This window comes from Rhizobium sp. Rhizsp42, assembly GCF_047304155.1.
Lineage (GTDB): Bacteria > Pseudomonadota > Alphaproteobacteria > Rhizobiales > Rhizobiaceae > Rhizobium.
On sequence record NZ_JBGLYS010000011.1, the window covers coordinates 1 to 115,343 of the forward strand.

90 protein-coding genes and 1 tRNA gene (1 of these 91 running past the window's edge) are annotated in these 115,343 nt (G+C 60.9%); 26 read left to right on the forward strand and 65 right to left on the reverse strand.

The annotated features are described in order from the left end of the window. Nucleotides 1-155: 155 nt before the first annotated feature. From ACCD05_RS12740 to ACCD05_RS12760, 5 genes are all read right to left on the reverse strand, one after another. Nucleotides 156-905 carry a DUF429 domain-containing protein gene (locus tag ACCD05_RS12740; RefSeq protein WP_413393090.1) on the reverse strand — a complete coding sequence of 250 codons (750 nt, stop codon included), beginning with the start codon at nt 903-905 and terminating at the stop codon, nt 156-158. A gap of 203 nt (nt 906-1,108) precedes the next feature. Then, entirely contained in the window at nt 1,109-1,894 is a 786-nt protein-coding gene (locus tag ACCD05_RS12745; RefSeq protein ID WP_413393091.1) for an ATP-dependent Zn protease, read from the reverse strand. A 26-nt stretch (nt 1,895-1,920) separates the two neighbouring features. Next, complete coding sequence (locus ACCD05_RS12750; RefSeq protein WP_413393093.1) at nt 1,921-3,789, reverse strand: AAA family ATPase; 1,869 nt, start codon at nt 3,787-3,789, stop codon at nt 1,921-1,923. A gap of 484 nt (nt 3,790-4,273) precedes the next feature. Beyond that, nucleotides 4,274-5,428: a hypothetical protein gene (locus tag ACCD05_RS12755; RefSeq protein WP_413393095.1), complete on the reverse strand. Its 1,155-nt coding sequence runs from the start codon at nt 5,426-5,428 to the stop codon at nt 4,274-4,276. A gap of 299 nt (nt 5,429-5,727) precedes the next feature. After that, nucleotides 5,728-6,906 (reverse strand): hypothetical protein, encoded by a 1,179-nt coding sequence (locus tag ACCD05_RS12760; protein WP_413393098.1) that lies wholly within the window; start codon nt 6,904-6,906, stop codon nt 5,728-5,730. 308 nt (nt 6,907-7,214) lie between these two features. Between ACCD05_RS12760 and ACCD05_RS12765 the strand changes: the two genes are divergently transcribed. Beyond that, entirely contained in the window at nt 7,215-8,150 is a 936-nt protein-coding gene (locus tag ACCD05_RS12765) for an HNH endonuclease (protein WP_413393100.1), read from the forward strand. A 36-nt stretch (nt 8,151-8,186) separates the two neighbouring features. Here ACCD05_RS12765 and ACCD05_RS12770 read toward each other — a convergent pair whose 3' ends face one another. From ACCD05_RS12770 to ACCD05_RS12810, 9 genes are all read right to left on the reverse strand, one after another. Beyond that, on the reverse strand, nt 8,187-9,110 hold the full coding sequence (locus ACCD05_RS12770) for a restriction endonuclease (RefSeq protein WP_413393102.1): 924 nt from the start codon (nt 9,108-9,110) through the stop codon (nt 8,187-8,189). 34 nt (nt 9,111-9,144) lie between these two features. Continuing rightward, nucleotides 9,145-12,246 carry a type III restriction-modification system endonuclease gene (locus ACCD05_RS12775; RefSeq protein ID WP_413393104.1) on the reverse strand — a complete coding sequence of 1,034 codons (3,102 nt, stop codon included), beginning with the start codon at nt 12,244-12,246 and terminating at the stop codon, nt 9,145-9,147. Between the two features lie 137 nt (nt 12,247-12,383). Then, on the reverse strand, nt 12,384-14,249 hold the full coding sequence (locus ACCD05_RS12780; RefSeq protein WP_413393106.1) for a site-specific DNA-methyltransferase: 1,866 nt from the start codon (nt 14,247-14,249) through the stop codon (nt 12,384-12,386). Nucleotides 14,250-14,259: 10 nt separating this feature from the next. Then, entirely contained in the window at nt 14,260-15,018 is a 759-nt protein-coding gene (locus ACCD05_RS12785) for a DUF4391 domain-containing protein (protein ID WP_413393108.1), read from the reverse strand. After that, a complete protein-coding gene (locus tag ACCD05_RS12790; protein ID WP_413393110.1) occupies nt 15,018-18,290 on the reverse strand; it encodes a helicase-related protein in 3,273 nt (1,090 codons plus the stop codon). Before ACCD05_RS12790 ends, ACCD05_RS12785 begins: the two co-directional genes overlap by 1 nt. Nucleotides 18,291-18,356: 66 nt before the next feature. Then, nucleotides 18,357-19,022 (reverse strand): hypothetical protein, encoded by a 666-nt coding sequence (locus ACCD05_RS12795; RefSeq protein ID WP_413393112.1) that lies wholly within the window; start codon nt 19,020-19,022, stop codon nt 18,357-18,359. 1 nt (nt 19,023) lies between these two features. Further along, nucleotides 19,024-20,013, reverse strand: coding sequence for a hypothetical protein (locus ACCD05_RS12800; protein WP_413393114.1), 990 nt, complete (start codon nt 20,011-20,013; stop codon nt 19,024-19,026). A gap of 253 nt (nt 20,014-20,266) precedes the next feature. After that, nucleotides 20,267-24,694: a sacsin N-terminal ATP-binding-like domain-containing protein gene (locus tag ACCD05_RS12805; protein ID WP_413393116.1), complete on the reverse strand. Its 4,428-nt coding sequence runs from the start codon at nt 24,692-24,694 to the stop codon at nt 20,267-20,269. A 109-nt stretch (nt 24,695-24,803) separates the two neighbouring features. After that, a complete protein-coding gene (locus ACCD05_RS12810) occupies nt 24,804-28,199 on the reverse strand; it encodes a TM0106 family RecB-like putative nuclease (RefSeq protein ID WP_413393119.1) in 3,396 nt (1,131 codons plus the stop codon). Nucleotides 28,200-28,952: 753 nt separating this feature from the next. On the opposite strand from ACCD05_RS12810, the gene ACCD05_RS12815 reads away from it, so the two are divergent. After that, nucleotides 28,953-29,822, forward strand: coding sequence for an SDH family Clp fold serine proteinase (locus tag ACCD05_RS12815; RefSeq protein ID WP_413393121.1), 870 nt, complete (start codon nt 28,953-28,955; stop codon nt 29,820-29,822). A 406-nt stretch (nt 29,823-30,228) separates the two neighbouring features. Here ACCD05_RS12815 and ACCD05_RS12820 read toward each other — a convergent pair whose 3' ends face one another. From ACCD05_RS12820 to ACCD05_RS12835, 4 genes are all read right to left on the reverse strand, one after another. Next, nucleotides 30,229-30,963 carry a methyltransferase gene (locus ACCD05_RS12820; RefSeq protein WP_413393123.1) on the reverse strand — a complete coding sequence of 245 codons (735 nt, stop codon included), beginning with the start codon at nt 30,961-30,963 and terminating at the stop codon, nt 30,229-30,231. A gap of 78 nt (nt 30,964-31,041) precedes the next feature. Next, the gene (locus ACCD05_RS12825) at nt 31,042-31,707 is read right to left on the reverse strand and encodes an NTP transferase domain-containing protein (RefSeq protein ID WP_081619898.1); all 666 of its coding nucleotides are present in this window, start codon (nt 31,705-31,707) and stop codon (nt 31,042-31,044) included. Beyond that, a complete protein-coding gene (locus ACCD05_RS12830; protein ID WP_413393125.1) occupies nt 31,683-32,357 on the reverse strand; it encodes an HAD-IB family phosphatase in 675 nt (224 codons plus the stop codon). The genes ACCD05_RS12825 and ACCD05_RS12830 overlap by 25 nt, the downstream gene beginning before the upstream one ends. A gap of 2 nt (nt 32,358-32,359) precedes the next feature. Continuing rightward, the gene (locus ACCD05_RS12835; RefSeq protein WP_413393127.1) at nt 32,360-33,880 is read right to left on the reverse strand and encodes a CDP-glycerol glycerophosphotransferase family protein; all 1,521 of its coding nucleotides are present in this window, start codon (nt 33,878-33,880) and stop codon (nt 32,360-32,362) included. Nucleotides 33,881-34,300: 420 nt separating this feature from the next. Here ACCD05_RS12835 and kdpF point away from each other — a divergent pair, with 420 nt between their 5' ends. The 8 genes from kdpF to pepT all read left to right on the forward strand — a co-directional run bounded on the left by kdpF (nt 34,301) and on the right by pepT (nt 43,963). Continuing rightward, nucleotides 34,301-34,390, forward strand: coding sequence for a K(+)-transporting ATPase subunit F (gene kdpF / locus ACCD05_RS12840; RefSeq protein WP_413393129.1), 90 nt, complete (start codon nt 34,301-34,303; stop codon nt 34,388-34,390). Nucleotides 34,391-34,425: 35 nt separating this feature from the next. Beyond that, the gene (gene kdpA / locus ACCD05_RS12845; RefSeq protein ID WP_413393131.1) at nt 34,426-36,129 is read left to right on the forward strand and encodes a potassium-transporting ATPase subunit KdpA; all 1,704 of its coding nucleotides are present in this window, start codon (nt 34,426-34,428) and stop codon (nt 36,127-36,129) included. 10 nt (nt 36,130-36,139) lie between these two features. Then, on the forward strand, nt 36,140-36,307 hold the full coding sequence (locus ACCD05_RS12850) for a hypothetical protein (RefSeq protein WP_413393133.1): 168 nt from the start codon (nt 36,140-36,142) through the stop codon (nt 36,305-36,307). Nucleotides 36,308-36,355: 48 nt separating this feature from the next. Continuing rightward, the gene (gene kdpB / locus ACCD05_RS12855; protein ID WP_413393134.1) at nt 36,356-38,443 is read left to right on the forward strand and encodes a potassium-transporting ATPase subunit KdpB; all 2,088 of its coding nucleotides are present in this window, start codon (nt 36,356-36,358) and stop codon (nt 38,441-38,443) included. A 12-nt stretch (nt 38,444-38,455) separates the two neighbouring features. Next, nucleotides 38,456-39,022 carry a potassium-transporting ATPase subunit KdpC gene (gene kdpC / locus ACCD05_RS12860; protein WP_413393136.1) on the forward strand — a complete coding sequence of 189 codons (567 nt, stop codon included), beginning with the start codon at nt 38,456-38,458 and terminating at the stop codon, nt 39,020-39,022. Between the two features lie 218 nt (nt 39,023-39,240). Beyond that, a complete protein-coding gene (locus ACCD05_RS12865) occupies nt 39,241-41,961 on the forward strand; it encodes a DUF4118 domain-containing protein (protein ID WP_413393138.1) in 2,721 nt (906 codons plus the stop codon). Beyond that, nucleotides 41,958-42,686 (forward strand): response regulator transcription factor, encoded by a 729-nt coding sequence (locus tag ACCD05_RS12870; protein ID WP_413393140.1) that lies wholly within the window; start codon nt 41,958-41,960, stop codon nt 42,684-42,686. Before ACCD05_RS12865 ends, ACCD05_RS12870 begins: the two co-directional genes overlap by 4 nt. 44 nt (nt 42,687-42,730) lie before the next feature. Beyond that, the gene (gene pepT / locus ACCD05_RS12875; RefSeq protein WP_413393142.1) at nt 42,731-43,963 is read left to right on the forward strand and encodes a peptidase T; all 1,233 of its coding nucleotides are present in this window, start codon (nt 42,731-42,733) and stop codon (nt 43,961-43,963) included. Nucleotides 43,964-44,176: 213 nt separating this feature from the next. On the opposite strand, the gene ACCD05_RS12880 is transcribed toward pepT, so the two are convergent. After that, nucleotides 44,177-45,799, reverse strand: coding sequence for an ABC-F family ATP-binding cassette domain-containing protein (locus ACCD05_RS12880; protein ID WP_413393144.1), 1,623 nt, complete (start codon nt 45,797-45,799; stop codon nt 44,177-44,179). A 217-nt stretch (nt 45,800-46,016) separates the two neighbouring features. Here ACCD05_RS12880 and ACCD05_RS12885 point away from each other — a divergent pair, with 217 nt between their 5' ends. After that, on the forward strand, nt 46,017-48,086 hold the full coding sequence (locus ACCD05_RS12885) for an ATP-dependent helicase (protein ID WP_413393146.1): 2,070 nt from the start codon (nt 46,017-46,019) through the stop codon (nt 48,084-48,086). Nucleotides 48,087-48,508: 422 nt separating this feature from the next. On the opposite strand, the gene ACCD05_RS12890 is transcribed toward ACCD05_RS12885, so the two are convergent. From ACCD05_RS12890 to ACCD05_RS12900, 3 genes are all read right to left on the reverse strand, one after another. Next, nucleotides 48,509-49,297, reverse strand: a complete 789-nt coding sequence (locus ACCD05_RS12890; RefSeq protein ID WP_413393148.1) for an anti-sigma factor family protein — start codon at nt 49,295-49,297, stop codon at nt 48,509-48,511. Then, nucleotides 49,294-49,899, reverse strand: coding sequence for an RNA polymerase sigma factor (locus ACCD05_RS12895; RefSeq protein WP_413393149.1), 606 nt, complete (start codon nt 49,897-49,899; stop codon nt 49,294-49,296). The genes ACCD05_RS12890 and ACCD05_RS12895 overlap by 4 nt, the downstream gene beginning before the upstream one ends. 143 nt (nt 49,900-50,042) lie before the next feature. Then, on the reverse strand, nt 50,043-50,588 hold the full coding sequence (locus ACCD05_RS12900) for a tetratricopeptide repeat protein (protein ID WP_113196426.1): 546 nt from the start codon (nt 50,586-50,588) through the stop codon (nt 50,043-50,045). 191 nt (nt 50,589-50,779) lie between these two features. Between ACCD05_RS12900 and ACCD05_RS12905 the strand changes: the two genes are divergently transcribed. The 3 genes from ACCD05_RS12905 (at nt 50,780) to ACCD05_RS12915 (ending at nt 53,656) form a co-directional block, all read left to right on the forward strand. Then, nucleotides 50,780-51,829, forward strand: coding sequence for a type III polyketide synthase (locus ACCD05_RS12905; RefSeq protein WP_413393152.1), 1,050 nt, complete (start codon nt 50,780-50,782; stop codon nt 51,827-51,829). A 2-nt stretch (nt 51,830-51,831) separates the two neighbouring features. Further along, entirely contained in the window at nt 51,832-52,332 is a 501-nt protein-coding gene (locus ACCD05_RS12910; RefSeq protein ID WP_413393153.1) for an isoprenylcysteine carboxyl methyltransferase family protein, read from the forward strand. A gap of 76 nt (nt 52,333-52,408) precedes the next feature. Then, the gene (locus ACCD05_RS12915; protein WP_413393155.1) at nt 52,409-53,656 is read left to right on the forward strand and encodes an NAD(P)/FAD-dependent oxidoreductase; all 1,248 of its coding nucleotides are present in this window, start codon (nt 52,409-52,411) and stop codon (nt 53,654-53,656) included. A 9-nt stretch (nt 53,657-53,665) separates the two neighbouring features. Here ACCD05_RS12915 and ACCD05_RS12920 read toward each other — a convergent pair whose 3' ends face one another. From ACCD05_RS12920 to ACCD05_RS12955, 8 genes are all read right to left on the reverse strand, one after another. Further along, a complete protein-coding gene (locus ACCD05_RS12920; RefSeq protein ID WP_413393157.1) occupies nt 53,666-54,199 on the reverse strand; it encodes a gluconokinase in 534 nt (177 codons plus the stop codon). Nucleotides 54,200-54,251: 52 nt separating this feature from the next. Beyond that, nucleotides 54,252-55,088 carry a dipeptide ABC transporter ATP-binding protein gene (locus tag ACCD05_RS12925; RefSeq protein ID WP_018898504.1) on the reverse strand — a complete coding sequence of 279 codons (837 nt, stop codon included), beginning with the start codon at nt 55,086-55,088 and terminating at the stop codon, nt 54,252-54,254. Next, on the reverse strand, nt 55,085-55,933 hold the full coding sequence (locus ACCD05_RS12930) for an ABC transporter ATP-binding protein (protein WP_209232736.1): 849 nt from the start codon (nt 55,931-55,933) through the stop codon (nt 55,085-55,087). Before ACCD05_RS12930 ends, ACCD05_RS12925 begins: the two co-directional genes overlap by 4 nt. A gap of 1 nt (nt 55,934) precedes the next feature. Further along, the gene (locus ACCD05_RS12935; protein WP_018898502.1) at nt 55,935-56,822 is read right to left on the reverse strand and encodes an ABC transporter permease subunit; all 888 of its coding nucleotides are present in this window, start codon (nt 56,820-56,822) and stop codon (nt 55,935-55,937) included. A gap of 9 nt (nt 56,823-56,831) precedes the next feature. Further along, nucleotides 56,832-57,836 carry an ABC transporter permease subunit gene (locus tag ACCD05_RS12940; protein ID WP_413393160.1) on the reverse strand — a complete coding sequence of 335 codons (1,005 nt, stop codon included), beginning with the start codon at nt 57,834-57,836 and terminating at the stop codon, nt 56,832-56,834. An 89-nt stretch (nt 57,837-57,925) separates the two neighbouring features. After that, nucleotides 57,926-59,521 (reverse strand): ABC transporter substrate-binding protein, encoded by a 1,596-nt coding sequence (locus tag ACCD05_RS12945; protein WP_413393162.1) that lies wholly within the window; start codon nt 59,519-59,521, stop codon nt 57,926-57,928. A gap of 338 nt (nt 59,522-59,859) precedes the next feature. Then, nucleotides 59,860-60,339 carry an iron-responsive transcriptional regulator RirA gene (gene rirA, locus ACCD05_RS12950; RefSeq protein ID WP_047508293.1) on the reverse strand — a complete coding sequence of 160 codons (480 nt, stop codon included), beginning with the start codon at nt 60,337-60,339 and terminating at the stop codon, nt 59,860-59,862. Nucleotides 60,340-60,519: 180 nt separating this feature from the next. Continuing rightward, a complete protein-coding gene (locus ACCD05_RS12955; protein ID WP_047508295.1) occupies nt 60,520-62,016 on the reverse strand; it encodes a CoA-acylating methylmalonate-semialdehyde dehydrogenase in 1,497 nt (498 codons plus the stop codon). Nucleotides 62,017-62,137: 121 nt separating this feature from the next. On the opposite strand from ACCD05_RS12955, the gene ACCD05_RS12960 reads away from it, so the two are divergent. Further along, complete coding sequence (locus tag ACCD05_RS12960; protein WP_111561739.1) at nt 62,138-63,019, forward strand: LysR family transcriptional regulator; 882 nt, start codon at nt 62,138-62,140, stop codon at nt 63,017-63,019. A 15-nt stretch (nt 63,020-63,034) separates the two neighbouring features. Here the strand turns inward: ACCD05_RS12960 and ACCD05_RS12965 are convergent, their stop codons facing one another. From ACCD05_RS12965 to ACCD05_RS12980, 4 genes are all read right to left on the reverse strand, one after another. Further along, entirely contained in the window at nt 63,035-63,193 is a 159-nt protein-coding gene (locus ACCD05_RS12965) for a hypothetical protein (protein ID WP_018898496.1), read from the reverse strand. A 43-nt stretch (nt 63,194-63,236) separates the two neighbouring features. After that, nucleotides 63,237-63,662, reverse strand: coding sequence for a DUF4174 domain-containing protein (locus tag ACCD05_RS12970; protein ID WP_413393165.1), 426 nt, complete (start codon nt 63,660-63,662; stop codon nt 63,237-63,239). Between the two features lie 84 nt (nt 63,663-63,746). After that, a complete protein-coding gene (locus tag ACCD05_RS12975; RefSeq protein WP_112979885.1) occupies nt 63,747-64,208 on the reverse strand; it encodes a hypothetical protein in 462 nt (153 codons plus the stop codon). 223 nt (nt 64,209-64,431) lie between these two features. Next, the gene (locus ACCD05_RS12980; protein ID WP_047508304.1) at nt 64,432-64,677 is read right to left on the reverse strand and encodes a helix-turn-helix domain-containing protein; all 246 of its coding nucleotides are present in this window, start codon (nt 64,675-64,677) and stop codon (nt 64,432-64,434) included. 363 nt (nt 64,678-65,040) lie between these two features. Here ACCD05_RS12980 and ACCD05_RS12985 point away from each other — a divergent pair, with 363 nt between their 5' ends. Further along, entirely contained in the window at nt 65,041-65,928 is an 888-nt protein-coding gene (locus tag ACCD05_RS12985; protein WP_413393168.1) for a universal stress protein, read from the forward strand. Nucleotides 65,929-65,983: 55 nt separating this feature from the next. Here the strand turns inward: ACCD05_RS12985 and ACCD05_RS12990 are convergent. Together ACCD05_RS12990 and ACCD05_RS12995 are read right to left on the reverse strand one after the other, a co-directional pair. After that, nucleotides 65,984-66,060: transfer RNA gene (locus tag ACCD05_RS12990), tRNA-His, on the reverse strand. Between the two features lie 127 nt (nt 66,061-66,187). Then, complete coding sequence (locus ACCD05_RS12995; RefSeq protein WP_018898489.1) at nt 66,188-66,631, reverse strand: phasin; 444 nt, start codon at nt 66,629-66,631, stop codon at nt 66,188-66,190. Nucleotides 66,632-66,844: 213 nt separating this feature from the next. On the opposite strand from ACCD05_RS12995, the gene ACCD05_RS13000 reads away from it, so the two are divergent. After that, entirely contained in the window at nt 66,845-70,855 is a 4,011-nt protein-coding gene (locus ACCD05_RS13000; RefSeq protein ID WP_413393170.1) for an ATP-binding protein, read from the forward strand. Between the two features lie 220 nt (nt 70,856-71,075). On the opposite strand, the gene ACCD05_RS13005 is transcribed toward ACCD05_RS13000, so the two are convergent. Further along, nucleotides 71,076-73,028, reverse strand: a complete 1,953-nt coding sequence (locus ACCD05_RS13005) for an acetoacetate--CoA ligase (RefSeq protein WP_413393172.1) — start codon at nt 73,026-73,028, stop codon at nt 71,076-71,078. 161 nt (nt 73,029-73,189) lie between these two features. On the opposite strand from ACCD05_RS13005, the gene ACCD05_RS13010 reads away from it, so the two are divergent. Next, nucleotides 73,190-75,097, forward strand: a complete 1,908-nt coding sequence (locus ACCD05_RS13010) for an AsmA-like C-terminal region-containing protein (protein ID WP_413393174.1) — start codon at nt 73,190-73,192, stop codon at nt 75,095-75,097. On the opposite strand, the gene ACCD05_RS13015 is transcribed toward ACCD05_RS13010, so the two are convergent. From ACCD05_RS13015 to ACCD05_RS13035, 5 genes are all read right to left on the reverse strand, one after another. Continuing rightward, nucleotides 75,098-75,916, reverse strand: coding sequence for an ABC transporter permease subunit (locus ACCD05_RS13015; protein WP_047508318.1), 819 nt, complete (start codon nt 75,914-75,916; stop codon nt 75,098-75,100). 3 nt (nt 75,917-75,919) lie between these two features. Continuing rightward, entirely contained in the window at nt 75,920-76,831 is a 912-nt protein-coding gene (locus ACCD05_RS13020; RefSeq protein ID WP_047508322.1) for an ABC transporter permease subunit, read from the reverse strand. 4 nt (nt 76,832-76,835) lie between these two features. Next, complete coding sequence (locus tag ACCD05_RS13025) at nt 76,836-77,978, reverse strand: ABC transporter ATP-binding protein (protein WP_413393176.1); 1,143 nt, start codon at nt 77,976-77,978, stop codon at nt 76,836-76,838. A gap of 81 nt (nt 77,979-78,059) precedes the next feature. Beyond that, complete coding sequence (locus tag ACCD05_RS13030) at nt 78,060-79,157, reverse strand: polyamine ABC transporter substrate-binding protein (protein ID WP_047508327.1); 1,098 nt, start codon at nt 79,155-79,157, stop codon at nt 78,060-78,062. A gap of 142 nt (nt 79,158-79,299) precedes the next feature. Continuing rightward, nucleotides 79,300-80,709: a helix-turn-helix domain-containing protein gene (locus ACCD05_RS13035; protein ID WP_413393179.1), complete on the reverse strand. Its 1,410-nt coding sequence runs from the start codon at nt 80,707-80,709 to the stop codon at nt 79,300-79,302. Between the two features lie 195 nt (nt 80,710-80,904). Here ACCD05_RS13035 and aceA point away from each other — a divergent pair, with 195 nt between their 5' ends. Both aceA and ACCD05_RS13045 read left to right on the forward strand, forming a co-directional pair. Then, entirely contained in the window at nt 80,905-82,194 is a 1,290-nt protein-coding gene (aceA, locus tag ACCD05_RS13040; protein ID WP_413393181.1) for an isocitrate lyase, read from the forward strand. Between the two features lie 23 nt (nt 82,195-82,217). Beyond that, on the forward strand, nt 82,218-82,454 hold the full coding sequence (locus tag ACCD05_RS13045; RefSeq protein WP_111561727.1) for a hypothetical protein: 237 nt from the start codon (nt 82,218-82,220) through the stop codon (nt 82,452-82,454). Nucleotides 82,455-82,486: 32 nt separating this feature from the next. Here ACCD05_RS13045 and ACCD05_RS13050 read toward each other — a convergent pair whose 3' ends face one another. The 5 genes from ACCD05_RS13050 to ACCD05_RS13070 all read right to left on the reverse strand — a co-directional run bounded on the left by ACCD05_RS13050 (nt 82,487) and on the right by ACCD05_RS13070 (nt 90,021). Beyond that, on the reverse strand, nt 82,487-83,356 hold the full coding sequence (locus ACCD05_RS13050) for a LysR family transcriptional regulator (RefSeq protein WP_413393183.1): 870 nt from the start codon (nt 83,354-83,356) through the stop codon (nt 82,487-82,489). Nucleotides 83,357-83,654: 298 nt separating this feature from the next. Next, the gene (locus ACCD05_RS13055) at nt 83,655-85,505 is read right to left on the reverse strand and encodes a methyl-accepting chemotaxis protein (protein WP_413393185.1); all 1,851 of its coding nucleotides are present in this window, start codon (nt 85,503-85,505) and stop codon (nt 83,655-83,657) included. A gap of 197 nt (nt 85,506-85,702) precedes the next feature. Beyond that, a complete protein-coding gene (locus ACCD05_RS13060) occupies nt 85,703-88,231 on the reverse strand; it encodes a methyl-accepting chemotaxis protein (protein WP_413393187.1) in 2,529 nt (842 codons plus the stop codon). A gap of 300 nt (nt 88,232-88,531) precedes the next feature. Then, nucleotides 88,532-88,675 (reverse strand): hypothetical protein, encoded by a 144-nt coding sequence (locus ACCD05_RS13065; RefSeq protein WP_018898475.1) that lies wholly within the window; start codon nt 88,673-88,675, stop codon nt 88,532-88,534. 164 nt (nt 88,676-88,839) lie between these two features. Then, nucleotides 88,840-90,021: an NAD(P)/FAD-dependent oxidoreductase gene (locus ACCD05_RS13070; RefSeq protein WP_413393190.1), complete on the reverse strand. Its 1,182-nt coding sequence runs from the start codon at nt 90,019-90,021 to the stop codon at nt 88,840-88,842. 126 nt (nt 90,022-90,147) lie between these two features. On the opposite strand from ACCD05_RS13070, the gene ACCD05_RS13075 reads away from it, so the two are divergent. From ACCD05_RS13075 to edd, 5 genes are all read left to right on the forward strand, one after another. Beyond that, the gene (locus tag ACCD05_RS13075; RefSeq protein ID WP_018898473.1) at nt 90,148-91,584 is read left to right on the forward strand and encodes a glutamine synthetase family protein; all 1,437 of its coding nucleotides are present in this window, start codon (nt 90,148-90,150) and stop codon (nt 91,582-91,584) included. A gap of 10 nt (nt 91,585-91,594) precedes the next feature. After that, on the forward strand, nt 91,595-92,893 hold the full coding sequence (locus ACCD05_RS13080) for an NAD(P)/FAD-dependent oxidoreductase (protein WP_413393192.1): 1,299 nt from the start codon (nt 91,595-91,597) through the stop codon (nt 92,891-92,893). Between the two features lie 134 nt (nt 92,894-93,027). Further along, entirely contained in the window at nt 93,028-94,503 is a 1,476-nt protein-coding gene (zwf, locus tag ACCD05_RS13085; RefSeq protein WP_047508339.1) for a glucose-6-phosphate dehydrogenase, read from the forward strand. A gap of 11 nt (nt 94,504-94,514) precedes the next feature. Then, complete coding sequence (gene pgl, locus ACCD05_RS13090; protein WP_413393194.1) at nt 94,515-95,213, forward strand: 6-phosphogluconolactonase; 699 nt, start codon at nt 94,515-94,517, stop codon at nt 95,211-95,213. 77 nt (nt 95,214-95,290) lie between these two features. Beyond that, a complete protein-coding gene (gene edd / locus ACCD05_RS13095; RefSeq protein WP_413393196.1) occupies nt 95,291-97,111 on the forward strand; it encodes a phosphogluconate dehydratase in 1,821 nt (606 codons plus the stop codon). A gap of 84 nt (nt 97,112-97,195) precedes the next feature. Here the strand turns inward: edd and ACCD05_RS13100 are convergent, their stop codons facing one another. From ACCD05_RS13100 to ACCD05_RS13125, 6 genes are all read right to left on the reverse strand, one after another. Next, nucleotides 97,196-97,549 (reverse strand): hypothetical protein, encoded by a 354-nt coding sequence (locus ACCD05_RS13100; protein WP_112979872.1) that lies wholly within the window; start codon nt 97,547-97,549, stop codon nt 97,196-97,198. 173 nt (nt 97,550-97,722) lie between these two features. After that, nucleotides 97,723-98,814: an ABC transporter ATP-binding protein gene (locus ACCD05_RS13105; protein ID WP_413393198.1), complete on the reverse strand. Its 1,092-nt coding sequence runs from the start codon at nt 98,812-98,814 to the stop codon at nt 97,723-97,725. A 24-nt stretch (nt 98,815-98,838) separates the two neighbouring features. Further along, entirely contained in the window at nt 98,839-100,491 is a 1,653-nt protein-coding gene (locus ACCD05_RS13110; RefSeq protein WP_112942751.1) for an alpha-glucosidase, read from the reverse strand. Nucleotides 100,492-100,525: 34 nt separating this feature from the next. Continuing rightward, the gene (locus ACCD05_RS13115; RefSeq protein ID WP_413393200.1) at nt 100,526-101,689 is read right to left on the reverse strand and encodes an ABC transporter permease subunit; all 1,164 of its coding nucleotides are present in this window, start codon (nt 101,687-101,689) and stop codon (nt 100,526-100,528) included. Between the two features lies 1 nt (nt 101,690). Then, nucleotides 101,691-102,704, reverse strand: a complete 1,014-nt coding sequence (locus tag ACCD05_RS13120) for a carbohydrate ABC transporter permease (RefSeq protein WP_413393202.1) — start codon at nt 102,702-102,704, stop codon at nt 101,691-101,693. A 157-nt stretch (nt 102,705-102,861) separates the two neighbouring features. Further along, on the reverse strand, nt 102,862-104,223 hold the full coding sequence (locus ACCD05_RS13125) for an ABC transporter substrate-binding protein (protein ID WP_413393204.1): 1,362 nt from the start codon (nt 104,221-104,223) through the stop codon (nt 102,862-102,864). A 272-nt stretch (nt 104,224-104,495) separates the two neighbouring features. On the opposite strand from ACCD05_RS13125, the gene ACCD05_RS13130 reads away from it, so the two are divergent. Then, nucleotides 104,496-105,518, forward strand: a complete 1,023-nt coding sequence (locus ACCD05_RS13130; protein ID WP_413393206.1) for a LacI family DNA-binding transcriptional regulator — start codon at nt 104,496-104,498, stop codon at nt 105,516-105,518. An 11-nt stretch (nt 105,519-105,529) separates the two neighbouring features. Here ACCD05_RS13130 and folD read toward each other — a convergent pair whose 3' ends face one another. The 12 genes from folD to flbT form a co-directional block, all read right to left on the reverse strand. Then, nucleotides 105,530-106,429: a bifunctional methylenetetrahydrofolate dehydrogenase/methenyltetrahydrofolate cyclohydrolase FolD gene (folD, locus tag ACCD05_RS13135; RefSeq protein WP_413393208.1), complete on the reverse strand. Its 900-nt coding sequence runs from the start codon at nt 106,427-106,429 to the stop codon at nt 105,530-105,532. A gap of 122 nt (nt 106,430-106,551) precedes the next feature. Next, complete coding sequence (locus ACCD05_RS13140; protein ID WP_413393210.1) at nt 106,552-108,351, reverse strand: succinoglycan biosynthesis protein; 1,800 nt, start codon at nt 108,349-108,351, stop codon at nt 106,552-106,554. A 95-nt stretch (nt 108,352-108,446) separates the two neighbouring features. Further along, nucleotides 108,447-109,259 (reverse strand): WecB/TagA/CpsF family glycosyltransferase, encoded by an 813-nt coding sequence (locus ACCD05_RS13145; protein ID WP_413393212.1) that lies wholly within the window; start codon nt 109,257-109,259, stop codon nt 108,447-108,449. 249 nt (nt 109,260-109,508) lie between these two features. Further along, nucleotides 109,509-110,042, reverse strand: coding sequence for a hypothetical protein (locus ACCD05_RS13150; RefSeq protein WP_413393214.1), 534 nt, complete (start codon nt 110,040-110,042; stop codon nt 109,509-109,511). Continuing rightward, on the reverse strand, nt 110,042-110,407 hold the full coding sequence (locus ACCD05_RS13155) for a hypothetical protein (protein ID WP_018898457.1): 366 nt from the start codon (nt 110,405-110,407) through the stop codon (nt 110,042-110,044). The genes ACCD05_RS13150 and ACCD05_RS13155 overlap by 1 nt, the downstream gene beginning before the upstream one ends. A gap of 17 nt (nt 110,408-110,424) precedes the next feature. After that, nucleotides 110,425-110,991 (reverse strand): rod-binding protein, encoded by a 567-nt coding sequence (locus ACCD05_RS13160; RefSeq protein ID WP_047507456.1) that lies wholly within the window; start codon nt 110,989-110,991, stop codon nt 110,425-110,427. Nucleotides 110,992-111,023: 32 nt separating this feature from the next. After that, on the reverse strand, nt 111,024-111,437 hold the full coding sequence (locus ACCD05_RS13165; RefSeq protein ID WP_047507454.1) for a hypothetical protein: 414 nt from the start codon (nt 111,435-111,437) through the stop codon (nt 111,024-111,026). Nucleotides 111,438-111,441: 4 nt separating this feature from the next. Then, nucleotides 111,442-112,194 carry a flagellar biosynthetic protein FliR gene (fliR, locus tag ACCD05_RS13170; RefSeq protein WP_047507452.1) on the reverse strand — a complete coding sequence of 251 codons (753 nt, stop codon included), beginning with the start codon at nt 112,192-112,194 and terminating at the stop codon, nt 111,442-111,444. Beyond that, on the reverse strand, nt 112,191-114,278 hold the full coding sequence (gene flhA / locus ACCD05_RS13175) for a flagellar biosynthesis protein FlhA (protein ID WP_047507451.1): 2,088 nt from the start codon (nt 114,276-114,278) through the stop codon (nt 112,191-112,193). Before flhA ends, fliR begins: the two co-directional genes overlap by 4 nt. Nucleotides 114,279-114,365: 87 nt before the next feature. Further along, nucleotides 114,366-114,632 carry a flagellar biosynthesis protein FliQ gene (fliQ, locus tag ACCD05_RS13180; protein ID WP_018898452.1) on the reverse strand — a complete coding sequence of 89 codons (267 nt, stop codon included), beginning with the start codon at nt 114,630-114,632 and terminating at the stop codon, nt 114,366-114,368. Nucleotides 114,633-114,701: 69 nt separating this feature from the next. Then, nucleotides 114,702-115,142, reverse strand: a complete 441-nt coding sequence (gene flgD / locus ACCD05_RS13185) for a flagellar hook assembly protein FlgD (protein WP_047507450.1) — start codon at nt 115,140-115,142, stop codon at nt 114,702-114,704. Further along, nucleotides 115,133-115,343, reverse strand: the final stretch of a protein-coding gene (gene flbT / locus ACCD05_RS13190) for a flagellar biosynthesis repressor FlbT (RefSeq protein ID WP_018898450.1). 239 nt of this gene lie beyond the right edge of the window; only the last 211 of its 450 coding nucleotides appear in the window; its start codon lies beyond the right edge, outside the window — the gene reads right to left on this strand; its stop codon occupies nt 115,133-115,135. Before flbT ends, flgD begins: the two co-directional genes overlap by 10 nt.

Genomic DNA, 115,343 nt, shown 5'->3' on the forward strand with positions numbered 1-115,343 from the left:
GGTTTCTCCGCATGATTCATGCTGAGAATGAGCGATCTTTCGATACCGCGCTACGCGGGATGGCCTACCCGCTTACAATCGAATGAGCGCAATTTGTTTCGAGTTGCCAGCAACCTGTAGTAAACCATCTCGCCGTGGATCAACGTGTGGGAGACTTAAGCCTGCTGACCTAGGATCCAGCCTTCCCACGTTTTGACATCATCTGCTTCCGGTACGCCTTCGCCCCGGCGGCCATCGACGACGTCGATCATGCCGAGCAGGCCGACCGTCGCGTCGAACCGGTCCTCACCGTCCTTGCCGTTTCCGAAGCCATCACTGATCAGGCTTTGGAGTTCGCGCCCATCGACGTGTGACCTGCTCTCCAGCCACCGCATCAGATGACTTGCCACGGACCGGCGTCCGTCTTGCTGTCGCTTACTCCAAACAGGGCGTCGAGGAATTCCAAGCTGGCCATAAGCGTCGCCGGGATAGGTCTCGGCGACAACAGTGGCGCCCGGCATCATCAGCTCATGGAGCGGCCCGTCGAACGGCCAAAGCGATAGCTCCTCCAAGTTCGGCAGGATAATCTCACGCCAGCCGGCCAAGGCGGCCTTGCCTACCTGATTGCCGCCGAGCGTCCAGAACAACATGCAGGCGTCGCCGCGATCGGACGTCGCCCGCTCGCAGCGGCGCAAAAGATCCTTACCGCTCAGCCCTAAAGCGTCGAAAAGGTGCTGCCGCTGCGTGCCCCCCGGCCGCATCGGATAGAATGGTCGGTCGATGGTGATCTGGTCGCGCTCTTCCGCGACGTCGAACCATCGCGCAAAGCGTGCGTCGCCAAACGACCGCAAAAAGGAACGGAAGTCAGGTGTCCCCAGAACTCTGCCGTAGGCGGCAGGAAGACCGATCGGGAAGTCGAAACCCATCAGCGCTGCGGCGTCTGCTCCTATCCACCGCCGCAGCCGATGTGTAAGGCTCTGCGTGTCGCCGACGGGTTCCGGCGCCGAAAGGGCCCACGTCTCGCCCTGCCGAACCGCCACGCACATCCATCGCTTCTTGGCTTCGATGCTCCAGTCGCAATGTGCGATAACCGTTACAGACATCCTGTCCTCCAGTCCTCGCTCAGGATTTACGAGTCAGCGACCAGGATGTCCATGACCGCCTGACCATCGAGCGCCTGGGCGTCGAAGAGCGCGCGCACCAGCCGGTCGAAGGCCCGCCGGTTCTCGGTGATGACCTCCGTCGCCCGTGCCTGAGCGAACTCGAGCCGGCGATGCACCCGCTCTGCCAGATCGGCGTCGCGGCTGAGGGTCGCGGTCGGATCTTTGTGTCCGAGATAGAGTAGCGGATGGCGGCCACCAAAACCGAGCGCCTGTTCCATGTCCAGCGCGACACGAGTCGCGCGCGCAAGATCACTTTCTTCCGCTCCGCCAGAGCCTGCCGATACGGTCTTGAGCACAATGAGTTCAGCCGCGCGGCCAGCCATCAGCATCGCCAGCAACCGCCCGTACCAATCTTCGGTATCCGGCGTGCTGGTCGCAAAGGTCACTGCATTGTGGCCGCCGTCCTTGGCGTCGATCGTCAGCCCCTTGATCGACCCGAGCCGCAGAGCGTGATGAACGACCGCATGACCGGACTCGTGGATGGCGAAGCGCCATCGGATATCATACGGGACCGGCGGGCGGTGACCGCGAATGCCCGCTTCGATGTCTGCATATGTGAGGCGGCGCTTTTCGCGGCGAGCTTTCAATCGCGCTTCGCGGACGATCCGTTCAATGTCGGCGCCAGTCAGGCCCATTGCTCGGGTTGCCAGACGTCGCAACGCCTGAAGCACTGGGTTATCATGCTCGGCCGTCTCTGGCGTGTCGATGTCGCGCTCGCCGTCATCCTCCAGGATGACCTCGATCTCGTCCATCGAGCCGCCAACTTTGGTGTTTCCCGTCATGGCTGACCTCCGATCTGGGTGTCCGACACGGTGACGGCATCGCGGTCGCTGCCCAGATGATGGGCGAGAATGCCGGCGAGCGTCGGAATATCCGGTCGCGGGATTTCGATATGTGTTTCCAGCCGTCCCGAGCGGCGGATCGCCTCGTCGATTTCGGTCGGCCGGTTCGTGGCGCCGACAACAATGACGCCTTCGGTCTTGATGGCGCCGTCGAGAAGCTCCAACAGCTTGTTCACGCATGCATTCCAATAGTCGGCGTAGGGTCGCGACGCCGAGGCGCGCTGGCCGATGCCGTCGATCTCGTCGATGAACAGGATGCACGGCGCTTGGCGCCGGGCCTCCGCAAAAGTACCAGCCATCCTGTCCAGCACATCATGCAGATACTCGCCCTGTAGCCATGTCGAGACAGAGGTGACGACCAGTGGCACCTGCAGCGTGTTACAAAGCACCCGTGCAAAAGTTGTCTTGCCGGTGCCCGGCGGTCCGGAGAGAAGCAGCTTGGTGCTCATCTGCGACCAGGCGAGGTCTCCCGTCTGATAATCCGCGAGATCGGCTTTCAGGCCGAGCGCCCAGTCTTTTGCTGCACCGTAGCCAGTTAGCATCTCAACCCGCAGGACAGGCGGTGCGATCGGCAAAGATGCATCCTCGACGGCCTCCGGCTGGATCACCTCGGCGCCGGTTGGCTTCTGTCGTGACCTGTCCTTGCGCTTGCCCTTGGACGACGTGGACGCCGATGAAGCGCGATCGCCGCTATTGCCGCCATCCTGCGACGTCTGGCCTCTGCGCTCGCTTGGATTCTGCGTGATGAGACGCCGCGAGGAGGCCGCCTTGTCTTCGGCGCTTCCATCCTTTTTGTCTTCGCTGTTCAGCGCTGCTAGTCCGGCGAGCGCATCAAGGCTCGACAGGATCGGACGGCCAGGGCGGATTGCAATAGCGAGATCGTCGAGCGTGAGCGCACTGGCATCGAGTTTCGCGATGCTGCTGTCAAAACGCATGACCGCATCACTGCCATAGGTGGCTTCCAGCAGATCGGTGATCAGCAGGCGATCGATCTCGGCGCCCGTCAGCCTGACATCGCAGGTGAGATCGATCTGATCGGGAACGTCAGTGTACGTCTCCGACACGGCGAGCACAGGCGTACCGTCCGCCAGAGCTCGCAGCAACTGTCCGCGCAGCGCTGCGCGGCTCGGACGGTTCGTCTCACCAGCCGGGACCTGCAGGAAGATGCGCCGGGTCTCGCTATCCACCCACTTCCAGAGATCGTCGGTGAAAGCAAAATCCGCCGCCACGCCGGTGTAAGGTCCGTACGGCACGATGCCGGTGTCTTCGATGAGCTGCGACAAGGCCCTCTCGAAGCCATCGGCGAGGACAGCTACGGAGAAGACGGGTGCGGGCTGCCGCAGGATCGCGACCAAATCGCGCAGTGTGACGCCGGATTGTTTCAACGCCGCTGCAAGCACTAGCAGGGTGGCCATATGTTTGACACTCGGCTTGTAGCCAGCCTCGGTAACAACACGGACCGCGTAGGGATGTGCGGCCGTGTTAGCAGCCTCAATGTTTGCCGGATGCCGCCTGAGGTGATCTGGCCACCCCGGCAGGGCCGGGACTAGAACGGGACGACCGTTTCCGTCCAGCGGCGCCTCGATCAGAAAGCCTGGGAGATGATCCCGCATCCACTGCCGGTCCTGCTTCAGGTCGCCAGTGAGATGGGAGGGATCGAAGGCGGGACTGAAGCGGCTGACGAGATGACCGTCGACGATGGCGGTCGTCATCGTCAGAAGACCGTTGCGGACCGCGAGACGCCGAACGGCCCGGCGTTCGACATGGGCGAGACGTCGAAGGAGGAAGGAAGCCCGTCGATCCATCAACGATCCTCCTCGATTGTGAGGTGAGCAGAAACAATTTCCGGCGGCACGCCCTGGCGAGCGGCCGTCCGATGACTGGCGCCGGCCCTCCTGTTGAGGCAGTTGAGAACCAGCCGGCAAGTGGGATCGCCGGATTCTGCCAGGTGGCGGAGCCGGTGGAGCAGCACAGGGGGAATGGCGCGCGTGTCCGAGGACCCCTGCCGGGCGAACGCAAGAGCGAGGCCGATAATCAGAGCTGGGTCGTCCTGCGGACGAGGAGCCACAAGAGGCCGATTGGATTTGGAAGCTCTCGCGCTGGTCCACTTCAGGCGGGGTGACGTCGATGATAATGGTTGAGTGGACATGATGTCTGCGGACATGCAGGGTCTCCTGGCCGTCCGGCTTCAGCGGACGGCGTCTTTTCAAGGATGATGGGAACGGCAAGAGGCCGCCGCGGCGTCACGCGCTGCAGCCATAGCCTCCTTCATGCAAAGGCGGGCTCGCCTCAGGCGTCGAGCAGCCGCCGGGCAAAGCCGACGCGGATGTGCTCAGGTGGCCAGAAGACCACGTCATCTGCCAGCGCCTCCGGATCATCGCGGCCGTCGTCGGCATCATCGAAGCTCGGCTCTTCACAGGAGCCGCAACGGCATCCGGCTCCATGATGCTTAGTGTCATCGGTGACGTCATCGCAGATCTTCACGCGGGGGATCGCCCGCAGCGTCCCGAAGCGACGCTGATGGAGCGACGTCGCGGAGCCGGCAGCACAGAGCGGTAGGGTCGCCGCCGGCGTCTCGGTGATACCGAGCGCCCGGCGCGCCTCGACCTCAAGAAGCTGCTGGACGCGGCGCCCGAAGCGAACACGCAGTTCCGCCATGCAGGCCGCGGCACCATCGATCTCAAGAAGATCGTCGATTTCGGAGAGCGCCCAGACGCCTGCCGCATGATCACTCGGACGGCTGGCGCCATCAATAATCGCAACACCGACGGTCTCCACCATCGTCCGCTTCTGGGTCTTGTAGAGCCAGTCCGGCAGCACCATCGCCGAGGCCAGCATCTTGAGCTTCAGCTCCTCTAGTCGACTGGTGTCACCATACGACGCGAGCGACCGTTTCAGATCTAGCACGAAGGCAGCGCGCTTGGCGCGGTTTACGACGATGAGGTCCGGTGTGTAGCTGCCCTTCGCTGGTGCTTCGCAGTCAAGTCGCACGCCTTCGAGCTGGCGCCAGTCATTGCCAGCCACCGCCTCGATCGCGGCCTTCACCAACGGCAGCTTGATCGACTGCATCAACACGACCAAATCGGGATTGACTTTGGCCAACCGCTCGACGGCCTGCTCCAGGAGCTTGCCTTCACGGAAGCTTACGGCACGGACCAGCGAGGCGACGGCGACATAGTGGCCGAGAATCTCGTCCTCGGCGGGCTCGCCGTCGGCGATTGCAGCGATGGCCTTGTCGATCAGAATGTCGAACTCAGCCTCGACATGCGCGTAGCGCACCAGATGCGGGTGGCGGCGCAGAACCGGCGGTTCAGCCTGAACAGCGAAGCGCTCACCGGAGTGGCGGGGCGATGCCGAGCCGGCGAGTGAAGAGACGGTGGAGGATGCCGCAGACGCGGCGCGGAGAACTTCCCCGGCAGGGGATGAAGAGTGTAGGTTGGTCAAAGCCCGATTCCTTTCAACAGAAGGCTGAGGGTCAGGCCCTTGTCGGTGTTCCACCACCGGCTTGGGCCGCTTGCTCATCTCTTGGAGCCACCCAGTCCTGACAGGACCCCGACCGGATCTCAAGGACCCGATCGGCAAAAAGAGAACAGATCCTGAACGCGGTTAACGGGGGGCTCACGTCCGAATTCTGTCCGCGCGCGATGGTAAACGACCGGTGAAGCGCGATCAGGTTGCGCTGAGCACGGCGCCAAACACACAGCCGGAATCAAGAAAGGGGCCCGAAAGCCCCTTTCTTATGTTCAGTCCGCCGACGCCTCGGTGGGTTTGCGCGTTAGCGCCTTCGGCTTCCTTAGTCCAGGCAGCCCTTCGGTCGAGCCGAAAGAAAGGACGTTGGAACCGGCGGTCTCAGATGCTCCACCCCTCCGGGTGAACATCGCCGGCGGTACGTAGTCCTCGAGCGTTTTATCCTTGTCCTCGGACGGATCGAGACTTGGCGCCTCAACCCGCACGACGCCACCCAGCGCCTCCAGCCCACTGCGCATCGCCTTGCCAGGTGAGTTCAAGGCAACGCTGGCCCCAAGCGGCCATTCAGGCTGCTTCGCTCTCGAGGTTGCCCAATCGAGGAGCGGCAGCACCGACTGGCTGAGCCACAGTTCGAGCTCCTTCGCCTCAGGCCAAGCCTCTCGATCGCCCACGTCGTCGAGCGTCTCGAACACTTTGTGCCATCGGCTTCCAGGGGCAAGCTCAGTCGCGGAGAGCTTTCGGACGTCGATGTCGCCTGGTGCGTCGAGAAGCAGCACGTTGCCCAGGCTGCGCTTGGCAATTCGTCCCAACGGCTCAAGCACGGGGACGAGTGCCTTCTTTTGAAGGCGCTTGCCCCGAGGTTTGCTTTGAAGAGTGTCCTCTACAGCCTTGGCAAGCATTGCCGCATTCTCAACGAAAGCGGCAACACCACTTTTCGTCTTGAGATCGATCAGTGCCCTCAGCCCAGAAAGACCCCCGATGTCAGCAAGCTCAGTGTTCGTGACCTCTTTGGACGATGGTTCAGCACCGTCCGCTAGCAAAGCTTTCACTTCGCTCACTCGAATGCCCTCATGCTCCTCGGCGTGAGCCAAGGCAGCTTCGATCTTTTCTTCCGGCGCGGACGCCAGATGAAAAAGAACCGTGGGGCTGACAGCCAGCTCGACCGCACGTGTGCGGTACGGAGCGAGGTTGCGCGCAACAGAGCGATAGTTGCGCGCGGTCTTCGAGGAAATGTCGCATCGCTGCGAGACCCATTTCTCGAAGGTGCCGGGCTCAACGAGTTCGGACGCCTGCTCCAGCAGGTCGCCCAGCTCGAACGCCTGCTCCGTGGAGCGGCGTCCCAAAGCCTGGATGTTGAAGGCTGTCGCTTCCAACGCTTTCTTGCTCTGCGCACCGATGTTGAGCGCGTCGTAGTCAAAGCGGCCGGATGCCGCTTCGTTAGTTTTCTTCGTCATGTCAAAGATCCTTGCATGTTGCAAAAGCATCAACTGCACCTGCGCAATTGATATGTAAATTATCCCTTGGATTTAAAAGTAACTCAAGGCATATCAAAAGTTGTATATCTATTTTTTACTTAAAAAATCAGAATATTGCGTCATTTCATACTTATTATAGTTTTATTTTGACGCATTCAAATTTTTATTACTTCGATTTTGCCAAAGCAACAAAGCACAACCTCAGGGCGCGCTACCTTGCGCGCCCGTGCATGTTTTCGAAAACCTGCCGACCTGGTAACACCAGGACAGTTCATAGAGGTGCCACGATGTCAAAAGCGGTCCTGACGACAAAAGTCGATCCGACCTACGACGATCTTCCGGAGCAGCGTTACCATTTCCCGCGAACCTATCTGCGTCAGATCGAAGCTACGCGGGGAGACTGGATCGTCTACTATGAGCCACGACGGCCGAGCGGCGATCTGATGAAAACGGGCGGCAAGCAGGCATATTTCGCGACAGGCAGGATCACCGATATCATCGTGGATCCGTCGAGGGCCGACCATTTCTATGCGCTGATTGACGACTTCCTGCCGTTCGACCACGCTGTGCCCTTCAAGGACGTCGACCACTACTACGAAAGCGGTCTGCGAAAGGAGGACGGCTCTACGAACAAGGGCGCCTTCGGGCGCGCTGTCCGCAACATCTCGGATGAAGGATACGACCTGATCCTCGCCGCTGGCTTCGCACATGTACTAGGCAAGTGGGATCGGGAACGCCCGGCGCCAGATCCGGTTGAGGAGGCGCGCCTCGGGCTGGGTGACAATCCACAGATGCCCTACGAGGTCGACAGCATCGACCGACGGATCGTCTCTCAGGTGGTGCAGCGACCCTTTCGCAACAGGGCGTTTTCCGTGGCGATCAAGGCAGCCTATCAGGACACCTGCGCTGTCACGGGGCTCAAGCTGATAAATGGCGGCGGGCGATCGGAGGTTCAGGCGGCACACATCCGGCCTGTAGCTGACCGCGGGCCGGATAGTGTTCGCAACGGCCTCGCACTCTCCGGCACCGTGCACTGGATGTTTGATCGCGGTCTGATTTCAGTCGATGACGATTACAGCCTACTGATAGCGAGCGGCGGCGTTCCTGATACCATCACGCGGCTCATCAACACCGAGCGGCGCCTGCTTGTGCCGTCACGCCCGGACGAGCGGCCACATTCGCAGTTTCTGCAATATCACCGCGAGAAGGTGTTTAAGGGGTGATGAACTGAAAATAATTTCCGCTGGAAAACGCTGTCCTTACTCCTCGCCGAAGAAGTCCTCGTCCAACCGCTTGAACTCGACCGTGCGATAGCTGCGGACGCCGACGCCGTGTTCGATCATCAAATCGGCCAGCTCTTGCCCGTCGATGAGGATCACCCGCTGCGACAGATGTTTGACGAAGTCGCGTGCCGGCTGGCTGAAAGTGGAGGTGGTGACAAAAACTCCCTTGGTGGCGCCGAGGCCGACGAGGCTTCCGACGAAGCCATTCACATCAGGGCGGCTGACGGCATTGCCAGGGGCGTAGCGCTTGGCCTGGACATAGATACGGTCGAGGCCGAGGCGATCTTCGTTGACGATGCCATCAACGCCACCGTCACCAGAGCGGCCAAGCTGAGCGGCGGCATCCTTGTGGCTCCCGCCATAGCCCATGGCAACCAGGAGATCGACGATAAGCTGCTCGAAGAAGGCAGGACTGTTAGAGAGGACGCGCTGGAGCAATTCATCGCGCAGGGCTGCCTGCATGGACGCATAAGCCGCATCGATCTGCTCTTCCGGCGTCGTTCGGGCAGAGGTGTCTTGGACGGGTTGGGCAGGAACGCCATTCTCTCCTGCTGCCGCGCCTTCGTTCCTGTAGAATTCGCGAAACTCAGGCTCCTGCATCAGAAGAGCAACGTCGATGCGTTCCGGGGACGTCGCCAGCAGCGCCTTGCCCTTTTCGGTCGCAACAAAACGACCGCGTGCGGGCGAGGCGATCAGCCCGGCCTTGCTCATATAGAACTTAGCCCAGTGGATGCGATTGTGCAGCAGGCGCTGGCGGCCGCTCGGCAGAAGCTCGTCCCGCTCGGCCTGGGTGAGGCGGAGATCGTCAGCGATGCGTTCCGAGACGTCCGCCACTCGGGCTTCTCTCTCCGCAGCGAAGCGGAGGACCGGCAGCATGAGGGTCTGGTAATCGGGGATCATTGGTTTAGCTCCGCGGGGGTAACTGAATCGCCAGTCAGGCGCTCCGCACCACATCCATGAGACGAGAGAAATCCGTGACCACATCATATTTTACTTTTTCAGCAGTCACTGAGCTTCCAACCTCCTCAAAAAACCGCCGGGCACATTCGATCTTTGTGCTCTCAGACTCGCGCAGCTTCAGAGATGACAAGGTGCCCTTCGTCTCAGCGACGAAGTATATGTGCCGAACCGAGCCATCCTTGAACGAGATGGCCCAGTCCGGATTGTAGTCACCCACAGGAGTCGGGATCGCAAAGCCCCTCGGAAGCTTCGCATAGACGACGATCTCGTTGCTGTTGTCCAACTGCTCGACGAACTTGCGCTCGGTGTCTGAATCCAGAAGCGCATAATCGTAGACGTGCTTCTTGAGTTTTTCGCTGGCCCTCGAAAAATCCTGGACGGTTTGGCTGGCAGTGAAGATGTCGGCGTCGTAACGTTCGGCGACGGCATCGTAAGTCAGACGCTCGATGACCATCGTCGCCTTCTGCTCGATGATCAGGCGGGACGCTTCGCTGATAAAGTGTTCCGGGTTCTGCTTAAACTGACCGAACACACTCGACTGGATCCCAGACAGGATCTCCGCGATGGTCTGCCGGGTAAGCTGGGTCGCTTCTGCGAGCTTTGCCAGCAAATCGTACTTGACGAGCGAGACAACGGTTTCGGCCTGGTACGTCTCCTGCTCGTTTTCGCGGAAGCTCTTGCCATCCCCGACGGCGTCATAGGTCAACCCGTCTCGTTGAATGCCCGCGGTGACCGTATACTGGAGCGGCGTCACCCGAAGATGGCTGTCGAGCGCGCTAATGCTCTTGCGGATCAGTTCCGCCGGCTCGAATTCAACCTTATAGACTGCCTTCTGGTTGATCCGGCTCCAGAGCTCCTGGAATTCCTTGCGGTGGAAGTTATCGTTGAGCGGGTTGCGCTTGGAGCGGCGGTCGTCCTGCATCTTTGGCAACTGCCGTTCATTAAAGACGCCGTCAATCAGCTCCACGATTTGGTCGGTGTAGGATTTCAAATCTTCCGGCAGCTCAGCCAGTGTGCCGGCTTCGCGAGCGCTCTGATACTTCGCGGTGATGTTCTTCTGTCGGTCAACGTATCCGTTCTGGACAAGATAAAACTCAATGCCTGCAGCCATATCGGGCGACACTTGGATCGACGTGCCGTTCGTCTCGATGATCTTGCCCTCGAAATACTCCTCGTTCGCCTGCCGCGGCCGGGCAGTCAGCGCTTCAACCATTTCCTTCTGAAGCGCATCCACAAAATTCCTGTAGCTCTCGCTGGCGACCACCGTTAGCACGTTGACGTCGTGAACAGTGACCGGATTGTCCATGCGATCGCCGTTCTGATCTACGCTCAGGCGCAGACCACGACCGACCTCCTGGCGCCGCGAGATCTGGTTCTCACTGTGCTTCAACATGCACATCACGAAGACGTTCGGGTTGTCCCAGCCTTCACGCAGCGCGGAGTGGGAGAAGATGAAGCGGGTCGGCTCTGCAAACGAGAGAAGCCGCTCCTTATCCTTCAGGATGAGGTCATAGGCATCAGGATCCTCCGACTGACCCTTATTGTCGCCGGTTCTGGCAACATCGGGATCTTTCAGGCGGTTGGTCTTCTTGTCGATCGAGAAGTAGCCGTTATGGGTTTTCGCAGGATCGATACCAGCCAGGTATTTGCGGTAGGCCTCGTTATCGATCGCAAGCTCGGAAAGATATTCGTCCTTGAGAAAGGCATATTCCTCCTCAAAAACGCGAGCATATTCACCACGCTCCTCGGCCTGGCTGTAATCTCTGTATTTTGCGACTTCGTCGATGAAGAAAAGGGACAGCACCTTGATCCCGCGAGAATGGAGCCGCTTCTCTTTTTCGAGATGTGCCTTGATCGTCTCACGGACCTGAATACGGCGAATATCTCGCTCGGAGACGTCGCCATTGGGCTCTCCCGCCTTGAGGACTACCCCGTTCGTGAATTCGACCGTTTCGTTCACCGCGTCGATCTGACTGACCGTAAAGTCTCGATACTGATCGAGCTCACCGGACAGAGCGAAGAGATCCTCCTTGAACTCCACGCGGCGAAGTTGGCGCTTGATTTCCCCCGATGCCTGTTTCAGTTCAAGCTCAATCCGGGCGACCGGAGCCTTTTTCGAGATTTCGATCCCTTCGAGATAAAGGTAGGCATTTGTCCCCACCAAACCGCGCGCCTGGATGCCGCGGACTGCGATCTTCTTCACCAGCTTCTGGTTATAGGCGTCGAGAGCGTCGAGGCGATGAATGCGATTGTGCTGCGTCTTGTGGGTGGCAGAATACCGCAGGATCATCAGCGGCTTGAACTTCGGAAGCGCTTCGGTGGTTGCAGCCCCCTCCATCTTCTGAGGCTCGTCGAGGATCAGGATCGGACGGTTCGATGCGATCACATCGATCGGCCTTCGCGACTGGAAGTCGTCCAGCTCGTCATAGATGCGGCGGTTATCAGCTCCGCGCGCATTGAACGCCTGGATGTTAATGATCATCACATTGATACCGGCGTCGGACGAGAAACTCTCCAGTTCATGCAAGCGCTTCGAGTTGTAGATGAAGAATCGCGCCTTCTTGCCATAGCCCTCGGTGAAGTGATCCGCGGTAATCTGCAGCGACTTAGCCACGCCTTCGCGGATGGCAATCGAGGGCACCATGATGATGAACTTCGACCAGCCATAGCGCTTGTTCATCTCAAAAATGGTTTTGATGTAGCAGTACGTCTTGCCCGTGCCGGTTTCCATCTCGACGTCGAGATGCACACGAGTCGCCACTACGGCATCCCTCCTGTAAGTGGTGGCAACGGCAACGCGCTCGCCACGTGTGTTGAACGTCGTGAAGTCGGTCAGTGACTGAGACAGCGGCAGGTTCTGGCGCCGCTGGACATTGCGGATGTTTTCGAAAATCTGAGCCTCGCTGATCGAGAAATCGGCATTCTTGAACCCTTCCTCGAATGCACTTGTCTGAGATTTCCGGCCAGGATCGATCCGGTAGCTCAACGCGTCGGATTTGACCTGGCCCTCGAAGCAATCGACGACGGCCTCGACGGCGTTGGTCTGATAAGGCTGGACCTTGAATTTGAGCTTCATCGGGCGTCAGCTTTCGTAAAATGTTTCGTAGCTCTCGTAGAGCTCTCGTAAAATGTTCGCGGTTTAGACTACCCAACAAGCGTCATCGTCAATCTTCGGTGGATCATGTGCAGCCTCTCGGAAATTATTTCCGACGCTCAGATCGACTTGACATCGGTGGTCGGGGAAAGCTGGCGGAAAATCTGCTCAACATTGATCTTGACCGCATCGGACACGAAGCCGTTGTCGCGGAAGACGACGCGCAGTGGCTCGCGCTTTGCCAGTTCCTTCACCAGGTCTTCGGTCACACCTTTGTCGAAGCAGGCGACGAGGGCGTTATCGTCCACAAAGAACACGCTCTTGCCCTGCACCGTCTCGCGGCGGATCGGTAGGGTCAGGTCAACGCCCCAATCGACCAGCACCTGGAACAACAGATCCTCAGCCGTGCGGTCTTCCTTGACGTTGTCGACCATATCCAGCAGGTCGCCCTGCTTCAGCTCGTCGGGACGGTAGTACACGTTCTTCAGGTTTGAGGTGTCAAGTTTTAACACTCGGAAGCCCATGACTTCGTCTCCCTCAGCATTGAATTCCTCAATAACTTTGGTTAGGCGAAGCCGTCCCATATCAAAGATAGTCCTCATCTTCGGCTCGTGGATCGGCAGAGGTTCAGCAATCTGAACACCAATAAAGCGCCGATTCCCGCCATCCATGCGGTTTTGCAGCAGGACTGCATGAGCTGTGGGCGCGCTGCCGGAGAAGAAATCCAATACGATAGCGTCCTCTTCGGGCTTAGTGGCCAGTTGAACGATGCGCTGAAGCAACTCCACGGGTTTCACCGAGTTCAAGACATTTTCGGTATGCTCGAAGGGAACGTATTTAAGAAGTGTTTTTTTCGCATCTTGCGTGTGACCGACGTCATTATAGAACCAGAGGGTTTGAGGTGTTCGCCCAGACGACACCTCAGAAAGGAATTTTTTCACTGCGGGGGAGTTTGTTCCATCTTTTCCCCACCAGATTCGATTATCTGCATCGAGCTCCAAGAATTTATCCTTGCTGATGCGCCAGTAGGTTCCAGTTGGCGGCCCGGAAATCACCCGGCCCGATGGTGTTGTAATGGCGTAGACGCCCGCGTCGTACGGGTTACGCGCGGTCATGTTCTCGGCCTTCCACGGCCCGCGAGGGTCGTTGTCCAAGTTCTTATAGCGCGCCTCCATCTCGTCTGTGCGAGGGAGAGGATTAGGGAGCCAAACATCCTTGTTTTTCGCGAATACCACAATGAAATCGTGATCTTCTGAAAACCACTTCGCGGAGTTCTTCGGCGCATAAACCTTCTGCCAGACAATCGTAGCAACAAAATTCGAGTCGCCAAAAATCTCGCTTCCCATCTTTCTCAGGCTATCGACCTCGTTATCGTCGATCGAGACAAAGACGACGCCGTCGTCTGCGAGAAGGTTCTTGGCCAAGCGCAATCTAGGATACAGCATGGAGAGCCAATCCGAATGAAAGCGACCGTTTGCCTCGGTATTGGCCACGAGCCGCCTACCCTCATCATCCGACTGACGAGACAGCTTCAGGTAATCGCCTGTGCCCCGCGAGTAGTCATCGTCGTAAATGAAATCTCTGCCGGTGTTATAGGGCGGGTCGATGTAGATCAATTTCACTCGGCCCAGAAGCGAATCTTGAAGTACCTTTAGAACCTCAAGGTTGTCGCCTTCGATAAGAAGGTTGTTGGACGCATCAAAGTCAATGCTCTGCTCTCGGACAGGCCGCAATGTCTTGGCAATTGGCACATTGGCGGCCAACACCGCTTCCCTCTTGCCCGGCCAGTCCAGCCGATACCGCTCCTGCGGCCCCTCCACGATACTGTCGCTCAATTCCTGACGAAGCTGATCGAAGTCCACAGCCAGACGGATATTACCGGTCACCTCATCACGCGCCTCGGTCACGCAACCGGGAAACAGGTCGCGGATCCGGGCGATGTTCTCCTGGGTCAGATCGGGGCTGTGCATCTTTAGCTTGTCCATGCTCTTCCTCTTATTCCGTGCTCGGTGCGCTGTCCGCACGCCCGCCTACCAGCCGCTCCAGCTCCTGCTTGGCGGTGCGCAGCTCCGCATTTATGGCGACACGTTTATTGAATTGTTTCTCGCGGGCCAAGCGCGTCTTGATCCGGTCGATCTCGCGCGTCTTCGCCTTCACCGCCTCAGCATGGGCGATCCTTGCTTCGAGCGACATCGGTTCGTCCGAAAACACCGGACCAAAGGGCACTTGCGGGTCTTCTGCGAGCCCCGCTGTAGGTCTGGAAAGCAGCTTGGCCGCCTGTTGTTCGACCAGTGGGCTGAGCAGCAGTTCATAGAGCGCGCCCATGTTCAGCGCCACCGGGAGCGGCACGCGCGGCGTCTCCTCTGGCCGCCATTCGCCCTCGAAGTAATCACCAAGGACCCATCTGGAGCTGTCCGCCTCGTTCGGCCGCTTGTAAGCCGCCGCGAATTTGATCCTGCCGTTATGGGTCAGCTCGAACAGCAAGGGGAAAGGGATGGCGCGATCAATCGCGCGCAGGGCGCCCAGATCGAGACTGCTCTCCCGCTGACTGACCCGAAAGACCTGGATCTCGCTGACGGACTTCGAGGCTGGCAGGTTGATAGTTTCTGGCGCCAGCTTGTGCGCCCAGACGATCTGGTCGACCTCGCGCACGAACAGATCTTTGAGCGCTGTGTCGGCGCCCGCGTGTTCATAGATCTTGCTCTTAGGGATCACACGCCCGAAGGATGTCGCCCGCGGCCAGTCGTAGAGCATCAGGCTTCCGCCTCTTCGACCCGCAGGAAGGCGATGAGTTCGAAATCATCAAGTCCCTGGATCGTATGCGTCAATGCGGTCGTGCGCCCGCCGTTGAACAGGCTATCGATGTCCTTCTCTTCCTTCACCTCGATCATCGACCTGATGGCTTGACTGAGCAGATCAGAATAGCGCCCCATCTGTCGCCCATCATCCGTCCGTTCATTGAACAGCCGGCAGACATCCGGGACCGGTTCCGACCGCCCCTTGCAGCTCGTGCGGATCAGATCGAGCAACCGTTTCACCTCCGTATGATCCGCAACGATCTCACCGTGGTCATCGATGTACACGAGGTAGAAGGGATGCAGGCGGTTCTGCTGGTTGATATTGACGCTGTCGTGAATGTTCTTCAGCGCGAAGATCATGCCAGGACGCAGCCCCAGTTCCGGGGCGGCCGGCACGACGGCATGCATGCCATAAGGCATGCTTTCGAGGTCGCCATGATCCTTGACGTAGTTCAGGAGGTCCATCCTGAAGTCGTTCAGCCCAAGATCTGTGATCGAGATGCCGGCCTTCACGTCCTCCAGCTCGATGACCTCGTCCTGCAACCGCTTCAGTTGCTCCTTGCGATAGGCGATATCGCTCGACTTCGCGGTCAGGACGTTGTCGTCGCCCGTCGCGGTCACATCGGCGATCACCATCCGGTTCTCGACGCGTTCCTTCAGGTTGATGTATTCGTCGAGTGTTATGTCCGGCCAGTAGTTGACGAGCTGGATCCGGTCGTTGGGCGAACCGATACGATCAATACGGCCAAACCGCTGGATGATCCGGACCGGGTTCCAATGGATGTCGTAGTTTACCAGGAAGTCGCAGTCCTGCAGGTTCTGGCCCTCGGAAATGCAGTCGGTACCGATCAGGATGTCCAACTCTGCCGTCTCGTCCGGCAGGACGACAGACTTTTCTTTCGAGCGTGGCGAGAAGAGGGTGAGGACGCTCTGGAAGTCGTAGGATTTCTTGAGGGTCGTCTTCGGCGAGCCGGAGCCTGTCACCTCCCCGACTTGAAGCCCTAGACCCTGCGCGACGGGAGCAAGGTTCTTGAAGAGATAATCGGCCGTATCGGCGAAAGCAGTGAACACGATGACCTTGCTGTTACCCGGATTCAAAGGTTCCGCAACTTTCTGCTTCAGCAGCCCAACCAGATGCTGCAGTTTGGCATCATCCGCAGGTGTCACCTTGTCCATCGAAGCAATCAGCGCATCGATCAAGGTTCGATCGGCCGAGAGGTCATGTTTCCAAGAAGGGAGGTCCATGTCGGCAAGACTGATCTGAACCTTCTTGCCAACGGTGAACTCATCGAGCCCTGAGAGGTCCTCATCCTCCGGATCTAAATCACTCATATCCTCGAGATGATCGGTGATACTGCCGCTACGCCCAGTCCGCTCATATTCCGCGATGGCGTCGACTGCCCGCGTGATATTGTCGCCCAGAGCTCGAAGCGTGAGGCGGAAGGCTTCAACCGAGCTTTCCAAGCGCTTCAGCAAGTTGGTGGTCATCAGGGCCTGAAGGCTTCTTTCACGATCGGCCTGCCGCAGCTTGCCTCGCCCGCCCTCAACCTGCGTGTCGTAGATTGCCTCGTACTTTGCCAAGCGGCTGGACAGAATGTAACTGATCGGCGCATAGACCGCGAGCTTCAACAGAGACAGTTGCTCAAAGATCTCGTTCAGGCCCATCACATCGGGACGCTCTGTAATCGGCCGATGGAATGAGAGAGGTTTGCGTCGCTCGGGGAATTTGCCGATGTCCTTGGTATCGTAGAAAGTCTCGATGTGCTTGCGCGACCTTGCGATCGTCACAGCGTCCAGCAGCTCGAAAAAATCGAAATCGAGGGTGCGCAGGATTGACGCCGCTGTCCGCTCATTGGGCGGCAGGGCGGACCATTCATTGAACGCCTTCTGTGCACGGCGAAAGATCTCTTCGATGCTGGTCTGGGACTTCAAGCTTCTGCTAAGCGCATCTGACTGCCCCTCATAGGCAAGGGCGAGCTGATTGCGTAGATCGTTGAATCGGTTGTTGACCGGCGTCGCGGACAGCATCAGAACCTTGGTCTTGACCCCGGCGCGGACGACCTTGTTCATCAGCTTCTGGTACCGCGTCTCCCGGTCCTTGTAGACGTCATTGTTCCGGAAGTTATGGGACTCGTCGATCACCACGAGATCGTAGTTACCCCAGTTCACCCGGTTCAGCGGAATGCCGAAGGATTCGCCCGATGTGCGCGACAGATCTGTGTGACAGAGGACGTCATAGTTGAAGCGGTCCTTGGCGAAGATGTTCGTGGTAAGATTGGTGTTGTAGTTTCGCCAGTTATCAGCCAGCTTTTTCGGGCAGAGCACCAGCACGGACTTGTTTCGGAGCTCGTAGTATTTGACGACAGCCAGTGCGGTGAAGGTTTTGCCCAGACCGACAGAGTCCGCCAATATGCAGCCGTTGTAGGTTTCGAGCTTGTTGATGATCCCAGTTGCGGCGTCTCGCTGGTAGTTGAACAGCTTGTTCCACACGATGGTGTCTCTATAGCCGGTGAGATCATTCGGTAGAACGTCTTCATCGATATCCTCCAGGAACTCCCGAAAGATGTTGTAAAGCATCAGGAAGTAGACGCGCTCAGGGGCGTTCTCCTGGTAGACAGACTCGATGTGGTCGCACACAGCGTCGGTCACATCCCGGAGCTTGTCCGCGTCGCTCCAGATCTGGTTGAATAGCTGGAGGTAAACACTGGCGTGGACAGGCTCATCCATACGCGTCACAAAGTTCGAGACAGCGTTCCCCTTCTGATAGCCGAGATCGACGGCCGTGAACCCGCTGATCGGCATGTAGGCGACTGCGGCGCCATTGCTTTCGACATGACCGAACGGCTGCATAGCGGCCGGGGTCGCGTTGGATTTGAACCGAGCCTTCTTTCGGATCCACGCGGCGCATTCCCGCGCCACCGCTCGTTGAGTCAGCTTGTTCCGGAGCTTAATCTCGAATTCGCTCCCGTAAAGACTGCTTTCGCGCCCAGCTTTTGGAATGAAGAACTCGCGTTTTTCTTTCCGCAGTTTATCGGTTGCTTCCGTGGGCACGAACGTCGGCGCCGTGAAAATAAACTGCAGGTTTTCTATCCTAGATAGCTCAGACTTCAGTGCCTCATAGGCATAGATCGAGAAGCACGACGCTGCGATCTTGACGCGGGAGCCTCGGCTAAGCGTTTCCTTCAGATCATCACCGAGGAGCTGGGAAGTGTTGTCGATAATTTTCATGTGTCAGCATTCTATTAGAATGGCGTATGCGATCAGCCAGAGCGCGTACAGTTTGCCGATGGCTACCTACTTCTTGTGTTCACAGTCACTATCATCCGTCCTGTGCGTCTGCTTCAACAAATCTTCGATCTGGATCGTGATGAGAACAGATTGATAGAGATTCCAAATGAATGACTTCAACAAAAGAGTCACGAACGCGAGCCACGACAAGAGCGCAGCCAACAGCGTTGACGTCAATGCGCAACCAATTGCTTCGCTGTATGCGCTCACTAAGTCCAACCCCCTTGGCAGGGGGGCTGAATCACCAGAAAGGATCTTGATAATCGCACACGCACCCAAGAAAATAATGTAGTGGATGAAAACCAATATAAAGTTGAAAAATATAAACTGAAGTTCCGATATGCGCGGGTTCTTGTAATCCGTTCTAGCAAGTATTATTAGAACATCTGGCTTAGATATGCTTGCAAAAATCGCAAATCCTGAGATCAGGAATCCAAGCATCGTAGATGTGAACGTAAATCCCGTATCTGCCACAGAATTTATTGCGTTCTGAAGCGCCGGAATTGAGGCGACTACCATGCCGGTAAATGCGTTTATGCCGAGCATTAGCACTGCAATGACAAAGACACCTACCGACGCAATCACGTTCCCTTTTGAGAACGCGACCACCCGCGCAATCTTATAGATTTGAAAGAGGCTTTTTTCCTGGTTCAGTCTCTGTTGCCAGGTCATCCTAGAAAAGCCCTACTAACTGCCTTATCTTCTCAATAGCATTGTTCATCCCAGGCGCGTTGATTTCCTGTTGGTCAACCTGTTCGATATATTTTTTGAATAAAAACTTCGCTTTCGCTACAGTTCCATTGGGAATCTCTCCGATGGGCACAGAAAGCTCGAAGGAGTCATTCGCGACCTTCAAAGAATTCCCAGCTTCGTCGACGCCGCGAAGAATCACCTCCTGATTTCCTGTTGCGGTGGCCTCTTCTACCGCAGCAAGGGAAGCCTCCTTGTCCAGGCCATCCTTATTCTCAGTGATGACTCTTGTGATGGTTGCATCAAGCCCTAGCCCCAGCTTCCTTACCCGCTCCAACGTATCAGAAGCATCGATTTCATCGTTTGGCGTGATTAACCGGAAATCAATCCGGCGCAGGGTTTCGTAACGCTTGACGAACTCTGCCAAGCTTCGCCGATCCGTCAAAGGGACAACTTCCAGCGTGGGAATGGGATGCAATTTCCGAAGAGCTACTTTTGTAATCGGTTCCTTGTTACGTTTTGACGCCTCAAATAGGTTATCAATCAGCTTGTTCCATTTGCTGCGGAGGAAAGCTAAGGCAGTCCCTCTGAACGCTACCAGATCTGGCGCGTAGGGCGTTTCTGGCATGTAGATCAATCGATGGTTATTCAGAATTAGAACAAAAAAGGCGGAAGGCGCAGACCTCATACTTTGTTCATCGTGAATTAGCCCATTACTTTCATCGAAGACCTGCACCCTTGTGAGCAGCGTGTTCTTAATGAACTGACCGACGACGGCAAGTATGGGTTCCTCGCCGCGCTTGGCCAAATTGACCAGCTTCACTTCATAGAAGTGGTACTGAGTCTCACCATATGATCTTATTAAGGTATCGTCCGTAAATGCCGGAAGTACGATCTGCTTTGCGTAGTCCAAGAGCACCTTGTCGCCAAACCTGCAAATGAAGTTTGCGAAGACGGCACTGTTCTGCTTCATAAATCTATTCTCCTACAAGCGTGGCATTTTTCCTTTGCTGGCATATCGAAGCACTGGTGCTCGTAAGTCACAATGGGTCTGGGCAGCATTTTTCCATTGGATCATGCTTTATCTACAACCATGCAGATACTTAGCTAGCTCTGCTTGCCGTGGACTGCGCCGGATCGCGTTTCCATCCTTGGCGCAAAGCTGCCGCTCGCCTTATCGCTGCGACACCGCAAGCCCTATGTTTTAAAGCCGGAAATTATTACCGCTAGTCGACCTCTGCCTCTTCGCTTGGCTCTTCAAAGTGGATTACGACCGAAGGTGCGTCCAGAAGGCCAACTAGCTTCACACCGTTCGCTGGACGCATAGTGGCGCAGTTCGCGGGATCGAAAATCAGCCGAACCTCGTCCTTCTGGCCGGTCTCCAGACCCGATACGAGCGCCAAGATGAAGTCGCTACCGCGTTGCTTTGCTCGCTCAAACTCATTGTTGGAAAGTTCGATCTGCGTTTGGGGTGCGCGCGCGGTCGCCTTCATCTCAACGAAGCGTTTCCAGTCGAATACCCCGTCGGCACCCACACCATGTCGCAGACGAAAATCCGTTAGGCGTTGGTCCGGGGATGTCTCCAGAGCTTGCTTGAGTATCTCCCACCCGCGTTGTTCCAGATCCGCATTCGTGTAGGCTGCAGGAGCAGATACCTTGCCGTTCGTTGCGGTTTCGCTGGGCTTGGGCGGATTCGATAGAAGGCCCCTACTTGGCCTCTTGCCTGTCTGCTTCGTGTCGTCCCTTTGCGTGCCAGGCTGGATGGTGGCACCAACGACGGGCCCCACCGATTGCTTTAGCGTTCTTGGCTCGACCTTCGTCTCGCGGCTTTTCGGCGGGGTGACCTTTATCTTGCTCTTCGGCGCAGCATTGATAGCTGCTGCCGTTTCAGCCATGGCGTCTGTGCGTCTCTCGTCGCTGGCAAGGCGAATGACCTCTGCGGCCGTGTCCCGGCTCTTGAGCCAGGCCAGCGCCCATTCTCCGCCGATACGACGGCGCACATCCAGCGGGAAAAAAGAGGCTATTGCACGCCCCCCAAACTCACGGTCGCCTATGTCGTCATCCCGCATGTACACCCTACGGGAGGCACTATCGACGTACGCGCGCAGACCGACAACGATCCCAGCAGGAGGCAGATATTCGGCCTTAGCCCGAACAGGGATTGCACCGTCCGACACATACAGCGGGATCGCTTTGAGCGTATCCCAACTTATGCTGATGCGATCACGTAGCGCCGGTTCACTGCGCGCCAACTCCGATGACAAATGGTCGACGGCGTGCCCGTATCGCAAGCGCAGTTGTTCGCCGCGCTCTTCTTCCTCCGGCATATCCTGCTCGACGCTAAGTGTAAGCGCTATGGCCTCCACACCGATAGTCTGGCAAAGACCCGGAAAATCCTGAACGTCGCAAGGGGGCGTCCAGCAGTTCAAGGATGGAAGTTTTGCCACCAGTTCTTGCCGAAGCTCCGCGTTCTCGATCCAGAACACCGGCCGCGTGGCCACCCATTTGTCTGCGCAGTACAATGGAAGTTGGCGTAGCTTGTCGCGGTGACGGCGCTCTGCCGACCCCACGATCTGTTCCATATAGCGGTACACATCCATGAGAACGGCGTCGGTGGTCTGGCTGTATTCTTCAGCAGCGAGTTCGCGGCAACACTGGATGCAATCGTCCAGGGTTGGCTCCGTCACACCTAGAACGACCCAGAGACTGGCGCAGCCTGGGCCTCCCGGCACAAAAAGCCGGCGGTCATGGAAGATGTCGACGCCCCGCATGACCTCATCGGGACGTTTCCAGGTTCCATTGCTCACATAGACAAGTCCTGCGCCTGCAAGGAACCGGCGTCTGAGTTCCTGTACGCTCATTTCCCCGACGAGGGCGTTATATGCCGCTACGCGAGGACATCTTTTAGAGATGGTGCGATAGAGCTGGAGTATCTGAAGATCATCGACAGGGCCAGCTTGGTCGCGGATTTCTTCGAGCTTTTCGACCAGATCGCCCACCCGCACGTCCACGATCAACCTGAGCGCGGCGGCGCAGTCCGCGGACACATCGTCCAGAGCGACGTCACAGGCAAACACTTGGTAGAGCGCCTGTGTCTCCGGCGTTTTTAGTACGGCTACATCCGGAGCGACCAGTTCCCCACGCCCGACAGCTACCCATTCGTTTTCACGAAGGTCATTCAGCCATGCGGCAGTCACCTCACCGCGGCTGTGAATATACTTGATGGCTACATGCTCAGCCGGAACGCGCTGTCTCGGTGCGTACAGGCGATCCCAGTTTCTGGAGAGCGTCCGAAGAAGAGCGGGGCTTCGTTGCCGGGCATCCCGCTTGCTGAGCTTTCTTAGAGCTTTCAGGACGCTGCTGAGAGCAGGTGATAGGTAATCATACTTCACCTGTTCGGCGCTCCGGGCGCGTAACTCCGCATACCGCGCGCCTCCACCCCAGCGTACCCGCTCGTCCGTCTGCACCACTCGTGGTGAGGTCTCCGCTCCCAGCAGTGTAAGAAAGCGTCTAGGTCCGCGAGATATCGACCCGTCTTCGCGCTTGCGTTTTGCCCACCGCCCAGCACCTGTTCTGAGCACGTCTTCGTACTTCGCAGCGATCCACTGTATTCCCGGTGTGGTTCCGGCAGCATCTGGCCAGGTGGAGTTCTCACCATCGAGGGTCTTGGAAAGATAGGCATCCGCCAAGGCCACTTTTTGTCGTGCTGGCTTTCCCCCTTTGTAAACCAGTCCGTCGACGAGAAGAATGCCGCCGACCAGTGGCCCCAGCCGTTCAGCTCTCCTGTCGGACACGCCATCGAAACTCTCACGAAGTTCGCGCAACTCCTCGTCTGTGATCTCGATGCGCTTGCCAGCGAAATGCTCAGCAAATGCCGCAAGCTCGATCTCAGGCTCCAGATGGCTTGTGAAGGCAGCATTCTCGGAAAGCCAGGCAATTACCTCCTTGCCGTCTTGGCTGTGGCCGAAAGCCGGGTGTAAGCGATCCAAAAGCCGCCAACGCATCGCAAAGGGTGAGGGTGCGGCGTCATAGACTAGCGGCTTCTGGGACTCGTCCGCTTCTCTGCAACTGACGATACGCAAATCATCTGTGAGCAAGAACGGCGTATCGAACAGCTCGTCATAAGGATGGTTTTGCACCAGGCGCGAAGCCACTGCAACATACCATTCTGGGGCCTTACCGGAGAAATGACCGCTCTCAAGAGCCTCGAGCAACATGCCCGCGTCTATCAGAGGCGATACGCTGAGAGCATTGAGGACTTCTCGCCAGCGGTCCATATCGTCGCGGTGCTCCGTTGGAAGCGCCGTGCATTCTGGCTCAAGTTGCTCTAAGTCCGGTCCGCCCAAGACATTGGTGAAGTACTCCTCTTCGTAGACTACTCGCTCTAGGGGCACTGCCATCCCGTGGATGGTGATGGAGGCATGCGTAGCCAACCAATCTCGGGTTCCAGAAAACGCGCCGGCAAATCGTCCAGAAAGCCAGCGGTCTTCGGACTTTCCGACCGTTTCAGATTCAAGAGGCACCAAGCTCCAGCCTTTTATCGCGCTTGTTCTCAGTTGCTCGGCAGCAATTGTGGCTAGTACCTCCCCGACCCGGTCGATGAGCCAGTTATTCCACGGATTTTCGATGATGGCTTCGCGTGAAGTGCTCGGATCGAATTGTGCGTCGATCGAGAAGGGTACTGACAATGGCACCTGTGAGCGAAAGCCTATGAACAGTCCTGACACACTGTCGCCTTTCGCGATGGCGACGGAAATGTCCGTGAAATCACTTCGCGCCTTGTGCGCAGGGTGCAGGTGAGCTGGTACAGCTACCGTGGCACGCCAAACTGTCCAGCTATCAGCCGGACCATTCACCTGCCTGCGCACCAAATGATCGATCGACGGGTGAGAGACCGTGTACTGCACCGGTTCCCAAGCCGAGAACGCAAGGGTGCGCTCCTCTATCGATTGCCCATCAAGCGTGCACCATCGAAACCGGCACACCGACGAAAGGAAAAGAAGGCTATCTGCATCCCAGGCTTCGAACCATTCCTTGAGTTTATCTTCATCGAAGCTCGCATTGAGGTCCGCGACCAGCATCGTGTCGCGAGCTGGATCATAGAAACCGGGAATGGCGTTCTCTGGACCTATTCGATCAAAGCGCAGTTGATCGCCCGAGAAATGATACGGTGCTGAATGGATTGAGACAGCATCGGCGATCCGCTTGAGGGTTTTCATCCCAATGCCGAACCGGCCCCGTTGATCCACCCGCTCGGTTTTGGTTGTGAGATACGGCAGCGCCATACCTAATACGTTGTGGCATGTCACGGGCTGGCCGTTGTGAACGATCAGCAACTGCCTCTTATCGGCCCTCTCGCGGAGGGCAAATCGCACTTCCGTGGCCCGTACGTCATCGGCGTTTTGTATGACTTCGACAATGCCCTGGAACTGCTCGACAGCAAGATCCTCGGCTCCCGCCGCCGCGCGATCGATCATGCGTTTGATGAGGCCCCGCGAACTTCGCAGGATCGCCACTGATGTATCGATCATCGCGTGCGCAAATTCTGGCGTCCGTGGATCGATCAGTGCCCTCGCGTCCGGGTCATCGTCCCATAATAGCCGCGCCGCTTCTGCACCCAGCACAGCGTCCGCTACATAATTATCGACTGACAAGCGCACCTCCCTGTCGGATTAAACTTACGACAATACAACCCAAATACACGAGGGCGCGGCACGTTGAACGTGAGGCTGCGAACATTCTTAAGCGTCCTAGCCGCGCCGCTCAGACTACGCTTGCTCGCTCCAGATAACGGCAAAAGGCATTCGCAAGCTGCATCTGCCGCGGCGTCCGGCACTGCGCTTCGAAAACGGAGGGCGAGGCGACAAGCACGCAGATGCATTTGGCTCGCGAGGTGGCCACGTTGAGCCGGTTGAGGCTGTAGAGAAACTCCATGCCCCGCGGCGCGTCCGCATAGCTTGACGTCGTCATCGAGTAGATGACGATCGGCGCTTCCTGACCTTGGAATTTGTCGACTGTGCCGATGCGGCCGCCGGGGATTCGGTCCTGCAACTCGATGACTTGAGCATTGTACGGCGCGATGATGAGGATTTCGTTGAGCGTAACGGGCGCTTCGACCCCGTGCTTGTCGATCCATGTCGTCCCCGCACCAAGGATCTCATCCACCAAGTCGCGGACGCAGTCAGCTTCCTCAGGCGACGAACTCTGGTTGCCTTCGGTCGGCACGGGTACGTAACGCAGGCCCGCGCCGCTGACACGGCCGCCCGACCTTATCTCCTGCACTTCCAGCCCTGGCCGTGGGTGAAGACGGCCGCCGTAGAACAGCTCAGAGGTATAGGCGCAGATGTCCGGGTGAAGGCGCCACGTCTCGGCCAGAAACAGCCCGCGGTCGTCGGCAATGGTCTGATCACCGCCGAGGATGTGATGGAGCGATGAAACGTCGGTGCCTTCTGGATGGCTACCCTGCATGGGCTGGTCAAGCTGTTGCGGATCCCCGAGCAGCACGATGGTGGATGCCGCCTGAGAGACGGCCAGCACATTGGCAAGCGCCATCTGCGCCGCTTCATCGATAAAGAGTACATCGACGGCTTCGGCGGCGTCGGGTGACGCCCAGAGCCACGCGGTGCCGCCGCCGACGTGGACGCCGTGGCTGATAGCGCCGAGCAGTTCAGATGCCTTGGTCGTGAAGCGCAAACTGTGGACGTCGTCCTCTTTCTCGGCAGATTTCTGCATACACTGGACATCTACGCCCATCGCGTCGGCCGCCGTCACGACGGCATCCAGAAGATTGCGGATCACCTTGTGACTGTTGGCGGTCACTCCGACGGTCTTTCCAGCCTGAACGAGGGCGCAGATCATGCGGGCGCCGGTGTGGGTCTTGCCGGCACCGGGTGGCCCTTGAATGGGAAACACGCCCGGCTGCAAATGCGCTGCGATGCGCAGCGCGGCATCGAGCGTGGGTTCGCCGTCCTGCCGGATCGGCTCCCCGTCGAGCCGCGGCGGCATCCGCATGAGAAGATCGCGGGCCGCCCTGTATCGGCCATCGCCCTCCATGCCGTTCGCGGCGACATGTTCACCGATGCGAACGAGCGCCTTCGCAAGCACGTCGGCATCAATCACCTTGTGAGCGAAAACGGCCTCGCTGTGGACATCGGCTGTGTCGCCCCGCTTTTTGATATCGACCCAACGTTCCTCCAGCGCCATCTCCTCGACCGTGCCGAAATGGGCACCGCTCATGTTCCGCAGGCTTTCGCCGCCGCGCAGTTCCGTCTCCTGCGGCGGGAAGCTGTAGCGGTGGATCGGCGCCTTGGCGGTGCCGCCGGTTGCGCCGATGAAGGAAAGGCCGGACAGGCCCGCCCGCTCTTCGAGCAGGTCCTCCGCCGCGAGATCGGATAGCCGGAAATACTCCCACCACAGCGCCTTCTGCTCCCGCCGATGCCAGTCTAGCGAATAGGCAAGCAGCCAGCGCGCGTGCTGCTCCGGTGTCCGGTCCGCTGGATCGAGCGGCACGTCGCCGGTTAGCTGGTCGATGAGCGCATTGATCTTCTCCTGCCACTCGCTGAGCTTCTCACTCGGCGCGCCTTCCGGTGCCTTCGGGCGCGGCACATCAGTGCCTGCTGCGACCAGTGCATCGCGGCGGGTCTCAAGCCAGTCGCGCAATTGCCAGGTCGAAACGCAGTCGTCCCTGTTATAGCCGGCGACTACCGTGCGGTCGGCGTCATCGATGAATTCCAGATCGCCAAGCTCCAGGCAGGCCTGCACCTTTGCGAGCGCCATGTTTGCGTCGGACAGGTTCGTGTCGCGCGTGAACCCGTATAGAGGTTCAAGTTTTTTGATGGAATAGCTCTCGACGCTCGCCCGCAAGGCGTTCCGGACAACGCCGTACAGATCGACGAAGCGCTTGGAGCGCAGCAGGAAGTCGATCTCTTCCTCGCGGCTCGCGTAGCGGCCCATCAACCGCTTGAGCGCCGCCGGCTCGTAGGGCGCGAAGTGGTAAATGTGCAGATCGGGGTGCTGTTCGAGACGCGCCATGACAAAGTCGATAAAGCGCTCGAAATTCGCCTTCTCGTCCTCGCGGGAAAAAGCCCAGTCGCAGGTGTAGCTGGCGGTGCCATCCGTGGCGGCAAAGCTGTAGCCGAAAAGATATTCGAGCCCGCCTTCACCTGCGAAGGGATCGCCTTCGAGGTCGAAGAAGATATCGCCGGAGGACGGGGTCGGCAGGCCTGCAAGACCAAACCCTGGTACCACCGGCAGCAATTCGTAAAGCGTGCCGGCTGCAGCGCGGCCTTCGACCTGGATGCGCGCCTGTTCGCGAATGCGCTCATAGGAATAGGCCGCACCGCGGACGGGTTTCCAAGCAAGCGGCAACGGCATGGCCGCGAGATTTGCCGCAGTCTCTATGCCCTGGCGCTTGAGTTCGTCAATCTGGACTTTGCTGATACCAGCGACCAGAGAGAGATGATCGTCCGCGCGCCGCCGCTTATCGCAACGATCGTGCCAGCGGCAGATATCGCAATGCGTTTTCGGGTCGGGATAGATCGCCGGCCCGCCCTGCTCGCCGATCGCGCGCGCGAGCCCATCCCGCACCCGCCTATAATAGGCCGCAAAGTCGTCCATTCGGAAGATCTGCTGCTCGTAGTCGGACCAGGGGGCGACGACATATGAATATGCAGGCGTCAGGCCCTGCACCGAGGCCACGAGTTCGGCATAAAGACAGAGTTGCAGGACGGTGCCGCCCTTGGTCTCGCGGGCGAGCTTGGTGTCGATCACTTCGTAAGACCATGCGCCAAGATCGCTTGGTGTATCGATGCGGCGAAGGATATCAGTGCGGCCGACCCAGGCGTTAAGACGAAACGCACCCTGCACAATGATGGGATGGCCTTCGATCATCGCCGTGCGAGTCTTTGCGACAGAATCGTCATCAACCCCGACGCCGTCAATAACGGTGACGTCGAACCCTTGCGCCTTCAGGTGCTCGACATATCCCTGTTCGTGGCGTGCGCCGCGCTCCCAGAGGATCTGCAACAGCGGGTCCCAGAAGGTGGGCTTGGGAAGCGTGCCGCGCGCAACTTCGATGTCCAGGCCGGTCAGATGGCGGCAGTTTAGGTGCCCGACCAAATCGGACGCGCTGAGCAGGAGTGAGTCTTTGCGAAGCTGCATCAAATAGTTTTAGCTCAAATGGTTTACACGCGCTATTGCTTGTTCCAGAGCGCTAGACATCTTTGTAGGCTCCGAGAACTGACACCCAGCATACGGGTGCTAGCCATAGGCGGCAGGCCGCCTCCAATTCAAGAACTGGCTAGGGAGAGGGCGGGTTATGGGAATGGCCACCGCCATTGTGGATGACAGGAATGCCTAAGGCGCGAAGCGGCCATCCCCGCGATGACCGCGGGAGCGTAAACTTCAGCCTAAAAGCGGAAATTATTTCCGCTTCAGACCCGTGTTGACTGATGCCCAAAGCCAGGGCACAAAGGTGGCATCCACGGTCGCTCGCGATGGGAAAACAGAGGGAATTTCAAGGCTCTTCTTCTAAGCCCCTGAAATCACGTGAGAATCCAGGTTCCCCAGCCAAATTTTCAAATGCATCAATAACCTATTTTTAGCGCCTCTACTTTCCGAATCGCGCGTTCGGAAGGACGCTAACTCGAATTTAATAGCTTCACGCACTCCCACTAAACCAACCCTGTTCGAAAGTGGGGTATACAGCCCCCCCAAATTGCAACCAGGCAATAAGTACGACCACGGATCAAACCGGCCGGATAACTGATTTTGCGGCGAGGCAGAACATATTCAGAAATTTACCGCTAGTAGAATCACGTCAGCTTCGTGCAACTATCTAAAAGTAAAACAATCAGCACCAATTGACCCGATATTTTCTGCGCAACGAAACTCGACAGTCAAGGTACAACATAAATGGCGGTATATGACGATATCATATTTCAGGTCGTGAAAGACGCAGAGGCGGAGCTTAGCACTAAACTTGATGCGGACATCCTTTATCTAAGCAGCGAAATGCGGATGAACATTTTTGCTTGGTTTCGCGAAATTGTTGAAAAGCTTGCCTCCCGTACCGAGAAGAAGGAAGCTATCGCGATTTTTTTGACTACGCCTGGAGGCCAGGCAGAGGTCGTTGAGAAACTCGTGGAGGTTGTTAGACACCACTATCAGCTAGTCTATTTTGTCGTCCCGGTGGCGGCAATGTCCGCCGGCACGATCTTTTGTATGTCTGGCGACAAGATTTATATGGACTACTCATCGTCATTAGGCCCGATCGATCCGCAGGTTCCGGATCGGGAAGGCAAATTTTTTGTGCCCGCTCTCGGTCACCTTGATAAACTAAATCAATTAATTGAGAAATCGAGGAATAACACGATCACGCCTGCAGAGTTTCAATGGTTGATGAATCAAGATCTGGCAATGCTTCGATTTTATGAGCAGGCGCGCGACCTATCCATCGCTCTTCTCGAAAAATGGCTGGTGCAATACAAATTCAAAGACTGGAAGAAGCATCGAACGCACAACGTTGGGGCAAACGTAACATCTACCGAGAAGCAGGCGCGAGCTAACGAAATCGCAACGTTGCTATCTGATAATACGCATTGGCATTCGCATGGGCGGATGATAGGCATGCGAACACTCAAAGACGTATGTAAGCTCGAGATTGACGATTTCGGCCAGGATTTGGATCTTCAAAGCGCCATCCGCCGTTATAACGATACAATCAGTGAGTACATCAGTCGCATGGACATTCGTGCATACTTGTATAGCAGTCAGGTTGCATAGCCGTAGGAGGGCTTCATGTCGGTTTCCGCAACTATCGAGGGTCTTCAAAAGTACCCGCAAAACACATCTCAAGAGTTTCGCGACCAGCTGGACATTGTGGAAAAAATCAAATCGCAACAGGATCCAACGGGCGTAGGTGTCTTTGTAACTGACCGATACAGCCAAGGGATCGATCGAACTTTGACTTTCAGGCCAATAGCGCGACCATCGTTTGCCCGGACGCCAATTCGATGAATTTAGGCCACCTGAGGGTGGCCTTTTCTTTGGCCCATCGACTAGGCTAATGAGTTTGCGATATTCGCAACGCAGCTAAGTGCGTAAACGCCGATGCGGACATGAATATGTACCCACGGGTGGCGGTTTAAGTTCATTCTAGAAACCGTGCCGGTAAGCTAGAACACGCCCCTCACCCCCGCCGCAACGTAAAATACCGCTGCGCCGTCTCAGCCCTGTTCCGCAGCGCCGGCGGGAACGCATACTCCCCACAGACCTCGAACACGAAGCCCGCCTTCACAAGCGTGTCGGTCATCACCTCGCTCAGTTCCGCCGTCGTACGGTAGATGGCGTTGTAGACTTCGTCGAGTTCTTCGGAGAAATGCTCCTTCAACGTCAGGCGGACGTCGAGTTCGGAGAGGGATTCGCGGAAGTAGATCGTGGCGTTCGGGGCGGCGAGCTTGGCGATCATTTTGAAGGTGTCGCGCACGGCTTCGTCGTTCAGATAAATGAAGAGGCCGGTGATCAGAAAGAAATCGAAGGGCGGTTGCAGCTTGAAGTCTTCGACGGCTATCCGGGGGACCTCGACGACCTGGAACTGGACGTTTTCGTCGTCGCCGATCTCGGCCTTGGCGCGGGCGATCAGTTCTTCGGAGAAATCGAAGCCGAGATACTGGTTGCCGTTGTTGTTGTAGAAGGTGGCGAGGCGGCCGGCGCCGCAGCCGAGTTCGAGGATCTTCGAGGGGCGTTCGAGGCGCGGCAGCAGATGCGTCTTCTCGTGGATGTCGCGGTCAACCGCGATCGTCGAGCCCTCGGATTGCAGCATCACGGCGTTGACGGCATTGCCTTCCTTTTTGGCACGACCATTGAAGAAATCGCGGACCTTCAAGGCGTCGATGCTTTCCTGGTCCTTGTATATGCGGCTCATGCTCGGTTCCGTTTCGTGACTGTTCGCTTGAAGCATGTCGGCGCCGCAAGATCGCTGCGCACGCTTGCGTGACATGCTTCAGCCGGCCAGCGCCTGCAGATTGAAGTAGTGGAGATTGTCGCGCGCCAGCGCCAGGTCCTGCTCGCTGTCGATCTCGTAGGCGATCACTTCGTGTGTGCGGATCGGCAGGAACTGCCTGAGGTGTTCGTAGACCGCCGTGTTGCCGATGTCGGCGAAGTAATCGACCGGCAGCCAGGCGATGTTGGCCCATTCATATTCGGTCGGATCGTCACGACGAAAGCTTACGGCAAGGCCGTCCTCGCGCGTCAGAAACACGGCGTCGCGGGTCTTGGTCTTGGTGATGCCGAGCTGGGCCACGCCGGGTTCGCAGGAGGCGAGGAAGGCTGCGAAGCTTTCCGGCTCGACCAGCATGTCGCCATCCATGAACAGGCAATCGCCCTTGATGTAGCGGCCGCCGAGCTCGTAGCTGTGCAGCGTCGTCGTGCTGCGGAAGCCGGGATTGCGCACGACGAGCACATCCGGGCGGATGGCGCGGATCGCCGCGATGACGGCCTTTTCCTCGAAGCCGACGATGACGCGAACATCCTCGACATCCTTCAGCAGCGACAGCAGATGCTTGATGATCTTGACGCCTTCGATCTCGACCAGGCACTTCGGCTTGCCGTGGCCCAGACGCGAGCCGAGGCCGGCCGCCGCGATTACAGCGTGTTTAACAGACGGCATAGCGACTTCCCATCGAGAGCGACATAGTTGGACACGGAGACCAGCGCGTCGGGCGCGCCATGCAGGCCGGTGAAGGCGATGCCGATATCGGCGACGTCGAAGAGCGGTACGTCGTTGAAGCCATCGCCGATCGCAACGAGGCGGTCGAACTCGTCCTTCAGCTCAAGGCCGGCGACGTTCTTGCGCATGACCGTGTCGAGGCCGGTGATCCAGCCGTCCTTGTCGGTCGTGGCTGTCGAGGTGTAAAAGCGGCAGCCGAGGCGCTCGACCAGCGGCGCGATCCAGAGATCTAGATTGCCCGTGACGACGAAGCAGCGATCACGGTTTTGGCGGATGAACTGCTCGATATCGGGATCGAACTCGACCTCGGAGACGATCGACTGGATGCGATCGAGGCCGGCGCTGCGCAGGATGGCGAAGCGCAGCCGGAAAGAGTCTTCGAACGGGATCATGCCCGACATGGTGAGCTCCGTCAGGAGCCGCATTTCGGCTTCGAGGCCAAGCTCGGAGGCGATCATCGGCAGCAGTTCGGCGCGGGTGATCGTGCCATCGAGATCGAAGGCGAAGCCGGTGCCACGCTTGTGGCCGGCAAGCGCGCCCGTGTCGTTGGCGGCGGATGGTGTCAACGCATGCTGTTGCGCGCGGTACATGCTCAGGACCTCGACGTCTGGATATCGGCTGCGATGGAATCAAGGATGATGCTGGAGGCGGGCTCGGTGTGCGGGAGCAGCACCTTCAGAAGCTCCTCGCGCTCCTTCACCAGCTGCCAGGCCTTGCCGTCCTTGTAATCGAGCGCCACCTGGCGCAGCTGATTGAAGGTTTCGACGCGGTGGGCAGCGCGTTCGGCAAGCCGGCCCAGCGCGTTGAAGGCGGCATGGACGCCGGAATCGATGAAGATCAGCGGCTTTTCGAACAGATGGTATTCGGTGAGGAAGGAGACGCCGTCGGTGATCATCAGATCCGACGCATCGAACAGCTCGCCATAGGTGCCTTCGCGAATGGCGCAGTTCGGCAGCGCCGACCAAGCATCGAGATAGCGCTGATAGGAATTATCGCGGAAGAGACCGCTCTGCTCGGCGCCGAAGGCAAGTGCGGGATGCGGCTTCAGCACGAACTGGATATCCTTGGCGGAGCGCGCCCATTCCAGCATCTGCTTATAGATCTTATGGAAAACACCGAAGCCGCTGCCGCTGACCGCCAGCGAGTGGTGCGGTGCCCAGATGACGCGGAAGGTGCGGCCGTTCGGCTCGGCGATCGGCCATTCGCCCTTGCCCTTGGCCTCCAGCAGCTTGTTGTGCTTGGGATAGCCCGTCAGCACGAATTTGTCGGGATCGGAATGCGCGAAGGAGCGATAATAGGACTGCGTCATCTCCGTCTCGCAGAAAACCTTCCAGGCGAGGCGGTGATATTGCTGGTCGTAGTTGTCGCTATAGGCCTCATCGTCCTCACCCTTGGCATCCGGGTTGGCAAGCACGCCCATGCCATAGGGCACCACGCAGATGCGGGCGAAGGTGATCTCCATCGTTCTCAGGCCATGCGGGACCGGAGAATCCCACTGCTGCTGGCGGAAGACCACGTCTGGCATCAGATTGCGCACGATATCCAGCCCGTCGAAGGAGTGCATGTCGAGGCGAATGTGCGGGACGCCAAGCGCATTCAGCCCAGCATGCACCTCATCCTCACCCGAGAACTCCGCCACGCCGAGCTGGCTGTTGTCGATCGAGACGACCATGGGGTGATAGCGATCGTCCTCGGTCATGGCCCAGTAGACATCGGCCAGCGCATCCCACATCGGGATCGACTGGACGATGAAGACGCAACGGATCTTCGGTGTCGCGGGGCCAAGGCGGCGCAGTGTCAGATGGCTGACCTGCTTCAACACGTGCATGCCGACGCCGAGGCTGCCGAGGCGTGCGTCGAACTTGGTCAGCACTTCCTTGGTGAGCGGCACCTTGTCGTGATTGTTCAGCTCGATCGCCGTCTTGACGATCTCGTTCATCTGCTGCGGCAGGGCCGTGAGCTGCGAATGAAATGTCTGCAGCAGCTTGGCGATTTCGAACTGGACCGATCCCTGCGTATCGATGCGCTGGGTCAACTCTTCGACTTGCGCCTTCAACGATGCCAATTCGGCAAGGGTTTCGGCCGAAGAATTGCTTGGCTCGGTCTTGGGCATTCAGATCGCCTTCGTACTTTCAAGAACGGCATTCAGCCGAACGCAGGTCTGCTTCTTTATCCGCCAACCCTAGGGCGGCAAGCTTTCGCCAAACTGGCCTGAATGCCGGCTTTTACCGCCTCCAACGGCCTTCGATCGGACCAGCGCATTTATAAGATTTTTATATTGGCGACTTTTCCCGCGTCTCGAACCTTAATGCGCTTCGGTTGCATATTGATGGCCGGGTGATCGCAAGATCTTGCCCGAAACACCAGGGACAAGCGCATGGCCCACCGGCCGGCGCCGCGTCTCCATTTCGAAAACAATTCAAGGAGTGATGGTCGATGATCGACATCGTTCTGCTCGGCATCACGATCTTATTCTTCGTGCTGTGCCTCGCCTACACCAAAGCCTGCGACAGCCTCTAGCGGGAGAAACACAGTGATATTCGACTATGTCCTCAGCGGTGCCGTGACGGTGTTCCTCACCGTCTACCTCACCTTTGCCCTCATCCGCCCTGAGCGATTCTGATCTCTCATAGCGCCGGGTATTGAAAGTTAATCAAGATGACCCTCAACGGATGGCTTCAGATCCTGCTTTACTGCGGGATCGTTCTCGCGCTCGTCAAACCGCTCGGCGGCTACATGACGCGTGTCTTTTCGGGCGAGCGCACGCTTCTCTCACCCGTCCTCGTTCCGATCGAACGGGGACTTTACGCATTGTCGGGCACTAGCGAACGCGAAGAACAGCACTGGACGACCTATGCGATCTCGATGCTCGCCTTCAATCTCCTGGGCGCGCTGGTGCTCTACGCACTGCTGCGCCTGCAGGCGGTGCTGCCTTACAACCCGGCCGGCATGGCCGCGGTCGGGCCAGAGCTCTCCTTCAACACCGCCGTCAGCTTCGTCAGCAACACCAACTGGCAGAACTACGGCGGCGAGAGCACGATGTCGTATCTGACGCAGATGGCCGGGCTGACGGTGCAGAACTTCGTCTCGGCGGCGACCGGCATTGCCATCGCGCTTGCCTTCATCCGGGCGTTTTCGCGCGCATCCGGCAAGGCGGTAGGCAATTTCTGGGTCGATATGGTGAGAGCGACGTTCTACGTCCTCCTGCCGCTCTGCATCGTCATGACGCTTGTCTTCGTCGCACTCGGCGTGCCGCAGACGCTCGGCGCCTATGTCGAGGCGACCACGCTGGAAGGCGCCAAGCAGACGATCGCGGTCGGCCCTGTTGCCTCGCAGCTGGCGATCAAAATGCTGGGCACCAATGGCGGCGGCTTCTTCAACGCCAATTCCGCGCATCCGTTCGAAAACCCCGATGCGATTTCCAACCTGATCCAGATGGTGGCGATCTTCGCGATCGGTGCTGCGATGACCAACGTCTTCGGCCGCATGGTCGGCAACCAGAAGCAGGGTTGGGCGATCCTCGCCAGCATGTTCGTGCTCTTCCTCATCGGCGTCGGCGTCACCTATTGGGCTGAAGCGGCCGGCAATCCGCTGATGCATGCCTTCGGCCTTGAAGGCGGCAACATGGAAGGCAAGGAAGTGCGCTTCGGCATCACGCTCTCCTCGCTCTTCGCCGTCATCACCACGGCAGCGTCGTGCGGCGCGGTCAACGCCATGCACGGCTCGTTCACGGCGCTCGGCGGCCTGATTCCGCTCATCAACATGCAGCTTGGCGAAGTGATCGTCGGCGGTGTCGGCGCGGGCTTCTACGGCATCCTGCTTTTCGTCATCATCGCCATCTTCGTGGCCGGCCTGATGGTCGGGCGCACGCCTGAATATCTCGGCAAGAAGATCGAGGCGAAAGAGATGAAAATGGCGGTGCTTGCCATCCTCTGCCTGCCTTTGACGATGCTGGTGTTCACCGCGATCGCAAGCGTGCTGCCTTCGGCCGTCGCCTCGGTTGGCACGGCTGGACCGCACGGCTTCTCGGAAATCCTCTACGCCTATTCGTCCGCCGCCGCCAACAACGGCTCGGCCTTCGGCGGGCTCACGGGGAACACGCCCTGGTACAACGTGACGCTCGGCATCGCGATGCTGGCAGGACGTTTCCTGGTCATCATCCCGGCTCTCGCAATCGCCGGCTCGCTGGCGGCCAAGAAGACGGTCCCGGCCTCGAACGGTACCTTCCCCACGGATGGCCCGCTCTTCGTCGGCCTGCTGACGGGCACCATCGTCATCGTCGGCGGCCTGACCTTCTTCCCGGCGCTGGCGCTCGGTCCCGTCATCGAGCACCTGATGATGATCTCGGGCCAGACGTTCTGAGGACATGACCATGCTGATCCGCCACTTCAGGCGCCACAAGCTCCCTGCCCGTTCCGGTCTTCCGGGACGGGCGGTGGGGCCGACGCAAGGCCGGTCGCTCAAGGCGTCGGACGCCATCCTGATCATGCTGGCGGCTCTGCTCGTGGCGGCCGCCCTCTACAAACTGATTTTCGGCTGACCGGCCAACCGGTCGCCCCATCCCCGTCTCAAACGCTGGAGTTCTCTTATGAGCCAGGCAAAATCCGTGAGCATCCTCGATGCCCGCATTCTCATTCCGGCCTTCGGCGCGGCTTTCAAGAAGCTGAACCCGAAGGCGCTTGCCAAGAACCCCGTGATGTTCGTCGTCGCCACGGTTTCGGTTCTGACCACCGTCCTCTTCATCCGCGATCTCGTGACCGGCGGCAGCAATCTCGGCTTCTCGTTCCAGATCAACCTGTGGCTCTGGTTCACGGTGCTGTTCGCCAACTTTGCCGAAGCGGTCGCGGAAGGCCGCGGCAAGGCGCAGGCCGATTCCCTGCGCAAGGCGCGCACCGAAACGCAGGCCAAGTTGCTGACCGCCAACAATGGCAGCGGCTACCGCATGGTGCCGGGCACCAGCCTGAAGGTGGGCGATCTCGTGCTGGTCGAGGCTGGCGACATCATCCCGTCGGACGGCGAAGTGATCGAAGGTGTTGCCTCGGTCAACGAGGCGGCGATCACGGGTGAATCCGCTCCCGTCATCCGTGAATCGGGTGGCGACCGCTCGGCTGTCACCGGCGGCACGCAGGTGCTGTCGGACTGGATCCGCGTGCGCATCACGGCGGCGGCCGGCTCCACCTTCATCGATCGGATGATCGCGCTCGTCGAAGGTGCAGAGCGGCAGAAGACGCCGAACGAGATTGCGCTCAACATCCTGCTTGCCGGCATGACGCTGATCTTCGTACTCGCTACGGCGACGATCCCGAGCTTTGCCGCCTATGCCGGCGGCTCGATCCCGATCATCGTGCTCGTCGCGCTGTTCGTGACGCTTATCCCGACGACGATCGGCGCGCTTCTCTCGGCGATCGGCATTGCCGGCATGGACCGCCTCGTGCGCTTCAACGTGCTTGCCATGTCCGGCCGCGCGGTGGAGGCAGCCGGCGACGTCGACATTCTGCTTCTCGACAAAACCGGCACGATCACGCTCGGCAATCGCCAGGCGACCGCCTTCCGCCCGGTGCGCGGGGTCAGCGAGCAGGAACTGGCCGATGCGGCGCAGCTCGCCTCGCTTGCCGACGAGACCCCCGAGGGTCGCTCGATCGTGGTGCTCGCCAAGGAGAAATACGCGATCCGCGGCCGCGACATGACCAGCCTGAAGGCCACCTTCGTGCCCTTTACCGCGCAGACCCGCATGAGCGGCGTCGATGTCGAGGGGTCTTCGATCCGCAAGGGTGCCGTCGATGCGGTGCTATCCTATGTCGATGGCGGTGCAGCGATTGCCTCGGGCAATACGGCGATTGCGTTGCGCTCAAACTCCGACACGGTGCGCGAGTTGCAGGCGATTGCCGACGAGATCGCCAAGGCGGGCGGCACGCCGCTTGCCGTTGCCCGTGATGGTCGCCTGCTCGGCGTTATCCAGCTGAAGGATATCGTCAAGGGCGGCATCCGCGAGCGTTTCGCGGAACTGCGCCGCATGGGTATCCGCACTGTGATGGTGACCGGCGACAACCCGATGACGGCGGCTGCAATCGCGGCCGAAGCCGGCGTTGACGATTTCCTGGCGCAGGCGACGCCTGAGAACAAGCTGGCGCTGATTCGCGAGGAGCAGGCCAAGGGCAAGCTGGTCGCCATGTGCGGCGACGGCACCAACGACGCACCGGCGCTGGCGCAATCGGATGTCGGCGTCGCCATGAACACCGGCACGGTGGCCGCCCGCGAGGCCGGCAACATGGTCGATCTTGACAGCGACCCGACGAAGCTCATCGAGATCGTCGAGATCGGCAAGCAGCTCCTGATGACGCGCGGCGCGCTGACGACGTTTTCGATCGCCAACGACGTCGCCAAGTATTTCGCGATCATCCCGGCGATGTTCCTGACCTTCTATCCGCAACTGACGGCGCTCAACGTCATGGGCCTGTCGACGCCGCAGAGCGCCATTCTCTCGGCGATCATCTTCAACGCGTTGATCATCATCGCGCTGATCCCGCTGTCGCTGCGCGGCGTGCGCTACCGGCCGATCGGCGCCGGCGCACTGCTTTCCCGCAACCTGTTGATCTACGGCCTGGGCGGCATCGTCGTTCCGTTCGTCGCCATCAAGGCGATCGACATGGCGATATCAGCCATCGGCCTCGTCTAAGGAGTTACGTCCATGTTCAAGCAACTTCGTCCCGCGATCGTGATGATCGTCGCCACCACCGCCATCACCGGCCTCGTCTATCCGCTCGCCATGACGGGCGCCGCGCAGGCGCTGTTTCCCGCCCAGGCGAACGGCAGCCTGATCGAGAAGGACGGCAAGGTGATCGGCTCGTCGCTGATCGGCCAGGCCTTCACCGGCGAGCAGTATTTCCACGATCGCCCGTCGGCGGCCGGCGATGGCTACAATGCGGCAAGCTCCAGCGGCTCCAACCTCGGCCCGACCAGCCAAAAGCTGATCGACCGGGTGAAGGCGGACTACGAGGCCGCCAAGGCCAGCAACCTGAACGCGCCCGTGCCGGCCGACCTCGTCACCGCGTCGGGCAGCGGTCTCGACCCGCACATCTCGCCCGATGCCGCCTACTTCCAGGTGCCGCGCGTCGCCAAGGCGCGCGGTCTGGACGAGGCCAAGGTGAAGACGCTGGTGGATGGCGCCGTGGAGGGCCGGGAGCTTGGCTTTCTCGGCGAGCCTGTGGTCAATGTTCTCAAGTTGAACATGGCGCTGGATGGTTCTAAGACTTGATGAGATAAGGCCTTGGCGTTTCATTTCCCTCCCTCATTCCTGTGCCCAAGCTTCGCTCGGGCGATGTCACAGGAATCCAGCCAGCCCAAGTCCTTGGGCTGAAAGGAGTCTACCGCGCTGCAGACGCGGCGCTGCTGGATCCCTGTGACAAGCACAGGGATGAGGGTAGAGAGATTTGCGCTGGCAAAGAAACACATCGCCCGGAAAGACGGATTTTCATGCCAGACGACAACCGCGAACAGGCCGGACGGCCCTCGCCCGAGGCGCTTCTTGAAAAGGCGCGGGCTGAGACGCGTGGGCGGTTGAAGATCTTTCTGGGGGCGGCCCCCGGCGTCGGCAAGACCTATGAGATGCTGGCCTCCGGGCGCGCGAAGATCGCCGATGGGGTCGATGTGGTTGTCGGTGTCGTCGAGACGCATGGCCGCAAGGAGACGCAGGCGATGCTTGCGGGCTTCGAGATCGTGCCGCGCGTGATGGTCGACTACCGGGGCCGGCGGCTGGAAGAGATGGATATCGACGCCATCATCGCCCGCAAGCCCGACCTCGTGCTGGTCGACGAGCTCGCCCACAGCAATGCGGAGGGCAGCCGGCATCCGAAGCGCTATCTCGATGTGAAGGAACTGCTGGACCGCGGCATCGACGTCTATTCGACGCTCAACATCCAGCATGTCGAGAGCCTGAACGACGTCGTCTCGCAGATCACCCGCATCCGGGTGCGCGAGACGGTGCCGGACAAGGTGATCGACATGGCCGACGACGTCGAGATCATCGATCTTACGCCTGACGACCTGATCAAGCGTCTTCATGATGGCAAGGTCTACATGGCCAACACCGCCGAGCGGGCGCTGACCAACTATTTCACGCCGGGCAACCTGACGGCGCTGCGCGAACTGGCGCTTCGGCGCACGGCGCAGCGGGTGGACGACCAGCTTCTGAACCACATGCAGGCGCATGCGATCTCCGGCCCGTGGGCCGCGAGCGAGCGCGTGCTGGTATCGGTCGATCACCATCCGGCCTCCGCATCGCTGGTGCGCTATGCCGCGCGCATGGCATCGCGGCTGAGGGCTCCCTGGGCCGCCGTCTATGTCGAGACCAACCGCTCGATCAACCTAAGCGAGGGCGAGCGCGACACGCTGGCCGCCAATTTGCGGCTGGCCGAACAGTTGGGCGGCGAGGCGATCACCGTTCCGGGGCGCGAGACCTCGGAAGAGCTGATCCGCTACGCCGCTTCCAACAACGTCACCCACATCGTGATCGGCGCGCCGAAGCAGCCGACTTGGCGAGAGTGGTTCTCGCCGTCTGCCGCCGACCTCCTGATCCGCAAGGCGGGCGATATCAGCGTTCACGTCATTTCGGGCGACGAGCAGAAGGGTGGTGCGCAACGCGGCGTCAAGGCGGCGGCGGCGCGTCCAGCCTTCGATCTCAGAGCCTATCTGCTGGCGGTGGTCTATGTGGCGATCGCGCTCGTGGCCGGCATCGTGCTCGACCAGGTGCTCGATGTGCGCAATCTGGCGCTGGTGTTCCTGATGGCGGTGTTGACCTCGGCGGTGCTGCACGGGCTACGGCCGGCACTGTTTTCCTGCCTGCTCGGCGCGTTCGCCTTCAACTTCTTCTTCCTGCCGCCGCGCTACACGCTGACGATCAGCGATCCGGAAAGCGTGCTGGCGCTGTTCTTCTTCCTCGGCGTGGCGATCGTCGCCAGCAACCTGACGGCAACGGTGCAGCGGCAGGCATCCGCGGCGCGGCAGCGGGCGCGCACCACCGAGGATCTTTATCTCTTTTCGAAGAAGCTGGCCGGCACCGGCACGCTTGACGACGTGCTCTGGGCGACCGCCTTCCAACTGGCCTCGATGCTGCGGGTGCGGGTCGTGCTGCTGCTCCCCGAGAACGGGACCATCGCAGTCAGGGCCGGCTATCCGCCAGACGATACGCTTGACGACGCAGACATCGCGGCCGCGCGCTGGGCCTGGGAGCACAACCACGCCGCAGGGCGCGGTGCCGATACCCTGCCCGGCGCCAAGCGGCTCTATGTGCCGCTGCGCACCGGACGCGCCGCCGTCGGCGTGATCGGGCTCGACAGCGACCGCCGCGACGGGCCGCTTCTGACACCGGAGCAGCAGAGATTGCTCGACGCGCTGGCGGATCAGGCCGCACTTGCGATCGAGCGTATCCAGCTGGTCGCCGATGTCGACCAGGCGAAGCTTGCGGCAGAGGCCGACCGGCTGCGCTCGGCGCTGCTGACCTCGATCTCGCATGACCTGAAGACGCCGCTTGCCGCCGTGCTCGGCGCCTCCACAACGCTGCGCGACTATTTCGCCTCGATGAGCGAGGAGGACCGGAAGGATCTGCTTTCGACCGTGGTGGACGAATCCGAGCGGCTGAACCGCTTCATCGCCAATCTGCTCGACATGACCCGGATCGAATCCGGGGCGATGGAGCCGAATTCGGCGCTGCACGATGTCGGCGATATCGTTGGCAGCGCGTTGCGCCGCGCGGCCAAGATCCTGTCGCATCACGGCGTGCATGTGACCATTCCGGCGGACCTGCCGACTGTGCGTGTTGATCCCGTTCTCTTCGAGCAGGTGCTGTTCAATCTCATCGACAACGCCGCGAAATACGCGCCCGAAGGTTCCACGGTCGAGATAAAGGGATGGACTGGAACGGGCGATGTGATGGTTCAGGTCGCCGACAGCGGGCCGGGCATTCCTGACGATGATCTCAACCGCGTGTTCGACACTTTCTATCGCGTGCGCAAGGGCGATCAGGTGCGGGCCGGCACCGGGCTTGGCCTGTCCATCTGCCGCGGTTTCGTCGAGGCGATGGGCGGCACCATCACTGCCGCCAACCGGCCCGACCGGTCGGGTGCGGTCTTCACCATCAGGCTGCCTCGCCCTCAAGAGATCACGAATGACATCACGAAGCTGGAAGATATGAAATGACCGGTTCGCCCGTGAAGATCCTCGTCGTCGACGACGAGCCCCCTATCCGCAAACTGCTGCGCGTCGGGCTGACAGCGCAGGGATATGAGGTGCATGAGGCGCCGGATGCGGCGACCGCGCGCGCGCTTGCAGGCGAGGTCGGCCCCGATCTCATCGTGCTCGACCTCGGACTTCCCGACACGCCGGGCCACGCGCTGCTCGGCGAATGGCGCGAACAGGGGCTGACGACACCCGTCGTCATTCTCTCCAGCCGCACCGATGAAGCAGGGATCGTCAAGGCGCTGGAGACGGGCGCCGACGACTATGTGACCAAGCCCTTCGGCATGAACGAGCTCGGCGCCCGCATCCGCGTCGCGCTGCGCCACAGGCTGCAGCAGCAAGGCGAGAAGGCGGTGTTTCGCACCGGCGGACTGTCGATCGACCTCGTCAAGCGGATCGTCAAGGTCGACGAGCGCGAGATCAAGCTGTCGCCGAAGGAATACGACATCCTGCGTGTGCTGGCGCAATATTCCGGCAAGGTGCTGACGCATCAGTTCATGCTGAAGCAGATCTGGGGACCGGCGGCGGATGTGCAGTATCTGCGTGTCTATGTGCGCCAGCTGAGACAGAAGATCGAGGCCACGCCCGACCAGCCGCAATATATCACCACCGAAACCGGCGTCGGCTACCGGCTGCGCGAGGCCGACCTGCCTGCAACCGAAAGTGCTTCACCAGACGGCCGATGAGGGATAGAGCAGTGATCGGTTGATACAGAAGAATGGACCGCATCATGACCGATACCGTTACCGACCGCTTCCTGCGCTATGTCGTCATCGACACGCAATCCGACCCGCAATCGCCAAGCCAGCCTTCCACCGAGAAGCAGAAGAACCTCGGGCGCGTGCTGGTCGAGGAACTGCTGGCGATCGGCCTTTCGGACGCGCATCTGGACGAGCACGGCTATATCTACGCGACCATTCCCGCCAATACCGACAAGCAGGTACCCGTCATCTGCTTCTGCTCGCACATGGACACGGCGCCCGATTTCAGCGGCACCAACGTCAAGCCGCAGATCCTGCGCGGCTACGAGGGCGGCGATATTCGCCTGACTGCTGATACGCAGCAGGTGATCCGGGTGAGCGAACACCCGGAGCTGAAGAACCAGATCGGCAACGACATCATCACCACCGACGGGACGACGCTGCTCGGCGCCGACGACAAGGCGGGGATCGCCGAGATCATGACGGCGGCTGAGTTCCTCGTTTCCAATCCCGATATCAAGCACGGCACGATCAAGATCCTGTTCACGCCGGATGAAGAGATCGGCCGCGGCGTCGATAAGGTGGACCTGAAGAAACTCGGCGCCGACTTCGCCTACACGATGGACGGGTCGACGGCGGGGCATATCGAGGACGAGACGTTTTCGGCCGATGGCGTCGAGATCACCATCCAGGGCGTTGCGATCCATCCGGGTTTCGCCAAGGGCAAGATGGAAAACGCCATCAAAATAGCCGGCGCCATCATCGACCGGCTGCCAAAAGACATCGGCCCCGAGACGACCTCCGGTCGGCAGGGTTTCATCCATCCGACCGGCGTCACCGGCTCGATGGAAAAGGCCGAGATCGGGCTGATTATCCGCGATTTCGACAATGCGGGGCTGACGGCCAAGGAAGAGATGCTGGAAGCGATCGTAAAGGACGTGATGGCGGGCTATCCGGGTTCGACCTACACGTTCGAGGTCAAGCAGCAGTATCGCAACATGAAGGAAGTGGTCGATCGGCACCCTGATATCGTCGAGAACGCCATCGAGGGCATTCGCCGCGCCGGGATGGAGCCGAAGCGCGGCAGCATTCGCGGCGGCACGGATGGCTCGCGCCTCTCCTTCATGGGCCTGCCCTGCCCCAACATCTTCGCCGGCGGCCATGCATTTCATTCGCCGCTCGAATGGGTGAGCCGGCAGGACATGGAGCGGGCGGCCAAGACGATCGTCGAGATTGCCAGGGTTTGGGAGGAGCGAGCGTAAGCGCCCTGCGGCGTCCAGCTTCCGTTCGGTCTTTGAAGGCGATGGGGCGGCCCCGCTCTCCACCCTCATCTCTGTGCTCGTCACAGAGATCCAGCCACGGCGCGTCTGCGCCGTGAAAGGACTCTTCTCGGCCCAAAGACTTGGGCCCGCTGCATCCCGGCACAAGGCCGGGATGAGGGAGAGCGAGGAGGACGTACCGCCTCACCCCTTCCATTATCCCCGCAGACCCGGCGCTTCCTGGCCGGTGCGCTCGACGTACTCTGTATAGCCGCCGCCGTACTGGTGGATGCCGTCGGGCGTCAGTTCCAGCACGCGGTTGGACAGCGCCGCCAGGAAGTGGCGATCGTGGCTGACGAAGAGCATGGTGCCTTCGTATTGCGACAGCGCCTTGATCAGCATTTCCTTGGTGTCGAGATCCAGGTGGTTGGTCGGCTCGTCGAGGACGAGCAGGTTTGGCGGGTCGAACAGCATCTTGGCCATGACCAGACGCGCCTTTTCGCCACCCGACAGAACCCGGCACTTCTTTTCGACGTCGTCACCCGAAAAGCCGAAGCAGCCGGCGAGCGCGCGCAGCGGTGCCTGGCCGGCCAGCGGGAAACTATCTTCCAGCCATTCGAGAACCGTGCGTTCGCCATCGAGCAGGTCCATGGCGTGCTGGGCGAAATAGCCGAGCTTGACGCTGGCGCCGAGCGCAACCGTGCCCTGATCCGGCTCGGTCGAGCCCGTGACCAGCTTCAGCAGCGTCGACTTGCCGGCACCGTTGATGCCCATGATGCACCAGCGCTCCTTGCGGCGAACCATGAAGTCGAGGCCTTCATAGATCGTGCGGCTGCCATACTTCTTGTGGACGTTCTTCAGGTTGATCACGTCTTCGCCGGAGCGCGGCGCGGGAAGGAATTCGAAGGCGACCGACTGGCGGCGCTTGGGCGGCTCGACGCGGTCGATCTTTTCCAGCTTCTTGACGCGGCTCTGCACCTGCGAGGCGTGTGAGGCGCGTGCCTTGAAGCGTTCGATGAACTTGATTTCCTTGGCAAGCATGGCCTGCTGGCGCTCGAACTGGGCCTGCTGCTGCTTCTCATTCTGGGCGCGCTGCTGCTCGTAGAAGGCATAGTCGCCGGAATAGGAGGTGAGCTGGCCGCCATCGATCTCGATGATCTTGCCGACGATGCGGTTCATGAACTCGCGGTCGTGCGAGGTCATCAAAAGCGCGCCGTCATAGTTCTTCAGGAACTCCTCCAGCCAGATCAGGCTTTCGAGATCCAAGTGGTTGCTCGGCTCGTCGAGCAGCATGACATCAGGGCGCATCAACAGGATGCGGGCGAGCGCCACGCGCATCTTCCAGCCGCCGGAGAGGCCGCCGACATCGCCATCCATCATTTCCTGGGTGAAGCTCAGACCGTCGAGCACTTCGCGGGCGCGGCCCTCGAGCGCGTAGCCATCCAGCTCCTCATAGCGCGCCTGCACCTCGCCATAGCGCTCGATGATGCGGTCCATCTCGTCGAGCTTGTCGGGATCGACCATCTCGGCTTCGAGGTCGCGCAGTTCGGCGGCGACGACGCTGACGGGGCCGGCGCCCTCCATGACCTCGGCCACGGCGCTGCGGCCGGACATTTCGCCGACATCCTGGTTGAAGTAGCCGATGGTGACGCCCTTTTCGCCGGCGACATTGCCCTCATCGGGCTGCTCCTCGCCTGTGATCATGCGGAAGAGCGTCGTCTTGCCGGCGCCATTCGGGCCGACGAGGCCGATCTTCTCGCCCTTGTTGAGCGCCGCCGAGGCCTCGATGAAGAGGATGCGGTGGCTGTTCTGCTTGCTGATATTTTCGATGCGGATCATGGGAAGCGTGGTCCAAAACAGGTTTTCGGCGCCCTTATGCCACGCAACACCCGAGATGTCGCCCGTTTTCCGCAGTGCACCAAATGTTCGCTCGGGACCGTTTCCCTGTGGTGACAGCCGCGCGGGACTTCCAAACATCAGACGGCACTGATACGTTCCATATTTGTTCCCGAGTCGCGCTTTTGCCGCGACGCGTATGCTAGAGGCTGAAGAATAGATGCAGGCGGCGGCCTATCTCGAGAAACTGAACGAGCGGCAGCGTCTTGCCGTGGAGCACGGGGTCGGTCAGGGACCGGATACGACGGGTGGTCCGCTTCTGATCATCGCCGGCGCCGGATCGGGCAAGACCAACACGCTGGCGCACCGGGTGGCGCATCTGATCGTCAACGGCGCCGATCCGCGCCGCATCCTCCTGATGACATTCTCGCGCAGAGCGGCGTCCGAGATGGCGCGGCGCGTCGAGCGCATCTGCCGGCAGGTGCTCGGCGCCAATTCCGCCGTCATGACCGACGCACTGACCTGGGCCGGGACCTTTCACGGGATCGGCGCGCGGCTGCTCCGTATCTACGCCGAACAGATCGGCCTCAATGTCGATTTCACCATTCACGACCGGGAAGACAGCGCCGACCTGATGAACCTCATCCGGCACGAGCTTGGCTTCTCCAAGACCGAAAGCCGGTTTCCGACCAAGGGCACGTGTCTGGCGATCTATTCGCGCACGGTCAATTCCGAGACGCCGCTCACCGAGGTGTTGAAGACCTGGTATCCATGGGTGGCGACGTGGGAAGAGCAACTGCGCGAGCTGTTTGCCTGTTACGTCGAGGCCAAGCAGGCGCAGAACGTGCTCGATTACGACGACCTTCTGCTCTACTGGGCGCAGATGGTGAGCGATCCGGAACTGGCCGCCGATATCGGCGGGCGCTTCGACCATGTGATGGTGGACGAGTACCAGGATACCAACCGGTTGCAATCCTCCGTGCTGATGGCACTGAAGCCGGGCGGGCGGGGCTTAACCGTCGTCGGCGACGACGCGCAATCCATTTACTCCTTCCGGGCGGCGACGATCCGCAACATTCTCGACTTCCCGAAAACCTTCGAGCCGCCGGCCGACATCATCACGCTCGACCGCAACTATCGTTCGACAACGACGATCCTTGCCGCCGCCAATGGTGTGATCGAACTGGCGCGCGAGCGCTTCACCAAGAACCTCTGGACCGACCGGCAATCCGAAGAACGGCCGAAGCTGCTGACCGTCAAGGACGAGAACGACCAGGCGAACTACATTGTCGAGCAGGTGCTGGCGAACCGCGAAGTGGGTATGACGCTGAAGCAGCAGGCGGTGCTGTTTCGCACCTCCTCGCACAGCGGCCCGCTCGAAGTCGAGCTGACGCGGCGCAACATTCCCTTCGTCAAGTTCGGCGGGCTGAAATTCCTGGATTCGGCGCATGTTAAGGACATGCTGGCGATCCTGCGCTTCGCGCAGAACCCGCGCGACCGGGTCTCCGGCTTCCGCCTGTTGAAGATGCTGCCGGGGATCGGGCCGCAGACGGCGGGCAAGATTCTCGACACGATCGCCGCCGACCCCGAGCCACTGATTGCGCTCGCCGAAATCCCGCCGCCGGCCAAGACCGGCGAAAGCTGGCCGGCGCTGGTGCAGCTGCTCGAAGGATTGCGCAAGGCGAACGGACCGTGGCCGGCCGAGATCGCGCAGGCGCGCGAATGGTACGAGCCGCATCTCGACCGCATTCACGAGGACGCCGACACCCGCAAGGCCGACCTGTTGCAGCTTGAGCAGATTGCCTCCGGCTATGCCAACCGCGAGCGCTTCCTCACCGAGCTGACGCTCGACCCGCCGGACGCCACCAGCGACCAGGCGGGCGTGCCGCTGCTCGACGAGGATTATCTCATTCTCTCCACCATCCATTCGGCCAAGGGGCAGGAATGGCGGGCGGTGTTCATGCTCAACGTCGTCGACGGCTGCATCCCCTCCGACCTCGCCGTCGGCACGACGCAGGAAATCGAGGAGGAGCGCCGGCTTCTCTATGTCGGCATGACACGCGCCAAGGACAGCCTGACGCTGATCACCCCGCAACGCTTCTTCACCAGCGGCCAACACGGCCAGGGCGATCGGCATGTCTATGCATCGCGCACGCGGTTCATTCCGGTGACGCTGCTGCAATATTTCGAGACGGTGGCATGGCCGGTTGTGGTCGCGACGCCTTCGAAGCGGAGTACGCAGCAGATAAGGGTGGATGTGGCGGCGCGGATGCGGACGATGTGGCGGTAGGGTGTGTTTGGGTGGTCAGTCGGCGTTGTGCCGTTGGCCCCCTCATCCGCCTGCCGGCACCTTCTCCCCGCTGGGGAGAAGAGACTCGTGGTGGGCCGCTTGCGCCAACCTCGCCTTCGCCCCAACGGGGAGAAGGTGGCCCGAAGGGTCGGATGAGGGGGCTCCGGGTGCTGAGTCTGCCAGTTAATTATTTGATGTCGCTTAGATTTGGCGTGTTGCCGCGGGATACCCCCCTCTGCCCTGCCGGGCATCTCCCCCACAGGTGGGGAGATTGGCTGGGCTTACCCGCTCGTTCTTATCTCAACGTTTGGAGAAAACCTCTCCGCGAGTCGATCTCCCCCCTTGTGGGGGAGATGTCCGGCAGGACAGAGGGGGGTGCCACGCGGCAAAACGCCAACGTCCACTCATTAAAGGTACCCCACTCAAACAGCCAACCGCGTCCTCACATCCCCCGCCAACACCTTCATCCGCTCCAGCGACGCATGGCCGATCAGCATGAAGGCGTGCGTCTTATCCGACCAGTAAACAACATTCATGCCCTTGCGGCTTTCGACGTCAGGCCCCCGGGCGCCGTCGTCCGAGCGCACGATGCAGAGCGCCAGGGGGCCTGTCTCGGGGTCGAGGTAAGCGAGCTGGGCGAGTGGCTGGTCGTCATATTGCAACAGCAGCGCCCGCTTGAAATCGACGCCCTGCAGCGCGATCGCTTCCGGAGAGAGGCGCAGGCCGAGCCTTGCTTCTACGGCCGACAGCTGACCTGCCTGCGACGCAAGCGAGGGCGCCGGGCCGGCCAGCGTTTCGGGCGTGTAGAGTGCGATGTAATCGGCGACCGTGGCGCGCCATTCGCTGCTTTCGTCGGTGGCGGCGAGCTGCCGGCTGAGCCCGATGAAGGCGCGGTCGGCGATGACGCCGGCCGCGAGGCAGGCGGCGAGTGCGCCGAGGAAGCGACGGCGGCTGGGGGCCGGCGTTGCAGCTGGTGTGGCGGAGAGGCGCGCGAGGATGGCTTCGAGCTCGGCCTTCGGCGCCTGGGCGAGCAGCGGATCGAAGGCCTGCGCGAAGGGCAGGCTGGCGCGGGACAGGAATTCGAGGCGGGCGGCCAGCTCGGCATCCGTTTCCAGGAGTGCTTCGAGGCGCGCGGCTTCAGCGGGTGGCAGTTCACCGTCGAGATAGGCGGTAAGCGTCTCGTCGGAGGGGATGGTGGTCTTGTCGGTCATCGTCCGCCCTCCTCTTTCAGATTGCCGGCCAGGGTCGCGCGGGCGGCGGCGAGCCGGCTCATGACGGTGCCGATCGGGATGTCGAGCACGGCGGCCACCTCCTTGTAGGACAGGCCCTCGACATAGGCCAGGAAGACCGAAGCACGCTGCGCATCGGGCAGCGCGCCAACGAGACGAAGCACCTGAGCGGCCATGACATGCGTCTCCGTTTCGCGCGCGCCATCGACGACGAGCGCCTGCTCGGCATCGACGAAGCCCTGCCCTTCGCGGACCCGCCGCGAGCGGATTTCATTGAGCCAGATCGAATGAAGAATGGCAAACAGCCAGCGGTCGAGCCGGGTGCCCGCCTGAAACTGCGTGGCGCGCTCCAGAGCGCGCACGCAGGTCTGCTGCACCAGATCGTCGGCCACGTCGCGGCGATGCGAGAGCACGAGACCATAGCGCCAGAGCCGCGACAGGTTTTCCGTCAGACCGCTCCTGATATCGGATTCGCTTGCGATGGCCGCCTCCGCCACGGGGTTTGCCGAAGACAGCGCCGGGCGAGCCGGCGCGGTCTTGTTGGCGTGACTATAGGCAGGAAATGTCGTGTAGGCGACGACCATCGGCATGTTCCTCGTCACATTATCGGGCGTTCCCGCGCGTTAAAGCGTGTCGCGATCCTTCGGATTCGCTCGCCACGCTTTAAGTCTTTGTTTTGTCGCATGTCGGTGCCGCAAAACCGCTGCACACTTTTGCGCGACATGCTTTAGATCTTCGACGGATCGGTGATCGCTTCATTGAGATCGCGATATTCCTCGCAAGACGTGCCGCACAGCGTCTTGATGGTGCCGAGCTGCTCCTTGGCGAGATCGATGCGACCCTTGATGACATAGGCTTCACCGAGATATTCGCGGACCTTGGCGTATTGCGGATCGAGCTGGACCGACTTCAGATAGTAGGAGATGCCTTCATCCGTGCGTCCGAGCTTACGCGTTGCGTAGCCGCGATAGTTCAGCGCCTCGGCGGTGTTCTGGTCCTTCAGCGTGTCGAGCATGGCCAGCGCTTCATCGTAACGGCCGGCCTTGGCCAGCGAATAGGCGTATTCGGTACGGTTGTCGTCGGTGATGTTGGCGCCCGACTGCTTGACGCATTTCTGCGTCTTCTTGTCATAGACCTCACCCTTCTTGCAGGTCGGCGTGGTGGCGCCGCCGCTATCATCGCCGCCGGCGGCGAAAGCAGGCGCGGTGAACGCGAAAGCGGCGATCGCGCCGCTGATGAGGACGGATGCAATCCGGGAGGTTGCTGAGGTCATGATGTATCTCCTTCGGGACAAGTCGAGTTGGTCTGGAAGACGGGGTTGCGGCGAATGAACACGGCAGCCGGCGGGTTTATTCGGCGGTGCAGCGATTTTTCCGATCACCGTTTCGTGAGAGCCAGCGGCGAATAAAGCCCGGTCTGGCGTGTTTGCTCCGCGTGCGCCGGGGGACGAACAGGAGCATTTTCGTGAACGAGACCGTCAAACTACTCAGCCTCGCCACCGCGGCGCCACTGCATGTCATCACGCAGGAGGAAGCCGCGGAGACGTCGGCACGGCTGTTTTCCGGCCGGCTGAAGGACTTCGCGCATCTTGTGCCGGTCTTCACCAATGCCGGCATCCGCACGCGGCATGCCGCGCGGCCACTCTCATGGTTCACCGAGCCGCATGGATGGGAAGACCGGATGCAGGCCTATCAGGAGGAGGCGCGCAGCCTGTTTCGACGCACCGTCACGGCGGCGCTCGATCAGGCTGGGCTCAGGGGAGCCGATGTCGACTGCATCGTCACGGTCTCCTCGACCGGCATCGCGACCCCGAGCCTCGATGCGCAGCTGGCATCCGAGATCGGGTTCCGGACGGATGTCGAGCGCCTGCCTGTCTTCGGCCTCGGTTGCGCGGCAGGCGTTTCCGGCTTTGCGATCGCGGCGCGGCTCGCCAAGGCGCGGCCCGGCGCGACCGTGCTCTTCGTCTCGATCGAACTTTGCACGCTGGCCTTCCGGCTCGATGAGCTGGCGCGGGCGAATATCATCGCAACCGCGCTGTTCGGCGATGGCGCGGCGGCCTGCATCTTGCGGGCGGGGCCGGAGGGGCTTGCCGCTGTCGAATCCATCGGAGAGCATCTGTTTCCCGATACGCTCGGGATCATGGGCTGGAAGATCGACGATACCGGCTTCGGGATCGTGCTGGCGCAATCCTTGCCGCCCTTCGCGGAGAAGGAGCTGGGGCCGGCGATCGACGGCATTCTTGGTCGCAACGGGCTGAGCCGCGAGGATATCGACCGCTTCATCTGCCATCCCGGCGGGGCGCGCGTGCTGGCGGCGCTGGAAACGGCCCTGTCTATCCCGCCCTCGGCGCTCGACCATGAGCGGGCGGTGCTTGCGGAATACGGCAACATGTCGTCGCCGACGGTGCTTTTCGTGCTTGAGCGGGTGCTGCGTGAGGGATTGCCGGAGCGGGCGGCGATGATCGCTATGGGTCCGGGCTTTTCGGCCAGCTGCGTAACGTTGACAAGGGCCTGACGATGTGGCCCTCGATACTCGTCCTCGGCTTCGTGACGCTGCAACGGCTGGCGGAGCTTGTCATCGCCCGCCGCAACACAAGCGCGCTGATGGCGCGCGGCGCTCGCGAGATCGGCGCCGACCACTATCCTGTCATGGTGGCGCTGCATGCGAGCTGGCTTGCCGGGCTCTGGCTGTTGGCGCCCGGCCATCCGGTGCAGCCGATATGGCTTATGCTCTTCGTCGTGCTGCAGCTTGGCCGGCTCTGGGTTCTGGCCACGCTCAAAGGGCGATGGACGACGCGGATCATCGTGCTGCCGGGGGCGCCGTTGGTGCGCGAAGGGCCGTACAAGCTGTTGTCGCATCCGAATTATGCGGTTGTGATCGGCGAGATCGCGGTGCTGCCGCTGGCGTTCAACATGCCGCTTTATGCCGCCATCTTCTCCATCTTGAACGGGCTGATGCTGTGGCTTCGCATTTCGGTCGAGAACCGCGCGCTGAAGACGGCAATGTTTTTGAAATGAATGCGATTTTTCATTTGCACGCGGCTTGGCGGAGGGGCATTTTCCATGCCTAGACTATCGTGGGTTTCGTGGGAAAATGACGAAGAACGTAATCGTGCTTGGAGCCGGCATCGTCGGCGTATCGACGGCCATTCATCTGCAGCGGCGCGGACGCCAGGTGACTTTGATCGATCGCAAGCCGCCGGGCAACGGCACATCCTTCGGCAATGCCGGATTGATCCAGCGCGAGGGCGTGGTGCCTTATGGCTTTCCGCAGCAGCTCGGCCTTCTCGTCCGCTACGCCTTCAACAACCGTATCGACGCGCATTATCACCTGAAGGCGCTGCCCGGCCAGCTGTCGTTTCTGGCGCGCTACTGGTGGCACTCCAACACGAAGCGCCACCAGATGATCTCGAAGGCCTATGCGCCGCTGATCGCGCATTCGATCTCCGAGCACAACGACCTGATCGAGGCGGCGGGCGCCGAGCATCTGATCCGCAAGAACGGCTGGATCGAGGTGTTCCGTACCGGTGAAAAACGCGACGCGGAATTCGCCGAGGCCGAGCGGCTACAGCGCGAATTCGGCGTCGGCTTCGACAAGCTGGATACTGGCGATCTGGCGCGGCTGGAGCCGGATCTCAATCTCGGCTTCGTCGGCGCGCTGAAGTGGCGCGATCCGTGGTCGGTCATCAATCCGCAGGCGCTGACGGCAAGCTATCTGCGCTATTTCGAAAGCATCGGCGGCCGCTTCATCACCGGGGATGCGAACTCCTTCGGCAAGTTCGGCGCCGGCTGGAAGATCGCGACCGACGAGGGTCCCGTCGAATCCGACGAGGCGGTGATGGCGCTCGGGCCGTGGGCGGCGGTGGCGACGAAGCGCCTCGGCTACGCCTTCCCGCTCGGGGTCAAGCGCGGCTATCACATGCACTATTCGGCGAAAGGCAACGCGGTCCTCAACAACACCGTGGCCGATACGGAGCTCGGCTATCTGATGGCGCCGATGGAGAACGGCATCCGGCTGACGACGGGCGCGGAGTTCGCGGCGATCGACGCGCCGAAAACACCGGTGCAGCTCGACCGCGCCGAAAAGGTGGCGCGCGGCGTGTTTCCGCTCGGCGAGCGGCTCGATCCCGAACCCTGGATGGGCGCCCGCCCCTGCACGCCCGACATGATGCCCATCATCGGCAAGGCGCCGCGCCACGAAGGCCTGTGGTTCGCCTTCGGCCACGCGCATCACGGGCTGACGCTCGGGCCGGTGACCGGAAGGGCGCTGGCGGAGCAGATGACGGGCGAAAAGCCCTTCGTCGACATCTCCGCCTATTCGCCGCAGCGGTTCAATCCCTAAGCGATCCGGCTAGGATATACCCAAAGCCTTGAGATCGCGGAGTGCCGTCTTCGCGATCTCGTCTATTGTCCCGTCAATATCGACGGTAACGACGCCGGCTTCGCCGGTCGGGACTTCCAGCGTCGCGAGCTGGTTTTCCAGCAGGGAAAGCGGCATGAAGTGGCCCTTGCGGGCGCCCATGCGTGCGATCAGAAGCTCCCTGGAGCCGTGCAGGTAGACAAAGAGCAAATTGCCGTCGACGGCGGCGCGCAGGCGGTCGCGGTAGCTCTTCTTCAGCGCCGAGCAGGAAACGACGATACCCTCGTTTCGGTCGAGTGCTGCCTTCATGGTCTGGCCGATGATATCCAGCCAAGGGAAGCGATCCTCGTCGGTGAGCGGGGTGCCCTTCGACATCTTCTCGACATTCGAGGCCGGATGCAGCGCATCGCCTTCGGCGAATTCGACGGCAAGGGCTTTCGCTACGACCTCGCCCACGGACGACTTGCCGCAGCCGCTGACCCCCATGACGATGATGGCATGGGGGTGCGTGTTTTGTGCTGACATTCCAGAAATTCTCCTCACCTCGGCATGATCCGCCGTGTCAGGAGACCCAAGATTACGACGCGATGGCCGCATTCTTGCGGGCGAGACGTGCCCTGATGGTGTCGACATCGGCGCGCGGCGTCGCCGCGAACAATGTCTTGGTATAGCTGTGCTGCGGGTCGTTGAAAACCTGATCCCGCGATCCGTATTCGACAGCTTCGCCGTAATACATGACCATGACGTCATCGGCCATGTAGCGGACGACCGAGAGGTCGTGGCTGATGAAGACGTAGGTCAGGTTCAGCTCGTCCTGCAGGTCGGCGAGCAGGTTCAACACCTGTGCCTGCACCGACAGGTCGAGTGCCGAAACCGGCTCGTCCAGCACCAGAAGCCGTGGCTTCAGCATCAGCGCGCGGGCAATCGCGATACGCTGGCGCTGGCCGCCGGAGAACATGTGCGGATAGCGGTTGAAGTGGACGTCCTGCAGGCCGACCTTCTTCAACATCGACATCGCCAGTTCGCGGCGTTCGGCAGCGGGCGTGTTGGTGTTGATGATCAGCGGCTCCATCAGGATATCGCCGATCTTCTTGCGCGGGTTCAGCGAACCATAGGGGTTCTGGAACACGATCTGCACCTTGCGGCGCATCTCGGGCGTCAGGTCGCCGGCTGCGATATCCACCTTCTTGCCGTCGATGAACAGTTCGCCGTCGCTTGCCGGATCGATCATGGTGATGATGCGGGCGAGCGTGGACTTGCCGCAGCCGCTTTCACCGACGATGGCGAGCGTCTTGCCCTGTTCCACCTTGAAGTTCACGCCCTTGACGGCGTGCACGGTCTTTTCCTTCTTGAACAGGCCGCCCGGCAGAAAGTAGTTGCGGACGATGTTCTTGCCTTCGAGGACTGGCGTCATTGGGCCGCTCCCTCACTCGTCTGTTTGAAGATCTCGCCGATGGTCGGCAGGCGGTCGCCGGTGGCATTGTCGGGCAGAGCCGCGAGCAGCGCGCGGGTGTAGTCGCTCTTCGGGGATTCGAACAGCGACAGCACGTCGGCCTCTTCCATCTTGCGGCCCTTGTACTGCACGATCACGCGATCGGCGGTCTCGGCGACCACGCCCATATTGTGGGTGATCATGATGAGACCCATGCCGTGTTCCGTCTGCAGGCGCATCAGGAGATCGAGGATCTGCTTCTGGATCGTGACGTCGAGTGCTGTGGTCGGCTCGTCGGCGATCAGGAGCTTCGGGTTGCAGGCGATCGCGATCGCGATCATCACGCGCTGGCACTGGCCACCCGACATCTGGTGCGGGAAGTGGCCGAGGCGCTCGGCGGGGTTCGGAATGCCGACCGCTTCGAAGAGCTCGATGGCGCGCTTGCGGCGTTCCGCCTTGCCGAGGCCGAGGTGGATGCGCAGCACTTCCTCGATCTGGAAGCCGACCGTGAAGCACGGGTTGAGGCTGGCGATCGGCTCCTGGAAGATCATCGACATGTCCTTGCCGATGATCTTGCGGCGCTCGCTTCCGGACATGCCGAGCAGGTTGCGGCCGTCGAAGACCAGCTTGTCGGCCGTGACCTTGGCGGTCCAGGGCAGAAGGCCCATGGCAGCAAGCATGGAGACGGACTTGCCGGAGCCGGATTCGCCAACGATGGCCAGAACTTCGCCGGCCGAAACCTTCATCGACACGCCATCGACGGCGCGGAAGGTGCCGGTCGAGGTCTGGAACTCGACGACGAGATTTTCGATTTCGAGAAGTGCCATATCAGGACCTCTTCAGTTTGGGATCGAGCGCATCGCGCAGACCGTCGCCCATCAGGTTGATGGCGAGAACGGTGATGAGGATGCACAGGCCCGGGAAAGTGACGAGCGACGGCGAACTCTGGAAGAACTCACGGGCGTCGGCGAGCATCGTGCCCCACTCGGATGTCGGCGGCTGGGCGCCCATGCCGAGGAAGCCGAGGGCCGCCGCGTCGAGGATGGCCGCCGAGAAGGCGAGCGTTGCCTGAACGATGAGCGGTGCCAGACAATTCGGCAGGATCGTCTTGAACATCAGGCGAAGCGTGCCGGCGCCGGCGACGCGGGATGCCACGACATATTCCTTCTCGCGCTCGCTGATGACGGCGGCGCGGGTCAGGCGGACGAAGTGCGGCTGGTTGACGATCGAGATCGCGATCATGGCGTTCAACAGGCCGGGACCGAGAACCGCGACCAGCACGAGGGCCAGAAGCAGCGACGGGAAGGCCAGGATGATATCCATGACGCGCATGATGATCGTATCGGTGCGGCCGCGGAAATAACCGGCGATCAGGCCGAGCAGGACGCCGGCGACAGCCGACAGCGAGGCAACGACGAGGCCGATGAACAGCGAGAAGCGCGTGCCGAAGATCAGGCGCGAAAGCATGTCGCGTCCGACGGCATCGGTGCCGAGCAGATAGGCGCTGTTGCCGCCTTCCGACCAGGCCGGCGGCAGGCGCTGGAAGCCCGATGGCACGTTCGGATCATGCGGGGCGACGACAGATGCGAAGATCGCCAGCAGCAGAACGAAGACGAAGACGACGAGGCCGATGACAGCGCCCTTGTTGCGGGAGAAGTAGTACCAGAACTCCGAGAGACCGGAGGGCTGGGCAGACGTGGTGTTTGTCGTGCTCATGGGCCGCTCCTAGTGTGTGATGCGTGGGTTGATGAGACCGTACATGAGATCGACGATCAGATTGACGAGCATGATGATGGCCGCGATCAGGAGCAGACCGCCCTGAACCACGGTGTAATCACGCTTGAACACCGCATCGACCATCCACTTGCCGATACCCGGCCAGGAGAAGATGGTTTCCGTGAGGATCGCGCCGCCAAGGAGAACACCGACCTGCAGGCCGATCGAGGTGACGACAGGGATCATGGCATTGCGCAGCGCATGCACGCCGACGACGCGCAGGGGCGCGAGACCCTTGGAGCGGGCGGTGCGGACGTAATCCTCGCCGAGAACCTCGAGCATGGCCGAGCGGGTCTGGCGGGCGATGACGGCCAGCGGAATGGTGCCGAGAACGATGGTCGGCAGGATCAGCGACTGGAAGGCCGACTTGAAGGCGCCGGCCTGACCGGACAGCAGGCTGTCGATCAGCATGAAGCCGGTGACCGGCTTGAAGAAGTACATCAGCGAGATACGACCTGAAACTGGCGTCCAGTGCAGCGTATTCGAGAAGAGGACGATGAGGAGCAGGCCCCACCAGAAGATCGGCATGGAATAGCCGACAAGGGCGACGCCCATGACCCCCTGGTCGAACCACGTCCCGCGCTTCACAGCGGCGAAGATGCCGGCGGGAATGCCGAGGATGATGGCGAACAGGATGGCACAGAGCGACAGCTCCAGCGTGGCCGGAAACAGCGACATGAACTCCTGCAGGACCGGGCGCTTGGTGACGATCGACGAACCGAGATCGCCCTGCACGAGATTACCGAGGTAATCGATGTACTGGACGTAAACGGGCCGGTCGAGGCCGAGGTCGTGCATGATTTCGGCATGGCGTTCCGGCGCCATGACACGCTCGCCCGACATCAGCATGACCGGATCTCCGGGCAGCAGGCGGATGAACGCGAAGGCGATGATGGAAACACCGAGGAAGGTGGGGATCAGGACCGCTAGGCGCCCGATGAAAAAACGAAACATATCATATGTCCATATTAGTCCGGCGGTCAGGTATCAAACCTGACCGCCGGCCAAGCCCGATCTTGTCGGGCATCTTTGCATAGATTTGGTTATTCGGCGATATCAACGCCGTCGAAGCGGTGAACACCGACCGGATCCTGCACGTAGCCGGAAACCTTGGCGCTCATCGGAACGAATTCCGTCGAATGGTCGATGGTTGCCCAGGGAGCTTCCTTCTTGAAGACAACCTGTGCTTCTTCGTAAAGCTTCGTACGCTCAGCAACGTCGGAGGTCTTCTTGGCCTTCTTCACGAGGGCGTCGAATTCCTTGTTGCACCACTGCGCACGGTTGTTGCCGCCGACAGCTTCGCAGCCGAGCAGCGTGTCGAGGAAGTTGTCCGGATCGCCATTGTCACCCGTCCAGCCGAGGATGGCGGCGCCGTCGCGCTTCACGTCCTTGGAGAGCTTCAGGTATTCGGCCCATTCGTGGGTGACGATGTCGACCTTGACGCCGACCTTGGCGAGGTCAGCCTGCATCAGCTCGGCGGCGCGACGTGCGTTCAGCATGTACGGACGCGAAACCGGCATCGCCCAGATCTTCATCGAGAGATCCTTGACGCCAGCGGCTTCGAGCATCTTCTTGGCTTCGTCGGGGCTGTAGGCATCGTCCTTGACGGCGTCGTTGTAGGACCACATCGTCGGCGGGATCGGGTTCTTGGCAACCTGGCCAGCGCCCTGGAACACGGCATCGACGATCGCCTGCTTGTTGATCGCCATGTTGAGCGCCTTGCGCACTTCAGGCTTGTCGAACGGCGCCTGCTGCGTGTTGTAGGCGAGGTAGGAAACGTTCAGGCCCGGCTGTTCGAGAACCTTGAGGCTGGAGTCGGCCTTGAGGTCCTTGACGTCTGCGGCGTTCGGATAAGGCATGATGTGGCATTCGCCGGCCTTGAGCTTCTGAGCGCGAACCGAAGCGTCAGGCGTGATCGCGAAAACGAGATCGTCGATCTTTTCCTTGCCCTTGAAGTAGGTTTCGTTGGCCTTGTAGCGGATGACGGCATCCGGCTGGTAGGCGACGAAGGTGAACGGACCGGTGCCGAGCGGCATCTGGTTCATCTGCTCCATCTTGCCATCGGCCTGCAGCTTGTCGGCATATTCCTTGGAAACGACCGATGCGAAGTCCATCGCGAGGTCGGCGAGGAACGGTGCTTCCGGATGGTTCAGCGTGAACTTGACGGTCAGGTCATCGACCTTCTCGACCGACTTGATCAGATCCGGGAAGCCCATGCCGGCAGCGTATTCGTAGGAAACGCCGGCGACGTACTTGGCCCAGGGGCTGTCGGCCTTCAGCTGGCGGTCGAACGAGAAGACGACGTCGTCAGCGTTCAGGTCGCGGGTCGGCGTGAAGAATTCGGTGGTCTGGAACTTTACGCCCGGATGCAGCTTGAACGTATAGGTCAGGCCATCATCGGAAACGGTCCAGCTGTCGGCTAGGCCCGGCTCTACTTCGGTCTTGCCATGCTTGAACTCGACCAGGCGGCTGTAAACGGTACGCGACGAAGCGTCGAAGGTGGTGCCAGCCGTGTAGATTGCGGGATCGAAGCCTTCCGGCGATCCTTCCGAGCAATATACAAGCGTCTTGGACCAAGCGGTCGACGCCATGGCAGAAGCCAAAACAGTCGCTGCCAGAAGGACAGAGATCTTTTTCATGATTTCGTTTCCCAGGTTTGTTCTTTTATACGTTTGTCTGATCGCAGAGCGCTCCTCCCGATCGTGCGCCGATGGAACGACATTTGATTGTTTAAATCAACGACCGGGCCGGAAAATTTTTCCAGCTGGACAACTTTAGTAATTTTACGCCGAAAATGGGCCGAATTTAGCAATATTCACGCTGGATAACCCTTGTTTTGGTCACATTTAATGTTGCGCATATCAATGGTAGTGCAAATACCGAGCTCTGGACCAAGCGCTTTCAATCGGAATCCAGAAACGAAACAACCGCAGCCACGATCCGTGACTGCGGTTGCGAAGAATAACGCGACGCTACCTCAGGCAGCCGGCGCGACAGCCCGTGGCTTCGGGTGATGATGATCCTCAAGGCCGAGCAGGAAGTTGATCTGCGGGCGGGCCTTGACCAGATCGTCGATCGAATATTGCGTCAGCACATCGAAGAAGGCGTTGAGCGCCTTGCGCAGTGCCGAGTTCAGGCCGCAGCTATCGACCAGCGGGCAATCGACTTCGCCATCATCCTCGAAGCATTCGGCCATTGCGAAGCTGTCTTCCGTGACGCGGACGACGTCGAAAAGGCTGATCTTGTCCGCCGGCTTGCCCAGACGCACACCGCCGTTGCGGCCGCGCACGGTCTCGACGAGGCCAGCCTTGTTCAGCGGCTGCAGGATCTTGAACAGAAAGAGCTCGGAAACGCCGTATGCCTTGGCAATTTCGGGAATCCGGCTGAGACTGCCTTCATTGGCAGCGCAGTACATCAACATGCGAACAGCATAGTTGGTCTGCTTGGTCAAACGCATGCCGATCTCCAGATTCGTTCTCGTTAGGCACCGTATATAATGCCTTTGATAGTTTTGAACAATTCCAAAATAGAAAAAGATGAAAAAATGAATCACGTTATAAAAGCGCGCTGCGCGCAGCCCTGAACGAAAACGGGCTCCTCGCGGAGCCCGTATCCAAAGCCTAACTTTAACAATCACTTATTTCATGACTGGCATGGAGAATTCGGCGCCGTCCTTGATGCCGGAGGGCCAGCGTGTGGTGATGGTCTTGGTTTTCGTCCAAAACTTGATCGAGTCCGTGCCGTGCTGGTTGAGGTCGCCGAAGGACGATGCCTTCCAGCCGCCGAAGGAGTGGTAGGCAAGAGGGGTGGGGATCGGAACGTTGATGCCGATCATGCCGATGTTGATGCGGCTGGCGAAGTCGCGGGCAGCGTCACCGTCACGGGTGAAGATCGCGACGCCGTTGCCGTATTCGTGCTTCATCGGCAGGTCGATCGCTTCCTCGTAGTTCTTGGCGCGAACGACGGAGAGAACCGGCCCGAAGATTTCCTGCTTGTAGATATCCATATCCGGCGTGACGTGATCGAACAGCGTGCCGCCGACGAAGTAGCCGCCCTCATAGCCCTGCAGCTTGAAGCCGCGGCCATCGACGACGAGCTTGCCGCCCTCTTCCACACCCTTGTCAATCAGGCTGCTGATGCGGGCCTGAGCTTCCTTGGTGACAACAGGGCCGAGATCGGCCTTCTCGTCGGTGTAAGGACCGATGCGCAGCGCCTCGATCTTCGGCGTCAGCTTCTCGACCAGGCGATTGGCGGTTTCTTCACCAACGGGGACAGCAACGGAGATCGCCATGCAGCGCTCGCCGGCGGAACCGTAGCCAGCGCCCATCAGCGCGTTGACGGCCTGATCCATGTCGGCGTCGGGCATGATGATCATGTGGTTCTTGGCGCCGCCGAAGCACTGGGCGCGCTTGCCGTTCATGGCAGCGGTGCCATAGACGTAACGGGCGATCGGGGTCGAGCCGACGAAGGAGACGGCGCCGATATCCGGGTCCGTCAGGATCGCGTCGACAGCGGTCTTGTCACCGTTGACGACGTTGAGGATGCCCGCCGGAAGGCCGGCTTCGATCATCAGTTCGGCCAAGCGCATCGGCACGGACGGATCGCGCTCGGAAGGCTTCAGGATGAAGGCGTTGCCGCAGGCGATCGCCGGCGCGAACATCCACATCGGGATCATGGCCGGGAAGTTGAAAGGGGTGATGCCGGCGCCGATGCCGACGGCCTGGCGCATCGAGTACATGTCGATCGCCGGACCTGCGCCCTCGGTGAACTCGCCCTTCTGCAAATGCGGAATGCCGCAGACGAATTCGCAGACTTCGAGACCGCGGATGATGTCACCCTTGGAGTCTTCAACCGTCTTGCCGTGCTCCTTGGAGAGCATGACGGCAAGCTCGTCCATGTGCTTGTTCAACAGCTCGACGAACTTGAAGAAGACGCGGGCGCGGCGCTGCGGGTTGGTGGCTGCCCACTTCGGCTGCGCGGCCTTGGCGTTTTCGACGGCGGCGCGCATCTCCTCGTTGCTGGCGAGCGCTACGGTCGCCTGAACTTCGCCCGTTGCCGGGTTGTACACATTGCTCGCGCGGCCGCTCGAGCCAACGACGTGTCTGCCGCCGATGAAATGACCAATCTCATGCATGGGTGTGCCTCCTCTGGGTTTCACAGTCTTTATTGGATGAGCCAGCATCGCACTTCAATTTGCACAAATCAATGAACAGGTTTAAGCAACCGTTGTGCAAAAATTAAAGCCGGAGGCCAATTTGGACTGGGATGATGTGCGAATGTTCCTGGCCGTGGCCCGCACCGGACAAATCCTTTCGGCCTCCAAGCGGCTGGGCGTCAACCACGCCACGCTGAGCCGACGGGTGACGACGCTGGAGGAGCGGCTGAAGACACGGCTGCTTGTTCGCCGCACCAATGGCTGTGACCTGACGGCGGAAGGCGAGATGTTTCTGCATGCCGCCGAACGCATGGAGACCGAGATGTTGAGGGCGCAGGCGAGCCTCGGCCATCTCGACAGCAGCATTGCGGGAACGGTTCGGATCGGCGCGCCCGATGGCTTCGGCGTCGCGTTTCTGGCGCCACGGCTGGGCCGGCTGATCAAGCGGCACCCGGAGCTCCGGATACAGCTGGTGCCTGTGCCCCGCTCCTTCTCGCTGTCGCAGCGCGAGGCGGATATCGCAATCACGCTCGAGCGGCCGGAACAGGGGCGGCTCGTCTCGTCGAAACTGACGGATTACACGCTCGGGCTCTACGCCTCGAAAGACTACCTCGAAGCAAACGGCACCCCTGACGATATCGAGGCGCTGAAGGAGCATCCCCGGATCGGCTATGTCGAAGATCTGATCTTCACCGCATCGCTGAATTTCTCATCGGCGGTGATGCGCAGCTGGGACGCCGGCTTCGAGATTTCGACAGCGACCGGGCAGACGGAAGCGGTTCGCTCCGGTGCCGGGATCGGCATCCTGCACGATTACATTGCCCGGCAATATCCCGAGCTCATCCGAATATTGCCCGATGTGTCGATCGAGCGCGCCTACTGGACGACATATCATGAAAGCGCACGCGACCTGCTGCGCGTGCGCACCGTCGTCGATTTCCTGCAGGAGCTTGTGTCGGCCGACAGGCAGATGTTCCTGTAGCCAGGCCGGCGCCTCTTAAGCGTGCTTTGGTGGCTCGTCGTTTTCATCCGGATTGGGATTGGGCAGCTCGTCGGGCAAACTGTCGGGCTCCGGCTCGTGGATCGGAGGCTGCGGCGCCCAATCGGGTCCCGGCATCGGCGGCGTGCCGGGCAAGGGTTCGTTTGGCACGGACATGATCCGCTCCTTTCTCATATGGCTTGTGTTCGGGTGCCCCAATCTAGCTCTGGGCGGTTTCGCCTGCGCGCATAGGCATGGCATCGATGATGGTGAAAAGCTCGGCTGCCGTCATCGGCTGGTCGATGGTTAGCTTCACCGTTCCGTCCTTGCCGACAAGGAAGGCCATGAATTCTCCGAGCGGCGGGGCGGCGAGATCATTCGAAAGCGCCTTGGCGTCCAACTCCTTCACGGCACCGAACAACGGGCGAACGGTGTTGCCGGCGACCTTGAGCACGACCAAGTCGCGCTCCTCGAGGCCCGGCCGGTCTGCCATCAGCTGGTTTTCCTGGCGAGCGGTTCGGGAATTATCCTTGTCGGGAAAGATCACAACGACGCGGTTCTCCCAGCGAAACTGCGCGAGGCTTGGGATGACAGCCTTGTCGAGGCCGTTCTCCGGTCGTTCGGTTGTGCCATGGGTTTCCGGCATAGACGCGCTCCTTTGATAGGAGGAAAACGTGTGCTGATGGCGGGAGTTCCATGGCCGGCCGGAAGGGCCGGGAAAGCTTGGTGATCAGCCGCGCCAGGACCGGCGCAATTGCCATATGCTGCCGAAGAGCAGAAAGAAGAGCGGCACGCTTCCATAAGACAGGTGAAATCCGGCAAGCGGCACCACCGCAAAGCCGCCCTCGCCCGCCGTGACCGGAAGATGAACCCATCCGACCATGTAGACGGCGCGGGAGACGGCAACGGCCACCATGATCAATCCAGCAAGATCGATGAAGCGCATATGCTCGCGCATGGAGCGTGTGAAGACGCCGAAGAAACCGACGGCATAGGTCAAAAGCAACAGATAGGTGGCCGCGCCGAGCAGGCTGACATCATGCAGCAGGATATCGTCGGTCGTCTCCGAGAAATTGGTATCCAGAATGGGAAGCACGACGGCTAGGGCCGAAGACAACAGCAGCATGCCGCGTTCCAAGAGTTCGCCGCCATCGACCAAGCGGTCGCCGATGCGAAATGCACGTCGTTCCATGATGCCATCCCCACGATACCGTCCGGCCGCTGCTCAACATGATGTAGCGCCCGGAAGAACATTCGCCCTCAGGTTGCTAATCTATCCTATATGGGGGGAGGTAAAACTACCTCTGGCATCGGCCCGTCCCTGAGGTTCGGGCGGTACGGTTAATGAACCGCTAAGCGAGGATCCGAGGCGGCAGGACCGGCGAAAAGCCGCCGGTCCCGCAAGAACAACTGGATTATTCCAGGCCGAGCGAAGCAAGCGGCAGCTGCAGGGCAGCGGCAATGCGCTTGATCTTGGCGGAATCCGTATCTTCGCCGCTTTCGATTTCCTCGATTTCAGCGACGAGCAAACCACACGTCACGGCGAGATCGTCAACGCTATAGCCAATGGTCTCACGTGCGGTTCTCAGAACAGCGCCTGCGTTGACCGGAGGGATTGGCTGGGCGTTGGATTTATCCAGATTGCTGAGCGAAATGGACATATAAGTCTCCTTCTAAAATCACTCTGAATTAACCCCCGGCGGGAAAATGGCATTCTCGTTCACATTTTGCAACGCAATATAACGCAGGGGGCGCGGTGCATGGCGATGATATTGATTAGCAACACCTTTTATACAAGGGTGACTCACGAAAAATACCTGTCCGGCGCGGCGACAGGCCTTTGAAAGGCCATATCAGGCACAGCTTGGAGAGGCGGACGACTCATCAAAACGCTCGATTTTGTCTGCGCGGAGCATGTTGCGGAGCGTCATTCGCAGGCGTAAAATCACGCTATCGGCGCCTGCGGTGAGGTCGCCTCGATGCGACCATTGTTTGATCCCGGCAAGCGCCCCTTTGGAGCGCGTATGGCCATGTTCACAAGGGATCGCAGAGACGCTGATCAGGATATCGAGAGCTACACTCCGCTATGCCGATCGCATGGCGGCGCGGAGGTTCTGGCGCTTCTGCCCGATCCGGTGACCGCCCGGCTCTGCCTCGACCTTGCCGAGGATGCGGCGCATGCCATCCATGGCTCCATGGCCGCCGCCCACATCGGATCGGAGCCGATGACGCTGGTCTTCTCGCCCGAGGAGATCGATCTGATACAGTTGCGCGATCACGCCGAGGGCTCATCGCGGCAGCGTTTCGAGCAGGTGGGCCGTGCATTCGCCACCTGGCGCCGGCGTCACTCGCAGCGACGCACGGTTTTTCTCGACGATTGCCGCGGCGACGTCGCCCGCTGCGTCGCCACCGAATGCGCGACGAGCGCGCTCGTGGTGACATCGAGGCACGGCAACGCCGATGCGCGCGACGCGTTCCGTAGCGTCGTGTTCAGCCAGCACAAGCTGGTCCTGATGCCGCCCGCCCGAGATTACTATCAAGGCAATCTTTTCGGCCATGTGGTGATCGGCTGGAGACAACAGGGACACGCCGAAGACACGCTGGTCGCCGCCAAACGCTGGCTTGCGGCCGCGAAACGGATCACGCTCGTCTGCATCGACGACACCGATGGCAAGGCCGAGAGGAGCGCCGAAGCGATGCTTACCCGCCTTGCGCTTCAAGGCCAGGTGGTCGCGATATCGTCGAATGGCCGTTCGATCGGCGAAGCGATCGTGGAATTCGCTAAAGTGGAGAACGCAACCTGCCTGCTGATCGGCGCCTTCAGGCACGGCTATCTTCTGGAACTGCTCTTCGGCCGGATCACCCGATACGTGCTCTCGCACGCGACCATGCCGGTGATGATGAAGCATTGAGGCGATGTCTCAAGGGAGACGAAGCCGGGTACCAATCTCATTATAGTGGAGGGAATGGTACGGTTGGGGGGTCTCGAACCTCCGACCTCAGGTGCCACAAACCTGCGCTCTAACCAACTGAGCTACAACCGCACAAACGTCGCTTGGCGCGACGGGGGTGACATACGGGGACTTGAAATTTAATTCAAGCCCTATCTGTCCTTAATATACAAAAAGGCTGGACGAAGGGTCCAGCCTTTTCGTTTGTCTGTCATAAAAATCAGGCAGCCTTGAAAGAAGCCATGACCTTTTCAGCGGCTTCCTTCGAAGGCTTGGCAACCTTTTCGGCTACCAGCTTGGAGGTTTCCTGCATGGCCTTGGCCTGTTCGATCGTCAGTTCCGCCTGCTTGCGCAGGAAAGAGGTCTGCAGTTCGAAGAATTCGGCGACGGACTTGACCGAAAGCAGCGCGTCCATGTGGGTCAGCGAGTTCTCGGCATTGGTGCGCAGGGCGCCGATTGCCTGATGGCCGATTTCGGCAGCGCCGGCCTGGGCCGTCTGAACGGTGGATTCGAGCGTCTTGCTGGCTTCTTCGCCGGCGGCCTTCATCTTGGCATAGGCGTCGCGCGACTGCTGCGAACCCTTTTCGGCGAAATCGCGAAACGAGTCAGCGAACTTCGCGGGGTCAAAAGAGGAGATAGAAAATACGTCTTCCATTTTCGCCATTGGTGTTTGCTCCTTTTGTCTCGGCATCGTGACAGCCTCGTTTGTTAGGTAAGCATCATATAGCGCATCTTATTGTGCAGTGCAACATGATTGTGCGGCGCAACCGACGTTAACCTTTTCGGCCGAAAGCCATTGGTCGTGCTGGACCGGTTTGCGCCCTGTCGTTATTAATAGACCGTTAATTTGCCAGGCCCGAAGACTAAAGGTCCGCTGATGCCCGCAGTCCAATATCCGTTCATCGACATCGCCGTACATCCGCGTGTGCGGGAGCACTTTGCCCGCGGGGAAGCGCTCGTGCTTTTCTCGGCGGACCTTGCGCGGGCGCTCTGGGCGAACGGCGCGGGCGCCGAGCTTTTCGGGCATGCGGCCGTCTATGATCTCCTGGATCAGGGCGTCAATCGCGGCGATATCACCTATCGCCAGCTGGAAGTCACCGCCCGCCAGCTTTCAAGAACCGGCGACACCCGGAACTTCATGATCCGCATCGCGCAGGGTTTCCAGCGCGTAGCCGTGCAGGCCTCGGTTGAACTGATTGACGTTTCCGGTGAAGCGGCGGTGCTGGTCTCATTGCCGGTCGCAACGCGGGCGCTGTCGACGGAGCAGTCGGCCGCGCAGATGCTGAAGGGGCTCGACGATCCGGATACGCATATGGCTGTCATTGGCGGCGAAGGCGAAATCGTTGCCGCCTCCCCCGGCTTTTCATCCCTGGGCGTGACGCAGCCGACGGCCAAGGCGCTGGCAACCATGGCCGGCGCACATCCGCACGGACTGATCAAACGACCGGTCGCGACGGGCAAAGGTTACCTGCCGGCCGCCGTCGGGCGAATCAGCAGCGATCCGGCGCTTTACCTGCTTTTCGCGGTCGAGACCGTGCTCGGGCGTCTGGACCCGACGGATGCGTCGGACTTATCCACAAGCCCCGTTAACCATACCGTTGTCGCGCCGGCCTCGACATTCGCCGACGCGATCGATGCCGTTGCCGAGATCGAGGATATCGAGGACGTGCCGGACGAGAGCATCGCCGACGATAGCGATATCACGGAGGCTTCGGCGGTTGCCGCCGAGGCATTCGAGGCAGAGGCAGTGCCCACCGGTGACGAAGCCTTCGAGGCAGGCGTGATCGAGCCCGATACGGCGCCCGTCTTGGATGACGAGACGCACGGGTTCGGCGATGTCGAGACGCTGGCGGATTCCGATCCGGAGCCCGAGGCATTGTTTGCGTCAGACGATGCTGCCGATGATTTCGATGATGCCGAGGCGCCTGCGATTGCGGAGGAGGCGGTAGCGGCCGAGGATAGTGAGGCTGACGAGGCATTCCATCCGGGCGAGACGGTTGCCGATGACGATATCGCAGCCTTCGAGCCGGATGATCTAAGTGCTGAGCCGGTGGCTGCTGCCGAACTGGCCGATGGCGAGCTTGCAAGCGACGATGCCGTAGCCGATGAGACGCCGGCACAGGTGCCCGAGACCCATGCCGCCGATCTGGATGATGAGGCCGAAGTAACAGCCGCTGCTGCGGAGGTTGCGACCGAAGCTACGCAGGTGGCGGCCGAGAACGGTCGTTTCGTCTTCAAGCCGAACAGCCGGGCGACGCGTTTCGTCTGGAAGATCGACGCCGAAGGTCATTTCAGCGAGGTTTCCGGCGAGTTCGCGGAAGCGGTTGGTCCGCATGCGGCAAACATTATCGGCATCGCCTTCAGCGATGTATCGGCGCTGTTCAATCTCGATCCCGAGGGCAAGATTTCCGAGGCGCTGGCGCGCCGCGACACTTGGTCGGGCAAGACCATTCACTGGCCGATCGAGGGCACGAGCCTCGCCGTGCCGGTCGACCTGGCGGCGCTGCCGACCTATACGCGCAGCCGCGAATTCGATGGCTTCCGCGGCTTCGGCGTCGTGCGCCTCTCCGACGCGGCGGAAGATCCGCTGGCGCTTGGCCTGACATTCGGCCCTGATGGCATTGCTTACGACGCCGCTGCGCTGGATCAGCAGAGCGACGACATAGCGGCGGATGAGCTCGCGGAAGAGACGTTTGCCGAGGACAACATCGACGATGCGCCCGCTTCCGTGGAGACGCCGGACGCTGCCGATGCGGCCACGGACGATTTCCTGGCTGAGGAAGAGCATTCCGTCGAAGACGATACGCCGGCTCCAATGCAGAGCGTGGAAACACCGCGCGCCGAACCGCCTGTCCTGCGCATCGTCGAAACGCCGAATCGCCGGCTGACCGACAAGATCGTGCAACTGCATGGCGTCGGCCCCGGCCTGACGAATGCCGAGCAGGCGAATTTCCGCGAGATCGCCAAGCGTCTCGAAGCGTTTGGCGTGAATACGTCGGATGAGGATGGCGAGGCGAAACAAGCGGCTGACGCGGCGCAGAAGGTGACCGACGAGGCACCGCGAGCTGACCTGATCGATGACGACGCATCGCTGGGCGATGAGGTCGTTGCCGAAAATGATGGCGCCGATGAAGACAGCGCCGAGGTTTCGGGATCGGATGAAGCTGAGCAGCCGCTATCCAGCGACACCGCAGACAGCGATACCGTACTCAGTGACGCCGAGATCCCCTCCTCTTCCGAGCATTCGACGGACGAGCCACTCGAAGACACGCCTGTTGCGGCCAATGACGACAGCGACGATGTCACCGAAGGTCTCGAGGAAACCGTCAGCCAGATGGATATTCTGGCGAGCTTCATTCCGCCCCGGGTGAAGATGACCGATGGCTTCTCGGCAGGCATGATTGATCAGCTGCCGGTTGCCGTGCTCATTCACGCCGGTGATCAGCTCATCCATGCCAACCCCGAGTTCATGCGCCTGACGGGCTACCGCTCGCTGCAGGATCTGGCCGATGTCGGCGGCATCGATGCGCTTCTCCAGCGCGACGACATTGCCGACGCCAGCGCGCGCCATGACGGCATGATGCTCGTTACCATGGAAGACGACCTCGTGCCGGTGTCGGCGCGGCTGCAGTCGATCCGCTGGGAAGACAGCACGGCATTGATGCTGGCCTTGATGCCTGTCGTCAGCGAGCGGCCGGCGCCTGCCCCTGAAGTTGCTCCAGCCATCGACGGACGCGCCGCCGACCGTATGGTCGAGAAGGTCGCCAAGCTGCAGGTGGAAGTCGAGGAACTGCGCTCGATCCTGGAAACCGCGACCGATGGCGTCGTGGTGATCGGCGCCGATGGCGACATCCGCTCGATGAACCGGTCCGCCAGCGCGCTCTTCAATTATGACGAGGACGACACGCGCGGCAAACCTTTCGTGATGCTCTTCGCGCATGAAAGCCAGAAGGCTGTGCTCGACTATATCAACGGCATTTCCAGCCATGGTGTCGCGAGCGTCCTCAATGATGGGCGCGAGGTGATCGGCCGCGAGGCATCGGGCGGTTTCGTGCCGCTGTTCATGACGCTCGGGCGGCTGACCTCCTCCAGCGGCTATTGCGCCGTGATCCGCGACATCACCCAGTGGAAGCGCACCGAGGACGAGTTGCGCGGCGCCAAGAGTGCCGCCGAGACGGCCAACGCCCACAAGACCGATTTCTTGGCTAGGGTCAGCCACGAGATCCGCACGCCGCTCAATGCCATCATCGGCTTCTCCGACATGATGGCCGGCGAGCGCTTCGGGCCGATCGGTCATCCGCGTTACGTCGAATACGCCAACGACATCGGCCGCTCGGGCCGGCATGTGCTTGATATCGTCAACGACCTGCTCGACATCTCGAAGATCGAAGCCGGCGAGATGGATCTCGATTTCGACTCGATCAATCTCAACGAAGCGATCTCGGAAGCCGTGGCGCTGTTGCAGCCGCAGGCCAACAGCCAGCGGGTGATCATCCGCACGGCGCTTTCGCACGCGGTTCCCGATGTGGTCGCCGATCTGCGCTCGATCAAGCAGATCGCGCTCAACATCTTATCCAACGCCATCCGCTTCACGCCATCGGGCGGGCAGATCGTCGTGTCGACGTCCTATGAAACGAATGGCAGCGTCGTGCTGCGCATCCGCGACACCGGCGTCGGCATGACGCGCAGCGAACTCGACCAGGCAATGAAGCCGTTCCGGCAGGTTTCGACGCAGTCGCGCCATCGCGGCGAAGGCACAGGCCTCGGCCTGCCGCTCACCAAGGCGATGGTGGATGCCAACAGGGCGATCTTCGCGATCAGCTCGACGCCCAACGAGGGGACGCTCGTCGAGATCGCGTTTCCGTCGCAGCGGGTTCTGGCCAGCTAAGAAAAAAGGCAGCCGAGGGGCTGCCTGAGAGTTTGGGTGCTGTTCAACAAGGGCTTAGGCGATCTAACATCATGTTGCGGGAGCAACGGCTCCTAGCTGCCTCGTTCATATGCAGCCCCAAGTTACATTTACCTTTGACAAGGCTTTATTAACGAAAGGTTGCCGGAGCCACGAAGCTCTGCCCGGTCATATATTGTAGTTTTTCTATCATTTTAACTATTCAGACGCGCAGCTCTTCGATTCTTGAAAACAAATCAAGGGCTTCCGGATTGGCGAGCGCTTCCTTGTTCTTCACCGGCCGGCCATGCACGATCTCGCGAACGGCGAGTTCGACGATCTTGCCCGACTTGGTGCGCGGAATATCGGCGACCGCGATGATCTTGGCGGGCACGTGACGTGGCGAGGCGCCGCTGCGGACTCGCGCTTTGATTGACTTGATCAGCTCATCGGTCAACGCAACGCCTGGCACCAAGCGAACGAAGAGAACGACCCTGACATCGTCATCCCAATCCTGACCGATGCAGAGCGCCTCGGCGACCTCGGGCATCTGTTCGACCTGATTGTAGATTTCCGCCGTGCCGATGCGCACGCCACCCGGATTGAGCGTCGCGTCCGAGCGGCCGTGAATGATGATGCCGTCATGCTCGGTCCATTCAGCGAAATCGCCGTGGCACCAGATGTTGTCGAAGCGCTCGAAATAGGCGGCGCGGTATTTGGCGCCGTCGCCGTCGTTCCAGAACATGATCGGCATGGACGGGAAGGCCTTGGTGCAGACCAGCTCGCCCTTTTCGCCGCGCACGGGATGGCCGTTATCGTCCCAGACATCCATGGCAAGGCCGAGCCCCGGGCCCTGGATTTCGCCGCGCCAGACTGGCTGCATGGGATTGCCGAGCACGAAGCAGGAGACGATGTCGGTGCCGCCGGAGATGGAGGCGAGCTGAATGTCTTCCTTGATGCCCTCGTAGACGAAGGTGAAGCCTTCGGGCGAAAGCGGCGATCCGGTCGAGGTCATGAGGCGAAGGCTGGTGAGATCGTGCGAGCTGCGCGGCGTCAGGCCGCTCTTGCGCACAGCATCGATATACTTCGCCGAGGTGCCGAAGACCGCGAACTTTTCCGCTTGCGCATAATCGAAGAGCACATTGCCATCGGGCGCAAAGGGAGAGCCGTCGAAGAGGCAGAGCGTGGCGCCGACGGCGAGGCCCGATACCAGCCAGTTCCACATCATCCAGCCGCAGGTGGTGAAATAGAAGAGCTTTTCGCCTCTTTCCAGACCGCAATGCAGACGATGCTCCTTGAGGTGCTGCAAGAGCGTGCCGCCGGCCGAATGCACGATGCACTTGGGCACGCCCGTCGTGCCCGAGGAGAACAGGATGTAAAGAGGGTGCGAGAACGGCAGGCGCAGGAATTCCACCGGGCGGGCGGGATAGTCGGCGATGAAGGTATCAAGCGTTCGGGCGCCGGATACGGCCCGCGCGACATCATCGGCGTCACCCGCATAGTGTACGACGATCGTGGGAACGCCGAGCCTGGCTGCGACCGCAGCCACCTTCTCCTTGATCGCCTGCAGCTTGCCGCCATACCAATAGGCATCGCAGGTGACGAAGAGCTTCGGCTCGATCTGGCCGAAGCGATCGAGCACGCCCTGTTCGCCGAAATCCGGGGAGCAGGAGGACCAGATCGCGCCGATCGAAGCGGCCGCGAGCATGAAGGCGACCGTTTCGGGCACGTTCGGCATCATCGCCGCCACGCGATCTCCTGATGCGATGCCTTCGGCGCGCATGGCCTGCTGCAGTCTCGAGACCTGCTCGCGCAACCGGTCCCAGCTCCAGCGGTCCTCGACCTTGTCTTCTCCGCGAAAGATGATCGCGTCGCCGCCGCCCTCGCCCGAGAGCAGGTTTTCGGCGAAGTTCAGCGTCGCGTCCGGAAAGAAGCGGGCGTCAAGCATCACTTCGTCGTCGACAAGAACGCGCTCGCCGCGCTCGCCCTTGACCGCGCAGAACTCCCAGACCGCCGTCCAGAATTTGGCGCGGTCGGCGACGGACCAGGCATGCAACTCGCCATAAGTGGATAGTGAAAGACCAAAGTCCCGGTTGCACGTCTGCATGAATGCGAAGATGGGGCTCGCTTCGACCGAAGCTCGCGAAGGGATCCAGAGTGGCTTATCGTCACGCATGCAGAACTCCTCTTGTTGCCAACCTATATAACACGTCATGAAGACGGATAAAGATGGCGATCGACCGGGTCGCCAGGCTATATATTTGCAACCGCCCGGCATTTGATATATCCGGAATTTCAGTACATTAACGGGCAGATGTCGAAAGACTGGCGAAACGCATGGGTACGTCCCGACCACCGCCGCGGCGGATAAAAATCAGGCCCGTCTCTCGCTGGCTGCCGGGTGTCGCCCGCGTCGCGACGATCTCGCTGCTGGTCTTTCTTGCCGTCTTCGTTTCGCTTCGGGTGGCGGGACCCTATGTGATCTCGACCGGGCTCGTGCGCTCCGGCATCGAGGACAGGCTGTCGCGTTGGACGGGCTATAATGCCGAGATTTCCGGCCGGCCCGTCATCGAGTTCTGGCCGACCCCGCGCATCACCATCAACAAGATTGCGGTGCGCCAGAAGGACGTCAACAACAAGCTGCTTGGAACCATCGAGAGCATCTCGGCCGAGTTCAGCCTGATCGATGCCTTCAGGGGCAAGGCGAGCTTCCACGAGTTCCATATCCTGCGCCCCAACCTGCTTTTGACCCGCGAGCGCGATGGCACCATCGACTGGACGAATGATGGCCAGCTGGCGCAGGCGATCGCCGGCGCGCAGGAAAAGAACGGCGAGGAAACACTCGACACGACGCTGGATGCCGATATCGGCACCATCACCGTCGAAGATGGCACCTTGAACGTGACCGATGTCGCCAGCGGCAAGACCTACCGCTTCGACAGCGTGAGCGCCGATATCGGCTGGCCGCGCCTGTCGAGCCCGATCAACGCGGTTCTGATCGCTCGAATGAACGATCTCGATGTCAAGCTGGACTTCTCCTCGCGCAGCCCGCTGCTGACGTTCGGCGGCAAGAACGCACCGCTGAGGGCGGCGCTTGCCTCCAAGCTGGTAAACGCAAAGTTCGATGGCGTGGCTAACATCGCCCACCTGTTCAGCCTGCAGGGCAGCATGTCTCTCGGCATTCCGGATCTCCCGGCGCTGCTAACCTGGGCCGGGCGGGCACTGCCGGATGCCGCGACGCTGAAGGCGTTTTCCATCGACAGCGACGTGGTCTCCGCGGCAAACGGCTTCCGTTTCGACAATGTCAGCCTCGGCATGAACGGCTCGAGCGCCAGCGGCGCCATGGATGTGAGCTTCGTGCCTGGGAAGCGTGCGAAGCTGGGCGGCACGCTGGCCTTCGACCAGATCAACTTCAAATCCCTGTTCGATGCCTTCGTGGTCCGCCTCGTGGCCGGCGAAGACCATGGGCCGCCAGACGGCGGAGCCTTGCAGCAACTCGATCTCGATCTTCGGCTATCGGCCAAGCAGGCCGACCTTGCGCCCTTCAAGCTCGCCAATGTCGGGGCCAGCATTATCGTTTCCAGCAACGAGGCGCGGTTCGATATCGGCGACAGCCAGTTCGAGGGCGGCGCGCTGACCGCTCATATCGAGACCAAGCGTGGCGACTTCGATGGCGGCGGCAAGCTGCAGATGTCGATCCGCGGCGCGGATTTCGCCAGCCTGATCGAGCGCCTGAACCTCAAGGGTCCGCTGCCGCTCGCGACTGGTTCGCTCGACCTCTCCGTCAGCACCACACTGCCGATCTGGAAGGCGGGGCCAGGCGATGTAACAGGCAATATTCATTTTCGCGCGCAATCAGGCTCGCTGCCAGGCTTTGATTCCGAGGCGGTGCGCAGCGAAGCGGCGAAGGCAGAGTTCTTTGCGCTGAGCGCCGTCTCGCATCGCTCCTTCTCGTTCGATCGCCTGGATATCGCGGCTGATCTCGATGACGGGGCTGCGCAGATCAAGCGCGGCCGGATCGAGGGTCCGCAGGAAACCATCACGCTGTCGGGTGTCATTCCCTACAAGTCGAGCGGGCTTGCCCTTTCCGGCAAGATCATTGCCACCGATCCCGCCAGTGACGCGGCCTTCCCGGTGTTGCCGTTCTTCGTCGGCGGCTCCTGGCCGGATCCGGTCCTTTCGGCGCTGCCAAACAACCAGCAGCCGGGCAACCAGCAGCAGCCGCAGGAAGGCGCTACGAAATAATCACGGCGCGTTTGCGGCCGCCCGCTCATCCCTCTCGCGCTGCAGCTCGCGTCGCTTGGTGATGACGGATGTGCAGATGACGCCGACCGCGACGATGCCGATCAGGATGGTGCAGACCGCGTTGATCTCCGGAGTGACGCCGAGGCGCACCTGGCTGTAGATCTTCATCGGCAGCGTGGTAGCACCCGGACCGGACGTGAAGCTGGCGATGACGAGATCGTCCAGCGACAGGGTGAAGGCGAGAATCCAGCCGGACGCCACGGCGGGCGCGATAATCGGCAGAGTGATCTCGAAGAAGGTGCGCACCGGCGGCGAGCCGAGATCGAGCGCTGCTTCCTCGATCGAGCGATCAAAGGTCAACAGACGCGACTGCACGACGACGGCGACGAAGCACATGGTGAGCGTCGTATGGGCCAGCGTGATGGTCCAGAAGCCGCGGTCGAGGCCGATTGCCACGAAGAGCAGCAGCAGCGACAGGCCGGTGATGACCTCGGGCATGACCAGCGGCGCGTAGACCATGCCCGAGAAGAGCATGCGGCCGCGGAAGCGCGTGTAGCGCACCAGCGTGATGGCGGCGAGCGTGCCGAGGATGGTCGCCGCGGTGGCCGAGAGCACGCCCACGCGCAGCGTCACCCAGGCGGCGTCGAGCAGCGCCTGGTTCTGGAAGAGCGACACGTACCACTTGGTCGAGAAGCCGCCCCAGACGGTGACGAGCTTCGATTCGTTGAACGAGAAGACGACGAGCAGCACGATCGGCAGATAGAGGAAGGCGAAGCCGAGCGTCACGGAGGCGACGTTGAAGCGGGTCCATTTCATCATGGTCTATCTCCCCTGCTCATCGGCCTTGGCCTGCACATTCTGGAAGAACACGATGGGTATCACCAGGATGAGAAGCAGGATGGTCGCCACCGCCGAGGATACCGGCCAGTCGCGGTTGGAATTGAACTCGTTCCACAGCGTCTTGCCGATCATCAGCGTCTGCGATCCGCCGAGCAGATCGGGGATGACGAACTCGCCGACAGCTGGGATGAAGACCAGCATGCAGCCGGCAACAACGCCTGGAAGCGACAATGGGAAGGTCACGCGCCAGAAGGCCGTTATCGGCGGGCAACCGAGATCCTGCGCCGCCTCGATCAGCGTGCCGTCCATCTTCTCAAGCGACGAGTAGAGCGGCAGCACCATGAACGGCAGATACGAATAGACGATGCCGATATAGACCGCGATGTTGGTGTTGAGGATGATCAGCGGGCTGTCGATGACATGCAGCGATTGCAGCAGCTGGTTCAGCAGCCCCTCGGGCTTCAGGATGGCGATCCAGGCGTAAACGCGGATCAGGAAGCTCGTCCAGAACGGCAGGATGACCAGCATCAGAAGCGTCGGGCGGATGCTGCGTGGGGCGTTGGCCATGCCATAGGCGATCGGATAGGCGATCAGCAGCGTCAGCAGCGTGGAGATGCCGGCGATGATGACGCTGGAGAGATAGGCGTTGAAATAGAGCGGATCGTCGATCAGGTAGTGATAATTGTCGAAGGAGAAGCTTGCGATCTTCTCCCAGACATCGGCCCAGCTGTCCGAGAAAGAGAAGGCCGGATCATAGGGCGGCATGGCGATCGCCGTCGTCGACAGTGAAATGCGGAAGACGATGAAGAACGGCGCCAGGAAGAAGAGCAGCAGCCAGACGTAAGGGACGATGATGACGAGGCGGTTGTAGACGGATGATCCGAGCTTGCCCATGGCGTCAATCCTTCAACAGAACGCCGGCGTCCTCGGCGAAGGTGACCCAGACTTCCTGATCGTAGACAAAGGGATCATCGACCGCGCGCTGCGCATTCAGCGACGACGCCTTCACCACCTTGCCGCTCTTCAACTTCACATGGAAAACGGTCATGTCGCCGAGATAGGCGATATCCCAGAGCTCGCCCGAGGCGGCATTGATGCCGGGGTTGGCCGGCGGGGTGCGCGTGACCTTCAGCTTTTCGGGACGGATGGCGAAGCCGGCGGGACTGCCGACCGGCAGCGGCTCGGCACCCGACAGCTTGATGGTCAGGCTCTCGTCGATAGCGATCTCGACGCCATTGGCATTGGACGCCATGACCTTGCCGTCGAAAATATTCACGTCGCCAATGAAATCCGCCACGAAGCGGGAGTTCGGGGCCTCGTAGATTTCGGCCGGTGTCGCCACCTGGATGACCTTGCCGTGGCTCATGACCGCGATGCGGTCGGCCATGGTCATCGCCTCTTCCTGGTCGTGGGTGACGACGACGAAGGTGAGACCGAGGTTCTGCTGCAGGTCCATCAGTTCGAACTGGGTTTCCTCGCGCAGCTTCTTGTCGAGCGCGCCAAGCGGTTCGTCGAGCAGCAGCACCTTGGGGCGCTTGGCAAGCGAGCGGGCGAGCGCCACGCGCTGGCGCTGGCCGCCGGAAAGCTGGTTCGGCTTGCGGGAAGCGAATTTCTCCAGCTTCACCATCTTCAGCATCTGCAACACGCGTTCGCCGATCTCGTCCTTGGCCATGCCATCCTGGCGCAGGCCGAAGGCGATGTTCTTTTCGACCGTCATGTGCGGGAAGAGCGCGTAGGACTGGAACATCATGTTAACCGGGCGCTTATAGGGCGGGGTGCCAGCCAGGTCGGTGCCATCGAGGATGATCTCGCCCGAGGTCGGCTGCTCGAAACCAGCCAGCATGCGCAGCAGCGTGGACTTGCCGCAGCCGGATGCGCCGAGCAGCGCGAAGAACTCGCGGTGATAAATGTCGAGAGACAGGTCGTCGACGGCGGTGAAATCACCGAAGCGCTTGGTGACGTTCTTGACCGAGATGAACGGCTTGGCGGCCGGATCGGCCCAAGGCGCAAAGGAACGGCGAATATTGCCGAGTGACTTCATGATTTTTCCCCGAAAACTGACCTGATCCAATGCGCCACTAAAAGAAATGCCCGAACCATCAGGTTCGGGCAGATCAGTGCATTACTGACCGGTGACGACTGTCGTCCACAGTCGCGTCACTGCACGCTGCGCTTTCGCATCGAGCGGCGGAACGGTGAAGAGCTTCGCCATGACCTCGGGCGTCGGATAGATCGCGGTATCTTCGATCACTTCCTTGTCGAGCAGCGGCTGCGATGCCTTGTTGCCGTTGGCGTAGAAGACGTAGTTCGATGCCTTGGCGGCGACCTCGGGCTTCATCATGTAGTTGATGAATTCATGCGCTTCTTCGACATGCGGCGCATCCTTCGGGATACCGAAGACGTCGAAGAAGATCTGCGCGCCCTGGTTCGGCACCGAGTAGTCGACCTTGACGCCGGAGTTGGCTTCGGTCGCGCGGTCGCGGGCCTGGAAGACGTCGCCCGAGAAGCCGAGCGCGATGCAGATGTCGCCATTGGCAAGCGCGCTGATGTATTCCGACGAGTGGAACTTGCGCACGAAGGGACGAACGGCCATCAGCACGTCCTGCGCCTTCTTCAGGTCTTCCGTCTTCGTGCTGTTCGGATCGAGGCCGAGATAGGCAAGCACGGAGGGGATGACGTCGGTCGGGGAGTCCAGCATGTAGATGCCGCAATCCTTGAGCTTGGCGGCCTTTGCCGGATCGAAGAGCGCATCCCAGTTGGGCTTCTCATCCGTGCCGAGCGCTGCCTTGACCTTGTCGACATTGTAGCCGATGCCTGTCGTGCCCCACATGTAGTCGACGCTGTATTCATTGCCCGGATCGAAGGACGCCACACCTTTGGTGACCACGTCCCACATGTTGACGAGGTTCGGCAGCTTCGACTTGTCGAGCTTCTGGTAAACACCGGCCGCGATCTGCCGCTGCATGAAGGATACCGTCGGAACCACGACGTCGTAGCCCGTGCCGCCGGCCAGAAGCTTGGCTTCCAGCGTCTCATTGCTGTCGAAGGTGTCGTAGACGACCTTGATACCGGTTTCCTTGGTGAAGTCTTCGAGGATGGAACTGTCGATATAATCGGACCAGTTGTAGACATTGACGACGCGGTCCGCGGCAACGGATGGCGTGATCGAAAGCCCAGTCACGAGAGCCGTGGCCGCGAGCTTTACGAGAATTGACCTCATGCTATCTCCTGCTTTTTGTTTGGGCACCGTTTTCCGCGGATGCCCTCCCTCTGGTTTTGGTTGCAGACTAGAAAGGATTTCTGGAGCCGACAAGCGCAAAATCCTGCACTCTCAATGATTTCGCTGTGACTGGACACCGGGACTAAAAGTCGAAGTTGCTGAGGCCCGCGACCATCTCGTCGAGCCCCAACGGGCGTGTGACGGGTGGCTCGGCGCGCGAGAGGCAACCCCGCCTTTCGCAGAGACGACAGCCGGAGCCTGCCGTGATGGCCTTTTGCGCGGAAACCGCCCGACCGTAGACCGTCCCTTTGCCCGCCGAAGCATCACAACCGACGAGAAGCGCCGTGCGGCGGACGCGCTCGCCGAACGGCGCGTTCGGCCCCTCCAGCGTGCGGGATATGGTGAGGTAGCGGCTGCTATCGGGCATCTCGACCATCTCGGCCAGGATCTGTCCGGGCTGGAGCAGCGCGACATGGACGTTGAGCTTCGGACAGTCGCCACCGAAACGCAGATGCGGGAAGCCCTGCGATCCAGCGCGCCGTAGCCGGTGGCCGGCGCCATCGATCTCCATGGTGAAGAAGGCGACCGCCGAGGCGCCGGGGCGCTGCAGCATGGTCAGGCGGGTTGCGGCTTGCGCGAAGGAGACGTTGAAGCGCACGCGCAGGAGATCGATGTCGTAGAACGCAGCCTGGGCCGCGGCGAGGAAAGGCGAGTAGGACATGGTCAGCGCCAGCGCCGCATAGCGCGCGACCTCGAAGCGGGCGATGCGCTTGGCCTCCTCGGTGGAGAGCATCAGACTTTCGAGCTCGCTCACGATCGCCTCGCGCAGCGCCAGCGTCGCGACTTCGATTGCGATCTCCTGCGCCTGATCGGCCGGCGACAGGCGCTCGGAAATGAAGAGCCGCATGGAGTGACGGTCGAAACGGCGGCGGAGATCCGGCATGACGTGGATGGGCAGGACGCGGACGCCGATGCCGCGCTCGGCGCGCAGCCACTCCTTGAATGTCGAGATGATATCGCGGGGATCGGAGAGCGCATGCAGGAACGCTTCCGCTGCCGTTTCGATGCGCGGAAAATAGGACGAGCGGCGCTCCAGCACATCGCGCACTTCATCGGCCGGCAGCCGCGCGCCCGACAGCGGCACTTGCCCCTCGCCGGCGCTGAGCAAGGTGAGATCGGAGAGGCGGGCCGCCTGCTCCCTGTAGGCCCGGTAAAGCTTGATGACCCCGCTTGCGGCATTGGGTGCCGCCTCCGCGACCTCGACCAATTCCTGATCACCAGGCAGCTCGCCCGACAGCAGCGGATCGGCGAAGACTTCCTTCAGCTGCGTGAGACTGCCGCCGCTTTCGGCGCGCAGCTCCTCCAGATCGACCTTGTAGACCGCCGCGAGCTTGAGCAGCAGCTGGACGGTCAGCGGGCGCTGGTTGCGTTCGATCAGGTTGAGATAGGAAGGCGAGATGTCCAGCGCCTCGGCCATCGCCGCCTGCGTCACGCCCAGGCCGTTTCGGATACGGCGAACCTTGGGACCGGCAAACATCTTGCGCTCAGCCATGTGACAATCCTTTACAGAACATCCGGGTCGCAGAATTTACAAAACTTGACAAATTTACTGCCGAAACTTGTCACGTTCTTTGCATCACGACCCCTATTCCATCGCACTTCTGCAGTTAACTGTGGCCATTTCCTGATGATTTGTAAATCCTGTCAATCAGCCACACCGGCCATGATGTTATGCAAGGAGGAAGACATGACAGAGTTTGACAAGCTTCACCGGAATATCCCCGCCAACCGCTTCGCCGGCATCGAGCGCCCCTATTCGGCCGATGATGTGAGAAGACTGCGCGGATCGGTCGAGCTTCGTTACTCGTTGGCCGAAATGGGCGCCAACCGGCTCTGGCAGCTGCTGCATCAGGACGACTTCGTGAACGCGCTCGGCGCGCTTTCCGGCAACCAGGCCATGCAGATGGTCCGCGCCGGGCTGAAGGCGATCTATCTCTCGGGTTGGCAGGTTGCTGCCGACTCCAACACGGCATCGGCGATGTATCCCGATCAGTCGCTCTACCCCGCCAATGCCGGGCCGGAGCTTGCCAAGCGGATCAACAGAACGCTGCAGCGCGCTGACCAGATCGAGACCTCGGAAGACAAGGGGCTTTCGGTCGACACTTGGTTCGCACCGATCGTGGCTGATGCCGAAGCCGGGTTTGGCGGGCCGCTCAACGCCTTCGAGATCATGAAGGCCTATATCGAGGCCGGTGTCGCGGGGGTTCATTTCGAGGATCAGCTGGCGTCGGAAAAGAAGTGCGGCCATCTCGGCGGCAAGGTTCTGATCCCGACCGCCGCGCATATCCGCAATCTCGACGCAGCGCGCCTTGCCGCCGACGTCATGGGAGTGCCGACGCTCGTCATCGCCCGCACCGACGCGGAAGCCGCCAAGCTCCTGACCTCCGATATCGACGAGCGCGACCAGCCTTTCGTCGATTACGATGCCGGCCGCACGGTCGAAGGTTTCTATCAGGTGCGCAACGGGCTGGAGCCGTGCATCGCGCGTGCCGTCGCCTATGCGCCGCATTGCGATCTGATCTGGTGCGAGACCTCGAAGCCGGATCTGGAGCAGGCGCGGCGGTTCGCCGAGGGCGTGCACAAGGTGCATCCGGGCAAGCTGCTCGCCTACAACTGCTCGCCGTCGTTCAACTGGAAAAAGAACCTCGACGACGCGACGATCGCCAAGTTCCAGCGCGAGCTTGGTGCCATGGGCTACAAGTTCCAGTTCATCACGCTGGCCGGTTTCCACCAGCTGAACTTCGGCATGTACGAACTCGCCCGCGGCTACAAGGACAGGCAGATGGCCGCCTATTCGGAGCTGCAGCAGGCGGAGTTCGCCGCCGAGGCGAACGGCTACACGGCGACCAAGCACCAGCGCGAAGTCGGCACCGGCTATTTCGACGCCGTGTCGATGGCAATCACAGGCGGGCGGTCCTCGACCACCGCGATGGGGGAATCGACCGAGCACGCACAGTTCAAGCCAGCAGCCGAGTAACACGATCAGAGGAGGAGAAAGCCATGCCTACGCTCGCACGCGTCAAGGAACGCGCAGAGGAACAATCCACCAGCATGACACCGGATCAGCAGGGCATGATCCGCATGCTCGCCAATGATCTGCACCGGCTGAACCAGTCGGTCATGAAGGCGGTCGATGCAGGTGTTTCGGTCGAGATCGTCCGCTCGGCCCGCCATCACGGCGGCGATGGAAACTGGGGTGACCTGTTGATCCCCGTCATTGTTGCCGGCCGGAACTGACTAGCCCCCAATCCGCCCTGCAACACGGCGCCTCAGCTTCGGCTGGGGCGCTTTCCCGCGAAGAGATCGCTGTAGCTTTTCAACAGCCTGGTCATTCGATCGGCGACGGTGCGGATCTCCTGGCGGTGGCGGTCTTCGTTGTTCATCACGATCCACTGCTGGTGGCGCAAATCCGGTAGTTCCGAGCCGAGGCGCTGCAGGTCTGGATCAAGATCGCCGACGAAACAGGGCAGTACCGCCTTGCCAGCGCCGGCGCGAACGAGATCGACCAGCGAGCGCGGGCGATTGACGGTGGCGACGATGGCGCCCTCGGCATTGCGGTGCGGCCAGCGCAGATAGTTGGAGATCGCATCCTCCTCCCCTACAGCCAGCCAGCGCTCTTCCTGTTCGCCGGCATTGCGCCTGGCATAGACGGCGTAGGCCACCTCGCCGAGCAGTCGCGCGGCGAGATTGTTTTCTTCCGGCTCGAAGGCGCGGATGCCGATATCGATCTCGCGATAATTCAGGTTGGCGCGCGCCTCGCCTATCGTCATCGAGACCGCGAAATGGTCGCCGGGCATGCGGATGGCGCCAAAATTCTCGGCCATCAGCCAGGCGACCCAGGTGCCGGCTGCGATCCGCACCGTCGCTCCGACGCTGCTTGCCTGGCGCCAGGCGTCCACCTTGCGGGCGGCAGCCTCCATGTCCTTCAGATGATCGAGCAGGGCCTGGCCATCCGGCGTCAGGCGGTAGCCGGTCTGGCTGCGGGAAAAGAGCGTGCGGCCGATCTCCTGCTCGAGATCGAGCATTCGGCGGCCGATGGTGGCGGGGCTGAGCCCGCTTGCAGCAGCCGCCCCGGTCAGCCCGCCGAGACGCGCGACCTGCAGAAAGAGCTGAAATGAATCCCATTGCGTGCTTTTCATGAGTGAAAAACATAATGGGATTTCTTGCGTTTATGAAGCGAATTTTGACGAATATCCTGTGTCCATCTTCAATTCAGAAAGGACACGGTCATGATCGAGCTGTTAGCCTTCATCGAGCTCGCCAAACTCAACGCGAGAAATTCCGACCCGCATCGCGCGCGGGCCGAGGAGGACTTCTACCAGGGCTACGGACAATCGAAGCTCGAGCGTTTCGCCGCTCGCGTTCTCGCCCTGCTGCCCATGAAAAAGGGCCGCCCGGAGGGTAGCCCTTCGATGATCAAAGCTGATGGAGAACCGATCAGGCAGCGTTTCGCATGCGGACCTGCTGCGGGGCCGAAGACGCATCGATGCGGAACTGCTGTATCAGCGACATGAGCGCATCAGCTTCGCTCGCCAGCTGGCGGCTCTGCTCGGTGGTATCCTCGACCATGGCCGCGTTCTTCTGCGTCATCTGATCCATCGCGTTGACGGAGCTGTTGACTTCCTGCAGAGCGGCCGACTGGTCGGCGCTGGCGGTGGCGATGGTTTCGACGTGCTTGCTGATCGCGATGATCTCGCTGCTGATCGAGGCCAGCACCGAGCCGGTCTTCTGCACCAGTCCCGAGCCTGCCGCGACTTCGCGGGTCGAGGTCTCGATCAGGCTCTTGATCTCGCGCGCGGCATCGGCCGAGCGCTGGGCGAGTTCGCGCACTTCCATGGCAACGACGGCGAAGCCCTTGCCGGCTTCCCCTGCGCGCGCGGCCTCGATGCCGGCGTTCAGCGCCAAGAGGTTGGTCTGGAAGGCGATGTCGTCGATGACCTCGATGATCTGTTCAATCTGTTTGGAAGCCGCCTCGATGCGGTCCATCGCGGCGACGGTATCGCCGACCACGACAGTCGAGCTGTCCGCCGTCTTCTTGGTGACGATGACGGCGCTGTTTGCCTCGCGGGCGCGTTCGGCCGACGAGCGCACGGTGACGGTGATCTCTTCCACGGCAGCAGCGGTTTCCTCCAGGCTTGCTGCCTGGGCTTCGGTGCGCTTGGACAGCTCATCGGCAGAGTGCAGCATGGAGCCGGAATTGCGGTGGATCGTCACCGCGTTGTCGCGGATGCGCGAGAGCGTATCCTGAAGGCGTTCAAGCGAGGCATTGAAATCGACGCGCAGCTGTTCAAGCCGGCCGACGAAAGGCGTTTCGATCGTTTCCGATACGTCGCCGCTCGACAGGCGACCGAGACCTGCGGCGAGCTCACTGACGGCAAACTGGATCTGGTCGTCAAGCGTGCGCTTTTCAGCGTCGTTTCGGCTGCGCTCCGCGTCGCTCAGGGCGCGCTGTTCAGCCGCCTGCGTCTCCAGCATGAGCCGGGCGCGCGCGCCTTCCTGGAACAAAGCAAGCGCCTTGCCGATGGCGCCGAACTCGTTCTCTTTTTCGGTGCAGGGGATTTTCGTGTCGAGATTGCCCGAGGAGATCGTGTTGATGGCGCCTGTCAGGGTCTCAAGCGGACGGATCGTGGCGCGGATCGCGACATAGGCGATGACGCCGACGATCAGCAGGACCGCGAGGCCAACGCCGACGACCAGGGTCAGGAGCTGCTGCAGGCTGCTGTAATAGACTTCCATCGGAATACCGATGAAGAGAACGCCGACGGTGGAGCCCGTTGCACTCTTGACCGGGAAATAGCCGGTCATGAACTTCTTGCCGAAGAGATCGGCCGGGCCGTAATAGGCTTCACCCTTGGCGAGAGCCGCCTGCGCCGGGTGCCCGGCGGCAAGCTTGGTGCCGACGGCGCGATCTCCGTTTTCCTTCTTCACGTTGGTCGAGACACGGACGAAGTCGCCGCCCTGACGCTCGAACACCGTGGCGTAGCCCGCGATGGAGGCCGCGGTGCGATCGACAAGCGCGTGGTCGCCGAGCGACGATGGCAGCTTCTCTTCACTGACGCCCACCAGCTTGTTGTCACGGACATCGACCTTCGCGGACGGATCGCCGGCTGCATAAAGCACCGCCATCGCGCGGCTGGCATCCTTGGCGTCGGTGACCGCACTGGTCATGACGTACGCGCTAAGATTGTAGTAAGTTACAGAAACAATCGCCGCTGTACTGAAAACCAGAAGAGCAAGCGTAATCGCGACGATCTGCCGAACAATAGACGCTGAGAAAAAGCGAAGCATACAAAGACCCCTGAGGAACAATCGAGGTCGAAATTAGTGGGAAAGTTTTAAGATAAATTGCAAAGAAACTGACGAACATCACATTCACAGCCGCAAAAATGCATGGGTGATTTCCTGCAGACTCACGCATTAGAAAACATGCAAATGGCTCCGCTTCCGGAGCCATCGCAGATTCGTATAGATGATACCGGGCGTCGTCAGGCGGCGCGGTAGACCTTTTCCTGGCTGCCGCTGTCGATCTTGAACTGCCTGATGAGGCTGAGGAGAGCATCGGCTTCGTTGGCGAGTTCGCGGCTGGCGGCCGTGGTTTCCTCGACCATCGCGGCGTTCTGCTGGGTCATCTGGTCCATCTGGTTGACCGTGGTGTTGACCTCCTGCAGCGCGCCCGACTGATCGTGGCTGGCGCGGGCGATGACTTCGACATGCTCGCTGATGGCGACGATCTGGGTGCTGATCTTTGCCAGCACCGTGCCGGTCTGCTGCACGAACTGCGAACCAGAGTTCACCTCGTTGGTCGACTTGTTGATCAGCCCCTTGATCTCCTGGGCGGCGGCGGCGGAACGCTGCGCCAGTTCGCGGACTTCCATGGCGACGACGGCGAAGCCCTTGCCAGCTTCCCCGGCGCGCGCGGCCTCGATGCCGGCATTGAGCGCCAGAAGGTTGGTCTGGAAGGCGATCTCGTCGATGACACCGATGATCTGCTCGATCTGCTGCGAGGCTTCCTCGATGCGGCTCATCGCGTCGATCGCATTGTTGACGACGGTTGCGGAATCATCGGCGCTGCGCTTGGCCTGGCGCACGACCTGATCGGCTTCCTTGGCGCGTTCGGCGGACGAGCGCACGGTGACGGTGATCTGGTCGACGGCGGCTGCCGTCTCTTCCAGAGAGGCGGCCTGGTTTTCGGTGCGCTTGGCGAGATCCTCGGCCGACTGGGCCATCTGGTTGCCATTGCCCTGGATCATTTCGACGTTGTCGCGGATCTGGCTCATGGTTGCCTGGAGGCGCATCATCGAGCCGTTGAAATCCTGGCGAAGCTGTTCGAGACGGCCGATGAAGGGCGTGTCGATCGTGGTCGAGATATCGCCCTGCGACATGCGCTCGAGACCGGATGCAAGCGCGTTGACGGCAAATTCGATCTGGCGGTCCATCTCGCGCTTTTCGGCGTCGTTGCGCTGGCGTTCGTGCTCGGAAGCGGCACGCTCCTCGTCGCTCTGCTCCTCGATGCGGATCTTGGAGATCGCGTTTTCCTTGAAGATGCCGAGCGCGCGGGCCATGTCGCCGATTTCGTCGTGGCGCTGTTCACCTGATATGCTGGTGTCGAGCGCGCCATCGGCGATGCGGCGCATGGCTGACGTGATCTGGCCGATCGGCCGCTGCAGGGTCAGGACAAGGGCGATGCCGCCGACGACCGAGAGCAGGATGCCGAGACCGGTCGTGAGAACGGAGATGCCATTGGCCTGGGTGCGCTCGACGCCGGCGGTCTGCTTCTGCAGTTCGGCGAATGCGGTGAGTTCGCCCCAGACGGCGTTCAGCTGCTGGCGGGCGGAGGCGTAGTCGGCGACGCGCTGCTCGATGGTGGCGACGAGGCTTTCGGCATCCTTGTCCATCGAGGCAAGTGCGGGCGACATGGCGGCGACGATATCCTCGGCGAAATTCATGCCCTTGGCGCTGGCAAGCAGCGTGTTGAGGTTGGTGCCAAGCGTCGCGATCTCCTGGTGCAGGCGAACGCGGTTATCCTTGTCCGGCTTGGCGGCGAATTCGCCAAGGACCAGCTGCAGCGAGTAGATCGCGCTTTCGAGGCGGCGCGTATCCTCCAGTACGGAGTTGGTTTGGGCGATACGGCTGTCGAGCTCGACGAAGGTAGTGGTGGCGGCACGCATCATCTGCGTTGCCGTCAGCTGGGTGTAGGTTGACATCTGGCGGAAGCGCGAAACGAGACGGCCGAGATTGGCGATCGCTTCATCCGTGCCGGCGTCAGCTGCGGTCGCCTGCGCCTTCACATCGCTGATCGTCTGCGCTAGCGACTGCGTCATGCTCTTCTGGTTCTGCGGAACGGAGATCTCGATCAGGCGCTGGGCTTTCAGGATGCCCGGGAGCGCGTCGGTAACGACCTTGAGCTTGTCGGCCGGCAGTTGCGCCTTGCCGAAATCGGCCATCACGGTTGCCAGCGCATCGCCGCCCTTCAGGAGGCGGTCGGCGGCGCGCAGCGTCGCGGTGGCGTTGCCTTCGTCGTTGCGAATGTTTTCCTGCAGCTGCTGGGCGTCATAATTGACGTTGAAGCGGCTGGAGATCATCACCTTCTGCGCTTCGTCGATCGACTTGCGCAGGGCGACTTCCTGCTCATGCAGGGTCCAGAGCTTGCCGACGGTGTCGGAGATACCGGAGGTGCCATCGGTCGCGGCCTGCAGATTGGCGCGGCCGGCATTGTCCCCAATCTGCTTCAGCGTGGCGCTCAGCGTCGCATGCTGGGTGGAGACATCGGCGTAGAGCTTGTCGCGCGCTTCCTCATTGGTCACACGCAGGAAATCGTCCATGGAGCCGAAGAGATCCTTGAAACCGCTCAGCGACTGAAGAACGCTGTTGGAGATCTCCATTCGGCCCTGGAGCAGGCCGGACGCATAAAGGCCGGTGAAGCCGACTGCTGAAATGCTTAAAACAAACGGCAAGACGAAGATGAGGACCTTGGTCTTGATCCTGAAACGGGAAAGAATCCTGTCAATAAACATGGGGGTTCCGGCCTTCCATACACCACTCCTCCCACCGGCGGCGAGATTGCGCGTCGGCTGAGTGCATCGAACATTTTGGAACAATGGGGAATCGCGAGCGCATGCTCGGACGGCAATCATTGCCTGTCACACCACGCAAAACGCGAGGCGCCCATAAGTCATACTAAAGCTTTGCCGAAGATGCGTTAATTTTTATATAAGCTTAGGTAGCCGGATATCGCAGCAAACCGGGCGTTCGCGCGCTTATAGTGCAGGCGCATCGGTGCGCCGCAAGATTTCGTTGTCTCGAAAGGGAGTGCCTTAGAGCATTCGCGGAAGAAAGAGCGCCATGACGGCGGCAGCGGCACTGGCGGCCAGGACGAAGTAGCGGATTGCGACAAGCCGTGTGTCCGGCTGGGCCTTGGCAATTGCGATGGCGCGGGCGCGTCGTGTGTTCTTGTTCATCTGCAGAACCTCACTTCTCTATGTCACAACAATCCAACAAAAGACTGTGCTCGTAAAGCCTTATTTAGGAAGCCAATTTGAGCACGTCATCGGGACAGGATGGCGCACCCTGCTTAAGAACTCTTGAATCCTTCAACTGGTTTCATCTCTACGAAGAATAAGCTTTATAGACTGTCACCAGCCGCGACACCCGATGCCCAGGCCCACTGGAAATTGTAGCCGCCGAGCCAACCGGTGACGTCCACGCACTCGCCGATGAAGTGGAGACCGGGCACCGCCTTGGCCTGCATGCTGCGGGAATCGAGCGCTGATGTGTCGATGCCGCCAAGCGTGACTTCGGCCGTGCGATAACCCTCGGAGCCCGAAGGCTTGATCGTCCAGTTCTGCGCGGCATCGACCAAGCGCGCCAGCACCTTGTCGGACATGTCCGCCATGTTGCCGGTGACGCCGGCGCGCTCGGTCAGATATTGGGCCAGACGCTTGGGGAGCACCTCGCCGAGTGCTGTCTGCGCCGACTGGCGGCCATTCGCCTGCTTCGCCGCCTTCAGGTGAGCGAGGAGATCGACGTCGGGCTCGATATCGACGGTGACCTCGTCACCCTCGCGCCAATAGGACGAGATTTGCAGGATGGCCGGGCCGCTCAGGCCGCGATGGGTGAAGAGCAGCGCTTCGCGAAAGGCGGTCTTGCCATGGCGCAGTTCGGCGGGGGCAGCGATCCCCGACAGCGGCGCTACGCTTTCGAGCAATTGCGGGTCGAGCGTCAGCGGCACGAGGCCGGGGCGGGTTTCGATGAGAGGCAGGCCGAACTGTTCGGCAATGCGATAAGCGAACCCGGTCGCGCCCATTTTCGGGATCGACTTGCCGCCGGTGGCGATCACCAGCGAGGTGGCGTGATACTCGCCCTCGGAGGTCGAGACTCGAAAGCCGTCCTCGGTCTTATCGACCGCGACGATTTCGGTGCGCAGCTCGAGCCTGGCGCCGACCGCCAGCATCTCGTCCAGCAACATACGGATGATGTCCTTGGCGCTGTCATCGCAAAACAGCTGGCCGAGCGTCTTCTCGTGCCAGGCGATCTTGTGGCGATCGACCATGGCGATGAAGTCCGACGGCGTGAAACGGGCCAGCGCCGACTTGCTGAAATGCGGGTTGGCCGACAGGAAATTCTTCGGCGAGGCGTGGATATTGGTGAAGTTGCAGCGACCGCCGCCGGAGATGCGGATCTTGTCGCCGGGTGCCTTAGCATGATCCAGCACGACCACCGAGCGGCCGCGCTGGCCGGCGCGGATGGCGCACATCATGCCTGCGGCGCCCGCGCCTATGACGATCACATCGCTTCTTCGCTGCACGGCTGTTTCCTTCGTCGAAAGGCGTCTTCTTTTTCCATCAATAGGCGAAAGTCAACGTGCCTCCCCCCTCGCCAATTGCCAAACTCCGGTTATTATGGCTGCAAGATCAACGCAAACCGGTGTGTCATGTCCCCAAAAAAGACGACGCTGAAGCCTGCCAAGAACGTTCCCGCCTCGAAGAAATCTCCCCCGGACCCTGGATATCTTCGCGGCGTGGCCTCCTGGAAGGAAGCAGCGCAGTTCTTGCGGGCACGCGGGATCGAAGACATCGAATGCATCACGCCCGACCTCGCCGGCGTGCCGCGCGGCAAGATGATGCCGAGCTCGAAATTCACCTCGAACACCTCGCTGGCGCTGCCGTCCGCGATCTACCGCCACACGATTTCGGGCGAATATCCCGAGGAAACCGAAAGCTTCCGCTACGAGCCGCGCGACAGCGATTTGAAGCTGGTGCCTGACCTTTCGACGCTTTCCGTCGTACCGTGGGAAACGGACCCGACCGCGCAGGTGATCTGCGATATCGTCAGCGCGGATGGAGAAGAGGTCCCCTATACGCCGCGCAACGTCTTGAAGCGGATCATGAAGCTCTATCATGACCGCGGCTGGAAGCCGATCGTGGCGCCGGAGATCGAGTTCTATCTCGTCGCCAAGAACGACGACCCCGATTATCCGCTGCATCCGCCGAAGGGCCGCTCGGGCCGCGCCATTCTGGGCGGCCAGGGCTATTCGATCGCCGGTATCAACGAGTTCGACGAACTGATCGACGACATCTACCACTTCTCCGAAAAGCAGGGGTTGGAGATCGACACGCTCATCCACGAGGAAGGACCGGCGCAGCTCGAGATCAACCTTCGCCACGGCAATCCGATCGAGCTTGCAGACCAGGTCTTCATGTTCAAGCGGACGATCCGCGAGGCGGCGATGAAGCATGGCATCTACGCCACCTTCATGGCCAAGCCGATGCAGGGCCAAGCCGGATCGGCGATGCATATCCATCAGTCGGTCATCCACGAGGACACGGGCAAGAACGTGTTTTCCAACCCCGACGGCTCGCCCTCGAAGGAGTTCTTCCACTTCATCGGCGGCATGCAGAAATATGTGCCGAGCGCGCTCTGCATGCTCGCCCCGTACGTCAACTCCTACCGCCGCCTGACGCCCGACATGTCCTGCCCGGTCAACAACGCGTGGGGCTATGATAACCGCACGACAGCATTCCGCGTGCCGGTGTCTGATCCGCAGGCGCGGCGTGTCGAGAACCGGCTGCCGAGTTCCGACGCCAATCCCTATCTGGCGCTGGCGGCTTCGCTTGCCTGCGGCCTCTTGGGCATCATGAAGGAAATCGAGCCGACGGCGCCGACCGAAGATTCGGCCAACGAAGGCTCGATCGACCTGCCGCGCGGTCTGCTTGAAGCCGTCGCGCTGATGGAGGACGAGCCGGCGTTCGAGGAAGTGTTCGGCCGCGAGTTCATCGGGCTCTATGCCGGCGTCAAGCGCGGCGAGTTCGAGACCTTCATGCAGGTTATCAGCCCGTGGGAACGCGAATTCCTTCTGCTCAACGTGTGAGGATGGCGCCATGACATCCGAACAGAAATGGCAGAGCCCGATTGCGCCCGGCATTTCGTGGTATCAGGCGACAGTGGGCGAGCGGCCCACCTACCCTGAACTCGACGGATCGAAGACATGCGACGTCGCCATTATCGGCGGCGGCTATACCGGGCTGCAGGCGGCCTATCATCTCGCCAAGGCGGGCGTGTCGGTGGTGCTCATCGAGGCCTGCCGGTTCGGCGATGGCGCGTCGGGCCGCAACGGCGGGCAGCTCGGCACCGGGCAGCGCTCGTGGCCGGAGGAGCTGGAAGAAGAGATCGGCTTCGAGCGATCGAAGGCGCTGTTCGATCTGGCCGAGGACGCCAAGGAGCACTTGCTCACCTTCGCGGCCGAGCACCAGATCGACATTGATTTCATGCCCGGCCAGATGAACGTGGCGCACAAGGCGAGCTACGAGAAGGACTTTCGCGCCAATGCGGAGATAGCAGCCAGCCGCTACGGCTACCCGCACGCCACCTTCATGGACCGCGCGGAAACGCAGGAGCGGCTGGGGTCGACGCGCTTTTTCTGCGGCGTGCGCGATACCGGCACCGGTCACATTCACCCGCTGAAGCTCCTGATCGGGCTGGCGCGGGCGGCGGCGGCTTCCGGCGCTCAGGTCTTCGAAATGACGAAGGCGACGGCGATCCGCCAGGGCGGCGGCAAGGTGACGATCGACACGCCGCGCGGGCAGATCACCGCCGACAAGGCGCTGATTGCCTGCAACGGCTATATCGACAATCTCGAGCCGATTACCGCCAGCCATGTGATGCCGATCCGGTCCTTCATCGGCGCCACCGTGCCGCTCGGCGAGAAATCCACGGTCATTCCGGGCAGCGAGGCCGTTGCCGATTCGCGCTTTGTCGTCCGCTACTTCAGGAAGTCCAAGGACGGGCGGCTGCTGTTTGGCGGCCGCGAGGCCTACACGGCGGACAATCCGCGCGACATATCGCAGCACATCCGCCGGCAGATCGCCGAGATCTACCCCGAACTCGATAACGTCGAGATCACCCATGCCTGGGGCGGATCGGTCGCGATCACCATGCCGAGACAGCCCTTCGTGCGCGAGGTTATGCCAGGCGTGACCTCGATCGGCGGCTATTCCGGCCATGGCGTGATGCTTGCCAACTATTGCGGGCGGCTCTATGCCGAAACTGTGATCGGGAAATCCAGGGACCTCGAGCTGTTCAAGGCGCTGAAAATCCCGGCCTTCCCGGGTGGTCCGGCGATGCGCGCGCCCCTGCTCTTCCTGGCGCTTTCCTGGTTTGCGCTGCGCGACAAGTTTTAGTCCGATTGCGCATTTCCTCGCGAGGCTTTTCGATCTAAAACCAGTGCCGGACAAATTCGTTGCAGCGCACACTGGCTTTTTTAAATCGATTAGATTAAAGAGGCCAAGAACCAGTCTGATTGAGAGATAGCCTCATGAGCAGCCAAATCATTCCCGTTGAACCTTTCGATTACGTCGTCTTTGGCGGCAGTGGCGACCTTGCCGAGCGCAAGTTGCTGCCGGCCCTCTACCATCGTCAGATCGAAGGCCAGTTCTCCGAGCCGACCCGCATCATCGGCGCTTCCAGAAGCGCGCTGACCCACGAAGAATACCGCAAGTTCGCGCAGGACGCTCTGAAGGAGCACCTGAAGAAGGGCGAGTATGACGAGGCTGAGGTCGCCAAGTTCTGCGAACGCCTTTACTACGTGCCTGTCGACGCCCGCTCCGACGCCGGCTGGGACCAGCTGAAGAAGCTGCTCGACGAGGGCAAGGACCGCGTGCGCGCCTTCTATCTGGCGGTCGCACCCGGCATCTTCGGCGACATCTCGCAGAAGATCCACGATCACAAGCTCATCACCAAGACCACCCGCATCGTCGTCGAAAAGCCGATCGGCCGCGACCTGGACTCGGCCCTGCAGCTCAACGACACGATCGGCAAGGTCTTCAAGGAAGAGCAGATCTTCCGTATCGACCACTATCTCGGCAAGGAAACCGTGCAGAACCTGATGGCGCTGCGCTTTGCCAACGCGCTCTATGAGCCGCTCTGGAATGCACAGCATATCGACCACGTGCAGATCACCGTTGCCGAATCCGTCGGACTCGAAGGCCGTGCCGGCTACTACGATACCGCCGGCGCGCTGCGCGACATGGTGCAGAACCACATCATGCAGCTCGTCTGCCTGGTCGCCATGGAAGTCCCATCGTCGATGGATTCCGAAGCGGTTCGCGACGAGAAGCTGAAGGTGCTGCGCGCGCTGAAGCCGATCGACGCTTCGAATGTCGAGCAGACCACCGTACGCGGCCAGTATCGCGCCGGCGCTTCGGCGGGCGGCCCGGTCAAGGGTTACCTCGAAGAACTCGAAGGCGGCGTGTCCAACACCGAAACCTTCGTCGCCATCAAGGCCGAGATCAACAACTGGCGCTGGGCCGGCGTTCCCTTCTACATCCGCACCGGCAAGCGTCTTGCCGGCCGCATGTCGGAGATCGTCATCACCTTCAAGTCGATCCCGCACTCGGTCTTCGACCAGTCGGCCGGCCGCATCAACCAGAACCAGCTGATCATCCGCCTGCAGCCCGACGAAGGCGTCAAGCAGTCGCTGATGATCAAGGATCCGGGCCCGGGCGGTATGCGCCTGCGCAACGTTTCGCTCGACATGAGCTTCGCCGATTCCTTCCAGGTTCGTAACCCCGACGCCTACGAGCGCCTGCTGATGGACGTCATCCGTTCGAACCAGACGCTGTTCATGCGCCGCGACGAAGTGGAAGCGGCGTGGCAGTGGGTCGACCCGATCCTCAAGGGTTGGGAATCCACCGGCCAGAAGGTTCAGGGCTACACGGCCGGCACCTGGGGCCCGAGCCAGTCGATCGCGCTTATCGAGCGTGACGGCCGCACCTGGCACGACAACCTCTAAGGATCGAGAGAATGGCAGCGACCATGCACAATTTTGCCAACGCCGCCGAACTGGCGCGCAACCTTGCCGACAAGGTCGCTGCATCGCTTTCGACGGCCATTGCCAAGAAGGGAACGGCGGAAATCGCCGTTTCCGGCGGCTCGACGCCGAAGGCATTCTTCCAGGAACTGTCGACGCGCGATCTCGACTGGACGAAGGTAACGATCACCCTCGTCGACGAGCGTTTCGTGCCCGCCGACAATCCGCGCTCGAACCATCTGCTCGTGATCAGCAATCTCCTGCAGAACAAGGCGAAGGCGGCAAAGTTCCAGCCGCTCTACCAGCCGGCGGCAACGGTCGAGGAAGCGGCAAAGCTCTCGACGGCGGCCACGGCTTCGATCGGCAATCCGTTCGATGTCGTCATTCTCGGCATGGGCGGCGACGGCCACACGGCGTCGTTCTTCCCTGGCGGCAGCAATCTTGCGGTTGCTCTCGACCCGAAGACGCCGCGCGGCATCATCACCATGGACGCTGACGGCGCAGGCGAACCCCGCCTGACTTTCACCTTCTCCAGCCTGCAGGATGCGGGGCTGCTCGTTCTTCACATCGAAGGCGACGGCAAGAAGGACGTTCTGGCGAAGGCCGAGGGTGCAGGCGACGAGACGGAGATGCCGATCCGGGCAATCCTTCGCCGCGCCGCGACGCCCGTCGACATTTACTGGGCGCCATAAGCCGACGGCCTTAATGGCCAACACGGCTTAAAGCCGCGAACAGACAATCGAATACCAGCAAACGACAAGGATCTCCCATGTCCGCTCATTCGCGCGTTGCCGCCATCACCAACCGTATCGTCGAACGGTCGAAACCGTCGCGAGAACTCTATCTCGAGCGCTTGCGAAACGCGGTGGGCAAGAGCGTGGTTCGCTCTTCGCTCGGCTGCGCGAACCTGGCACACGGCTTCGCGGTCTGTTCCCCCGCCGAGAAGGATGCACTGGCCGGCGACCGTGTTTCCAATCTCGGCATCATCACTTCCTACAACGACATGCTCTCGGCGCATCAGCCGTTCGAGACCTATCCCGCGATCATTCGCCAGGCGGCTGCGGAAGCCGGCGGCATCGCGCAGGTAGCGGGCGCTGTTCCCGCCATGTGCGATGGCGTGACCCAGGGCCAGCCGGGCATGGAGCTCTCGCTCTTTTCGCGCGACCTGATCGCCATGGCTGCAGGTATCGGCCTGTCGCACAACATGTTCGACGCGGCCCTCTATCTCGGTGTCTGCGACAAGATCGTACCGGGTCTGACGATTGCCGCGCTGACCTTCGGCCACCTGCCGTCGATCTTCGTACCGGCAGGGCCGATGACGTCAGGCCTGCCGAACGACGAGAAGTCGCGTGTGCGCCAGCTTTATGCCGAGGGCAAGGTCGGCCGCGCCGAGCTGCTCGAGGCCGAGTCGAAGTCCTATCACGGACCGGGCACCTGCACTTTCTACGGCACGGCGAACTCCAACCAGATGCTGATGGAGATCATGGGCTTCCATATGCCGGGCTCCTCCTTCATCAATCCGGGCACGCCGCTTCGCGAAGCATTCACCCGCGAGGCGACCAAGCGGGCGCTTGCGATCACCGCGCAGGGCAACGAATTCACGCCGGCGGGCGAGATGATCGACGAGCGCTCGATCGTCAACGGCGTCGTCGGCCTGCACGCCACCGGCGGCTCGACCAACCACACGCTCCACCTCGTTGCCATGGCGCGCGCCGCCGGCATCGAGCTCACCTGGCAGGATATCGCCGAGCTCTCCGAAGTGGTGCCGCTGCTTGCCCGCGTCTATCCGAACGGGCTTGCCGACGTGAACCATTTCCACGCGGCCGGCGGCATGGGCTTCCTGATCAAGGAGCTGCTGAAGCACGGCCTGGTGCACGACGACGTGCGCACCGTGTTCGGCCATGGGCTGCAAGCCTACACGATCGATCCGCGCCTTGGTGAGGATGGAAACATCGTGCGCGAGCCCTCCCCGGAAAAGAGCGTCGATCCGAAGGTACTCGCGAACATCGAGACGCCGTTTCAGGCCAATGGCGGCCTGAAGATGCTGCGCGGCAATCTCGGCAAGGGCGTCATCAAGATCTCGGCAGTGAAGGCCGACCGCCACGTCATCGAGGCGCCGGCGATCGTCTTCCACAGCCAGCAGGAGCTTCAGGACGCCTTCAAGGACGGCAAGCTCAACCGCGACTTCATTGCCGTCGTCCGCTTCCAAGGGCCGAAGGCCAACGGCATGCCGGAGCTGCACAAGCTGACGCCGCCGCTCGGCGTGCTGCAGGACCGCGGCTTCCGCGTGGCGCTTCTCACCGACGGGCGCATGTCCGGTGCGTCAGGCAAAGTTCCGGCGGCGATCCATGTGACGCCTGAGGCCGTCGACGGCGGACCGATCGCGCGCATCATGGATGGAGACATCATCCGTCTCGACGCGATCGCCGGCACGCTCGAGGTGCTTGTGGACGCAGCGACGCTCGCCGACCGCAAGCCTGTCGTGGCCGACCTCTCGGACAACGAATTCGGCATGGGCCGCGAGCTGTTCGCCCCCTTCCGCCGGGCCGTCGGCGCATCCGACAAGGGCGCCAGCGTGCTGTTCCACTAGGACCGGCAGCGATTACCCCAAAAAACGACAAGGCCCGCGAGACGATCTCGCGGGCCTTGTTGTTTTAATCGGCGCGATCAGCGATCAGGCGCGGATGTCGAGCACGCGGTCGCGATGGGCCGGGTGGGTGCTGTAGACGAAGATCTTGTTCAGTTCCTTGTCGGTCAGCATGCGCAGGAAGCGGACTTCCACGGTGTTGTTGGGGTTAACACGTGTCAGCATGCAGCCGATCTTGGTGATGCGGGCATCGGGAAGATCGAGATAGAACTGACGCGGAAGGTTGAACTGCGTCAGGATCGCAAGGACCGCGCTGCTCTTGGAAATGCGGATGATGTCGCAACGGCGCGAGGCCATGTTCATGACGCCCTTCTCGGTATATTCGAGACGCGCGGCGTTCATCGTGTCCTCCATCTTGAACCGCACTTCGCGGTCGTACATGAAGGATTCTTCCTTGTTCAAAAAATGTCCTGATGACTGGGGGCTCGGTGTCGCCACTGTCGTAATCCTCTAAGTATGCAATGAGGAAAGACTACCAAGCGATCTTTAACAGAAGGTTCGAACAACATAGCGCCGGGCCGCATTATTCACACGGCCCGAGAGCTATTTACAACTTACTTGCGATAGGTGCGGCCTTCTGCATCGAACAGGTGCAGTTTCGAACGTTCGGCCGAGAAATGCATCTTCTGCCCGCGCTTTACATCATAGATGCCAGGCAGCTTGACGATGATCGGCTCGTTTTGAACGAGGCCCTCGATATAGAGCAGCGTCACCTCGCCAAGCGCCTCGACGATCGAGACTTCGCCCTCGAAGAGGTAATCGTCGGTTGGGCCAGCGATGCGCAGGTCTTCGGGGCGAACGCCGAAGCTGGCGGTCTTGCCCTTTTCCGAGGTTGCCGTCGGGATATCGAGCGTGACGGACTTGCCGCCGGTCAGCGTAACCGTGGTCGTGTTTCCGGCTTCCGTGACAGTGGCCGGGATGACGTTCATGGCCGGCGAGCCGATGAACTTGGCGACGAAGAGATTGGCCGGACGCTCATAGAGCTCCAGCGGCGCGCCGACCTGTTCGATATTGCCGGCGGACAGGACCACGATGCGATCGGCGAGCGTCATCGCCTCGACCTGGTCGTGGGTGACGTAGATCATCGTCGTGTCGGCCATCTGCTCGTTGAGGCGGGCGATCTCGATGCGCGTTGCGACGCGAAGGGCCGCGTCGAGGTTCGACAGCGGTTCGTCGAAGAGGAAGACCTTCGGGTTGCGGCAGATGGCGCGACCGATGGCAACGCGCTGGCGCTGGCCGCCCGAGAGCGCCTTGGGCAGGCGATCGAGATACTTGGTGAGCTGCAGGCTTTCGGCCGCCGCGCGCACGCGACGATCGATTTCCTGCTTGTTCTCGCCGGCGATCTTCATGCCGAAGGCCATGTTGTCGTAGACGGTCATATGCGGGTAGAGCGCATAGGACTGGAACACCATGGCGATGCCGCGCTTGGAAGGCGGGACGTCGTTTACCAGCTGGCCGTCGATATACATGTCACCGCCGGTGATGTTCTCCAGGCCGGCGATCATGCGCAGCAGGGTGGACTTGCCGCAGCCCGACGGACCGACGAACACAACGAATTCGCCCTCCTTGATATCAAGATCGATGCCATGGAGCACGTCCACGGCACCGTAGGATTTGCGAATGTCCTTGAGTGTCAGTCCAGTCATCGAGTTCTCCTCCTCCAGAAGTCTCTAGGCGAGCCGAGCGAAATACGCGCCCCAGGCGGGTATATCGATCTTGTCGCCATAGTTATTGCTGACGAAACCATGGCCCGTCAACGCCTGCCAGTTACCTTCAGGTAGAGCGACCAAGGCTTCGGTCGCGCTCATGTTGAAAACGCAGAGCAGTTTTTCGTTGCCGTATTCGCGCTGGAATACCAGCATGTCGCCCTGCGGCTCCATGAACTTGATCTCGCCCTTGGCGAAGGCCGGGTGCTGCTTGCGGAAGGCGATGAAGCGGCGATAGTGCTCGAGCACCGAGGTCTCGTCGCCCTGCTGAACGCTGACGGCGCGCAGGATATGCTCGACCGGGACCGGCAGCCATGGCTTGACGGTCGAGAAGCCACCCTGGGCGACCTGGCTGTCCCAGACCATCGGTGTGCGGCAGCCATCGCGGCCCTTGAACTCCGGCCAGAACTGGATGCCGTAGGGGTCCTGCAGGTCCTCGTAGGCAAGATCGGCTTCCGTCAGGCCGAGCTCCTCACCCTGATAGAGGCAGACGGAGCCACGCATGGTCATCAGCATCGCCGCATACTGCTTGGCGAAGGCGTCGCGGTCGGCAACAAGCGAGCCCCAGCGGGTCACATGGCGCACGACATCGTGGTTGGAGAGCGCCCAGCAGGCCCAGCCATCGGGAGCAGCGGCGGCGAAATCGTTCATCACGTCTTCGATGCGTTCGGGCGAGAGCGGATCCGGCGACAGGAACTCGAATGCGTAGCACATGTGCATCTTGTCATCGCCCGACGTGTATTCGCCGACGATCTCGAGACCGCGCTGGCTATCGCCGACTTCGCCGACCGCGGCGATATCCTGGAACTCCTCGAGCACCGCGCGGAATCGCTTCAGGAACGCGATGTTCTCCGGGCGGTTCTTGTCGTAGATGTGTTCCTGGAAATTGTAGGGATTGACCGCCGGCGCCGTCGAAGCGTTGCGCCGCTCCGGCGCCAGCGCCGGATTGTCGCGCAATTCCTTGTCGTGGAAGTAGAAGTTGATGGTGTCGAGGCGGAAGCCGTCGACGCCGCGCTTCAGCCAGAATCGGACGACATCGAGCAGGCGGTTCTGAACCTCAGGATTATGAAGGTTGAGATCCGGCTGCGAGGTCAGGAAGTTATGCATGTAATATTGCATGCGGGTCGGATCCCACGCCCAGGCGGAGCCGCCGAAGATCGACAGCCAGTTGTTGGGCGGGGTGCCATCCGGCTTCGAGTCGCTCCACACGTACCAGTCGGCCTTGGCGTTGGTGCGGCTGGACCGGCTCTCGACGAACCAGGGATGCTGATCCGACGAATGCGAGATGACGAGATCGATCATCACGCGGATGCCCAGGCGGTGGGCTTCGGCGATCAGGGAATCGAAATCAACCAGCGTGCCGAAGATCGAGTCGACATTCTCGTAATCGGAAACGTCGTAGCCGAAATCGCGCATCGGCGAGGTGAAGAAGGGCGAGATCCAGATGGCGTCGGCGCCAAGGGCGGCCACATGCGGCAATCTCGCGGTAATGCCCTTGAGATCGCCGATGCCGTCGCCATTCGAGTCCTGGTAGGAGCGCGGATAGATCTGGTAGATCACCGCGCCGCGCCACCAGTCCTTGTCCGCCGTCAGGTTGGATTGAGATGCCATGCTCATATGTGGTCCTGTTGGATATTGCCTTGCGAAATGACTAGCCGCCCTTGACCGAACCCGAGAGCAGACCACGCACGAGATAGCGCTGCAATGCGAAGAAGACGAGCAGCGGTACTATAATCGTGATGAAGGCCGAGGCCGTCAGGATTTCCCAGTTGCCGCCGCGCGAGCCGAGCAGCGCGTTCAGCGCACCCGTCAGCACGAGGTGGTCCCTGTCGGTGCCGAGGAAGACCATGGCGACGAGCAGGTCGTTCCAGACCCAGAGGAACTGGAAGATCGAGAAGGAGGCGAGCGCCGGGAAGGACAAGGGCAAAACGATGCGGGTGAAGATCTCGAAATCGCTGGCGCCATCGACGCGGGCGGATTCGATGATCTCCTTGGGCAGACCCGCGATATAGGATCGCAGGAGATAGATGGCGAGCGGCATGCCGAAAGCGGTGTGCGCCAGCCAGATGCCGGGATAGGTCTTAGACGGCGTATCGAGCAGCATGCCGACCTGATTGTAGAGCCTCAGAAGCGGGATCAGCGACATCTGCAACGGCACGACGATGAGGCCGACGACCAGCGCGATCAGCAGCGCACGACCGGGGAACTCCATCCAGCTCAGCGCATAGGCTGCGAAGGCGGCGATCAGGATCGGGATGATCGTGGCCGGGATCGTGACCGTCAGCGAGTTGATGAAGGACTGGCCGATCCCCTCGCCCGTCAGCACCGTGCGATAGTTCTGCAGGGTGAATTCCGGCGGCGTGGCGACGGAGACATAGACGCGGCGGCCGCCGTCATCCGGGCCGAAGGCGGCGTTCTTGGCGTAGCGGTAGGTGCCGTCTTCATTGACGGTGAGCGAGAGACCATCGCCGAGATCGGCAGTCTCGCCGGCCTTGTAGGCCGAGGGCTGCGCGACGCGGGTGCCGAAGGCATTGATCGAGCGCCCCTCCTGGCCATCCAGCACGTTGCCGGAGATCACATAGGCGGGGCCATCCTGCTTCTGCTGATCGACCTGGCCGAGGCGGGCGGCCACGGTGCGCGACGAGCCGGAAAAAGCCGTCCACCAGCCGGAGACGACGATCTGGTCCTTGTCGCGCAGCGCGCTGACGAAGATGCCGAGCGTCGGGATCAGCCAGATGATGACGATCAGAAGGACGGCAGCGTGGACGAACAGGCGGGCCGGGCCAATCTTGAAGAAATCGCGGGTCAGGGTCATCTCACTTGCCTCCCAGTTCGCGATTGGCGCGGCGGACGTTCCACACCATGATCGGCGTGACGGCCAGCATGATGATCAGCGCGATGACGGCACTCCGGCCGCTGTCGCCGCCGCCCCGGAACATCCAGTTGAACATGAGATTGGCGAGAACCATCGTGTCCCACTGACCGTTGGTCATGGTGAGCACGATATCGAAGACCTTCAGCACGAGGATGGTGATGGTGGTCCAGACGACGGCGATCGTGCCCCAGACCTGCGGCACCATGATGCGCCAGAAGATCTGCCAGCCATTGGCGCCATCGATGACGGCGGCCTCGATGGTCTCTTCCGGAATGCCGCGGAGCGCCGCCGAGAGGATAACCATGGCAAAGCCGGTCTGAATCCAGATGAGGATGATCATCAGGAAGAAGCTGTTCCAGAAGGGCACCGAAATCCACACCTGCGGCGTGCCGCCGAAGAGCTGAACGATGGCATTGAGCAAGCCGATCTGCGTGGCGTTGCCGCCGCGATATTCGTAGATGAACTTCCAGATGACGGAGGCGCCGACGAAGGAGATCGCCATCGGCATGAAGACGATGCTTTTCGCGATATTGCCCCACCAGATGCGGTCGGTCATGACGGCGATGACAAGGCCGAAAAAGGTGCAGGCGGCGGGAACGACGGCGAGCCAGAGGATGTTGTTGAAGATCGACTGGCGGAATTCGCGGTCACCCAGGGCCCACTGGTAATTGCTGAGGCCGACGAACTCGGCTCCGGAGCGATCGTAGAAGGACAGGATGACCGTCGCGACCACGGGATAGACGAGATAGACGACCAGCAGGAAGAGCGCCGGGAACAGGAACAGCCACGGCCTTATGACGGAGCGGCGGTTGAGGTTCTGCGAGGCGGCGCGAATGTCGCCGTCCTTCACCGGAAGCGCCATATCAAGGAGCTTGTTCGAGAAATAGAAATAGGCCGCGCATGCGAATACGGCGACGACCACGACCCCCAAAGCGGAAACCAGCTGCGATAGCATTCATCCCTCCCCTGATGTCTACGTCTTTTTGAAATCACGCCGCCTGATGGCCGCTTGCAGCGGGCGCAAGAGGCGGCGATGGCCGGCGCTTTTGACGGCGTCCGGCCAGGCATTAAATCCATGCCGCCCGATCAGGCGGCATGGAGATCAGGCGATGTTACTTGATGCCGTCCCAGGCGCTCTGGATTTCCTTGGCGGTATCCTGAGCGGACTTGCCGCCGACGAAATCGACCATGCCGGTCCAGAAGGCGCCGGCGCCGATCTTGCCGGGCATCAGGTCGGAACCGTCGAAGCGGAACGTCGTTGCCGTCGTCAGGATTTCGCCTTCGCGCTTCATCTGCTCGTTGGCGTAAGCGGCCGTGTTGACGCCCTTGTAAGGGGTCAGGAAGCTAGACTGCGCCATCCAGACTTCATGTGCGATCGGCGTCTTCAGGAATTCCACGAAGGCGCGAGCGGGCTTGGAGTCCTTGGCGATGGTGACCAGCGTGCCGGCGCCCAGAACCGGCTTGCCGAGTTCGGGATGCGAGGCGAAGGTCGGCATGTAGAAGAAGTCCGCATCCTGGCCCATCTTCGTTCCTTCAGGGAAGAAGGACGGGATGAAGGACGCCTGATGGTGCATGTAGCACTTCGGCGGCACGGCGAAGAGGCCCTTCGGGCTGTCGCGGAAGTCGGTCGAGGCCACAGCCTTGACGCCACCATCGACATAAGCCTCGTTCTTAGCGAACTTGCCGAACTCGTCGATGACGGAGACGACTGCGGGATCATCGAACTTCAGTTCGTTGGTGGTCCACTTGTCGTAGGCTTCCGGCGGCTGCATGCGCAGCATCAGGTCTTCGATCCAGTCGGTCGCCGGCCAGCCGGTGGCGCCGCCGGAACCGAGACCGATGCACCACGGGACGCCGCCGTCCTTGACGATCTGCTCGGACAGAGCCTGCAGCTCTTCCATCGTGGTCGGGACCTTGTAGCCCGCTTCCTTGAAGTTTTCAGGCACGTACCAGACCAGCGACTTCACGTCGGCCTTGTAGGGGAAAGCGAAGAAGGCGTCCTTGCCGTCCTTGCCCTTGTAGGTGCCGTAGCCGACCCAGCTGTCGCCGGCGCCGTAATTGTCCTTGATCCACTTGGAATTCTCATCGCCAAGCGGCGCCAGGAAGCCCTTGCTGGCGAGATCGGCGAGAAGGCCCGGCTGCGGCAGGATCGCGATGTTCGGCGGCGAGCCGGCCTGTGTGTCGATAACGATCTGCTGCTCGTAGTTTTCCGAGGACGAATACTTGGCGTCGATGCCGGTCGCCTCGGTGAAGTAGGCGAGAATGCTGCGGAACAGCGTTTCGTCTTCGCCGCGCCACGGACCGAAGATCGTCAGTTCCTGACCCTTGAGGTCGGCATTGGCCGCCTTGAAGTCATCGTAGCTCTTCCAGTTGAACTTGGCGTCCTCACCCGGCGCGAATTTCAAATCGGCCGCGGACGCGCCACCGGCCAGAAGCGCTGCCACGGCAACGCCCATCAAAAATGACTTTTTCATGTGATCAACCTCCCATCACAATCCCAATCACGCCCTGCAACCGAAATTCCAAAGCGCTTTGACAACGAACTCATTTCACTTTCGGCATAAAAGAGTCAAGGCAATTCGCAAAACCCGGCTTGGGGCCTTTGGATATCGCAATGCAGCAACGCCTATGGGGCAATATGGAGCGATTTTTCTTGAGTCAAGCCGCGCAGCTGCTACATTGCTAAAAGCGCTTTGGATGCCATTTGGGAGACATGACCTCCAAGGCGTTGGAGGAAGTTTAACACGTGAATCTGAAACAGCTATCGGAAATGCTGGGGCTTTCCCAGACGACGGTGAGCCGTGCGCTGAACGGCTATCCTGAGGTCAACGAGGCGACACGCGAGCGGGTGCTGCGCGCCGTGCAGGAAACCGGCTATCGTCCCAACAAGGCGGCCCAACGGCTGGCGACCGGCAAGGCGGGTTCGATCGGCCTCGTCATGCCCACCGCGCCCGGGCATTATTCCGACGTGCATTTCGGCGAATTCCTGACCGGACTTGGCGAGGAAGCGGTAAGGCACGACTTTCATTTCGTGATCATGCCGGCCGATCCCGACGACGAGGTGGGGGCGCTGAGGCGGCTGGCGATCAGCGGAAATGTCGATGCGCTGTTCGTCGCCTATATGCGCGGGCACGATCCCCGGCTGCCGCTCCTGAAGTCGCTCTCCATGCCGTTTCTCGTGCATGGCCGCTCGTATGGGATTGAGCCTGACTATCCCTATCTCGACATCGACAACGAGGGCGCCTTCTACGATGCGACCCGGCTGCTGCTGCAGCTCGGGCACACGCGCTTCTGCCTGCTGAACGGGCCGGAGCACCTGGATTTCGCGATCCGCCGCAAGAAGGGCGTCGTTTCGGCGCTCGGCGAGCGCGGGCTGGAGCTGCCGGCGAACTGCACCAGCCACATGTCGATGACCGACGAACACGGGCAGTTCGCCATGGAGCGCTTTTTGCAGCTACCGGAGCCGCCGACGGCCATTCTCTGTTCCAGCACGGTGCTGGCGCTTGGCGCCATCCGCGCGGTGACGCAAGCGGGGCTGAAGCTTGGCGAGGATATTTCGCTGATCGCCCATGACGACGTGCTGCCGCATCTGAAGCCGGAGAATTTCTCCGTGCCGCTGACGACGACGCGCTCATCGCTGCGCGCGGCGGGTGTCCGGATCGCCGAGCGGCTGATCGGGACCGTCAAGCAGGACGGCCCCTTCCCCGAACAGGAACTATGGAAGACGGAGCTGATCGTGCGGGCGTCGACGGGTGCCGCGCCGCGCTAGGTCTATCCGGATCAGAACTTCGGCGGCGTCTGGCCGGCGGCGCGGTGCGCGGCAATCACCGTGTTGGCCATCAGCATGGCGATGGTCATCGGACCGACGCCACCGGGGACCGGGGTGATGACATCCGCGACTTCGGCGGCTTCGGCGAATGCGACATCGCCGACGAGGCGCGTCTTGCCCTCGCCCTTTTCGGGCGCTGCGATACGGTTGATGCCGACGTCGATAACCGTTGCGCCGCGCTTGACCCAATCGGCCTTGACCATCTCGGGACGGCCGACAGCGGCAACCAGAATATCGGCGTTGCGGCAAACTTCAGGGAGACCCTTGGTTCTCGAATGCGCGATGGTGACCGTGGCGTTGGCGTTGAGCAGAAGCTGCGCCATCGGCTTGCCGAACAGATTGGAACGGCCGACGACGACGGCATTTAGGCCGGAGAGATCTTCGCCGTGGGTGCGGCGCACGAAGACCATGGCGCCCGCTGGCGTACAGGAGACGAGGCCGGTCTCGAGATCGCCGACCGCCAGCTTGCCGGCGTTGACGACATGAAGGCCATCGACGTCCTTCTCGGGCAGGATCGACTGGATGATCGGGTCGGAATTCAGGTGCCTGGGCAGCGGCAGCTGCACGAGGATGCCGTGGATCGTGTCATCGGCGTTGAGCGAGGCGACAAGCGCGGCGAGTTCTTCCTGCGTCGTCTCGACGGGGAGCGTGTGCTGCACGGACTTGAAGCCGCATTCCTTGGCCATCTTGCTCTTGGAGCCAACATAGGCGTGGCTTGCCGGATCGTCGCCGACGATGATGACCGCGAGACCGGCCTGAACGCCGCTCTGCTTGTCCAATGCCGCGGTCGCCGCCTTCACCGTGTCGATGACCGAAGCTGCAACCTGTTTCCCGTCGATTACTGTCGCCAAGACCGTCTCCCTGCCATTACCCGCCATTCTAGTCGGCGGCATCAGACACAATTTGCCCGTCCACGCCCTATCCTGCCTGAAACGAGAAATGCAAGAACAATCATGTCGCAGTTGAGCGACAATCAGGCCGTCGCCGCATAGGAGCGAAGGCGATCGCGCATGGCGGCGATCTCGGCGCGCAGGATTTCGACCTCGTCGGTGGCGTCCTCGATCACGGGCTCCGGCACGGATGCGAGCGGGATGTCGACCGACGGCTCGATCTCGGCGACGAGCTCGACATGCGCGACGGCATTGCCCGCATCCACGCGTCTGCGGAAACCGGCAAGGCCGAAGGCCAGACCGGCAAGCGCGCCGAGTGCCGGGGCGAGCCACGGGCTGCGGCCCGGTTCGATGGCGGTGACCACGGGTGCCTTGATAACCTGGACATGGGCGCCATCTGTGCCGATCGCGCCAGTGCTGAGCTCATCTTCGAGACGCTGGCGCGCGACCGCGGATTTCTCGCGCAGTTCCGTCAGCTTGGCGAGATCGACGCCGGTGTCGCGGCTTTGCGCGATCAGCGTGTTGCGCTGGTCGCCAAGCTGCCTAACGGCGGCGACCGTTGATTTGACTTCGTCGGCGGCATCACGTGACAGCCTGCCGAGTTCCTGGCCAATGCTGGCGCGCAGGCCATCGACTTCGGCCTGCTGGGCGATCAGGCGTGGATGGCGGGGGCCGAGGCTGGCGGCTAGCTGTGCGAGCGTCGATTTGGCAACGGCATAGCGGCCGCGGCGGTCGTCCAGCGCCGGCGATGTGATGTCCGAGGCGAGCGTACCTGTCAGCGCGTCGTCTGCTGTCGCGGTCTTCAGCAGGTCGGCGCGCGTCTTCGCCGCCACGACCTTCTGCTGTGCGTCCTTCAGGGTCTCGTTGGCCTGCACAAGCTGCTGCTGCAGTCTGGTTGCGACCTCGACATTGCCTTCGCCGTTCTGCTTGGTGAATGCCTCGAGCTCGGCGTCGGCGACCGCGCTTGCCTTTTTAACAGCGCCGTCGTTGATGCTTGCGGCCGACACCGGATGCGCGACGGTCGAGACGAGATAGGATGCGATGCGCGCGGATTTCGCCGCACTTGCTGTCGTGACGCTGAAGCCGATGGTTCCCGATTTCGGATCGGCGGATGCGCGAATGGCGGCGGCGAGAGAGGCTTCGGCGCGCGAGACCGGATCGGCGGCGGCACCGCTTGCGGAGAGGAGATCGACCACGACATTGAACGCGCTGCCGCTGGCGCCGGCAAACTCGGCGTCGCGGTCGAGCTGCAATTTGGCGACGGCCATGGCGATGGTCTTCTGTGAGATCAGCGCATCGTATGTGGCTTTGACCAGCGCCTGATGGTCCTTGGCGAGACCTTCGACGCCGAGCAGGCCTTGCGCCCGAAAGCCGGATGGCTCACTCGGGATCAGCGTTCCGCCAAGCGCGCCCAATGCGCAGAGTGCGCCGGCTGCGATCAGCGAGCGGCCGCTGCGCGGGGATGCCGGCGCTGGATGCTCGACGGCCGTATGGGATGTCGATTCGACGTGAAATTCCTGTGCGGCCAGATTGTCGATCAGGTCGTCCATGGCTGCATCGTCCAAGACGGCGGCGGTGCTGGGGGCGGCATCATCGATGGGCAGATTTGGCGCCGTGGCGGCATCGTTGGCGGCCTCGAGCCTCTTGCCGAGGATGGTTTCGATGCGGCTGACGAGGGGCGCGGCGGTGTCTTGCGGCGCGGGTTCCTGAGGTTCCGGCAATCGTTGCGCCTGGAGAGCCCGTTCGATGACCCGCAGGAGCTCGGCTTCCGGCACGGCCAGAGCGTCCTGATAGTGGCCAGTGGCAAAGCCGTTCGAGCCGGGTTCATCCTTCGGCTGGGATGGCCATGAATGGGTGGGACGTCTCGAATGATTTTCGCGCATCACCAAGTCTCGTGCATGGAACGATCGAACCCATCGCAGTCGCGTGTGGTTAATCGAGCCTAAACAGGCTTGGCAAACAAAAGGTTAATTTTCGCTCAATCTCGACGTGTATCGCCGATTTCCGAGCGCTTCATGATCACCTTGCGGCGGCTGAAACGGTATTTGGCGACGTGGTAGAGAAAGACCGGGATGCCCAGCGCATAGCGGCGCCAGAGACGGCCGGGCTCCTGCACGAGCCTGTAGGCCCATTCCAGGCGCATCGAGCGCACCAGCTTCGGCGCGCGCGGCACCGAGCCGGAGACGAAATCGAAGAGAGCGCCGACAGTCAGCACCAGACGCGCGTGATCGGCGCGAATGTGCTTGTGCGCCCATTTTTCCTGCAGTGGCGTGCCCATGCCGACGATGATGATGTCGAGATTCTGCGCCGCGATCTCGGCGACGACGGCGGACGGATCGTTCTTGTCGAAGAAACCGTCTGAGATGACGACGAACTCATGCCAGGGCGCATGCCGTCGGAAATTGGACGCTGCGCGCTCGACCACGGCACGGGTTCCGCCGATCAGGCCGATGCGGCGCGGCTGCTCCATGAAGGTCAGCAGCGCGGGCACGAAATCGGTGCCGTTCAGATTTGCCGGGAAAGGCGACCCGTGGGCGATCTGCGAGGCGATATTGAGGCCAATGCCATCGGGCAGCACGAGGTTCTGCGAGAGGATGTCGCGATACTCTTCATCGCGCAGCGCCAGGAGCATGTTGTGCGCGTTGACGAAGGAGATCGATGTCTGGCCGACGGGCATGGACAGGAGCTCGTTGATGAAGACGAGCGCGTCATCCCAGCCGAGATCGCAGACAGGCAGATCGAAAATGGCGCGACGAGAGGCGAGGACCGCGAAATTCGCGATCAGATTCATTCCCGCTTCCTGACGATAATGCTTCATGGCTCGGAGATCCCGGTAACACTGAGGTCTGCCTGGGATCAGGCGCCGGCTTCCAAATCTGGAATACGGCGCGCATGTCGGCCCATCACGGGACGGTATAACAGGGCTCCCTCAAACAACCTTTAGGAAAACCTGTCGACTTTGCTGAGCGATATCAGGGATTTGTTAACCATCGCGGATGGCTGGTCGCGGTGATGAGGCCACCGCGACGATAAGCGAGCGTCAACCGCCGGCGGCCGGGTCCTTGACGGGCTCTGGCGGCACGACGTTGACAGGCTTGCCGGTTTTCTTCGGCTGGCCGGAGGCGTTGGCGGCGACCTCTTCCTTGGAGAGATAATCAAGCTGCTCCAGCAGCACCTGGTCGATATATTCGCCGCCCAGATGCGTGTTGAGATCTTTCTTGATCATGTCGCGGAAGGCAATCGGATCGAATGCCTTCATGTTCGATATATCGACCATCTTATTGCCGACGAGCAGCGAGAAGAGTTCGTCGGTGGTCATCTCGGTGAGCGGCAGGGTCGCGCCCTTGAGCATCTCCTTGTTGACCATGAACGATATCTTGCCGAGGAAGTAACCGCTGACGGCGCCATCGTGGACAACAGGGATGGTGATGGACTCGCCCTTAACAAGCTCGACAAGGCTCTGCTTCGACTGATCGGGCGCCGGCGCCGGCGCCGTTGCCAGATGCACCGACATATAGACCGCCGCCAGCGTGATCACGCAGACCCAGACGCCTGTAAGAACGAGTTTAATCATCAGTGTTCACGCGCCAGGAACTGTTCCTGGGAGTAAGTGCCGTCGGCATCCGCATCCTGAACCGCGTTCTTCAGGAGATCGGCGACCGTGCGCACGGCTTCGAGGTGCGCCTCGACGCGACGAGCGTTGAGCGCCAGCTTTTCCTTCAGGCCATGCAGCTGCTCGAGATGCGAGGCAGCGAGTTCCTTGGGATCCGTATCGCTGAAGAGCATCGAAAGCTCATAAAGGCAGCGGCTCTTGTGGGCATTCGATACCTTGAGATCGAACTGCGGATCGCTGCCGATACGCGTGTTCTCGTTGTCGATGATCATTTCCAGGCGTCCAAGAACCGATTTGATACGGTATTCGTTCGAGATTATTTCCATTGTTCTCCTCGATTCCCTTAGGCGTCGTTTGCGGACTTGTTGTCCGTCGATGTCACGCCAAATGTCTGGCGCTGAATTTCATTGATCATGCTGACCGCGGCATTGCGGTCATCCTGGTCGGTAGAGGCGTTGACGACCCTACCCTCCTGTTTTTTCAAGGCATCGTGATAGAGCTGCTTGGCAACGCCGATACCATCGCCCTTGGCGATGGTGTTGCCGAGCTGTTCGGCCATCATGCCCTTCCAGATGTCGCCCGTGGCGCCCTTGCCGTAGACGTCTTCGCTCTCGTTGGGCAGCATGTTCTTGATGAAGTTCTGCAGCACCATCGCTTCGAACTTGCGATAGGTCTCGGGAACTTCTTCCGTCTTGCCGGTGCGATTCTGGACGTCGCTGAGGCCCGCCTTGTTGGAGGCGCGGTCGAGAATGTCCACCGCCGAGGTGAAGCCCTTGCCTGCTTCGGCAAGGCTATTGGCCGCGAATGCAGCCTGGTTTGCCTTCAGTTTTTCCTGAGCGGCCTGAACCTCCATGGGGTCGGCCGCCTTGACAACATCCAGCACCAGATCACTCGGGGGTGAAATCGCCACGTCATAATCCTCTTGATTTCAGATCGAGGGGATTATGAGTTTTGAAGCTTGCTGGAGGCTGGCGTACCGTATTTTTGATCGATGATATCATAGACCGCGTTGTCATCGGCCTCGCGGCGCTCGTCTTCGAGCGCTTCGCGCATGCCGTCTTCCAGCCGGTCGCCCTTGGCGCGCTCCTGCTGAACGCGCATCTGGTGAACTTCCTGCATGCCGTTCAGCTGCTTGTCCTTGATGCCAAGCCGGTTGAAACGATCAGCATAGCCCTGCGAGAAGGCGTGATGCACCGGATCCATCGAGCCGAGCGCATGGATCACGCTGTCCATCTCTTCGCTGACTTCGGCGCGCTGGCGCGTCGTTTCGGCGAGATCGAACTCCGCCATCTGTTCGAGATGCCGCTGGACGGCGACGAGACGTTTGAGCTTGTCCGAGCGCGTCTTTTCAGCCATCCGCCTACTGCCCGATAAACACGCTGGTGAACGACTGGCCGAACTGGCTGATCATCGCCGCGACGGCGAAATAGAACAGGAAGAGGCCGCCGAACAGCAGATAAGGCGTGGAGATGAAGTAAACCGGGATCTGCGGCGCCAGCTTGTTGATGAAGCCGATCGCGACGTTGAACAGCAAGCCGTAGATCAAGAACGGGCTTGCGAGCCGCAGCATGATGAATGTCGTGGTCGACAGCGTGTCAGCGAATGAGATCAGCGTGGCGCGCATCTGCATGGCGCCGCCGAACGGCATCGATGTGTAGGAATCGATCAGGGCCCTGAAGACGATGTGATGGAAGTCCATCATGAAGAGAATCATCATGCCGGCGAAGATGATGAAGCCCGCGATGGCGCTTTCCTGGCCCTCTTCGAAGATATCGGCGGCGCTCGGCTGCGTGTAGCCGATCATCATCGCGGCGATGTTGGCGGCGAACTGGAGGCCCAGCGTATAAAGGCGGGCCAGCATTCCGAACATCACACCGATCAGCGATTCGCTGAAGATGAAGCCGATATAGGTGGCGTTCGAGGTACGAACGGCCGGATAGACCGTGTCCCAGAGCACCGGCATGATCGCCAGCGACAGCGCGCCGGCGATGAAGACTCTCAAGACCGAAGGGATACGCGCCGAGGAAAAACCCGGCATTGTCAGCACACAGCCACCGATCCTGCAGAAGATCAGAAAGAGCGCCAACACGGTCCCTTGCGGGTCAGTTATCATGAAATAGAGCCTAGAATCTTTATCTCGATGCCCTTTGCCAGTTCCACATGCGAGAGAACCGGGAGCGTGGCGAACAGGCGTTCGATGATCATGCGCACATAGGACCGTGTTTCCGGCGAGGTGACAAGGGCGAAAGGCAGGCCGCGATCCATGAATTCACGGATAACTTTGCTCGCCTGCTCGCTGAACTCTTCCAGCATGCGCGGATCGATGTCGAATTCGACGACTTCGCCCTTGTTGTCACGCTTCAGCGCCTGATGGAAGGCGAGGTCCCACTTGCTGCCGAGGCGCAGCACGCGAAGCACGCCATTATCGGCAAGGTCGCCACAGAGCTGCTGCGCCATGCGCACGCGGACGTGTTCGACGATCTGTTCGGTCTTGCGCACATGCGGGGCAAGCTCGGCCACGGCTTCGAGGATGAGATGCAGGTTGCGGATCGAGACGCGCTCGGCAAGCAGCAGCTTCAGCACGGCCTGCAGACCCGAATAGGACATGTGCGAGGAGCAGATCTCGTCGGCAAGCTTCTTGTACTCGGGATCGAGACGATCGATCAGGACCTTGAGGTCCTTGTAGGAGAGAAGTGCCGGCAGGTTGTTGCGGATGACTTCGCTCATGTGCGTCAGGACGACGGAGACGTTGTCGATCGGCTGGAAGCCTTCGCGCTTCAGATCTTCGGTGAAGGCCTCAAGCACGGAGACGGCCGGCATGCCGAAGGCGGGTTCGCGGATCTCGTCGCCCGGCACGCGCGGCTTGCGGCCGGAACCGGTGACGACGAGGACTTCGCCGACGCGCAGTTCGTTGGAGGCGACAGTCGTGCCGTGGATGCGGATCTGGTAGGACTTCTCGGTGATGGCGATATCGTCGGTGACCTTGATTTCCGGAACGACGAAGCCGTACTGGGTCGCGAACTTCTTGCGCATCTTGCCGACGCGGAATGCGAGTTCCTGGTGAGCGCCGAGAAGGCGAGAGGAGACCATCTTGCCAAGTGCCAGCTCGATTTCCGAGGTGCGCAGCACTGATTTGACCGAGTCCTTCTCCAGTTCCTTGTTCTCGACGACCTTCTTTTCTTCCTGCTCGCGCAGGATCTTGTTTTCCGCATCGATCTGGCGCGGAATGAACCAGGCGCCGAAGGCGAGAACGCCACCGAGGAACATGAACGGAATGAACGGCAGGCCGGGCATGAGGCCAAGCACGATCATCAGCACCGCGGAGACCGACAGCGCGCGCGGATAGCCGCTCAGCTGATCGACGACGGCCTTGTCGGTCGAACCGACGGTGCCGCCGCGCGAAACGAGAAGGCCGGCGGCCAGCGAGATGATAAGGGCCGGCATCTGCGATACCAGACCGTCGCCGACGGAGAGCTTGACGAAGACGTCGGCCGCTTCGCCAATCGGCATGCCGTGGCGGAAGTAGCCGATGATGATGCCGCCGAAGACGTTGATGGCAGTGATCAGAAGGCCGGCGATGGCGTCGCCGCGCACGAACTTGGACGCACCGTCCATGGCACCGAAGAAGGAGCTTTCCTCTTCGAGTTCCTTACGGCGGCGCTGCGCCTCGCGCTCATCGATGATACCGGCCGACAGGTCGGCGTCGATCGACATCTGCTTGCCGGGGATGGCGTCGAGGGTGAAGCGGGCGCCGACTTCCGCGATACGGGTGGCGCCCTTGGTGATGACGATGAAGTTGATGGTGATCAGGATCAGGAAGACGATCAGACCGATCACGAAATCGCCCGACATGACGAGGCTTGCGAAGCCGGCGATGACGCCGCCGGCGGCATCGTGGCCCTCGTTGCCGTGCGAGAGAATGACGCGCGTCGTCGCGATGTTCAGCGACAGGCGCGTCATCGTGGCGATCAGCAGGATGGTCGGGAAGGACGAGAACTCGAGCGGCTTCTGTATCCACAACGCGACCATCAGGATCAGCACGGACAGCGCGATCGAGAACGCCAGGCCCATGTCGATGAGGAACGGCGGGATCGGCAGGAAGAGCACGCAGATGATGACGACAATGCCAAGGGCAAAGCCAACGTCACGCAGGCTGGGGCCGGCTTTCGGAAGGGGGAGTGCGGGTGGTTGCGCCATATCGATTCCGTCTCGTCATGAGATGTACGGGCATGATGCCCAGAATTCGGATCGACAGTTAAATGGCGAAGCTTGCGCGAGGGTGGCTCAGAAGCCGGATTGGATGCGCGAGAAGACGAGATTGGTGAAGATCGAGATCTGCGAGCCGACGAAGGGAGCGGAGATGCCGATCGTCACCAGAACCGCGACGATCTTCGGGACGAAGGTGAGCGTTGCTTCCTGAACCTGGGTCAACGCCTGGAACAGCGCGATGACGAGACCGACGATCATCGCCGCGGCCACGGCCGGCCCGGCGGAAACGAGAACCGTCCAGATCGCCGCCTGGAACAGATCGAGTGCGTCAGCTTCATTCATCCAGGCAACCTCATATCGCCTTTCGGTCCGTCCGCAACCCGGCCGGACCGTCGTTCAGTTTCTTGTCGATCAGCTGCCGGTCGTGGTCGAAGCCGGTGCCTTATCGGCGACAGTGATTCCCGCCTGGACAAGAATACTCTTCCCGTCGGTGGTCGTCGCGATAATTCCGTCGGAATACACTTTTACAGAATCGACGGTGCCGGCGACGGAGCCATCGGCGCTGGTCATGTACTTGCCGACGTAGCTGCTGGCCTGCGTCAGGCTCGAGCTTGCCAGAAGCGTGTCCAGCTTGGTGTTGGTCTGGATCGTCTGCTCGACCTGCGAGAAGCTGGCGAGCTGCGCCATCTGCTGGCTGGCGTCGACGGGTTCCGTCGGGTCCTGGTTCTTCATCTGGGCGATGAGGAGCTGCAGGAAGTTGTCGTAGTTGAGCGTCGCCTTCTGCTGAGCGGTCGACGTCGTCGATGAGGTGTTCTGCGTCGTTGTCGCGGAACCGGTTGCGCCTACCGCCATGGTGCGATCTCCTTGCGAATCTGCTCAACCATTGCAGGGTGCATTTCCTGGTTGTTCAGAATGTTGTCCTCGATAACATAGAGACCGCGGATGGCCTTGAGAGCGTCGAAGGCGCGGCCGGTCGAAACCAGACCGTCGATACGCTTCAGCTCGGCCAGAACTTCCTCGTTCTTGAAGCAGGTCAGAAGCATCGTCACCGAC

Excerpts from the sequence above, each read along its gene's own strand:
- ACCD05_RS12740 (WP_413393090.1), bottom strand. The coding sequence starts at position 905 with ATGGGTTTCGACTTCCCGATCGGTCTTCCTGCCGCCTACGGCAGAGTT.
- ACCD05_RS12745 (WP_413393091.1), bottom strand. The coding sequence starts at position 1,894 with ATGGACGAGATCGAGGTCATCCTGGAGGATGACGGCGAGCGCGACATC.
- ACCD05_RS12750 (WP_413393093.1), bottom strand. The coding sequence starts at position 3,789 with ATGGATCGACGGGCTTCCTTCCTCCTTCGACGTCTCGCCCATGTCGAA.
- ACCD05_RS12760 (WP_413393098.1), bottom strand. The coding sequence starts at position 6,906 with ATGACGAAGAAAACTAACGAAGCGGCATCCGGCCGCTTTGACTACGAC.
- ACCD05_RS12765 (WP_413393100.1), top strand. The coding sequence starts at position 7,215 with ATGTCAAAAGCGGTCCTGACGACAAAAGTCGATCCGACCTACGACGAT.
- ACCD05_RS12770 (WP_413393102.1), bottom strand. The coding sequence starts at position 9,110 with ATGATCCCCGATTACCAGACCCTCATGCTGCCGGTCCTCCGCTTCGCT.
- ACCD05_RS12775 (WP_413393104.1), bottom strand. The coding sequence starts at position 12,246 with ATGAAGCTCAAATTCAAGGTCCAGCCTTATCAGACCAACGCCGTCGAG.
- ACCD05_RS12780 (WP_413393106.1), bottom strand. The coding sequence starts at position 14,249 with ATGGACAAGCTAAAGATGCACAGCCCCGATCTGACCCAGGAGAACATC.
- ACCD05_RS12785 (WP_413393108.1), bottom strand. The coding sequence starts at position 15,018 with ATGCTCTACGACTGGCCGCGGGCGACATCCTTCGGGCGTGTGATCCCT.
- ACCD05_RS12790 (WP_413393110.1), bottom strand. The coding sequence starts at position 18,290 with ATGAAAATTATCGACAACACTTCCCAGCTCCTCGGTGATGATCTGAAG.
- ACCD05_RS12795 (WP_413393112.1), bottom strand. The coding sequence starts at position 19,022 with ATGACCTGGCAACAGAGACTGAACCAGGAAAAAAGCCTCTTTCAAATC.
- ACCD05_RS12800 (WP_413393114.1), bottom strand. The coding sequence starts at position 20,013 with ATGAAGCAGAACAGTGCCGTCTTCGCAAACTTCATTTGCAGGTTTGGC.
- ACCD05_RS12810 (WP_413393119.1), bottom strand. The coding sequence starts at position 28,199 with ATGCAGCTTCGCAAAGACTCACTCCTGCTCAGCGCGTCCGATTTGGTC.
- ACCD05_RS12815 (WP_413393121.1), top strand. The coding sequence starts at position 28,953 with ATGGCGGTATATGACGATATCATATTTCAGGTCGTGAAAGACGCAGAG.
- ACCD05_RS12820 (WP_413393123.1), bottom strand. The coding sequence starts at position 30,963 with ATGAGCCGCATATACAAGGACCAGGAAAGCATCGACGCCTTGAAGGTC.
- ACCD05_RS12825 (WP_081619898.1), bottom strand. The coding sequence starts at position 31,707 with ATGCCGTCTGTTAAACACGCTGTAATCGCGGCGGCCGGCCTCGGCTCG.
- ACCD05_RS12830 (WP_413393125.1), bottom strand. The coding sequence starts at position 32,357 with ATGTACCGCGCGCAACAGCATGCGTTGACACCATCCGCCGCCAACGAC.
- ACCD05_RS12835 (WP_413393127.1), bottom strand. The coding sequence starts at position 33,880 with ATGCCCAAGACCGAGCCAAGCAATTCTTCGGCCGAAACCCTTGCCGAA.
- kdpA (WP_413393131.1), top strand. The coding sequence starts at position 34,426 with ATGACCCTCAACGGATGGCTTCAGATCCTGCTTTACTGCGGGATCGTT.
- ACCD05_RS12850 (WP_413393133.1), top strand. The coding sequence starts at position 36,140 with ATGCTGATCCGCCACTTCAGGCGCCACAAGCTCCCTGCCCGTTCCGGT.
- kdpB (WP_413393134.1), top strand. The coding sequence starts at position 36,356 with ATGAGCCAGGCAAAATCCGTGAGCATCCTCGATGCCCGCATTCTCATT.
- kdpC (WP_413393136.1), top strand. The coding sequence starts at position 38,456 with ATGTTCAAGCAACTTCGTCCCGCGATCGTGATGATCGTCGCCACCACC.
- ACCD05_RS12865 (WP_413393138.1), top strand. The coding sequence starts at position 39,241 with ATGCCAGACGACAACCGCGAACAGGCCGGACGGCCCTCGCCCGAGGCG.
- ACCD05_RS12870 (WP_413393140.1), top strand. The coding sequence starts at position 41,958 with ATGACCGGTTCGCCCGTGAAGATCCTCGTCGTCGACGACGAGCCCCCT.
- pepT (WP_413393142.1), top strand. The coding sequence starts at position 42,731 with ATGACCGATACCGTTACCGACCGCTTCCTGCGCTATGTCGTCATCGAC.
- ACCD05_RS12880 (WP_413393144.1), bottom strand. The coding sequence starts at position 45,799 with ATGATCCGCATCGAAAATATCAGCAAGCAGAACAGCCACCGCATCCTC.
- ACCD05_RS12885 (WP_413393146.1), top strand. The coding sequence starts at position 46,017 with ATGCAGGCGGCGGCCTATCTCGAGAAACTGAACGAGCGGCAGCGTCTT.
- ACCD05_RS12890 (WP_413393148.1), bottom strand. The coding sequence starts at position 49,297 with ATGACCGACAAGACCACCATCCCCTCCGACGAGACGCTTACCGCCTAT.
- ACCD05_RS12895 (WP_413393149.1), bottom strand. The coding sequence starts at position 49,899 with ATGGTCGTCGCCTACACGACATTTCCTGCCTATAGTCACGCCAACAAG.
- ACCD05_RS12900 (WP_113196426.1), bottom strand. The coding sequence starts at position 50,588 with ATGACCTCAGCAACCTCCCGGATTGCATCCGTCCTCATCAGCGGCGCG.
- ACCD05_RS12910 (WP_413393153.1), top strand. The coding sequence starts at position 51,832 with ATGTGGCCCTCGATACTCGTCCTCGGCTTCGTGACGCTGCAACGGCTG.
- ACCD05_RS12915 (WP_413393155.1), top strand. The coding sequence starts at position 52,409 with ATGACGAAGAACGTAATCGTGCTTGGAGCCGGCATCGTCGGCGTATCG.
- ACCD05_RS12920 (WP_413393157.1), bottom strand. The coding sequence starts at position 54,199 with ATGTCAGCACAAAACACGCACCCCCATGCCATCATCGTCATGGGGGTC.
- ACCD05_RS12925 (WP_018898504.1), bottom strand. The coding sequence starts at position 55,088 with ATGACGCCAGTCCTCGAAGGCAAGAACATCGTCCGCAACTACTTTCTG.
- ACCD05_RS12930 (WP_209232736.1), bottom strand. The coding sequence starts at position 55,933 with ATGGCACTTCTCGAAATCGAAAATCTCGTCGTCGAGTTCCAGACCTCG.
- ACCD05_RS12935 (WP_018898502.1), bottom strand. The coding sequence starts at position 56,822 with ATGAGCACGACAAACACCACGTCTGCCCAGCCCTCCGGTCTCTCGGAG.
- ACCD05_RS12940 (WP_413393160.1), bottom strand. The coding sequence starts at position 57,836 with ATGTTTCGTTTTTTCATCGGGCGCCTAGCGGTCCTGATCCCCACCTTC.
- ACCD05_RS12945 (WP_413393162.1), bottom strand. The coding sequence starts at position 59,521 with ATGAAAAAGATCTCTGTCCTTCTGGCAGCGACTGTTTTGGCTTCTGCC.
- rirA (WP_047508293.1), bottom strand. The coding sequence starts at position 60,339 with ATGCGTTTGACCAAGCAGACCAACTATGCTGTTCGCATGTTGATGTAC.
- ACCD05_RS12955 (WP_047508295.1), bottom strand. The coding sequence starts at position 62,016 with ATGCATGAGATTGGTCATTTCATCGGCGGCAGACACGTCGTTGGCTCG.
- ACCD05_RS12965 (WP_018898496.1), bottom strand. The coding sequence starts at position 63,193 with ATGTCCGTGCCAAACGAACCCTTGCCCGGCACGCCGCCGATGCCGGGA.
- ACCD05_RS12970 (WP_413393165.1), bottom strand. The coding sequence starts at position 63,662 with ATGCCGGAAACCCATGGCACAACCGAACGACCGGAGAACGGCCTCGAC.
- ACCD05_RS12975 (WP_112979885.1), bottom strand. The coding sequence starts at position 64,208 with ATGGAACGACGTGCATTTCGCATCGGCGACCGCTTGGTCGATGGCGGC.
- ACCD05_RS12980 (WP_047508304.1), bottom strand. The coding sequence starts at position 64,677 with ATGTCCATTTCGCTCAGCAATCTGGATAAATCCAACGCCCAGCCAATC.
- ACCD05_RS12985 (WP_413393168.1), top strand. The coding sequence starts at position 65,041 with ATGGCCATGTTCACAAGGGATCGCAGAGACGCTGATCAGGATATCGAG.
- ACCD05_RS12995 (WP_018898489.1), bottom strand. The coding sequence starts at position 66,631 with ATGGCGAAAATGGAAGACGTATTTTCTATCTCCTCTTTTGACCCCGCG.
- ACCD05_RS13000 (WP_413393170.1), top strand. The coding sequence starts at position 66,845 with ATGCCCGCAGTCCAATATCCGTTCATCGACATCGCCGTACATCCGCGT.
- ACCD05_RS13005 (WP_413393172.1), bottom strand. The coding sequence starts at position 73,028 with ATGCGTGACGATAAGCCACTCTGGATCCCTTCGCGAGCTTCGGTCGAA.
- ACCD05_RS13010 (WP_413393174.1), top strand. The coding sequence starts at position 73,190 with ATGGGTACGTCCCGACCACCGCCGCGGCGGATAAAAATCAGGCCCGTC.
- ACCD05_RS13015 (WP_047508318.1), bottom strand. The coding sequence starts at position 75,916 with ATGATGAAATGGACCCGCTTCAACGTCGCCTCCGTGACGCTCGGCTTC.
- ACCD05_RS13020 (WP_047508322.1), bottom strand. The coding sequence starts at position 76,831 with ATGGGCAAGCTCGGATCATCCGTCTACAACCGCCTCGTCATCATCGTC.
- ACCD05_RS13025 (WP_413393176.1), bottom strand. The coding sequence starts at position 77,978 with ATGAAGTCACTCGGCAATATTCGCCGTTCCTTTGCGCCTTGGGCCGAT.
- ACCD05_RS13030 (WP_047508327.1), bottom strand. The coding sequence starts at position 79,157 with ATGAGGTCAATTCTCGTAAAGCTCGCGGCCACGGCTCTCGTGACTGGG.
- ACCD05_RS13035 (WP_413393179.1), bottom strand. The coding sequence starts at position 80,709 with ATGGCTGAGCGCAAGATGTTTGCCGGTCCCAAGGTTCGCCGTATCCGA.
- aceA (WP_413393181.1), top strand. The coding sequence starts at position 80,905 with ATGACAGAGTTTGACAAGCTTCACCGGAATATCCCCGCCAACCGCTTC.
- ACCD05_RS13045 (WP_111561727.1), top strand. The coding sequence starts at position 82,218 with ATGCCTACGCTCGCACGCGTCAAGGAACGCGCAGAGGAACAATCCACC.
- ACCD05_RS13050 (WP_413393183.1), bottom strand. The coding sequence starts at position 83,356 with ATGAAAAGCACGCAATGGGATTCATTTCAGCTCTTTCTGCAGGTCGCG.
- ACCD05_RS13055 (WP_413393185.1), bottom strand. The coding sequence starts at position 85,505 with ATGCTTCGCTTTTTCTCAGCGTCTATTGTTCGGCAGATCGTCGCGATT.
- ACCD05_RS13060 (WP_413393187.1), bottom strand. The coding sequence starts at position 88,231 with ATGTTTATTGACAGGATTCTTTCCCGTTTCAGGATCAAGACCAAGGTC.
- ACCD05_RS13065 (WP_018898475.1), bottom strand. The coding sequence starts at position 88,675 with ATGAACAAGAACACACGACGCGCCCGCGCCATCGCAATTGCCAAGGCC.
- ACCD05_RS13075 (WP_018898473.1), top strand. The coding sequence starts at position 90,148 with ATGTCCCCAAAAAAGACGACGCTGAAGCCTGCCAAGAACGTTCCCGCC.
- ACCD05_RS13080 (WP_413393192.1), top strand. The coding sequence starts at position 91,595 with ATGACATCCGAACAGAAATGGCAGAGCCCGATTGCGCCCGGCATTTCG.
- zwf (WP_047508339.1), top strand. The coding sequence starts at position 93,028 with ATGAGCAGCCAAATCATTCCCGTTGAACCTTTCGATTACGTCGTCTTT.
- pgl (WP_413393194.1), top strand. The coding sequence starts at position 94,515 with ATGGCAGCGACCATGCACAATTTTGCCAACGCCGCCGAACTGGCGCGC.
- edd (WP_413393196.1), top strand. The coding sequence starts at position 95,291 with ATGTCCGCTCATTCGCGCGTTGCCGCCATCACCAACCGTATCGTCGAA.
- ACCD05_RS13100 (WP_112979872.1), bottom strand. The coding sequence starts at position 97,549 with ATGTACGACCGCGAAGTGCGGTTCAAGATGGAGGACACGATGAACGCC.
- ACCD05_RS13105 (WP_413393198.1), bottom strand. The coding sequence starts at position 98,814 with ATGACTGGACTGACACTCAAGGACATTCGCAAATCCTACGGTGCCGTG.
- ACCD05_RS13110 (WP_112942751.1), bottom strand. The coding sequence starts at position 100,491 with ATGAGCATGGCATCTCAATCCAACCTGACGGCGGACAAGGACTGGTGG.
- ACCD05_RS13115 (WP_413393200.1), bottom strand. The coding sequence starts at position 101,689 with ATGACCCTGACCCGCGATTTCTTCAAGATTGGCCCGGCCCGCCTGTTC.
- ACCD05_RS13120 (WP_413393202.1), bottom strand. The coding sequence starts at position 102,704 with ATGCTATCGCAGCTGGTTTCCGCTTTGGGGGTCGTGGTCGTCGCCGTA.
- ACCD05_RS13125 (WP_413393204.1), bottom strand. The coding sequence starts at position 104,223 with ATGAAAAAGTCATTTTTGATGGGCGTTGCCGTGGCAGCGCTTCTGGCC.
- ACCD05_RS13140 (WP_413393210.1), bottom strand. The coding sequence starts at position 108,351 with ATGCGCGAAAATCATTCGAGACGTCCCACCCATTCATGGCCATCCCAG.
- ACCD05_RS13145 (WP_413393212.1), bottom strand. The coding sequence starts at position 109,259 with ATGAATCTGATCGCGAATTTCGCGGTCCTCGCCTCTCGTCGCGCCATT.
- ACCD05_RS13150 (WP_413393214.1), bottom strand. The coding sequence starts at position 110,042 with ATGATTAAACTCGTTCTTACAGGCGTCTGGGTCTGCGTGATCACGCTG.
- ACCD05_RS13155 (WP_018898457.1), bottom strand. The coding sequence starts at position 110,407 with ATGGAAATAATCTCGAACGAATACCGTATCAAATCGGTTCTTGGACGC.
- ACCD05_RS13165 (WP_047507454.1), bottom strand. The coding sequence starts at position 111,437 with ATGGCTGAAAAGACGCGCTCGGACAAGCTCAAACGTCTCGTCGCCGTC.
- fliR (WP_047507452.1), bottom strand. The coding sequence starts at position 112,194 with ATGATAACTGACCCGCAAGGGACCGTGTTGGCGCTCTTTCTGATCTTC.
- flhA (WP_047507451.1), bottom strand. The coding sequence starts at position 114,278 with ATGGCGCAACCACCCGCACTCCCCCTTCCGAAAGCCGGCCCCAGCCTG.
- fliQ (WP_018898452.1), bottom strand. The coding sequence starts at position 114,632 with ATGAATGAAGCTGACGCACTCGATCTGTTCCAGGCGGCGATCTGGACG.
- flgD (WP_047507450.1), bottom strand. The coding sequence starts at position 115,142 with ATGGCGGTAGGCGCAACCGGTTCCGCGACAACGACGCAGAACACCTCA.